At 39.3% G+C, this 97,459-nt stretch carries 74 protein-coding genes, 1 tRNA gene and 1 pseudogene (1 of these 76 cut by a window edge); 33 read left to right on the top strand and 43 right to left on the bottom strand.

Annotated features, from left to right (window positions below; translation table 11 throughout):
- Positions 1 to 221 carry the beginning of a TetR/AcrR family transcriptional regulator gene (locus tag FCR06_RS09830; RefSeq protein WP_138499047.1) on the bottom strand. The gene continues 394 nt to the left of window position 1, outside the view, so 221 of the gene's 615 nt are visible here — the first part of the coding sequence; the start codon lies at positions 219 to 221; its stop codon lies beyond the left edge, outside the window.
- Positions 222 to 373: 152 nt separating this feature from the next.
- Here FCR06_RS09830 and FCR06_RS09835 point away from each other — a divergent pair, with 152 nt between their 5' ends.
- The 11 genes from FCR06_RS09835 to FCR06_RS09885 all read left to right on the top strand — a co-directional run bounded on the left by FCR06_RS09835 (position 374) and on the right by FCR06_RS09885 (position 9,694).
- Complete coding sequence (locus tag FCR06_RS09835; RefSeq protein ID WP_138499049.1) at positions 374 to 2,035, top strand: M16 family metallopeptidase; 1,662 nt, start codon at positions 374 to 376, stop codon at positions 2,033 to 2,035.
- A gap of 6 nt (positions 2,036 to 2,041) precedes the next feature.
- Entirely contained in the window at positions 2,042 to 3,586 is a 1,545-nt protein-coding gene (locus FCR06_RS09840) for a M16 family metallopeptidase (RefSeq protein WP_138499051.1), read from the top strand.
- An 857-nt stretch (positions 3,587 to 4,443) separates the two neighbouring features.
- A complete protein-coding gene (locus FCR06_RS09845) occupies positions 4,444 to 4,704 on the top strand; it encodes a hypothetical protein (RefSeq protein ID WP_138499053.1) in 261 nt (86 codons plus the stop codon).
- A 114-nt stretch (positions 4,705 to 4,818) separates the two neighbouring features.
- Positions 4,819 to 5,079: a hypothetical protein gene (locus tag FCR06_RS09850; protein ID WP_138499055.1), complete on the top strand. Its 261-nt coding sequence runs from the start codon at positions 4,819 to 4,821 to the stop codon at positions 5,077 to 5,079.
- Between the two features lie 114 nt (positions 5,080 to 5,193).
- Positions 5,194 to 5,454: a hypothetical protein gene (locus FCR06_RS09855; protein WP_138499057.1), complete on the top strand. Its 261-nt coding sequence runs from the start codon at positions 5,194 to 5,196 to the stop codon at positions 5,452 to 5,454.
- Between the two features lie 115 nt (positions 5,455 to 5,569).
- Positions 5,570 to 5,830, top strand: coding sequence for a hypothetical protein (locus FCR06_RS09860; RefSeq protein WP_138499059.1), 261 nt, complete (start codon positions 5,570 to 5,572; stop codon positions 5,828 to 5,830).
- Positions 5,831 to 5,944: 114 nt separating this feature from the next.
- Positions 5,945 to 6,205 carry a hypothetical protein gene (locus FCR06_RS09865; RefSeq protein ID WP_138499062.1) on the top strand — a complete coding sequence of 87 codons (261 nt, stop codon included), beginning with the start codon at positions 5,945 to 5,947 and terminating at the stop codon, positions 6,203 to 6,205.
- 484 nt (positions 6,206 to 6,689) lie between these two features.
- On the top strand, positions 6,690 to 6,842 hold the full coding sequence (locus FCR06_RS09870; protein ID WP_223280090.1) for a hypothetical protein: 153 nt from the start codon (positions 6,690 to 6,692) through the stop codon (positions 6,840 to 6,842).
- 71 nt (positions 6,843 to 6,913) lie between these two features.
- Entirely contained in the window at positions 6,914 to 8,113 is a 1,200-nt protein-coding gene (locus FCR06_RS09875; protein WP_138499066.1) for a phosphotransferase, read from the top strand.
- Positions 8,114 to 8,254: 141 nt separating this feature from the next.
- Positions 8,255 to 9,346: a T3SS effector HopA1 family protein gene (locus tag FCR06_RS09880; RefSeq protein WP_138499068.1), complete on the top strand. Its 1,092-nt coding sequence runs from the start codon at positions 8,255 to 8,257 to the stop codon at positions 9,344 to 9,346.
- Between the two features lie 39 nt (positions 9,347 to 9,385).
- Entirely contained in the window at positions 9,386 to 9,694 is a 309-nt protein-coding gene (locus tag FCR06_RS09885) for a HetP family heterocyst commitment protein (protein WP_138499070.1), read from the top strand.
- Positions 9,695 to 9,762: 68 nt separating this feature from the next.
- Here the strand turns inward: FCR06_RS09885 and FCR06_RS09890 are convergent, their stop codons facing one another.
- From FCR06_RS09890 to FCR06_RS09930, 8 genes are all read right to left on the bottom strand, one after another.
- Positions 9,763 to 10,542: a peptidylprolyl isomerase gene (locus FCR06_RS09890; protein WP_138499204.1), complete on the bottom strand. Its 780-nt coding sequence runs from the start codon at positions 10,540 to 10,542 to the stop codon at positions 9,763 to 9,765.
- A 463-nt stretch (positions 10,543 to 11,005) separates the two neighbouring features.
- Entirely contained in the window at positions 11,006 to 12,553 is a 1,548-nt protein-coding gene (locus FCR06_RS09895) for an HlyD family efflux transporter periplasmic adaptor subunit (protein WP_138499072.1), read from the bottom strand.
- Positions 12,554 to 12,830: 277 nt separating this feature from the next.
- Positions 12,831 to 16,007 carry a peptidase domain-containing ABC transporter gene (locus FCR06_RS09905; RefSeq protein WP_138499074.1) on the bottom strand — a complete coding sequence of 1,059 codons (3,177 nt, stop codon included), beginning with the start codon at positions 16,005 to 16,007 and terminating at the stop codon, positions 12,831 to 12,833.
- A gap of 85 nt (positions 16,008 to 16,092) precedes the next feature.
- Entirely contained in the window at positions 16,093 to 16,692 is a 600-nt protein-coding gene (locus tag FCR06_RS09910) for a helix-turn-helix domain-containing protein (protein ID WP_138499076.1), read from the bottom strand.
- A 1,756-nt stretch (positions 16,693 to 18,448) separates the two neighbouring features.
- A complete protein-coding gene (locus FCR06_RS09915) occupies positions 18,449 to 18,751 on the bottom strand; it encodes a hypothetical protein (protein WP_138499078.1) in 303 nt (100 codons plus the stop codon).
- A gap of 193 nt (positions 18,752 to 18,944) precedes the next feature.
- Positions 18,945 to 19,181 (bottom strand): 50S ribosomal protein L28, encoded by a 237-nt coding sequence (rpmB, locus tag FCR06_RS09920; RefSeq protein ID WP_138499079.1) that lies wholly within the window; start codon positions 19,179 to 19,181, stop codon positions 18,945 to 18,947.
- A gap of 190 nt (positions 19,182 to 19,371) precedes the next feature.
- Positions 19,372 to 21,360, bottom strand: coding sequence for a molecular chaperone HtpG (htpG, locus tag FCR06_RS09925; RefSeq protein WP_138499080.1), 1,989 nt, complete (start codon positions 21,358 to 21,360; stop codon positions 19,372 to 19,374).
- A gap of 219 nt (positions 21,361 to 21,579) precedes the next feature.
- On the bottom strand, positions 21,580 to 22,221 hold the full coding sequence (locus FCR06_RS09930; RefSeq protein WP_138499082.1) for a class I SAM-dependent methyltransferase: 642 nt from the start codon (positions 22,219 to 22,221) through the stop codon (positions 21,580 to 21,582).
- Positions 22,222 to 22,708: 487 nt separating this feature from the next.
- Here FCR06_RS09930 and FCR06_RS09935 point away from each other — a divergent pair, with 487 nt between their 5' ends.
- Positions 22,709 to 23,581 (top strand): peptidoglycan recognition family protein, encoded by an 873-nt coding sequence (locus tag FCR06_RS09935; protein ID WP_138499084.1) that lies wholly within the window; start codon positions 22,709 to 22,711, stop codon positions 23,579 to 23,581.
- 25 nt (positions 23,582 to 23,606) lie between these two features.
- Here FCR06_RS09935 and FCR06_RS09940 read toward each other — a convergent pair whose 3' ends face one another.
- Positions 23,607 to 23,963, bottom strand: a complete 357-nt coding sequence (locus tag FCR06_RS09940; RefSeq protein ID WP_317616811.1) for an AAA family ATPase — start codon at positions 23,961 to 23,963, stop codon at positions 23,607 to 23,609.
- 209 nt (positions 23,964 to 24,172) lie between these two features.
- The gene (ribBA, locus tag FCR06_RS09945) at positions 24,173 to 25,846 is read right to left on the bottom strand and encodes a bifunctional 3,4-dihydroxy-2-butanone-4-phosphate synthase/GTP cyclohydrolase II (protein ID WP_138499086.1); all 1,674 of its coding nucleotides are present in this window, start codon (positions 25,844 to 25,846) and stop codon (positions 24,173 to 24,175) included.
- A gap of 445 nt (positions 25,847 to 26,291) precedes the next feature.
- On the opposite strand from ribBA, the gene argC reads away from it, so the two are divergent.
- Positions 26,292 to 27,350, top strand: coding sequence for an N-acetyl-gamma-glutamyl-phosphate reductase (gene argC, locus FCR06_RS09950; RefSeq protein ID WP_138499088.1), 1,059 nt, complete (start codon positions 26,292 to 26,294; stop codon positions 27,348 to 27,350).
- A gap of 72 nt (positions 27,351 to 27,422) precedes the next feature.
- Here argC and eno read toward each other — a convergent pair whose 3' ends face one another.
- Entirely contained in the window at positions 27,423 to 28,712 is a 1,290-nt protein-coding gene (gene eno / locus FCR06_RS09955; RefSeq protein ID WP_138499090.1) for a phosphopyruvate hydratase, read from the bottom strand.
- A 454-nt stretch (positions 28,713 to 29,166) separates the two neighbouring features.
- Between eno and FCR06_RS09960 the strand changes: the two genes are divergently transcribed.
- The 4 genes from FCR06_RS09960 (at position 29,167) to FCR06_RS09975 (ending at position 36,521) form a co-directional block, all read left to right on the top strand.
- Positions 29,167 to 30,558 carry a serine/threonine-protein kinase gene (locus FCR06_RS09960; RefSeq protein ID WP_138499092.1) on the top strand — a complete coding sequence of 464 codons (1,392 nt, stop codon included), beginning with the start codon at positions 29,167 to 29,169 and terminating at the stop codon, positions 30,556 to 30,558.
- Positions 30,559 to 30,914: 356 nt separating this feature from the next.
- Complete coding sequence (locus FCR06_RS09965; RefSeq protein ID WP_138499094.1) at positions 30,915 to 31,439, top strand: COP23 domain-containing protein; 525 nt, start codon at positions 30,915 to 30,917, stop codon at positions 31,437 to 31,439.
- A 67-nt stretch (positions 31,440 to 31,506) separates the two neighbouring features.
- Positions 31,507 to 34,167, top strand: coding sequence for a tetratricopeptide repeat-containing serine protease family protein (locus tag FCR06_RS09970; RefSeq protein ID WP_138499096.1), 2,661 nt, complete (start codon positions 31,507 to 31,509; stop codon positions 34,165 to 34,167).
- 242 nt (positions 34,168 to 34,409) lie between these two features.
- Entirely contained in the window at positions 34,410 to 36,521 is a 2,112-nt protein-coding gene (locus FCR06_RS09975; RefSeq protein WP_138499098.1) for a DNA polymerase III subunit gamma/tau, read from the top strand.
- 90 nt (positions 36,522 to 36,611) lie between these two features.
- On the opposite strand, the gene FCR06_RS09980 is transcribed toward FCR06_RS09975, so the two are convergent.
- Positions 36,612 to 38,018: a glycosyltransferase gene (locus FCR06_RS09980; protein ID WP_138499100.1), complete on the bottom strand. Its 1,407-nt coding sequence runs from the start codon at positions 38,016 to 38,018 to the stop codon at positions 36,612 to 36,614.
- A 670-nt stretch (positions 38,019 to 38,688) separates the two neighbouring features.
- On the opposite strand from FCR06_RS09980, the gene ebsA reads away from it, so the two are divergent.
- A complete protein-coding gene (ebsA, locus tag FCR06_RS09985) occupies positions 38,689 to 39,072 on the top strand; it encodes a type IV pilus biogenesis protein EbsA (RefSeq protein WP_138499102.1) in 384 nt (127 codons plus the stop codon).
- A gap of 238 nt (positions 39,073 to 39,310) precedes the next feature.
- Here ebsA and FCR06_RS09990 read toward each other — a convergent pair whose 3' ends face one another.
- Positions 39,311 to 41,671 (bottom strand): bifunctional serine/threonine-protein kinase/ABC transporter substrate-binding protein, encoded by a 2,361-nt coding sequence (locus FCR06_RS09990; protein ID WP_138499104.1) that lies wholly within the window; start codon positions 41,669 to 41,671, stop codon positions 39,311 to 39,313.
- A 142-nt stretch (positions 41,672 to 41,813) separates the two neighbouring features.
- On the opposite strand from FCR06_RS09990, the gene FCR06_RS09995 reads away from it, so the two are divergent.
- Positions 41,814 to 42,074 carry a MoaD/ThiS family protein gene (locus FCR06_RS09995; protein WP_138499106.1) on the top strand — a complete coding sequence of 87 codons (261 nt, stop codon included), beginning with the start codon at positions 41,814 to 41,816 and terminating at the stop codon, positions 42,072 to 42,074.
- A gap of 51 nt (positions 42,075 to 42,125) precedes the next feature.
- On the opposite strand, the gene FCR06_RS33480 is transcribed toward FCR06_RS09995, so the two are convergent.
- Positions 42,126 to 45,068, bottom strand: coding sequence for a lamin tail domain-containing protein (locus tag FCR06_RS33480; RefSeq protein WP_223280092.1), 2,943 nt, complete (start codon positions 45,066 to 45,068; stop codon positions 42,126 to 42,128).
- A 361-nt stretch (positions 45,069 to 45,429) separates the two neighbouring features.
- Here FCR06_RS33480 and FCR06_RS32500 point away from each other — a divergent pair, with 361 nt between their 5' ends.
- Positions 45,430 to 45,591 (top strand): hypothetical protein, encoded by a 162-nt coding sequence (locus tag FCR06_RS32500; RefSeq protein ID WP_189523366.1) that lies wholly within the window; start codon positions 45,430 to 45,432, stop codon positions 45,589 to 45,591.
- Here FCR06_RS32500 and FCR06_RS10005 read toward each other — a convergent pair.
- Positions 45,588 to 46,430: a M56 family metallopeptidase gene (locus FCR06_RS10005; RefSeq protein WP_189523367.1), complete on the bottom strand. Its 843-nt coding sequence runs from the start codon at positions 46,428 to 46,430 to the stop codon at positions 45,588 to 45,590. The genes FCR06_RS32500 and FCR06_RS10005 overlap by 4 nt on opposite strands.
- Positions 46,430 to 46,849, bottom strand: a complete 420-nt coding sequence (locus tag FCR06_RS10010) for a BlaI/MecI/CopY family transcriptional regulator (protein WP_138499208.1) — start codon at positions 46,847 to 46,849, stop codon at positions 46,430 to 46,432. The genes FCR06_RS10005 and FCR06_RS10010 overlap by 1 nt, the downstream gene beginning before the upstream one ends.
- Positions 46,850 to 47,308: 459 nt before the next feature.
- On the opposite strand from FCR06_RS10010, the gene FCR06_RS10015 reads away from it, so the two are divergent.
- The gene (locus FCR06_RS10015) at positions 47,309 to 48,043 is read left to right on the top strand and encodes a 2-phosphosulfolactate phosphatase family protein (protein ID WP_138499110.1); all 735 of its coding nucleotides are present in this window, start codon (positions 47,309 to 47,311) and stop codon (positions 48,041 to 48,043) included.
- Positions 48,044 to 48,372: 329 nt separating this feature from the next.
- On the opposite strand, the gene rfbD is transcribed toward FCR06_RS10015, so the two are convergent.
- The 17 genes and pseudogenes from rfbD to FCR06_RS10100 form a co-directional block, all read right to left on the bottom strand.
- Positions 48,373 to 49,251 (bottom strand): dTDP-4-dehydrorhamnose reductase, encoded by an 879-nt coding sequence (gene rfbD, locus FCR06_RS10020; RefSeq protein ID WP_138499112.1) that lies wholly within the window; start codon positions 49,249 to 49,251, stop codon positions 48,373 to 48,375.
- A gap of 141 nt (positions 49,252 to 49,392) precedes the next feature.
- Complete coding sequence (rfbC, locus tag FCR06_RS10025) at positions 49,393 to 49,938, bottom strand: dTDP-4-dehydrorhamnose 3,5-epimerase (RefSeq protein WP_138499115.1); 546 nt, start codon at positions 49,936 to 49,938, stop codon at positions 49,393 to 49,395.
- A gap of 115 nt (positions 49,939 to 50,053) precedes the next feature.
- Positions 50,054 to 51,130: a glucose-1-phosphate thymidylyltransferase gene (locus FCR06_RS10030; RefSeq protein WP_138499117.1), complete on the bottom strand. Its 1,077-nt coding sequence runs from the start codon at positions 51,128 to 51,130 to the stop codon at positions 50,054 to 50,056.
- A gap of 50 nt (positions 51,131 to 51,180) precedes the next feature.
- The gene (locus tag FCR06_RS10035; protein ID WP_138499119.1) at positions 51,181 to 52,248 is read right to left on the bottom strand and encodes a glycosyltransferase family 4 protein; all 1,068 of its coding nucleotides are present in this window, start codon (positions 52,246 to 52,248) and stop codon (positions 51,181 to 51,183) included.
- Between the two features lie 89 nt (positions 52,249 to 52,337).
- The gene (locus FCR06_RS10040) at positions 52,338 to 53,183 is read right to left on the bottom strand and encodes a glycosyltransferase (protein WP_138499121.1); all 846 of its coding nucleotides are present in this window, start codon (positions 53,181 to 53,183) and stop codon (positions 52,338 to 52,340) included.
- 209 nt (positions 53,184 to 53,392) lie between these two features.
- The gene (locus FCR06_RS10045) at positions 53,393 to 54,313 is read right to left on the bottom strand and encodes a glycosyltransferase family 2 protein (protein ID WP_138499123.1); all 921 of its coding nucleotides are present in this window, start codon (positions 54,311 to 54,313) and stop codon (positions 53,393 to 53,395) included.
- A gap of 109 nt (positions 54,314 to 54,422) precedes the next feature.
- Positions 54,423 to 55,508: an NAD-dependent epimerase/dehydratase family protein gene (locus FCR06_RS10050; protein WP_138499125.1), complete on the bottom strand. Its 1,086-nt coding sequence runs from the start codon at positions 55,506 to 55,508 to the stop codon at positions 54,423 to 54,425.
- Positions 55,509 to 55,576: 68 nt separating this feature from the next.
- The gene (locus FCR06_RS10055; protein WP_138499127.1) at positions 55,577 to 56,248 is read right to left on the bottom strand and encodes a class I SAM-dependent methyltransferase; all 672 of its coding nucleotides are present in this window, start codon (positions 56,246 to 56,248) and stop codon (positions 55,577 to 55,579) included.
- 38 nt (positions 56,249 to 56,286) lie between these two features.
- Complete coding sequence (locus FCR06_RS10060) at positions 56,287 to 57,354, bottom strand: NAD-dependent epimerase/dehydratase family protein (RefSeq protein WP_138499129.1); 1,068 nt, start codon at positions 57,352 to 57,354, stop codon at positions 56,287 to 56,289.
- Entirely contained in the window at positions 57,347 to 58,678 is a 1,332-nt protein-coding gene (locus FCR06_RS10065; RefSeq protein ID WP_138499131.1) for a glycosyltransferase, read from the bottom strand. Before FCR06_RS10065 ends, FCR06_RS10060 begins: the two co-directional genes overlap by 8 nt.
- 60 nt (positions 58,679 to 58,738) lie before the next feature.
- Positions 58,739 to 60,058, bottom strand: coding sequence for a hypothetical protein (locus tag FCR06_RS10070; protein WP_138499133.1), 1,320 nt, complete (start codon positions 60,056 to 60,058; stop codon positions 58,739 to 58,741).
- Positions 60,059 to 60,113: 55 nt separating this feature from the next.
- Complete coding sequence (locus FCR06_RS10075; protein WP_138499134.1) at positions 60,114 to 62,267, bottom strand: glycosyltransferase; 2,154 nt, start codon at positions 62,265 to 62,267, stop codon at positions 60,114 to 60,116.
- A complete protein-coding gene (locus FCR06_RS10080; RefSeq protein ID WP_138499136.1) occupies positions 62,267 to 65,140 on the bottom strand; it encodes a glycosyltransferase in 2,874 nt (957 codons plus the stop codon). Before FCR06_RS10080 ends, FCR06_RS10075 begins: the two co-directional genes overlap by 1 nt.
- A gap of 6 nt (positions 65,141 to 65,146) precedes the next feature.
- Positions 65,147 to 65,890, bottom strand: a complete 744-nt coding sequence (locus tag FCR06_RS10085) for an ABC transporter ATP-binding protein (RefSeq protein WP_138499138.1) — start codon at positions 65,888 to 65,890, stop codon at positions 65,147 to 65,149.
- Positions 65,891 to 66,697, bottom strand: a complete 807-nt coding sequence (locus FCR06_RS10090; RefSeq protein ID WP_138499141.1) for an ABC transporter permease — start codon at positions 66,695 to 66,697, stop codon at positions 65,891 to 65,893.
- A gap of 318 nt (positions 66,698 to 67,015) precedes the next feature.
- Positions 67,016 to 67,150, bottom strand: a complete 135-nt coding sequence (locus FCR06_RS34225; protein WP_262984661.1) for a hypothetical protein — start codon at positions 67,148 to 67,150, stop codon at positions 67,016 to 67,018.
- A 234-nt stretch (positions 67,151 to 67,384) separates the two neighbouring features.
- Positions 67,385 to 68,135: pseudogene (locus FCR06_RS10100) on the bottom strand (Uma2 family endonuclease).
- A 163-nt stretch (positions 68,136 to 68,298) separates the two neighbouring features.
- Here FCR06_RS10100 and FCR06_RS10105 point away from each other — a divergent pair.
- The 4 genes from FCR06_RS10105 (at position 68,299) to FCR06_RS10120 (ending at position 71,508) form a co-directional block, all read left to right on the top strand.
- Entirely contained in the window at positions 68,299 to 68,490 is a 192-nt protein-coding gene (locus FCR06_RS10105) for a DUF2862 domain-containing protein (protein WP_138499143.1), read from the top strand.
- A gap of 119 nt (positions 68,491 to 68,609) precedes the next feature.
- Positions 68,610 to 69,710 (top strand): ArsA family ATPase, encoded by a 1,101-nt coding sequence (locus FCR06_RS10110; RefSeq protein WP_138499145.1) that lies wholly within the window; start codon positions 68,610 to 68,612, stop codon positions 69,708 to 69,710.
- Positions 69,711 to 69,865: 155 nt separating this feature from the next.
- On the top strand, positions 69,866 to 70,912 hold the full coding sequence (gene chlG, locus FCR06_RS10115) for a chlorophyll synthase ChlG (protein ID WP_138499147.1): 1,047 nt from the start codon (positions 69,866 to 69,868) through the stop codon (positions 70,910 to 70,912).
- 308 nt (positions 70,913 to 71,220) lie between these two features.
- A complete protein-coding gene (locus FCR06_RS10120) occupies positions 71,221 to 71,508 on the top strand; it encodes a hypothetical protein (protein ID WP_138499149.1) in 288 nt (95 codons plus the stop codon).
- Between the two features lie 86 nt (positions 71,509 to 71,594).
- Here the strand turns inward: FCR06_RS10120 and FCR06_RS10125 are convergent, their stop codons facing one another.
- The 4 genes from FCR06_RS10125 to FCR06_RS10140 all read right to left on the bottom strand — a co-directional run bounded on the left by FCR06_RS10125 (position 71,595) and on the right by FCR06_RS10140 (position 79,816).
- Entirely contained in the window at positions 71,595 to 72,755 is a 1,161-nt protein-coding gene (locus tag FCR06_RS10125) for a PepSY-associated TM helix domain-containing protein (RefSeq protein WP_138499151.1), read from the bottom strand.
- A 149-nt stretch (positions 72,756 to 72,904) separates the two neighbouring features.
- Complete coding sequence (locus FCR06_RS10130; protein WP_223280093.1) at positions 72,905 to 75,625, bottom strand: TonB-dependent siderophore receptor; 2,721 nt, start codon at positions 75,623 to 75,625, stop codon at positions 72,905 to 72,907.
- 48 nt (positions 75,626 to 75,673) lie between these two features.
- The gene (locus FCR06_RS10135) at positions 75,674 to 76,672 is read right to left on the bottom strand and encodes an AraC family transcriptional regulator (protein ID WP_138499153.1); all 999 of its coding nucleotides are present in this window, start codon (positions 76,670 to 76,672) and stop codon (positions 75,674 to 75,676) included.
- A 438-nt stretch (positions 76,673 to 77,110) separates the two neighbouring features.
- Positions 77,111 to 79,816, bottom strand: coding sequence for a CBS domain-containing protein (locus FCR06_RS10140; protein WP_138499212.1), 2,706 nt, complete (start codon positions 79,814 to 79,816; stop codon positions 77,111 to 77,113).
- A gap of 191 nt (positions 79,817 to 80,007) precedes the next feature.
- Between FCR06_RS10140 and psbZ the strand changes: the two genes are divergently transcribed.
- From psbZ to FCR06_RS10165, 5 genes are all read left to right on the top strand, one after another.
- Positions 80,008 to 80,196, top strand: coding sequence for a photosystem II reaction center protein PsbZ (gene psbZ / locus FCR06_RS10145; protein ID WP_138499155.1), 189 nt, complete (start codon positions 80,008 to 80,010; stop codon positions 80,194 to 80,196).
- A gap of 187 nt (positions 80,197 to 80,383) precedes the next feature.
- Entirely contained in the window at positions 80,384 to 80,962 is a 579-nt protein-coding gene (gene ribH / locus FCR06_RS10150) for a 6,7-dimethyl-8-ribityllumazine synthase (protein WP_138499157.1), read from the top strand.
- A 243-nt stretch (positions 80,963 to 81,205) separates the two neighbouring features.
- Positions 81,206 to 81,277 (top strand) — tRNA-Gly (locus tag FCR06_RS10155).
- A 1,030-nt stretch (positions 81,278 to 82,307) separates the two neighbouring features.
- Positions 82,308 to 82,715 (top strand): hypothetical protein, encoded by a 408-nt coding sequence (locus FCR06_RS10160; protein ID WP_138499159.1) that lies wholly within the window; start codon positions 82,308 to 82,310, stop codon positions 82,713 to 82,715.
- Between the two features lie 4 nt (positions 82,716 to 82,719).
- The gene (locus tag FCR06_RS10165; protein ID WP_138499161.1) at positions 82,720 to 83,985 is read left to right on the top strand and encodes a glutamate-5-semialdehyde dehydrogenase; all 1,266 of its coding nucleotides are present in this window, start codon (positions 82,720 to 82,722) and stop codon (positions 83,983 to 83,985) included.
- A gap of 106 nt (positions 83,986 to 84,091) precedes the next feature.
- Here the strand turns inward: FCR06_RS10165 and FCR06_RS10170 are convergent, their stop codons facing one another.
- Positions 84,092 to 87,955 carry a CHAT domain-containing protein gene (locus tag FCR06_RS10170; protein WP_138499163.1) on the bottom strand — a complete coding sequence of 1,288 codons (3,864 nt, stop codon included), beginning with the start codon at positions 87,953 to 87,955 and terminating at the stop codon, positions 84,092 to 84,094.
- Positions 87,956 to 88,292: 337 nt separating this feature from the next.
- Positions 88,293 to 88,979, bottom strand: coding sequence for a hypothetical protein (locus tag FCR06_RS10175; protein WP_189523368.1), 687 nt, complete (start codon positions 88,977 to 88,979; stop codon positions 88,293 to 88,295).
- 698 nt (positions 88,980 to 89,677) lie between these two features.
- Here FCR06_RS10175 and gloA point away from each other — a divergent pair.
- Both gloA and clpB read left to right on the top strand, forming a co-directional pair.
- On the top strand, positions 89,678 to 90,112 hold the full coding sequence (gene gloA / locus FCR06_RS10180; RefSeq protein WP_138499165.1) for a lactoylglutathione lyase: 435 nt from the start codon (positions 89,678 to 89,680) through the stop codon (positions 90,110 to 90,112).
- 353 nt (positions 90,113 to 90,465) lie between these two features.
- Entirely contained in the window at positions 90,466 to 93,108 is a 2,643-nt protein-coding gene (gene clpB, locus FCR06_RS10185) for an ATP-dependent chaperone ClpB (RefSeq protein WP_138499166.1), read from the top strand.
- Between the two features lie 231 nt (positions 93,109 to 93,339).
- Here the strand turns inward: clpB and FCR06_RS10190 are convergent, their stop codons facing one another.
- From FCR06_RS10190 to FCR06_RS10200, 3 genes are all read right to left on the bottom strand, one after another.
- Positions 93,340 to 94,293, bottom strand: a complete 954-nt coding sequence (locus FCR06_RS10190) for an isoaspartyl peptidase/L-asparaginase (protein ID WP_138499169.1) — start codon at positions 94,291 to 94,293, stop codon at positions 93,340 to 93,342.
- A complete protein-coding gene (locus FCR06_RS10195; RefSeq protein ID WP_138499171.1) occupies positions 94,293 to 94,487 on the bottom strand; it encodes a DUF2256 domain-containing protein in 195 nt (64 codons plus the stop codon). The genes FCR06_RS10190 and FCR06_RS10195 overlap by 1 nt, the downstream gene beginning before the upstream one ends.
- 510 nt (positions 94,488 to 94,997) lie before the next feature.
- Positions 94,998 to 96,548, bottom strand: a complete 1,551-nt coding sequence (locus FCR06_RS10200; protein ID WP_138499173.1) for a hypothetical protein — start codon at positions 96,546 to 96,548, stop codon at positions 94,998 to 95,000.
- A gap of 679 nt (positions 96,549 to 97,227) precedes the next feature.
- Here FCR06_RS10200 and FCR06_RS10205 point away from each other — a divergent pair.
- The coding region (locus FCR06_RS10205; protein ID WP_138499175.1) for a helix-turn-helix domain-containing protein at positions 97,228 to 97,459 on the top strand (232 nt) is incomplete at its 3' end.

A 97,459-nucleotide genomic window follows, 5' to 3' on the forward strand; every position in this document is an offset into this window, starting at 1 on the left:
GTTAAAATCTCTACCCATCCACTGGTAGCTACTTCTATCAAAATTGCCTTCTTATTGGGAAAATGGCGAAATAGAGTGCCTTCAGCTACACCTGCTGCCTGTGCTAAATCACGGGTAGTAGTGCCATCAAATCCGTGAGAGGCAAACAAGCGTTGTGCTGCCTGTAAAATCCGGGTGCGTGTCTGAGCCTCTGAAGGTGGGGAAGAATTAAAAACTCGCATAACTGTTATGGTGAAATATCCGGAACAGGACTTGTAGCATTAATTGTCTAACGTCAAGTACAAAAAGCCGAAAAAGCTTAATACAACATTAATGCTCTGTTTGCTAATTAGCCTATTTATTCGGTAGTGTAACTTTATCTTAACTTTGGCTTATGAACAAACTCACTCGGTCAATTTTAGATTTAAGGTGGCAGCAAAGATGCACTCACAGGACAACTTCGATTTTGCAGTTCACTAAAAAACTATCTCTGACATTCCATCGCCTGCTTATTAGCTTGTTGGCTTTGCTCGTGTTTAACTGGGGATTGCAGCCAGAAATTGCTCTGGCTCAAACTCAAACAATATCTCCTCCAGCCAAAACTCAAATGCCAGCTGCAAGTTCGATTCAACCTTATCTAGATCGAGTCATCGATCAGTTAACTGAGTTTCGCCTAGAGAATAATTTAAAATTTATTGTTTTAGAACGACATCAAGCACCTGTAGTTTCTTTTCTGACTTATGCTGATGTCGGTGGTGTGGATGAGCCTGATGGCAAAACTGGTGTAGCTCACTTTCTAGAACATTTGGCGTTTAAAGGGACGACGCGCATCGGTACAGAAGATTACAAAGCAGAAAAACCGCTACTCGAACGCTTGGAACAGTTGGATGCCCAAATAAGAGCAGCAAAAGCTAATGCTAAAAAAGATGAAGTAGTACGGTTAGAAGCTGAGTTTAAGCAAGTAGAATCCCAAGCCGGTAAATTAGTCAAGCAAAACGAACTAGGGCGAATTGTCGAACAAGCCGGAGGTGTGGGTTTAAATGCTACTACTTCAACTGAAGCTACCCGTTACTTTTACAGCTTTCCTGCTAATAAGTTGGAACTTTGGATGTCACTGGAGTCGGAGCGATTTCTCGACCCTGTAATTCGTCGTGAGTTTTATAAAGAAAAAGATGTGATTTTAGAGGAGCGACGGATGCGGGTGGATAATTCACCCATTGGCTTGATGTTGGAAAAATTTACTGACGCTGCTTACAAGGTTCATCCTTACAGGCGTCCAGTGATTGGTTATGACAAAGATATCCGTAACTTAACCCCAGAAGATGTACAAAAGTTTTTCGATGCTTATTATGTACCAAGTAATTTAGCGATCGCCATTGTTGGAGATGTCAATCCCGCCCAGGTGAAACAACTGGCACAAGTTTATTTTGGACGCTATCGAGCCAAAGCTAAAGCTACTGAACAAATCCCCGTGGAACCGCGACAACAACAAACACGGGAAGTTTCTTTAGAACTACCTGCTCAACCTTTATATTTAGAAGGTTATCACCGTCCCTCAGTTACTCATCCAGATAATGTAGTCTATGAAATCATTGGCAGTTTATTAAGCGATGGGCGCACGTCGCGACTGTATAAGTCTTTGGTAGAAAAGCAGCGTTTGGCGCTCAATGCTCAAGGTTTCAGTGGTTTTCCTGGAGATAAATATTCAAATTTAATGTTGTTTTACGCTCTGACTGCTCCCGGTCACACGCTTGATGAGTTGGCGGTGGCTTTGCGTCAGGAAATTGACAAATTAAAAACTCAGCCTGTAGCAGCGGTTGAATTGGAACGGGTGAAAACCCAAGCACGGGCAGATTTATTACGCACCCTGACTTCTAATACCGGAATGGCTCAACAATTGTTGGAATTTGAAGTCAAAACTGGCTCTTGGCGGAATTTGTTTAAGCAGTTGGATGAAATTGCGGCGGTAACTCCTGATGATATTCAGCGGGTAGCAAAGACGACGTTTACGCCGGAAAATCGCACAATTGGTAAGCTGTTGTCAAAACAAGGATAAGGCAATATGGTAAGAAAGTCTTTTGCTGGCATAAATCTCAAATTTCGCTTCAGAACAATTCAAAATCTCAGATCACAAATTCCAAATGGCAAGAGGCTTATTTATGCGTTGGTTGGGGCTTTTGCTTTTTTACTTTTAACTTTTAACTTTTCTGTGGCGGCGACAGTAGAGGCGAAGCATTACACAGAGTTACAGCTACCACCGCTACCTGAGATTAAGATACCTAAGTATGAGCGGTTTGTGCTGCAAAACGGCATGGTTGTCTATTTGATGGAGGATCGCGAGTTACCCTTGGTGAAGGGTACGGCGTTGGTCAGGACTGGGAATCGTTTGGAACCCTTGGAAAAAGTCGGTTTGGCTGGTTTTACAGGCGCGGTGATGCGGACTGGCGGAACTACGAAGCATTCGCCCGATGAACTCAATGAGATATTAGAACAACGGGCGGCGTCGGTGGAAACTAGTATTAGTGAAACAGCCGGTAGTGGAAGTTTTGATGCGCTCAGTGAAGATTTAGAAACGGTGTTTGGGCTATTTGCTGAAGTATTGCGATCGCCTGTATTTGCTCAAGAAAAGCTAGATTTGGCAAAAACCCAAGCTAGAGGTAGTATTGCGCGACGCAATGACGACCCAAGTGGAATTGCTAGTCGAGAATTTCGCAAGTTGCTGTATGGCAAAGATAGCCCTTATGGTCGCACCACAGAGTATGCAACGGTAGACCGAATTGAGCGTGAGGATTTGCTCAAGTTTTATCAGCAGTATTTTTACCCGAATAATATGATTTTGGGGATTGTGGGGGATTTCGACGCCAAGAAAATGCGATCGCTCGTTCAAGCTAAATTTGGCGACTGGAAGCCAAACCCTAAAATTGCCAAACCCCAATTACCAGAGGTTTCGCCAGCTAATAGTGGCGGAGTGTTTTTTGTCAATCAGCCGCAACTCACGCAAAGTAGTGTGTTGCTCGGACATTTAGGCGGACAGCTCGACAGTCCAGATTATCCAGCGTTGAGTGTATTGAACGATGTGTTGAATGGGTTTGGCGGACGCTTATTTAATGAAGTGCGATCGCGCCAAGGTATAGCTTATTCTGTATACGGCGTTTGGAGTCCCCGTTACGATTATCCGGGAATGTTCATTGCTGGTGGACAAACGCGATCGGATGCTACTGTGCAGTTTGTCGTCGCTTTACAAGCGGAAATTAAGCGCATCCAAGCTCAAACAGTCACACCAAAGGAACTAGCTTTTGCCAAAGAATCTACCCTCAACTCCTTTGTATTCAACTTCCAAGACCCCGGTCAAACCTTATCACGGTTGATGCAATACGAATATTACGGCTATCCGGCTGATTTCCTCTTTCGCTATCAAAAAGCTGTCGCCGCCACTACAGCCGCCGATGTGCAACGGGTAGCACGAAAATACCTCAAGCCAGAAAATATCGTGACTTTAGTGGTGGGAAATCAAACTGCCATTCAACCGCCTTTGACACAGCTAGCTGCACAGGTAACACCAATAGATGTCACAATTCCTAACTCACAACCACAAGTCAAAAATTAATTTTGTTTGGAAGTACCTAAATACGTGAAAACTGCTATAAGCCTCTCCCTGAAGCGGGGAGAGGTTTAGAGAGAAGTTATTCAATATTTATCTAATTCACTTTATTTTATGGACAAATTTACAGTATTTTTGTCTATATTTTTACTCTCTCAAGCTTAATTTTTTCAATTAGTATTTCACAATGAAAGAGAGAAATTATGAATTTATAGCTTAATGCTATCTAAAGCTATATTAAATAATTTCATTATGTTTTAGGAGGCAATCAAATGACGAGAATAATAATATCAAACCTACAAGTTCCTAATAGTGAAGAGAATCTGCTCACTGAACTAACCATTTGGCAAATGAGAAGTGTAGAGGGCGGAATCAGAAGAATAACCAAGGAAGATAATTCCGGAATGCTTTCATCAGAGAATATAAAACAGACTGTTAGTGATTGGTTAGCTAACATAGATAAACAGATCGTAGATCTGCGAAATCAGCTTAGTGTTTAACAATAATGTTGAACACGGAAAATTTCATATTACTTAAAAACCTGCGCTCTTAATTAAGAGCGCAGGTTTTTTATTTAGATATTTTTGCAATTCCTTGAAATCAACAAAATTATTGAGGCATTGGTTAAATTACAGCATGATTCAGATTCATAGTCGATAAAACTGAAAAATTTTATAAATATTACCAATTTATTTAACTCATACAGAAAGACTTAACCCATATATTAATGTCTTACCAATCAGGTTTTCGAGCTTGAATTTTCTAATTTTTATCAATAAAAATGGAATCAGTAGTTAAGCAATACACAGCTTAATTCGCAGCCAAATTCTGGTCAGTTGTGATAATTATCTTAGGAGAAAATTATGGCAAATATCGCTCTTTCTCAACTAAATACCACTGGTTCTGAACTGTTTCAAGATTCTGAAAGCTTCCTCAACGACCTCAACAATGTAGATTCCATCACGATTTATGGTGGTGGTAGTGATGTTTCTAATGTTGCCGAAGGTCTAGACCCACTTTTAGCTTACGGTGTTAAGGGACAAGAGTTCGGATTGTTAGCCTTTGGCGCTAGCTTGACTGCACACATCGTCAAGTCATTCAGCGACGCAACTAATTATTTCTAAAGTACTACTGAGCTAGATTGCTCTGTGGGACTTTTGCAATTAGCGATTAAGCAATACACAGCTTGATCGCAGCAAAATTCTACTCAACTGTGACAATTATCTGAGGAGAAAATTATGGCAAGTATCGCTCTTTCTCAACTAAATACCACTGGTTCTGAACTGTTCCAAGATTCTGAAAGCTTTCTCAACGACCTCAACAATGTAGATTCCATCACAATTTATGGTGGTGGTAGTGATGTTTCTAGTGTTGCCGAAGGTCTAGACCCACTTTTAGCTTACGGCATTAAGGGACAAGAGTTCGGATTGTTAGCCTTTGGCGCTAGCTTGACTGCACACATCGTCAAGTCATTCAGCGACGCAACTAATTATTACTAAACTACTACTGAGCTAGATTGCTCTGTGGGACTTTTGCAATTAGCGATTAAGCAATACACAGCTTAATCGCAGCAAAATTTTACTCAACTGTGACAATTATCTGAGGAGAAAATTATGGCAAGTATCGCTCTTTCTCAACTAAATACTACTGGTTCTGAACTGTTTCAAGATTCTGAAAGCTTTCTCAACGACCTCAACAATGTAGATTCCATCACGATTTATGGTGGTGGTAGTGATGTTTCTAGTGTTGCCGATGGTCTAGGCCCACTTTTAGCTTACGGCATTAAGGGACAAGAGTTCGGATTGTTAGCCTTTGGCGCTAGCTTGACTGCACACATCGTCAAGTCATTCAGCKACAGTACTAATTATTACTAAACTACTACTGAGCTAGATTGCTCTGTGGGACTTTTGTAATTAGCGATTAAGCAATACACAGCTTAATCGCAGCAAAATTTTACTTAACTGTGACAATTTATTTGAGGAGAAAATTATGGCAAGTATCGCTCTTTCTCAACTAAATACTACTGGTTCTGAACTGTTTCAAGATTCTGAAAGCTTTCTCAACGACCTCAATAATGTAGATTCCATCACAATTTATGGTGGTGGTAGTGATGTTTCTAGTGTTGCCGAAGGTCTAGACCCACTTTTAGCTTACGGCATTAAGGGACAAGAGTTCGGATTGTTAGCCTTTGGCGCTAGCTTGACTGCACACATCGTCAAGTCATTCAGCGACGGTACTCATTATTTCTAATTGACTACTGAGCTAGATTGCTCTGTGGGACTTTTGCAATTAGCGATTAAGCAATACACAGCTTAATCGCAGCAAAATTTTACTCAACTGTGACAATTATCTGAGGAGAAAATTATGGCAAGTATCGCTCTTTCTCAACTAAATACTACTGGTTCTGAACTGTTTCAAGATTCTGAAAGCTTTCTCAACGACCTCAATAATGTAGATTCCATCACAATTTATGGTGGTGGTAGTGATGTTTCTAATGTTGCCTATGGTCTAGACCCACTTTTAGCTTACGGCATTAAGGGACAAGAGTTCGGATTGTTAGCCTTTGGCGCTAGCTTGACTGCACACATCGTCAAGTCATTCAGCGACGGTACTAATTATTACTAAACTACTACTGAGCTAGATTGCTCTGTGGGACTTTTGCAATTAGCGATTAAGCAATACACAGCTTAATCGCAGCAAAATTCTACTCAACTGTGACAATTTATAGTAGTCACCAAAATTGCTGTAAATAATTCAATCTGATTTAAAATTAGCTTTCTTAATTACCAAACACCAAGATAGTCAATCAGACTTGGAAATTTACAGCTTCATCAAACTTTCAGCAGAATTCAGGACTAAAACACCCTTTATACCTGGGGAATAGACTGAGCTTATGTACTTCAAATTCCTTGAAATCTCCTGGAATTAGTGCAGTTGATCAATTTTGTAAGTTTTTTTATTTCCTGACTACTGAGCTAGATGATTAAGTAATGATACTTAAATTAGCTCATTTAACCAATTGATCAATGTTTTTTGGGAATCAAAATCTATGTCAAAAATTAAGATTTCTGATCTGTATATTGCTGATTCAGAAAGTTTCCTCATAGACGTGAGTAATTTCGATTATATATCTATCTATGGCAGTGTAGACGATGCTCTTTCTCAGATTTTTAACTATGGAGAGAAAAGTCTTAATCTGGCGTTGTTGGCATTTAGTATCTATGAGATTGCACAGTTAGCAAAATCATTCAATACTCAATAAGTACGTCAGTAGAAATCAAGCTAACTTGTGGAAACAGTCATTTACCTTATTTCTGGAAATAAATTGAAGCTATGGCACCGTTTTTATTAAGTTCTAAAAATGTTTTTGATTACCTAATTGCTCAGGGAATATGTACGAAAAATGAGCAGTCGTTGAGCAAATTTGAGTTAAAAACTGCTAAAAACTTTAACTTATTAATTAGTTTACCAGATGAACAAAAACTCCTCATTAAGCAAGAGCCTCATAAACGTGATGGAAACACTGCTGGCGAGTTTTTAAAAGAATGGCGAGTTCACGAGTTTTTAGGAAGATTCCCAGAATTGAGCCAAATTCGCCCATGTTTTTCAGAGGCAATATATTTTGATGCTGAAAATTCCATCATGGTTTTTAATTATCTGACTAACTATCGAGATTTAATGGATTTTTACAATCAGGATAATTTAAATTCCTTTCCAATAAAGATTGCAACAGTAGTTGGAACTACTTTGGCATCAATTCATCGCATATCGATTAATTGTCAAGACTATCAAGATTTCTTCAAAAATACTGATCGCCAACTCAGCCAGGGAAATCCTAATCTGAGTCGTGGGATGGATCGGATTACTCCGGCAGTCTTTGGTACGATGCCTGCAGATGGACTAAAATTCTTAGCTCTTTATCAACGTTATGAAAGTTTAGGAGAAGCGATCGCTGAATTGAGTAATGCCTTTACTCCATGTTGTCTAACTCATAACGATTTGAAGCTAAATAATATCCTCCTCTCTCTTAATTGGGAAGAATTGATTACCCATGAATCTTTATTAGGTAACAACATCATTCGATTAATTGACTGGGAACGCGGTGCTTGGGGAGATCCAGCGAATGATTTAGGAACATTGATTGCCAGTTATTTACAAATCTGGCTTTTCAGCATAATTACCAGTAAATCAGTATTGATTCAAGAATCTTTAAGCTTAGCTAAAACTCCCCTACATCTGCTCCAGCCTTCAATGAGAGAGTTGATGATTGCTTATTTAACTGATTTTCCAGAAATATTAGAATATCGTCCTGATTTCCTAGAACGGGTTATACAATTTTGCGGTTTAGCCTTGATTAGAGCTATTCAAGCTCAACTTCAGCACGAAAAAAACTTTGGTAATTTGGGTATCTGTATGCTCCAAGTTGCCAAGAGTTTGCTGTGCAGTTCCCAAGCATCTACGAAAACAATTTTTGGTGTGGAAGCATCAGATCTTTGCCACCATAGCTTAAGCTTATCTGTTAAGCGTGGCTGAGTCCCAGATTTTTCACGCAAAGGCGAGCAAGTGCGTGAGATAAAAATAATGTGATTCATTTACCTGAAAATCGCTGTCAGGTAAGCGTGGACATTTTTCATTACTTCCCAATCTTTCTATTCAATTGATAGGCTAGTCTTTATGCAACTATTAGATTTACTGCCAAGTCAATTGGCAGATATTCCAGAGTCATTGCAGATATCACTGCAAGACATGATTTATAAGATTGAAATCCAGTCTTATTGTTATATTAAGCATCCAGACTATAACCTCTTAGAATTGCCAGAAGCAGTAGTTTTCAGCTTTGAGAAATTATCTCTAGATTTCCAGAAGAAGTTTTTGAGTGAGCAACTGCGTAATTTTATATATGGCATTTATTACAATGGCTCCTTAAAAAATAGCTTAGCATTGGATGCAGAAGTAACGAATTTGGCTTTGAACGAAAATCTAGAAAACAATACATTTTTTGGTGTAGATGTAGCTTTCTATGATCGCTTGCATGAAAGTAATAGAGGTGTAGGATACTGGAATCATAATTGGCTATTAGTAAAAAAAGAAACAGATGGCATGTTAGTGGTAAAGAAAAATGGGTTGAAGCTACACATCGAACCCCATACTTTACAACAGAACGCTAACGTCGGTGACTTGGTAGCAATCAAAATGCCCAAGAATCTTGTACAAAAAGGATTTTATATGGCGGTTGCTAATGCAGGTACTTCGCCAAATGAAAAAAATCTAGTACGTGTCTACTTCAATTTAAATCCAGAGGGTGCAGTTGGAGTTATGGATAGTTTGACTACCCAACTCAACGCGATAAACATTTCTTTTTCCTTGAAAGCACTATACAATCCTTCCGAATATGGGCGTTACGATTCAGCAGTGCTTTACTTTGATAAAAATAACTACAAAGTTGTTTGCCCAATATTAGAGAAGTTGTATACACAACATCAATCAAATTTTAATCAGCAAGTGCCTTTGTTTACTAAGATGGTAGCACCAGGATTGGCGATCGCTGAAGAACCAAACCACAAATTTGGTGACAAAGAAAGTTTTGGTACAAACCGTTGCCAAGTTATTGCTAACGGTTTGTTTGAGGCTTGGCATCAAGGAAATAATACTCCTGCAGGACGCATAGCATCGATTATCCAACATTTTTCGTTGTGTGAAATCGACTTACAACGTCCTTATCTCAATGCCAATTCGGATGATATTTACACTTTTTTTAATTCCTAGCAATTTAATAAAACTGATTTTCATTTATGAGGTAAATATATGGCTCAACAGCTTTCCGAGTCTGACGAAATATTAACTCCTAAATTCCACTTCAATCATGAAGAATTAGAACATATTCTCAGAGCTGTAACACTTGGTAAATATTCTTGGGCTTGTGTTTTAATTCTGCGTTTTATTAGCTACGATCCTCTCAAATATATACCCTCCCGCACTTACATTCGATTGATAAAAAGTAATTGTTTACTTGGCAAAATCAACCGTCAACAAGCTGATACTCAAAATTTTGGACTTTTGAAATTAGAATCAACCTGGATTCAACAAGGTTACGGTAAACGCAGTTCTAAATAAGTATGACTCATTTATAAATTGCAATATACGGCGAGGTAGTATACTAATACTACCTCGCTGATATCGCTTTAAGCTTGCATTACTATATTTTTAGATGGTTCCGGATTGACAGATTTTGTGAGTGCCACTATTTCCATAGCGGCAATTTGTGTTTTTAACCAATTAGCAAATAAGTCTCCCATAATTTGCAACCGTCGCTGTTCATCTAATTGAGGTTTAATAATTTCCTCAACTGCAATTATATGCGCTCCTTTGGGAGTAATTATTGGCTTGAGAATTTGTGGAGGATTTGCAGCAAAGATGGCTGCTGCAATCTCTGGTCGAAAATCCCTCCGGAGACGCATTCCTTGATATCCTCCAGCACGGCGAATTTCAATATTATCGATGTATTGGCGGGCGATTTCTTGAAAACTAATTTCCCCTTCTTGGAGAGCATAAAAAAGTTCAAGAGCTAAATCTTCATCGTCTAAAATAACTTCATAAGTTACTGCTCCAATATAATCGAGTTGATGTGTATAAAAAAATGGTTCAACTTTGTTTGCAAATAAATGATTTGCTAATTTAGCAGATAAAAGACTTGTTTGAGCGACTGTTTCAAAGTCATCTAGAGAAAGATGATATTTTTGTAACCACATCCAGGTATCCTCAGCTTTTAGCAGTTGGTTCGCTAAACGTAGGTTATCTGCTGCATGTTGCAGTTCTTCTAAATCAATTTGAATACCTGCTTCTTTAGCTTCATCTTCAACAATTTTGCGAGTGGCGATCGCCTCCAATATATTAGGAATTTGACAAGAAAGCTTGATGTGGTCAAGAATATCCTCAGGAGAAACAGTCAATACTTTTGACATCATCTAATTCCTCCAATTATTCACCTAAATTAATTAGGACATTTTATTGTTATTTCAATACTACTAATTATAGCTTTCATATCTTTAATCAAAGATATTTCTGAAGTTATTTTAATATTAAAGTTTGTTTTGATTGCTAATTTAAAAAATAATTGTCTGGATTTTTGTAAAAATATCTCTATCTAAAAATAGAAAAATTTAAAGTTTAGTATTTATACGTAAATAATTAGTAATATTAAATAAACATAATTAAGACCCCAACTTTTTTAAAAAAGTTGGGGGTCTCGTTGTCTATGAATGATTAAGTAATGACAGTTGGTGTGATCGGCGCAGATAAGTAGCGGCAGCCAAATCAGCAGTATAAACTGCGCCAATGCAAACAAAAGTTGATACTTAAACTCAGTTATTTATTTGCCAATTATCAATTATGGCTCCTGAGCTTTGAATTATTTGTTATTAATTACTAAAGCTGTAAACCGCCTTGTTGCAACTTTTTAAATGGATCTAAAATAAAGTCCATAACGCGACGTTGGCGGATGATTACTTCTGCGGTTGCTGTTTGACCTGCTGTCAGGGGAATACGTTTGTTGGCAGTTTGGATATAAGGGTGAGCTATGGAAATTTCCAATTCAAAGGTTTCGAGATTACCTTGATTAGTCGTCTGAATTTTGGAGTTGGGTGAAATCCAATTAACTTGCCCTTGCAACACTCCATAATCTTGGAAGGGATAGGCATCAAATTTGATTTTAACTGGCATTCCTACCTTCAAAAAACCACTTTGTTCGCTGGGCATTTGTGCCTTTAAAATCAAAGAACTATTGTTGGGGGCAATTTGGGCAATCATTTGTCCCGGTTCTACTACTGAGCCTGGTTTTTGGATAGGTAATTCAAAAATTACCCCATCAATAGGCGATCGCACCATTCTTTGTTGTAACTGTAGTTTGAAGGATGTAATCTCGCTTCCGGTTTGAGCAATTTCTGATTGCACGCTAGTAATTTGTGTTTGTAAATCTTTAAGTTGTTCCTGGGTTTTCAGCAGTGCTAGTTTACCAGCTTGCACCACACTGTGATAGCTGCTTTGTTCTTCTTGCAGGCGAAGTTTGAGCAGTTGAATATCTGAATGAGCTTGACTGATTACGGATTGATAGCTGTTGAGTTCTTGTTTTAAGCGTAACTGGGCTTGGGTAATATCAGATTTTGCTTGTTCTTGCAACCGTTGACTTTCTTGTGCTGTTTTTTCTAGTTCCACAAGTTTGGTTTCGGGAATCGCACCTTGTCGCAAAAGTTGGCGATAACGTGTAACTTCCGTGAAATCTCGACTTAAACGACTCTTAGCTAATTTTTGAGCAATCTGGGTAGAACTGATATTTTGGCTAGCTTGTTCTACCAGAGCCAGTTTTTCCAGTCGTTGTAAGTTATAGGTACTTTGTTTAGCATCAAGGTTTTGCTGCGCCTGACTAACTTGAGCGAGTTTTTCTAATTCTTGGGATTTATTTTGTTGCTCTTGGATATTTATGGTTAATGAAATTTGGTTTTTTAGCAGAGCCAATTGCGATCGCTGACTTAATAAACCTTCTAGTTTTGTCTGTACCTGTTGCAGCTGTGTTCGTAGCACATCAGACTCTAATTCAACTAAAACCTGTCCTGCTTTTACTGTTGCGCCTTCTTTAACATTGACAGCCGTTACACTACCAGTAACAGGACTATCCAATTTTTGCGTTGCTCCTTCGGGTTCCATCCGTCCTCTAGCGCTTCCTGTCTCATCAACTTTAGAAAGCATTGCCCAAGGTATAACAATTACAGCAAAACCAATCAGTAAATACAATAAAGAGCGCGTCCAGATCCTTGGTAAAGCATCTAACAGTTCCTCAGTTCCATAAAACCAATCGTTCGTCTGTGATGTTTCCTGTGTTTGAGGATTGACAACGCTACTCGTGTCTCCAGCCAAGAAAAACTCAGCCTGCTTTTTTATGGGGATCGCAGATGATGAATTATTAGATGGGTTTGGCATAATAATTGGGGACTAGCGAATGGGGAACTAGTGATTTGGGAATGGGGATAAGGTGTAATGGGGATTAGAGATTAAGAGGTTTGAGGTTGTGAACTCCATTAATGAGCCTTTGAACTCCATTAATGAGCCTTTGAACTCCATTAATGAGGATTTGAACTTCATTAATAAGGATTTGAACTCCATGAATAAGGATTTGAACTTCATTAATGAGGATTTGAACCTCATTAATGAGCCTTTGAACTTCATTAATGAGCCTTTGAGGGAAATATACGAGTATCTATTTTTCTTCAGCTCCAGCCACTAGTCCCCTTCCTAGTTGTTGCTGATTAAGATAGAAATAATGACCTTTTTTGGCGATTAATTGCTCGTGAGTACCGCTTTCAACTAAGATCCCCCGATCTAAAACCAAAATCAAGTCAGCATGACGCACAGTAGAGAGACGGTGAGCAATAATCAAACTTGTGCGTCCTTGGAGAATTTTTTTGAGGTTGTTTTGAATAATCCGCTCAGATTCAGCATCTAAGTGACTGGTTGCTTCATCTAATACCAAGAAAGAGGGATTTCCAAGCAAAGCACGAGCGATCGCTAGGCGTTGGCGTTGTCCACCAGACAGCATACCTCCACCTTCACCAATTTGGGTTTCGTAGCCCATTGGCATTTGCACAATAAACTCGTCTGCTCCTGCTAGACGCGCCGCTTCAATCATTTCTTCTTGGGGAGCTTCTGGATGAGCAATGCAAATGTTGTCCCGAATTGTACCGCCAAATAAAAATGTATCTTGGTCTACAACACCAATTTGAGAACGGAGCGATCGCAGGGAAATATTAGTTACATCTTGGGCATCAATTAATACTTTGCCATCTGTCGGCAGATATAGTCCTAAAATCAATTTTGAAAGGGTAGTTTTACCAGAACCACTACGCCCAACAACTGCAACAGTTTGCTCGGGTTTTATTTCAAAATTGAGATTTTCTAACACATTGATATCGCTTTCTGAGTGATAACGAAAAGTCACATTTTCAAATTTAATATGACCATTTAAATGACTTAAAGACTGGCGGGGTTGATGTTGTAAATCTTCTTCTGGTTCTGCTTCTAAGACATCATTAATACGTTCTGTAGAAATAATCACTTCTTGTAATTGATTCCACAGTACAACTAGCCTTTGGAAAGGTCGAATGATGTTACCTAACAGCATATTAAAAGCGACTAATTGTCCGATAGTCAGTTGGTTTTGAATTACTTGCCATGCACCAAACCAAAGTAATCCCGTAGTTACCAGCGATTCGATACTAGAACTGAAAACTTGAAGTTGGTTACTAATTACTTGTCCGCTAAAAGTCTTTTTAATAACATTATTCAGCAGTTCTTCCCAATGCCAGCGTACTGTTTGCTCAATTGCCATTGAGCGAACTGAGCGAATACCAGTGAGGGATTGAATCAGATAACTGTTCTCTGTGGCTGAGGCATTAAAAACTTCGCGGCTGATGCGACGTAAAAAAGGTGTAGCAATCAGTGCTAAAAGGACAAAAGGCGGTATAATTGCCAAGCTGAATAATGCCATTTGCCAGCTATACCAAAACATCAATCCCACATAGATAAATACTGTTAGCAAATCTAAAATAATAGATAGTGCTTCTCCAGTTAAAAAGCGCTGAATTTTTTGATTTTCTTGGACACGAGAGACAATATCGCCAACATAACGCGACTCAAAAAAAGCTAAGGGTAAACGAAAAGTATGTTTGATAAAACCTACCAAAAGTGCTAGTCCCAGGCGATTTGCTGTGTGATCCAATAAATATTGCCGTAGTCCGTTGATTGCAACGCGAAAAAAACCAAAAATTAGCAACCCTAAACCAACAGCATTTAAAGTTAGAGTGCTACCTTGGACAATCACTCTATCTAACAGTAATTGAGTAAATAAAGGTGTAACTAATCCAAGTAACTGAATTAATACCGAAGCGATAAACACTTCTATCAATACTTGGGAGTGAGGTTTAACTAAATCAAAAAACTGCCAATATGGTGTAATTAATTCTTGGGTTTCTCTGAGTAAAGCTGTGGGTTGTAATAACAAAGCATAACCACTCCAACCAGCTTGAAATTCACTAGGAGTCAGGCTGCGTTGACCGATGGCGGGGTCACCAACAATTACACGCTTTTTATTGACTTCATAGACAACAATATAGTGCTTACCTTCCCAGTGAGCGATCGCTGGTAGCGATTGCTGTGCTAATTTATCCAAGCTGGCTTTCACCGGACGGGTAGCAAAGCCAATACTTTCTGCGGCTGCTGTTAAACCTTGTAATGATGCGCCACTGCGGCTAATGTTGCTTAAATCTCGTAAACGGTTAACACTAAAGCGCTTCCCCCAATAGCGACTAATCATCACCAAGCAAGCTGCTCCACAGTCTGAGGCGCTTTGTTGTTCAAAGAACGGATACCGTTTAGTCAAACGCCCAAACAAATGTCTAACCCTTACCTTTGGACTGGGAAAGTAAACTCGTTGTCTGTTTTTCTTTTGTTTCGGCTCGACATTGGGGATTAGGGATTGGGGAGTTCGCGGCTTCCTCTGGGAATTAGCACTAATGGGTGTTGGGGAAGGTGGGGCCCCCTTTGGGGATAAGGGGTAATGGGTATTTAGTATTGGATATTGGGAAAAACTTTCCCCATTCCCTAATGTCTGCTCCCTACTTTTTTGTCCAGCTTGACGCTCTTGGAAATTTATTAAGTCTGCTAATTGGGGCCAATGTTGTAGTGCTGTTTGCCAATCGGCATTGCTCAAACTGTAAGCGATAGTTGGTTGCGCTACCTGCCAATTTCCATGTTTGGGATTTAGGTAGATGTTTCCAGGTGTCAATTTTCGTCCACTGGAATCCAACATTTCTCCTCGGTAAAGTAACCAAAGCTTAGTATCTTTGGTCAGATTAGTATTTAAAGAACCACTCTCTAAATTGTGGCGATGAAATAGGGATAGTGCTTTTAACATCTCCTCCATATAACCATTACGTCCCATTAATAAATTTTCGGAACATAACAGCAGCAAATCTCTAATTTCGGCGCGTTTCAAAAGGCGATCGCGGATACTCAGCGATGTGGAAATTACCTCTTCTAAATTTTCTCCTCTGATATAACAAAGATTTAAATTTACTGAGGCTCTAGCAATATAAGGGCTAAATTTTTCTTGGGGAAATAAAGTCAATTCGCCAAATGAGGCTCCAGACAAAAGGCTAGTAATTAAGTTATTAGAACTATCTAGCAGTCTGGCTTTACCACTCAAAATGATAAAAATTCCTGGCTTAGCTGTGGTTGCTTCCCAGAACTGCTTTGCTACAGGTGGTTCAATAATTTCTAGAACTTGCAGACACCGATAAATTTGTTCATCTGACAGCGACTCACCCAAACTTTGGGTGAGTTTTTCAGCTAAATATTCCTGAGAAAACGCTGACGGCATTTTCTATCCTCCAAAACAGTATTTAGGCATTGAGTATGGAGCATTGGTCATTAGTCAATAGACAAATGACCAATGAAAAATGACTTTAGTTGTTAGTCTGAATTAAATTAAAAGACCAATGCATACTAGCTTCAGAGTTAGATTGCAAGTCAGAAATTATAATGCCAGCATCCTTATTTTGGTCAATTTCTTGGGACTGCAAGTTCTTGCGTTTGGTAGAAAGTCCCATTTGTTTGAGTAAACGATTAATATGGCGATCGGTAATTACAATGCCAAATTCATTTGCTAAATGTTTGCTCAACCATTGAGCTGTCCAGTAAGTAAATGCATAGCCATATTCACGGGGACTATTACTGACTAATTCTTTTAAACGTTCAATATAGCGATCATTAACAGTTTTGGGTCTACCTATAGGTCGCTCATTCCATTTATGCGCTAAACCTGCCTCTGCTATGCCAATCCAGTACCGTGCCATTTCCTGCGAACAACCTAAAATTTCACAGATTTGGCTTTGAGATTTACTCATATCCGCCAATAACATAATTTCAATCCGCCGACGATATTCTGGCTGTAAATTAGCTTGCAAATTTTTTAGCAGTGCTTTCCGTTGAAAAGGTGTTAAAAACTTGCTTTCGTGCATGTCATAGTTTTCAGAAGCGTTGTTTTGTCCGGAGTATTCTGACATAGTTATTACCAGTTGCCGTCAATTATCAAATGTGGGCAAAGTTCTTTTTTGCAACTGTTTTTCAAATCCTGATATACAGCTGCAAAATTAATTAGTCTTAGAAAATTGATTAAATATTTACCTGGTGTGCAAATAATGCTAAAAATTACTTCGCTAATATCCTCAGAAATTAGCTGAATATTGGTATCTTTAGTGAGCTGATACAGCAGATTTCAAAGAAGGTAAAATATACAATTATTCGTCTGGTAAACAGGTATTTGGAGCGCCAGATAGCTTTCAGATCTCGAACTTCTCTCTCTGTTCTGATTTCCGCTCTAATAATCAAATCTCGATGTCAATGGTCTTTACTTGGAATAAAAACTATCAGCTATATCATCTGATTTTCATTATGTCTATCGAGCAAAATATTGCAGCTAAATCATACTACAAAGTTAGCAGAGTAATATCCTCTGCAAATAGTAAGTAGCCTTGACAAAACTATCTCTCAGACATAACTTTTATTTGCGTTAATAAACAGCAGTAAAACAATTTTTGATTTTTTATCTGGATTGATTACGCTCACAAAAGGCGCAAACACTAAAAATCAAAATTGTCACACTTATTGGTAAAACACTTAAAACCAGTAAACTACTCACTGGTTAAATTCCAAAATTAGACAGACTTTCCTAAAGCCCAATGTAGTAATGGTGTTTATTAAGATCATTCGCCCCTGATTGATGGTAATAGGCAAACACTTTCGAGCCTTGGGGTAGCCCTTATTTTGATGGATTTTACTAAATTCTGCAATACGGGTTTTGAGGTCAACCTGCTCAGAGTTTTGATTCCCAAAAAGAGGTTGAACTTGTTTCGTTAATTAAAGTCTAAAAACAGTCAAGGTCAGGTGTGAGTCACTACAAATCTACTTCTTATTCTACCTTAAAAGTAGTTATTTTTCATCAGTAGATAATAATAGATTTGAACATATATCGAATAGAAAATCAATAAAAAAGTAACAACTATTCCAGTTTTTCATCTACTGTTATTTATTTAAAAATATTTCTATATTTAGTCAATAGTTTTTATAAAAAATAAAATATTATTTATAGAATATTAACAATAACTTTATATTGCACACTAATAAAAAAATAATGACTTTATGTCTTAAATTTTATATTTAAAAATAATAGTTAATTTGAAATTTCTTATCAAATCTCATCTTTAAATATATAAGTATTCTATTTAATTTTTGAACACAATTTTGTCTAAGCCATTTGCATTTTCCCTGGCTAGACACTAAGTTTAAAATCAAAGCAGGTTAGATAAATTATTTGCTAATAAGTTACGATATAATCATTCAATTTATAGCAGGTTGACATCTGTCAATAGAAATAAAAATACATCTATTAATATCTGCTATATTTCTTATATCTATATCTATCTTGAGGATGAAAATAATTTTTATTGCTGGGGAACATTGCCAATACTTCTTAAAGTTAGAGTTAAAAAATCTAACTATGGTCGAATGTGATTTTAGACAAATAGTAATGGTATGACATTCCTAGAGGACTGGGTTTGAATTAAGAGTTATCAGCACCCAGCTTTGCAAGTTTCTCTCCAAGAGAGTAGAAGCTACTGATTCAAGCTTAGTTACACTGTTCCTGATTTTTTGGATACATAGCGTATTACTATTGTAGTATTAATATTTATAATAGTAAAATCTAAATAAATAGGCTTTGCTAATATTTAATCTCTTTCACCATTCTCAATAATCGATGAGTTATGGCGTAACTCCCGTAATGTACGAAAACCAGTACATTCGAGGCGTTAAATTCCAAATAAAATAATTTTCTTCCGTATCAGGAAATGACTGAAGACAAATTGTAGTAAAAGTAGAAACTAAATCAGGAACCGAAACCTCTGGAGATTCCAGGGGTTTTTTTTTAGATTGCGCTTTTTTCTGTGGCAGCGAGCCGAACCAGACACTTGCATAAATTTTAAGTAGCCGATTACCGCTAACCACAAGCTTTTGCGTCCGTTGAGCATTCGACAATTTTAGCAATGAACCAACAAAAATTGTCACAGCCTCTTAGCCAACTAGAGTAAGCTAAATTTAAGTTTGAGCAACTGGGAGTGAAGATGATGTTGTTGGAACTAAAGCGCATCCATATTCCACCGGGACAAAAATATAAAAATTAGGGTAATACAAATATACTACCCTAAAAATCACCTGTATTCTATCTTACGAGAGTTTCAGGTTTATAAATCCAGATTAATTAGTAATGATTCAAATTAATACCAGCTTCTTTTGCCATTGCTTCTAACCCTTTAATTTCTAGGGATTTGATTGCTTTTGTAGACAGCTTTAATTTTACCCAGCGATTTCCACTCTCCCACCAAACGCGCTTTATTTGTAGATTCGCGTGTTGAAGGCGTTTAGTACGGCGGTGCGAGTGGGAAACAGAATAAGCGTTATTTGCTTTCTTACCAGTTAGTTCACAGCGACGAGACATAGCAACTATCTCCAGATTGTTATTTTAGTACAGCCTTTCCATTTTAGGACTTAGGCAACAGAAGTGGAGAGGGGATAAGGGAGATGGGGAGATGGGATGATGGGGGAGTGTGGAAAGTGTGGGGAGAGAGGGGCAAGATTTCTTCACATTTTCCCACACCTCCCACACTTCCTGTTTGCCCCATTCACCACTATTTACTAGCTTGTTCCGTCAGTTTGGTAAGTACTTCATTCGATCGCTCAACAAAAGATTTCATCCCATCAGCGTCAAAACCTTTTTGAGACATCAACGCTAAATCGTAGACATGCTGGCAAATCAATTTTACTAATTGATCTGTAGGCGATTGACCATCACCTTGAATAATACTGCCTTGGCTAAGATGTGCCAGATTTTGAATCAATGGGTGAGCTGTATTCACTAGCAAAATGTGGTCTTCGGGAAATTCTGCTGTCTGCTGCTGCATCATAGCGTTCATTTCTCGCAAGCGGCGGAGAATCTCTGGTAAAAGTACCATCGCCGGCGGTGTTCCTTGGGGATCGTCTGATTTCAAGGCTTCGGTGCGGATSTTGAGTTTAGGTTTGTTGAGGGATTTCTCAAATAATTCTTTGACAGTCTCACTGCGAGTTTTGTTGGTTTTGGGATCAACAATTTCCGTAGCTTTGTCTTGTTCTAAGAGAGTATTATCTAGGTCGGAGTCTACCCGTGTAAACTTGACATCATTATATTCACGCTCCAAGAAGTTGATGAAATGGGTATCGATGAAGGAGTCCATAAACAGGACTTCTAAGCCTTGATTTTTGTGTAGTTCTATGTATGTAGATTGGGTTGCTTGATCAGTGCTATAGAAAACCCGGTTTTCATGGCGTTCTTTATTGCGTTCTAAGTATTCTTTGAGCGTGGTGTAGGGACTAGTGGGTGCTGAGTTTTCACTATTAGCTGTGGGAGTGACATCTTGCCAAGCATCCCCTTCAGCAGATTGTACTTCAACTGCTGGACTTTGGGCTGGAGGTTTTTCTGTCAGCTTAGCAGTGGTGCGAAAGATGATGATGTCTTCGATTTGTTTTTTGAATTTGTCGTCGTTAAGAACGCCAAACTTGACGAAAGTACCGAGGTCTTTCCAAACACTAGTATATTGTTCACGGTTGTCGCGGAAAAGTTCTTTGAGGCGATCGCCGACTTTTTTGGCAATGTAATCCCCTATTCGCTTCACAGTGCGATCGCCTTGCAATGCACTCCGAGAGACGTTCAAGGGGATATCCGTGCTATCAATTACACCCCGCATCGGCATCAAAAATTGCGGAATAATTTCTTCACAGTTGTCGCTAACAAAAACTTGGTTGCTGAATAGCTTAATCTGCCCTTTGGTAACATCTACATCCGGCCTCATTTTGGGAAAATACAAAATCCCGTTGATGATAAACGGATAGTCAGTATTCAGATGTACCCACAACAATGGTTCTTCTTGAAAAGGATACAGATAGCGGTAAAACTCTAAATAATCTTCTTGAGTGAGATTAGTCGGGGACTCTCGCCACGCTGCTTTTTGCTTATTTAATACTTCCCCATCCAGCTTAATTGGTACTGGCATGAAGTCGCAGTAGGTCTTGACAAGATTTTTAATTCGTGATCCTTCGAGAAATTCTTCCTCTTCTCCTTGCAAGGTGAGAGTAATAGTAGTGCCGCGAGTTGTCCGGGATGACTCTTCTAGGGTGAATGCAGGAGAACCATCGCAAGTCCAGTGAACCGCCTGCGCTCCTTCTCGGTATGAAAGAGTATCAATTTCTACCTTTTGTGCCACCATGAAGGAGGAATAGAAGCCAAGACCGAAGTGACCGATAATCGGTTGATCTGATTTGCCTTGATACTTATGAATAAATTCTTCAGCACTAGAAAAGGCAACTTGATTAATATATTTCTTGACTTCTTCCGCGGTCATCCCGATACCATTATCGGAGATCGAGAGTGTCTTGTTATCTTTGTCAATCGCAATTACGATTTCTGGTTCGTCTAAGTCTCCAGTGTAATCTCCAGCGCGGGATACCATTTTCAGCTTTTGGATGGCGTCTACAGCGTTGGATACCAGTTCCCGCAAGAAGATTTGGTGATCTGAGTAGAGCGACTTCTTGATGATCGGGAAAATATTCTCAGTATGAATACTGATAGTGCCTTGTTCTAACATAATTCGTAATCTTTGATGTTAGTATCTGAAATGATCATATTGCCCTCTGCTTCCAAGGATAAACCCGGAGAACACATGAGAGCATGATACCAATTAGGATTTTAAAAGCATAACTTAAGCGATCGCTGCTTTTTTGAGCATTGTTTGCCCCCATTTTCTGATTCGGATTTCCCTACTTCCCACTCTCAATACATTTATTACCTTAGTTAAGACTGCTGTCTAAGTATTATGAGAATTTTTTTCTAATACCAAAAAATAATGATAAGGATAGGTAGGATCGATAAATTCTTGCTTAACAGTTAACCCAGCTTTGGCAACGGAGTTTAAAATCAGTTTCTTGGGATATCCTTTCAAACCCATTTCCCAGTAATGCTCGTTACATACTGGTGTTGTACTCCAAAATTTTGGCACATTCAGTAATAAATGCCTTGGTCTACCTGAGAAGGAAGTTTTAATTTGAAATGCCAAATATTGAGTGCAATAGGGAATTGAAATCACTAAAAATTTGTTTGTTGCTTGTGCAAGTTTTTTCAGGGCTTGTTCTGACTGTTCATAAGGGAAATGTTCCAATACTTGAAACAAAACAATCGCATCAAATTTATCTTTTGGCAAAGAAAAATCTGTGGTCAGATCCAAAATCATGTCTGGCTTGAGGTTGGGGTCAACATCGGCTGTAGTAACGTTGTATCCATTGTTTTTCAAGAGGTCTGTTAACAACGAATTAAAAATCCCAATTTCCAAAACATTTTTTACCTGATTACCCAGAGAAAAAATTAGACGTAATTGGTGGTGGTAACTGATAAGCCGATTTTTGGATAAATATTCTGAATTCCTAATATCTAACGAGGTGATGAGTTGCATAAATAACGCTTACCTAATCTGGTGGTGTGATAGCAGTCGGTATACAACTACAGGGTTCCCAGAAAAATACTGAAAATAACAGCACCATAATTTTGACCATATTTAAATAGTTCCGCAGACAGAGGAAGCTTCTTAAACAATTACCTAGAATTCCAACATATACTAGTAACGTATTTGTCACTAAAATTAAGGTACATAGAGATTATTTTTTGGATACCATAGGCAGTAGGGTAACATAGCTAGCTATACTATCCTACGAGAATAAGCCAATTCGCCTGAATAAGTGTCAGGCATTTGATAACAATTTTTCAATTGTTAAGAAAGATGTAACTAATGGATAGCTCTTGTATGTCAAAGGTTTCCAGAGCAAAAGTTTGAGCAGAGATTTTTTTGTATCAAAGCTTTTCAAAACAGAGGTTTTTCAGATTCCCTAAAAAGTTCATTTTAGCTATCAGTTAATATCTACGATTGTACGAGTATAAGGAAAATGAGGTTTACAGACTGGGTGACTAGAGTAATGCTGATCTCGTTGATATTCGCCGCTCTAATGATAGTGCTGCTTATTGGACGAGGAAGACAAGTACAAAATAATACAATTAGACTTATTAATACATCAAAACCAGAGGTTACAGTTTGGAGTCAATATCCGCAGGCGCAATTCCAATCGGCTAAAGAACCAAAGCAGAAATCTGAAGATGTTCTTAAGTCTCCAGTCAAGATGAATCAGCCTGTAGGAAGGTATGTAACCACTCAAGCTTTTGCATATTACAGACCTCATTACCAAATTGTTTCAGTTGACCCTACTAACTATGGAGAACGTTACACCACAGATGCGAATGGTAAACTTGTCCATAATCAACCAATTATCGTCCTTCATGAAACTGGTTATTCAGCTTCCAGCGCGATTAATTTTTTTCAAGTAGCTCATACTGATGAAAACGTGCAAGCAAGTTACCATGCTTTAATCAAGCTAGACGGGACGGTAATTTATTTAGTACCACCAGAAAAGCGAGCTTTTGGTGCAGCTAACTCAGTATTTGAGGGTTCCCAGGGTTTAGAAACTGTGCAGACTAATCCGAATTTGCCGGCGTCTGTGAATAATTTTGCTTATCATGTTTCTTTAGAAACACCGCCAGATAGTTATGACAGTAATAGCCAAGAAACCCACAGCGGCTATACAGAAGCTCAATATAATTCTCTTGCTTGGTTAATTGCTCAAAGCCAAGTTCCAGACGATCGTATCACTACCCACAAACTAGTAGACCGTTCTGGTAAAAAAGTTGATCCGATTAATTTTGATGGTAATAAGTTTCTAAATTTACTTAATATTTACCGTCAGGTCAGACCAATTTATAGATGAAATAAATCAACAAATCATTAATCATTCATAGATTTTCCTTTTGGCATAATCCTTTGATACTTAGCCCATTAATAAAAGGAATTCCACCATACCTGCCTTGGAGATAACCTTTTTGTGATGATTCGTCTTCACGAGATCGAAAATCTGATAATGAATATAGCTTGGTCATACTTTTATCTTTTTCAGTAAACCATACTTGATCTCGGCTTAGCATTTTTGCATCTAAGAGTATGGTGTCATGAGTTGTAAATATTAATTGAGCATTATTTTTATTAATTTTTGGCTCGTTAAACATTTTAACTAATGTTTTGGAGAGGATTGGATGTAAACTTCTATCTAATTCATCTACCAAAAGTACTTCTCCGTATTCTAATACATACAGTCAAAGCCCAGCCATTTCAAATAAACGTTGTGTACCATCATATTTATCATCCATATCAAATTCTATTTCTTTCTCAGAGTTATAAGCAGTATTTTTAAGCTGGATTATTAATTTAAGCATATAAGCATCATAAACAAATAGCTCTAGCTAAAGAGCTAGAGCTAGATGATAAATTCAGATAAATGCTACCAATATGAGGACATATGTCCCTATTTGCTAAAGCTATAAATTTGCTGTGTCTCCAAGCGATCGCTAATTGCTGAAGGCAGTGTACCATCCGAGAACATCTGCCGATCTAGTTGGACTTGTAAATTACTCAAAGGATCGCAACCAGAAGAAATCAGAAATTCTAGATTTTGGATGTATGGTAAAGTTGCTAGTTGATCCAAAATTTGGAAAATTGCTTGTAAGTAAGGATGACCACTTTGGCGATACCAGTCAGAACTAGCAACTTTTGGTTGATCGAAACCCAAGTGTACTGTTAAAGATGGCTCGTTAAATAGAGCGATCCCTAAAGGACGCGCCTCTTCCTGCAATAATAAATCGTGGCTTCTTGCTAAATGTCGCAGTTTCTCTAAGCGTTCATAACGTTTTGTCACTAACTGGGGATCGTCTTGCCAGTGAATTGCTACTGTGACCAGATAAGTTTGTAACAGCATGTGACCCAGCTTTTTAGCCTTTGTTGCCAGGTAATAAGAATTGTAGTCATTGGCCTCAATTAATAATGGCACGCGATCGACTACTTCTAACCCATAGCCCTTGACTCCAGCAATTTTACGAGGATTATTGGTGATTAAGCGAATTTTTTTGACACCTAAATCCATCAGCATTTGTGCCCCCATGCCGTAATCTCGCAAGTCAGCAGGAAATCCCAAACGCTCGTTGGCTTCGACTGTATCCAGTCCCATATCTTGCAACGAGTAGGCTTTGAGCTTATTAATTAAGCCGATTCCCCGCCCTTCTTGCCGCAGGTATACAACTACACCTTGACCAGCATTCTCAATCATTTTCAATGCTGCTACTAGCTGCATTCGACAGTCGCAGCGCAAAGAACCCAAAGCATCACCAGTTAAGCATTCTGAGTGCATCCGCACCATCACCGGCTCATCTTTGAAGTTAGCCGGATCGCCCTTGACAATTGCGACGTGTTCTGTATTATCCAAGGTATGGCGGTAGGCGTAAATTTCAAACTGACCGAACTGACTAGGCAGCTTAGTAATCACCTCACGATACACCAGGCGATCGTGCTTGAGGCGATAACTGATTAAATCTGCAATACTAATAATTTTTAAATTGTGATGCCTAGCATATTCAACTAACTGCTGCAACCGCGCCATTGAACCATTAGGGTTTTGAATTTCACAAATTACCCCAGCTGGGTATAACCCTGCTAACCGAGCTAAGTCCACAGCCGCTTCTGTATGTCCTGCACGTTTGAGTACGCCTCCAGCCTTAGCTCGAATTGGAAAAATATGTCCAGGACGACGTAAATCTGTAGGTTTTGTGGCTGGATTGAGAGTAACCTGGATAGTGCGAGCGCGGTCTTCGGCTGAAATGCCTGTAGTCACGCCCAAATCTGAACCAGCATCAATACTCACAGTGAAGGCAGTTTGGTTAGTATCTGTAATATTGCTTACCATCAATGGTAAGTCTAATTCATCTAAGCGATCGCCCATCATTGCTAAACAAATTAATCCTCTGGCTTCCACTGCCATAAAATTAATCATGTCAGGTGTGGCAAATTGAGCAGCACAAATCAAATCGCCTTCATTTTCTCTATTTTCATCATCCACCACGACAATGACACGACCAGCTTTTAGGTCTGCCAAGGCGGCATCAATCGGATCGAATTGAAATACTTGGGTAGTCTTAGGCTGTGACACAGAAAGATTTCCAGCTACCAACGTAAATTTTTTTAACAATTTCTTCTTTTAGATTGTAGCTCCTTTATAAGGCAGAGAAGTAGACTAGCAATGATTTGATAACATGGCAAAAATTTTTGCCACTATGGGGGAGATGTAGTTCGACTTCTCTACCAGACGCTACGCCCAGCCTTGCTTAAGAGCAGGGGTACGCTCACCAACCGGAGGATAAAGAAGTATTTTCTTGCTTAGGGATTTCCAGAGAATAAATTATCTCTCTTGTGGAATAGTCATCTTGCCCGCCCTGAATATAGGACAGGTGAGGACACCCATCCCACAAGAAAATTTGGGATATTTTTTATTTTGTCAGTCCCTTATCTGTCCCTATGTTTCATCTGCGTCTGGTGGCTGATATTGTTGATAGCTGAGAACGAATTAACCATTCATGGGATAAGGATTTGGGATCATGGGCAAATTTAGACGCGTACCCGTTGGGATTGTTGGCGCGTCGGGCTATGGCGGAGTACAGTTAGTACGGCTACTGATGGATCATCCAGAAGTCGAACTGGTTTATTTAGGTGGTGAGAACAGTATTGGAAAATCCTTAGGGGATCTTTACCCACACTTGGCTCACGCAGCTAATCTGCCAATAGAGGCCGTAGAACCAGAAATAATTGCTCGCCGCTGTGAAGTAGTTTTCCTATCTTTACCAGATGGTCTGGCTTGGCAAATTACGCCCATGCTATTGGAAAAAGGATGTAAAGTACTGGATCTAAGTGCAGATTATCGATTCAGTGATTTGACAACTTATACAAATTGGTATGGCATAGAAAGAAGCGATCGCACAACAGCTGCAATTGCTGTTTATGGATTACCAGAACTTTATCGCGATCGCATTGCCGAAGCTCAACTTATTGGCTGTCCTGGTTGTTATCCCACTGCGAGTCTGCTTGCAGTTTCACCACTATTAAAACAAGGCTTAATTATTCCAGAAACAACTATCATCGATGCCAAGTCTGGTACATATGGCTGCGGACAGCAAGCCAAAACCAACTTATTACTAGCTGAAGCAGACAACTCCATTGCAGCTTACAACGTTGGTCGTCACCGTGATACCCCAGAAATTGAGCAAATTTGCAGTGATTTAGCTGGTCACGAACTGACGATCCAATTTACACCACACCTGATCCCAATGGTACGTGGTATTTTGGCAACTGTATATGCTAGAATGCGCGATCCCGGTCTTGTACGAGATGATTTAATTACAATTTTTTCCGCTTTTTACCGCAACTCTCCTTGGCTAAAAGTCTGCGGTAGCGGCGTTTACCCCCAAACAAAATGGGCTAATGGCAGCAATCTTTGTTATATCGGTGTAGAAGTTGACCCGCGCACAGGTCGGGTGATTGTCATATCAGCAATTGACAACCTGATAAAAGGGCAAGCGGGTCAAGCAATTCAGTGTTTAAACCTGATGATGGGCTGGGATGAAACCTTAGGGTTGCCTAAGTTGGGGTTTTATCTATAAATGGGTATTGGGTATTGAGAAAACTTTTCTCTAGTCCCCAGTACCCAGTCCCTAGTCCCCAGTACCTAGTGCCTACTTCGGCCCCAAACCTACAGCACCAGCATACACGGCGCGATCACCTAATTCATCTTCAATTCGCAACAAGCGATTATATTTTGCTACCCGTTCGCTGCGACATAGGGAACCTGTTTTGATTTGACCAGCACGGGTGGCTACGGCTAAATCGGCGATGGTTGTGTCTTCAGTTTCACCGGAACGATGGCTAATTACTGAGCGAAAACCGTTACGAGTTGCTAAGTCAATTGTTTCTAAGGTTTCCGTGAGCGAACCAATTTGATTGAGTTTAATCAAAATGGCGTTACCAGCTTTTTCTTGGATACCCCTTTGTAAGCGAGTAGTATTGGTTACAAACAAATCGTCTCCAACTAACTGCACCCGCGAACCTAATTTTTGGGTGAGCAATTGCCAACTTTGCCAATCTTCCTCGTGTAAACCATCTTCAATTGAGACAATGGGATACTGGTCAACTAGTTGCGCGAGGTAATCAATAAACTCGCTGGGCGCGTGAGGCTGACCATCATAAACATACTGCCCATTCTTGTAAAACTCGCTAGCCGCCACATCTAACGCCAAAGCTACTTGCTCTCCTGGCTTGTATCCAGCTTTCTCAATAGCAGCAACCAGCAATTCCAAAGCCACTTGATTGGACTCTAAGTTAGGAGCAAAGCCACCTTCATCGCCTACCCCAGTCAGCAAACCCTTCTCGTCTAATACTTTACTCAGGGTAGCAAACACCTCAGCACCCCAGCGCAAGGCTTCTTTGAAGGAAGTCGCCCCAATTGGGACAATCATAAATTCTTGAAAATCCACGTTATTTGCGGCGTGCGCCCCACCGTTAATTACATTCATCAACGGTACTGGTAATAAATTTGCCAAAGGGCCACCCAAATAGCGATACAGGGGAATTGCTAAAGATTCAGCACCAGCCTTGGCTGCGGCGAGGGAAACTGCCAAAATCGCATTAGCCCCTAAATTGGATTTGTTGGCAGAACCATCGATCGCAATCATTGTGCGGTCTAATAGTTCTTGGTTGAGAGCATCCAAGTTGAGCAATTTTGGGGCAAATACCTCTTTAACGTTTTGCACTGCCTTGAGGACTCCTTTGCCGCCGTAACGGCTTTTATCGCCATCACGCAGTTCGTGGGCTTCAAAAGAGCCAGTAGAGGCACCGCTAGGAACCTGTGCTAGTCCTACAGCGCCGTTGGCTAAATGCACTTCGGCTTCAATTGTTGGTCTACCGCGTGAATCGAGAATTTCGCGAGCTGCGATCGCTTCAATGGCAGTATCTAGAAGATTACTCATTTGTATTTTGTCCTTTGTTCAAGTGTCTTAGCATATAGTCCACTGGCCTAGCCCAATCGTAAGCATAGGCGTTTAAAGACCTTTGTCGGCTGAGATTAAAGAATATTTCCAGAGATTTTGTCAATGAATTTTTAATTTTATATTTTTGAGTCAACTTGCTTTCATATCCCAATTTTCACTGTTATTCTTCAATCAATAAGTAAAATAAAATACTTTTTTATAAATAACAATACGGTTAAACAATGTATTAAATATATAAATATAGGACTCCTATTTGATTGCGTCAAAGAACTCGCTATCAAACTGACTCAGCTGATTTTCCATTCTCTACTATGTGTTGAGAACAAATAAGTTCAAAAATCAAAGTTGATTGCTATAGTTACAATTACTTATACTATGTACAAATAGTATTCCATATCAAAATTCAGATGAATTGAACATACTTGTAAATCTGATGATAGGCAAAATCCTAGATGGACGCTACGAAGTTATCAGCAAACTGGGAGAAGGTGGTTTTGGTGCTACTTACCTAGCTATTGATAGGAAATTGCCTGATAAAGACCAGTGTGTTGTTAAGCACTTCTCGCCGAAAGCAACAGATACAAATACTTTGTCCCATGCGCGACGGTTATTTGAAAATGAAGCTAAAGTACTCAATCGCTTAGGGAATCACGACCGGATTCCACGTTTATTGGCGCATTTTGAAGAAGACCAAAACTTTTATTTAGTTCAGGAGTTTATTCCTGGGTATGATTTGAGTCGTGAAATCAATCGTCACAAACAGTGGAGTCAAGAAAAAGTAATTGTGCTGTTGGAGGATATTTTAGAGGCATTAGAGTTTTTGCATCAGCATCATGTCATCCACAGAGATATTAAGCCATCGAATTTAATGCGCCGCCAACAGGATGAAAAGATTGTTCTGATTGATTTTGGAGCAGTCAAACAAATCAGTTCTCCAGCAATCAATACTCAGGGACAAATGACAGCAACAGTTGTAGTTGGCACACCTGGTTATATACCCAGTGAACAAAGTCAAGGTCAGCCCAGGCTATGCAGTGATATTTATGCAGTCGGAATCATTGCGATCGAAGCCCTGACTAATTTAAATCCGATGCAATTACCGAGAGATAATCTTACAGGTGAAATTATCTGGCATCAGCAAGCACAGGTTAGCCAACAGTTCGCAGAAATTATTGAGAAAATGGTCAAGTATGACTTTCGACAAAGATATCAATCGGCAACAGAAGTATTGCAAGCACTACAACAATTTAAAGTAGGTAATCATCCTCAAAAATCGATTTGGCGCAAGGCTATTATTGGTTTAGGAATGGCTACCGCAGCCACCATCATTGCTTTTTTTATCTTCATACCTCGTAATCAAAGTTTATTAGATTATAATAATATTCCTTATGGCATTAATATCAAATATCCAACTAATTGGCAAAAAACTGGAACTCCAGACCACATTACAGGTAATGTGGTTAAATTTATATCGCCAAAAGAAAATAATACAGATATATATTTAGAAAATGTCAATTTAATTGTTGAAGAATTACCAGAAAACCATCAAGAATTAGAACAATTTACTAAGTTTTTTTTAGATGAAATTCAGCAGTCTTATCCAAATAGTAAAATTAGTGAAAAGGGTAAAACCCAACTAGCCAATCAACCAGCTTATCAAGTTAGTTACACTCTTGAAGAAGAAGGAATTAATATTAAACGCTTGCAAGTTTGGACAATCAAAAATAATAAAGCTTATATCATGACTTATACAGATAATGTTACTAAATATTCTGAGCATCTTCCCACAGCACGAACAATAATTAATTCTTTGGAAATTAAGTAACAGGTTTTTTATCAAGTAAATCTCAAGTAGGGTGCGTTAGGTTAAAACCATAACGTACCACGTTATTGACGGTGCGTTAAGCGCTTTAATCATGTTTTTCGTGAAAAATCAGGTCAAAATCTGCTCTTAACACACCATACATAAATTTTATTTCTATTTTATAAGTAAGCTCTAACCACTGAGATTAATGGTGCATCGCACTGCGCTATAAGCCGACAAATTTAATTGACGAATGACATTTACACGTAAATAAATATTTACATGAATTTATGATGTAGTAATGTAATATCTTTTTAATTTTGTGGTAAATACATAGTATCTATGTATTCATAAGAATTAAGTGAGAACTACCGACGATGAAACCCCAGTTATTTTTACAAGTACTAACGGCAGGTACAATTGTTCTGAGTAGTATTGCTAGCATCAATCCACCTAGTTTGGCTCAAGCTCAAACTTACTTTTGTGAAAAAAGTAATGATGGCGTATGGACTACATATGCTAAAAACTACAACAATAAGAAGATTCCTATTATTCGCTGGGTTAAGACTTTAGGGGAATATACCCCAAAAGTGCGCTGTCAAAACGTATCTTCCAGATTTCAAAAGGCCTATGAGAAAGGTGTTTTGAATTACCTGACATCTGGTATTTCTAATAATCAAGCTGTGATTTGTGCAGCTGGCCAATATGGTGGCCCTTGTAGTCAATTACTATTTACACTCAAATCCTATCAAGACGCCAGTTCAGTACTTCAGAAGCTTGTAGAAGTTGGTTACCGGGCTCGTGGGCCCATTCTTCAGTCTGAAGATGCTTCTTCTCAAGTATACATAGATATGAGTATGTTACTGAATGAAAAAGCAGCACAGGGACAAAATTCATACTAAATTTAGTAAGTAATCGGATGCTCGTTTAAGCATATTTGTATAGAGATTTACAAGCACTAAAAGCAACATGAGACAAAAACTAATGTATCGTCGCTCACTGGCTACGATCGCCTGGATGGGCATACTGTTGACGTTGCCGATACAAGCTGTTTATCTGAGCATTTCTCCAAGAGTTGATGCTCAAGAGTCAATTCAGAAGCGATCGCCAGAACAAATCAAACAGTTGGCTCGCTCGATAACTGTCAAAATTTTATCTGGCGAGAACAGAGGTTCAGGTATTTTACTTAAAAAAAATAGTCAAATTTATACGGTTATTACTAATCAACACGTTATAGAATCAGGCAAACCTATTAAAATTCAAACACAAGATGGGAAAATACACTCAGGCAATTTGGTTAAAGGAGTAAACTTTCAAGGCAAGGATCTAGCTTTGTTAGAATTCCGGGCTAACGCAAACTATACTTTAGCTCCCTTGGGGAATTTATCAACGATCGCAGTTAACGAACCAATATACGCAGCAGGGTTTCCCTTCGAGGCGAATCCGTCTGCATCTGGGGGATTTGTCTTCCAAACAGGGCAAGTTTTGTTAGTGCCAGAGCGAGCTCTTAAAGAAGGATATCAGATAGGCTACAGCAATGAAATCGAAAAGGGAATGAGCGGCGGCCCGATACTCAATCGTCACGGGCAAGTAATTGGGATCAATGGTATCCATGCCTATCCGCTTTGGGGTAACCCTTATATTTATGAAGATGGTTCCCAACCGACTGAAGCTCTACGAGATTTAATGAGCCGTTATAGTTGGGGAATTCCCATCCAAACATTTGCTCGCTTAGCTCCTGGGTACACATCCAAAGAATCCTTACCCGCAGCAAACGTACCCTCAACCCCAAGTCTTCCTCCCATCGCCAATGAAGTCAACAACATTGCCCAAGAAATTACGGTGCGAATAGACGTGCCAACTTTACGGCAGTGTAGCGGCTCGGGGGTGATTATTGGCAAACAGGGAAATACTTATAGCGTCCTCACAGCAGAACACGTTATTCGCAGTTCTCAAAAATGCGATCGCAGCATTTTAGAGGTAATCACCCCTGATGGCAAACAACATCAAGTCACAGTAAATAATCAGAATCTTAAAATCTTGCCAGAGACAGACTTAGCCATATTGCAGTTTACTAGCGATCAAAATTACCGTGTGGCAACTCTCGCTAATTACGACATAGTTAAAGACAATGGATTCATTTTTGTTTCCGGGTGGCTGGGGCTAAAACCCGGAACTGGACAAACACAGCGTCAGTTTACAGCTGGGAATGTAGCATCAAAACAAATTGGTTCTTTTTTAGCGAAAAACTCTTTGTCTTTGAGCTATGGATATGGGCTAATATACACTAATCTCACAGACCAAGGAATGAGCGGCGGTCCAGTATTAGATACTCGTGGACGCGTCATTGGGATTCATGGAAAAGCAGAAGTTGAAGAAATTACAGATAAAGCTGGTCAAAGACGTTTGATAACATTGGGTTTGAGTTGGGGCGTCCCCATCAGTAGCTTTGTCCGTTGGGCACAGTCAGTAGGTATGGCTCCGATTTTGAGAGTAGAGAATAATCCACCACCGCAACTGACAACCCAAGAGACAAAATCAATTCTGGAAGCTTTATTTAAAGTAGAGAAACCCAAAGAGAATGCTGATGCCATTGATTTGCTAAATTATGGCTGGCAATTAGCGCGAAGCACGCCAGAAAAGCCACTTGGTGAAAACAATAGCAACGAGGCAATCAACGCTATCGACCGAGCAATTCAACTTGAGCCTAACTTTTATCAAGCTTGGTATCTACGCGGTTTCGTGCTGTTGGCTCGTGAAGAATCTCAAGCCGCCCTAAAGTACTTTGATAAAGCCACACAAATTGAGCCGAACTTTGCTCCTGCTTGGCGCTTGCGTGGTCTAGTACTTCTTAGTTTGAATCGATACCCACAAGCGCTAGAATCCTTTGACCAAGTAGCAAAACTAGATCCAGATGATGCTAGTGTTCAGATATTGCGTAGTCTAATACTATTTAGTGCAAAACGTTTTCCAGAAGCACTAAAGGTATCAAACCAAGCTATAAAAAACAATCCTGGTTCTTGGGCGTATTTTGCTCGGGGTGCAGCACGTTATGGCACGGGAGACTTACAAGGAGCGATGGCTGATTTAAATGAAGCAATTCGTTTAAATCCAGAATATATCGAAAGTGCAGCCTACTCTGTTCGGGGTGCGCTTCGCACTCAACAGGGAGACTTAAAAGGAGCGCTGGCTGACTACAGTGAAGCTGTGCGTCTTGACCCTAAAGATGCTGAAGCCATAGCAAATCGTGGTGCTATTCACTTGCTACAGCATGACTACAAAGGATCGATAGTAGATTTTAACGAAGCAATTCGTCTCAAACCCGAATATGTTGACGCGATCAAACTTCGTGCAAAAGCTCGCCTGGAACAGAAAGACTACAAAGGGGCGATAAGCGATTTCAATCAAGCAATTCGTCTCCAGCCGCAAGATACCGAGATTCTTAAAGCTCGCGGGCTTGTTCTGGTAGTACAGCGAGACTACAAAGCAGCAATAGCCGATTTCAATGAAGTGATTCGTCTCAAACCTGAAGATGCAGAGGCAATAAAATATCGCGATGGCGCTACTCGGCTGCTACAGTCCAAACCAGCAGAACTCCCAATACCCAATGCCCAAGGAAATAATAAATGAGTTTTTAGAACAAATGTACTAAAAAATATGCTATAATTTGGATGCATTGATGGTGAAATCATAGTTAAAAATATGTTCTCTGGGCTTGCTTCTCTTAGTGCCAAAATTTACAAAATAAATTTAGGGCAATTGGTATGGCAACATCGACAAACAAGGCAGGTGCAAGAGATTAAAATAATTGAATCCCAAACTCGACTCGGTGCTATTAATCAACGTTGAAAGGCATTGAAGTCTATATTTCCATGTCTTACGAACCCCTGCACCACAAGTATCGCCCCAAGAGTTTTGCTCAACTAGTAGGGCAAGAGGTGATCGCCACTACCCTCACGAACGCGATCGCTACATCCAAGATTGCCCCCGCCTATTTATTCACTGGGCCTAGAGGTACGGGGAAAACTTCAAGTGCCCGAATTCTAGCTAAATCTCTTAATTGTCTTAAAAGTGACCAGCCCACCCCAAACCCCTGCGGTGTCTGTGATGTTTGCCAGGGAATCACCAAAGGCTACTCCTTAGACGTAATTGAAATCGACGCTGCCAGCAACACTGGTGTAGATAATATCCGCGAGTTGATTGAAAAAGCTCAGTTTGCTCCTGTACAGTGTCGCTATAAAGTGTATGTGATTGATGAATGCCACATGCTCAGCAATCAGGCATTCAACGCCTTATTAAAAACACTAGAAGAACCACCGAAGCATGTAGTTTTTGTGTTGGCGACAACAGACCCACAACGGGTATTACCAACAATTATTTCCCGCTGTCAGCGGTTTGATTTTAGACGTATTCAGTTAGAGGCGATGGTTAAACATTTAAGTGCGATCGCTTCAAAAGAAAACATTCATATTTCACTCGATGCTGTAACTTTAGTAGCCCAACTTGCTCAAGGGGGATTGCGGGATGCCGAAAGTTTGCTCGATCAATTGGCTTTATTAGCGGGTGAAGTGACGCCAGATAAAGTTTGGGATTTGGTAGGGACGGTAAGCGAACAAGATTTATTGGGGCTTTTAAATGCGATCGCTCAAGATAAACCAGAAGCGGTTCTCGACTGTACCCACTACATTTTAGAGCGCGGTCGAGAACCGCTAACTATTCTGCAAAATCTCGCCGCTTTTTATCGCGATTTACTGATTGCCAAAACAGCACCCAACCGCCACGATTTGGTTGCTTGTACTCAGCAAACTTGGACAGCACTGGTGGAGTTTGCCCAACACTTGCAGATGAGCATGATTTTGGCGGGGCAGCAACACTTACGAACAGCTGAAGTGCAAATCAAAAACAGCACCCAGCCGCGTTTATGGCTGGAGGTAACATTATTGGGATTGTTACCTAGTGCAACAAATATTCAGACACAATCCCCAAGCGTACCGCCGCGACTTAATACACCCGCTGTATCTGCATATCCTCCAGCAGTTGCCGAAAATCATTCAGCCTCTACTGTATCTTCAGCTGATCCGCAAACAAATCACAATTGGGCAAACCAAAATTTAGCAACTGCCCAAAATCACTCTGCCAAATCATCTCCCACAGATGAACAGCAAACAAACCACAATTGGGCATCGTCAAACCATCATCTAACAACAGCCCAAAATCAACTTGTCACATCATCTTCTCCAGATGAGAGGCAAACAAATCACAATTCTGCTGCTAGTTCGGTTTCATCACCAACCCCAGAATCTATACCATCTAGCAAAACTGAACCAGCAACCTCAGAAGTTGCCAGAACACCAGAACATGACTTAACTCAAGTTTGGCAACAAGTACTTACTAACTTTCAACCAATCTCAAGGCGAGAATTACTACGTCAAATGTGCCAACTCACTGAGTTCGATGGTGCAGTGGCTTATATTGCCATCAAACAAGCATGGTATGAAAAAGTTAAATCCGATCTACCTATAATTGTGGCGGCTTTCCAGCAGACTTTCCAACATGAAGTCAAGGTAAATCTAGAAAAAGGAACTTTATTAAACTCTACCCCAGGTAAAAAAGCTCCTGCTCCTGCACGGCAAGATTCTCCTCGCCTTCAGCAAATAACTACTTCCATTGACAACAGACAGATTTCACCTCCAACATCACAATCGCAGCCAGTTACTCGATCACCAGCAACAACCCCAGCAGTAAAAACCGAATCGTCAGTCAGAAATGGCAATGGAGTGAATAGAAATGGGCTACAAATGCCTCCACCCCCAATCCAAACACCCCCAGCTAATTGGGAACCGGATGAAGTAGCGATCGCAGCTCAGCGCTTCGCAGAATTTTTCAACGGACAAGTTATCCGCTTCACAGATGATTCAACAGACTTTTCTGATTCCATGACTACAGGTGAATGGGTAGAAGAATCAGAAGTGGATGATGAATAAATTGGGAATAGGGAATTGGGTATTGGACATTGAGAAAACTTTTCTCTAGTCCCCAGTCCCCAGCGATCCACTGAAGCACAAGAAGTGTCCCTAGTCCCCATTCCCTGTATGCAAAGTTTTAACCCATTTCAGGCGCTTCGGTCTGACGGACATTCGGGCGGTTGTACTGCTCATAACTACTAACCAGTGCAGCATGTACAAATTGCCACGGATAGTTTGTAGCAGCAAAATAAAATACGTAGGTAATGAGAATTTCTGGTCTTGGCGTATCCGCCTCAAACCTGTAAACATCCCCACCATCGACATAGTAACGGACAAGCTTGTAATCGGACTTAATATCGGTGGACGATGACGAGCGATCGCCATTAATAAATCTGGTACTGTTGCTGTGGGCAAGATATACATAATCAGCACAAACATCAGCAAATCCCAGCTTTTGCGTCCTCCCATGCGGTTTTTAAGAATTAAATCCCAATAATCCAAGTAACGTTGATATCCGCCTTCTGCCCAACGGTTGCGTTGATGCCAGAGTGCAACTGCCTTTGTCACTCCTTCTTCTTGCACTGCTGGATGGAAAACACACTCAATATCCCATTTTTCCAAATGTAAGCGGATTGTCAAATCCAAGTCATCGGTAATAGTTTCCTCATTCCACCCACCGCAACTTAAGAGGGCTGAACGCCTGACAAATTGACCATTACCTCGCAGTTCACCAATTCCACCAAGACCTGTCCGCTGTTGCTGAAACCAGGTATCAAGCCCCATTTCCCCCATTTGACCCTTAGTCCAAAAATTTTGTTTGGCGTTGGCGATCGCTTTTCGCACTTGCACCGCCCCCACCTTTTCTCTTTGGAATAAAGGTATTACTTGTGATAATAAATCTGGTGTCACTTGAGCATCAGCATCAAATACAGCGATGATTTCGCCCTTTGTCAGCGGTAATACCTGATTCAAGGCTCCTGACTTACCGCCACTAGCCTCTGCTGAGCGTGTGAGTACCTTAAGTTTATCATATTTGTGCTGTAATTCTGTTAATAAATGGGGTGTATTATCGGTGCTGCGATCGTCAATTATCCATAGTTCGTATTTGCCATCTGGATATTCTAGATTACAAAGATTATTGACTAATTTAGCAATTACCGCTTCTTCATTTTTTGCAGCTACTAACACAGATACATAGGGATAATCTCCCTGCATTTCTTTTGGATGACAACGGGGTTTAGTAAACACTACCACCAAAGCATGAAGGCCAAGAACGGTGGTCAATCCTAGTATGAATATAGATGCCCAAGAAACTAAATGCAGAGCGATCGTTCCACTCCAGACAATAGTCAAGACTAGAGCTGCTTTACCTCTACGACCTTGAAACCGGGATGGTAGAGACATATTTTGTGTCTCTAACACAGACTCCTCATCTACTGAGAGGTCAGACAATAAGGAGTTGAGTGGATCAAGCTCTTGATAAGAATCTTCTTCGGGCCAGGAATTCGCTGGCATAAGTTGGCTTGCTTGATTCAAAAACCACTATTTGTTCACAGTTAGTAATTTTACGGACAAATATCCTTAAGCTACTTTTACCGATATTAATCGGAATGGGCAAACTGGAATACCCACTATCCCTAAGCTAAAAGCAGCTGGGACTACCTTATTTTTACCGCTACTGCGGTTAGTTGCTTGGCATTAACCACATTTGCCACTCTGAATATACTTGATTCCTTTGAGCGCCACTTGGGCAGGAAGCTTGTAGGATAAGAGTTTGACTAATGTAAACTCCAGATTAGGCAAAGCGATCGCAACTGGGCAGCTTTTCCTTGGAAAAACAGCAATAAATACGTCCACTACTTTATAGCAGGGATTTTTTAATCTATTGCCCCCAACTTTCGATAAAAGTTAACGCAGCCTTATTGTAACCGAAATTTTAATATTTCTTAGCAGTAACTTCATTTATTGGGTATGGTCATTGGTCAGTGGCGACTTCTCCCCATCTCACGGTTAGTGAGCGTACCCTGTTCTTAAGCAAGGCTGGGCGTAGCCTCTGGTAGACAAGTCGAACCACATCCTCCGATTCCCCACTCTCGACTCTCCACTATGTGCTTTAGACACATTTTTTGGGAATACTACTAAGAGCCTATTGCTAGTTGCCAACTAACTTGAGGAATATTTAATAATGTCGTCTATTGAGCAACTCCAACTCCAGCCAGCTACTCAACAACAAGCCAGTGTTTATTTACCTTACGTTCAGGGTGCTAAAAGGAATTTTTTACCCTATGCCATTAGTCTCTATCAAAAAGGAGTTTTGGAGGGACACCGAAAGATAGAAGCTAGTGAACATGTCCCTTTCGTCGCCTCTTGGAATGTTGCTACTCTACCTTCAGACTTAACGCGTTGCCGAGTACAGTTTGATGGCAATGCAGAACTGAGTTACGAACTAATGCTAGCCAGTTTCGAGTTTATTAATTATTTAATTGAACTTATAGAAAACTATAAACGTTATCGTGCCACCGATTTTTCACAAGCCTTTTATCGCAAGCTGCTACGTATAGATGAATGATGTAAATTACTCAAAGTTTTACCAGTAAAACATCAAAATTAAGAAGGCTTTGCAAACCAGGCTTTATAACCAACAAGACAATCAATAAATTAAAGCATGGATTCTGATTACTGATTCTTTAATTATTAAAGTTAAAAATTCAGAAAAATAAGATTCCTGCTTTTGTCAAACTCAGGAATTTTAGTTAATAAATATTAATTTTATTCATCATTTTTAGCAAATTTTAATGAATGGCAAACTACTTTGATAAATTTAAAGGGATAAATTCAATTTTTGCTGTATTCGGATTTAATACAACTTTTACTAAATAGATATTTTCCTGTTGACGATCGCCATTTGGTTTAAAAGAAATTACTCCTGTAGCACCACTTGCTTGAAAATTAGTCTCAGCGATCGCTTGTTGCAGATTTTCCCGACTAGGTGATGGTATTTTTTCTAAAGCTGCTAACAATACACGAGTTGCATCATAAGATAATGCAGTGTGCCAATTATCTACTTTTCCCCAAATTTTCTCTACTTGCTTAGAAAAATTTCGATTAAGAATACTTTTGGAATGCCAAGGTATGGCTACTACTGCACCTGCTTGATTACCTACTAATTCTTTAAGAAGCTTATTATTATCTAGACTATCTCCACCTACTATTAAATATTTGTATTGTTTTGCATATCTAATCACTTGAAGTGCTGAGTCAGAGGTTAGTCCATCTGTAGTTGTAAATAAAATGATTACATTTGCTTGCTGTTCTTTCACTTTATTTATACTAGATTCTACATTTTCATATAAGGGAATTTCTGCTACTACTTTTCCACCTAATTCATCAAGTCTACCTTTCATTTGTACTTGTAAAGATTTACTATAATTACTATTAGGATTAAAAAATATTGCTGCTTTTAGCTTATTTTCCTTTTTCAGGTATTTAGCTAAAGTTTGGGTAATAGCCCGATTACTAGGAACAACACGAAAAAAACAATTAGGATAATTTGATTGACAGGATGTAGATAGAGATTCTGATGTGGCTGTTGCCGAAATTAATAAGAGGTGACGTTGTTGATAAACTTTAATAGCTTCTAAAGTCGTATCACTCCTGAAATGACCAATAACAGCTAAAATATCATGTTTTTTTCCTAAATAATTTGCTATTTTTCTAGCATCTTCAGTTTGATTTTTATCAGTAGCAATTAATACTTTTAACCCTATACTTTTGGTTTTGTAATTTTGATTAAATTCGTTTTGTGCTTGTGCTACACCACGTAATATTTCTTTACTAGAATTGATGTTGTCATTATTATCACCGATTGGAGCGACAACAGCGATAGTGTAAGCTTTAATTTTATTGACTTCTAAGCGGCTGTTATTAAGATAAATTAAGGTTTCCGGGTCACGATCTTTTTGCCAAGCTTTTTCCAACCAAGTAATTGCATCTTGGTAGTTACCCATTGCGATCGCCTTTACTCCTCGTTCTTTTTCTGCTACTTTCATATTGATATTTGGTAACAGAATTTGTTCGCCACAACTGATACTGTCATCTTCGGAGAAATGCCTCAGCCAAATTTTTGAACATCCACTCACTCCGTTTAAATACCAATAACTACCACTTAACCCCAGTCCCAAGAAAATAACTGTACCAGCTAAGCGAAGTGAAATCTGTGGTAAAGTAATTGGATAATTTAAGCGTCGTAAAATTACTTGAGTATTTTTTGGACGATCTTTCCAATATGGCTGCATCATTTCATCGAGCAAATCGAAAAGCGACCGCCACCTCAATTTATCTAACCAATTTCTCCAATGATTAGAGTGAAATGAAACTTGGTTGCGCCAAATTAACTTACCTGTTTGGGCGTCTTCTTGCAGATGTAAGGGAGATTTTCCAGTTAGTAAATGCACAAAAGTTCGTCCTAAAGCAAAAAAATCTGATTGCTTTACTACTATGCCTTTCATTTGTTCGGGTGATGAGTAACCCAGTGTACCAACGATTGTATTTTCGTTTTGTTGCTGCACATAAGTTTGTGCTAAATCGCGTACTGCTCCAAAGTCAATTAACACCAGTTGTCCATCTGGTTTTACCATAATGTTTGCTGGTTTAATATCTCGATGAAAATACCCCTGAGCGTGGACTCGGTCTAAAATCTTTAGTATTTGTTTTAAATAAACGATCGCTAATTCTGGTGTGATAGTTTTATTATTCCGGTTTTTTAACCACTGTTGTAAATTTAAACCATCAATTTTTTCCATTACCAAGCAGTATAATGGCTCTGGGGAATCTGGGAAATTCAATTCAAAATATCCATCTAGTTCAACTTTAGGAATTCCTGAATTATTTAAGCGAATTAATACCTCAGCTTCTCGCTTAAACAAATTGACAAYCTTAGATTTATTGTTCTCGCTAACTAAAGATAAATTCAAAACTTTAAGGACTTTTTTAATCTCGTTATCTTCTACTTCAAAAGTCCAAGAAAATCCTCCATTACCTAATAACTTAATTACTCGATACTTATTTTCTAGTAACAAGTTTGCCCCACAGTTACGACAGAAAATGTTACCGTTGGCATTCATTAAATCAGCAGGATTTGGACACTTTGGATTGAGGCAATAACTCATAGAGCTAAAACTATTACTTGAGAAAGGCAATATTATTAATGTTTATTTGTATCCACCTGCTTAGTAATGTATAATAAATTTCAAGAAGTCAGGGTGCTTGTCAAGCATTAAAGTACTTGCTAGCGCTGCCAAAGCATGTTGTATGTCTAAATATGCAATCACCGTTACTGTCAAATTATTCGCCGCTTATCAAGAAGCTTTTCAGATTTCAGAACTAGTACTGGAATTTCCCAATAGTACGCCGGTTAAGGCAGTATGCGATCGTCTCATAGCTGAACACCCGGAACTCTCTCAATGGCGGGACATCACCCGCTTCGGAATTAATCTGATATTTGTTGAACCAGATACCCTCCTACAAGATGGCGATGAAGTTGTGTTAATTCCCCCGGTTAGCGGCGGTTAAGCAAAACAGTTAGGAGTTAACTCCTAACTACTTATTATTCCTCAGTTTTTCTTATTTCACCTTGGTGTGAAAGCGGACAAAGCCGTAAACATCTTTGACTAAAGCTGGTAAATCTGGACTGCGCGTGATATTCACCACCACAGCACCATTAGTGTTAGTACCGCAGGATGATGGTGCTGACTCGTTAGCAGGATAAAAACGTCCGCGATCGCCATCTTCAACGTTGCTCAGGTAAACTGTAGGAGTGCTGGAACCAATTGCAAGGGCAATACCTCTGTCTGCTACTGGTAAGCCGCCATCACTGGGAGTATTATTATTAAACGCGCTGAGAATAAAAGTAGTATTACTGGGAACTAAGTCGCAGAATTTAACGTTAGTAGCATCATTCGGTCCTTTGGAAAGAAAGTAAATAGTGTATTCCAACTCATCTCCTGGCTTCACAGTCCCAGCATTAATCAATCCCCGCAGATAGCCAACAGGCCATTTTGCATCGTTATCATCAGAAGCATAGGGTTCTGGGATATAGTTGGCAGCAGTTGTGGCCACGTCGCTGCGACCATCTACAATGTCGGTTAAATCTTGATTATTGATGCGAGTGATACGTTTGACTAACAAAAGCTTTGCATTTACAGCAGTAGCACCGTTATTGTTTTCGCCAACACTGGTAATGCGACTACCTGTAGTATCAGTGTCTCTAGTTGGTAGGTAGTTTGTACACCGTGTGCTAGCGTTCTTGCTGGTGGTTGCTTCCCAGCAAGCACTGACATTAGTATCCTCACCATTGGGAGTTAAGCTGATAGATTGACCATTGCTAGCTCCGATTAACGAAGACTGATATGTGTTGTCCCAGAGATTGAGAACACTTGCAGGAGGCGTATTAATTTCATTACCACTGCCATAAGCGATATAGTCAATAATTTTATTTTGATTATCKTACAACCAGATATCATCACCCAAGTTGTTGAGTTTGGGAGTCTGTCCTAACCAAGCTTGAAAAGCTGCTCCTGTTGCTTGATGGTTGGCGTTGTTATCTCCAATCCAAATTACAGCATATTTTCCCGCTTGTAGGGTTGTGCCGTTTGGAAATGTATAAGTAAAGCCGTTAGTGCCATCATTATCATTAGCAGTCAGGTGTCCGTCTGCTAACTTCAAACCACTCAAATCTACAGTCGATGAAGAAGGATTATAAAGTTCAATAAATTCATCGTTAGTGCTAGTAGTAGTGCCAGTTTCGCTATATAAAACTTCGTTGATTATGACTTTGCCGACATTCGATGAAACTGCATCAATAATATTAAATGGAGTTGGTTGAGTTTGACCGGGATAATAAGTCCATAAATCCAACCCTTTCGTATCTCCAAAAGATCCGTTACATGATGTCCCAGCGTTACCAAGGTTACCAGACTGACCAAATTTCCGGTCATTGCTGGCGGTGTCAAAACCGTTAATTGGGTCGCTAAAGGCTGGGTTTGGTGGACTAATACCGCAAAGTACTTGACCAGACGTACCGATTTGAGTACCACCAATGGTTTTGTAACCGCGATCATCATAAAATCCTCTAGTGTTGCCTATAGGATTAGTGGCATTCAACATTGTAATAGTAGGACCGCCAGTAAAATTGTTTTCTGCATCCAGCAAGGGAAAGTGATATTCACCTCCAAAGGTTCTGACACGAACTTTATAATCACTACCAACTGGGAAAAAATTGCCAGTGTTATCTTTACCATCCCAACTAACAGCTTGTTGTCCTGTTGTAGGCATAGTCCCTCGTAGAAGACGGTTTTGGGAGTTAGTGGGATCAAAATTGCTGCCATCTCGGCTGATAATCAGTTCGTAAGTCCCTGTGACGTTGCTGCCAAAATTAAAAGTACCGCCTGTGCCGAATGAACTATTATTTCCTGTAACTGTGCCGTTGAATTGTAAATTACTAACAGCAGGAATAATTGGGCTAAGGGGAATACCAGTTCCATCTAAAGTGCCATCTGGTTTGTAACGCTCAACGTATGGAAGCACGTTGGTGTCAATGGAGTTAAAAAAAGTAGCGTATTGGGGACGAGCCAAGCTAACACTACCTTGGGGGTTGGTTAGCTGACTATCTGCCCCTAGTATGTCGTGATAGAGAGGGGTTTTACCATCACTGTCAAAAAAGCCTACCTGATTACCATAGAGAACGAATCCATTCGGATCTGTGCCTCTAAGTTCTACTTTATATTGGAAGCCATCTGTGGTTACAGGATAGACTGGGAAGTTGAGATATCGACCATTATTACCAGTAAATAAAGCTAGATAATAGCTGAATAAGCGTCCGTTTAAATCGGTTGTTGAAGTTTGATTGCTACTGCGTACCGTTACATCCCAAGCTGCAACACTCGTTCCTTGTTGAGTATTAAAGTTGTTTGGACTGGTCAAATTAATCTCACCAGTAGGGGCACCATTAGCTGATGAGTTACCCCCAGTAGGTCCATAGAAAACTATGTCATAAACTCCAGTGGATGGGGCTTTGTAGTAGCAGGGAATATAGCCATTGGGATTGCCTCCACCAGAAATAGCACGCGGACCATTTAACTCCTGTTGGTGAGTTGAGATGACACCACTTCCAGCTTGAGAAGTACACACAAAATCAGGTGTGCTAGGAACAGTTTCACTGCCAATACTACCAGTGATACGATTGGGATTGTAAACACGGATATCACCGCTACCTACCCCAACTGCGCTGGAACCCAAAAGAATATACTCATCTTTATTGGCATAAACCTTAAGTAACGTTCGTCGCAGCACAAGACCGCCATAAGTATCAGTACGCCACTCTAAGTTAGCTCTGCTACTACTGGCTGCGGCGCTACTGGGATACAGTGTGCGACTACCTTCAGCTTGAGCAGATTGTATTCCAATATTCAAGCAGCACAGCCAGAGAGCAAAGCCAGTTAGTAGTTTTTTATAAAGGTTCAGGTGCTTGTTGTTGACCGCTAAAAGACATTTTAGTATTAGACTCATTTATGCTTTGATGGCTCCTGATTTTAATTGAATGGTTGCCATGTCTGCGACAAAGCACTCTGTATTTAGGCCAAATTTAAAAGGCATTATAAAAAAGCATAAAAACTCTCATACACTCAGGTGATGCTTGGTTTTAGGTTACCCAAGTTGTACGAAAATCTACCATCTTGATTCGCATTCGCTGTGGCGAGCGCTCTGCTTTTAAAAAGGTAGTATTTTTAAACGCAAAGGGACACAGAGTAAACGCAAAGTTACGCAGAGTTTTGCCAAATTTAATATTCAAGTTGAGCGTGAAATCTGTGAAGATACAAGCTTGGGTTGAGCGAAGAGTTCGCAATTTATCTTAAAACTAATTTCTATAGTGATAGCGAAATACGAAGAGTTTAGCAGAGGGCGATCGCTCTCTACTTCGGTGGATAATTCAACCGGAGTGGCTACAGACTTGACCAAAGTCACTACAGATATAAGCCAAGTGACTACCGTTGCAGGTTTGGGCTATAGTCGCTTTTTAAATTTAACTTAAGTGTGAAATATCACAGTTATTAAAGGTAGAAATGCTAATAAAAAGCTATGCCAGGAATGCAATTGAGCTTCTGTGTTTGCTTCTGGTGGTGCTAAAAGAGCTTCTACTCTTTGTTCTAATCTATCGCCCGCGTTAGGAGAACCCAATGCAGCACAGCAAATTTCTGATGATAGAGGGCTGCTACTAACCACTAACAGCAGTGATTCTGCCAGGACTAAAGGATCTACCTGCAATGCTGCGTAACTATCGGCGCGGAGTTCGCGCAAAACTAACAGTTCTTGCCACAAAGGCTCTGTATTTGGCAACCATGCAGTGCAGGAACGCACCCAACCCAGCCAGAAAAACCAGAATGTATCCCTATACTGGTAATGCCCTTGTTCGTGTGCTAAGACGCTTTCTAAATGATTTGGTGAGAGAGTTTGCAGTAATCCTTCGCTAACTACTAATTCAGGTTGCCAAAAACCAATTTGACCGGCAAACATTGCTTCTGTTTGCAGTAGTCTGGCTCTTGTGTCGCCCAAATTCACTAGAGGACAGTTACGGGCAGATTCCACAGACTGCCAACCTTGAAAAGCAAGTCTAAGGCATAAAATGGCAAAAATTGCTAAATAAATTAATGCCAGCAGATAACTGATTGAACCTGTGTACATTCCGCCCATTTTTCCTTGGGCTCCCATGAACAACACAGCGATCGCTGTCATGAAAATTAACAAGGGAGGGAAGAGAAATATAAATAGCGATCGCCGCCACCGCAAACTCCAACTACCTTGGGGTTCTTTCCAAGAGGATCTTAACCACCAGGCAACTCCCAAAGCAATTAAAATCATCATGAGATGCATCATTTTTCCTCCCTGGCTTGGCGTGCAGATTGTATGCGTTTGGCGATGGCTGCTATTTGCTCGCTGGCTGCTTCATCGAGACTATCGGCGAAGGCTGCAACCACATCAGGGTTACCTACCGCCAAAAATCGCTGTAACTGCTCATGGGCTTTGATTACCTCTGACTGTTGCTTACTCAGCAATGGCCGCCAATAAAATGCCCGTCCTTTTTTGTCACAGGCTAGCCAACCTTTATCTGTGAGGCGTCGGAGAACAGTGGTTACAGAAGTATAAGCTAATTCGCGGTTAGGATCTGAGAGAATGCGATCATGGACATCTTTGACTGTAACTGAACCAAGTTCCCAGATGATATTTAGTATTTCCGCTTCCAAAGGGCCTACAGACAGTTGTTTAGGACGGTAGTCGGGTAAAGGTGCCATAGTTTTGAAGGAGAGTTGGGAGGTGGGGAGGTGGGGTGATGGGGAGGTGGGGTGATGGGGAGGTGGGATGATGACTTGCAACAAATCTTTTTCCATGTCTCGAATTTGCCTTGTCCCCGCGTCCTCTTTTCAATGCCCTGTTTGGCCAATGACTGTTAGCTTTCTTGTTTTAGATTACAAGATCCTGGAGCCAGTCTAAAAGTCTAAAAATATAAAAATCAGCTTTTTAAGCATTTATTTTGGATTAAGGACTCTTAAGATTTAGTTAAAAACTTGTCTGTACTCTTACCTCCCCATCCCCCCATCCCTCATCTCCTATTTATCTATCTAATGAGATACATTGTGTATTCTAATGCTAAAAAATGCTGTGGGAATAATTATAACTATAGTTAGTGACACTAACCTAGGTAGAATGTTATTTGTTTGCCGCAGTAGTATAAAAGCAGGTGTATCCAGCGCGTGAAGCTATTTGTATACCACACTCCGGAATTGACTCCAACGGATAAAGTGCCAGAATGTGCGATCGCAGTTGATGTCTTGCGAGCCACTAGCACAATAGCGACTGTTTTGGCAGCTGGAGGCGAAGCTGTACAAGTATTCAGCGATTTAGATCAACTAATCGCAGTTAGTAAAAAATGGCCTCCTGAAAAACGTCTGCGGGCTGGAGAACGCGGCGGCGCAAAAGTAGAGGGCTTTGAGTTGGGTAACTCCCCACTCGATTGCACATCCGAATTGGTGCAGGGGCGTCGATTATTTATCAGTACCACAAATGGTACTCGTGCGTTACAACGGGTGCAAGACTCCCCAAATGTAATTGCAGCAGCTTTAATCAATCGAGCAGCAGTAGTGGAATTTCTCAAGAGAAAGCAACCAGAGACAATATGGATTGTCGGTTCGGGCTGGGAAGGCAGTTTTTCTTTAGAGGATACAGTTTGTGCGGGTGCGATCGCTCATAGTCTTTTACAGCAAACTGAGTTGTCACTAGAGGAAGTAGCTGGTAACGATGAAGTAATTGATGCGATCGCTCTTTACTCTCAATGGCAAGATAACTTATTGGAATTATTTCACCAAGCTAGTCACGGCAAACGCCTATTGCGTCTTCAATGTCAAGAAGATTTAAAATATTGTTCCCAAACTGATGTTTTGGATATCTTGCCAATACAAACAGAGATAGGAGTTTTAAAAAAGGGATAGGGACTGGGGACTGGGGACTAAAGCATTGGGGCTGTCAGAGGGGTTGAAAAGGTGAGAAGGTTTTTTATAATCATCTCCAATCTCTCTCATCCCTTGATTGCTGAGCAAAGTCGAACCACATCTGGCAGTTGGCGACGTACTCCTACGGAGAGGCAAGCCTGGGCGTAGCGTCTCGTAGAGAAGTATTGGTCATTAGTCATTGGCCAACAGAAGGCAGAAGGCAAAAAGTTCTTTAATTTTGAATTTTGTTCGCGCAGCTAAGCCGTGTCCGCGTCCCTTGCGCGTCTCGTAGAGAGCGTCATTTTGAATTTTGAATTGATTTATCTCCCTCATCTCCCAATTCCTAAGAGCATTTGGCGGAGTCTTTGTCGCCAATGGGGGGGATATGTTCCTAGAAGTGCCGAAATTTTGCCACAAGCAAGTACAGAATAACCAGGGCGATGGGCGGGTGTAGGATATTCAGCAGTTGCAATGGGGACAATATTTTTAACTTTCAAAGGAAATCCTAGCTGTTGGGCTTCTTCAAAAATGGCAACGGCAAAGTCATACCAGCTAGCAACGCCGCTATTAGTGTAGTGGTATGTGCCTACAATCTCTATCTTTAACTGGGGAATTATCTCAGCGATGACTGCGGCTATATCTTTTGCCCAAGTCGGGCTACCAATTTGATCGGCGACGATACGCAGTTCTGGACGTTCTGCACCCAGTCGTAACATGGTTTTGACAAAGTTACTTTTGCCAAAGTTTCCATAAACCCAAGCTGTGCGGAGGATGAGATGATGGGTGCAATTGTCTCGAATTGCTTGTTCTCCTGTAAGTTTGGTTTTTCCGTAGACACTCAAGGGGTTAGTCGCATCGGTTTCCTGATATGGGTGACACCTATTGCCATCAAAAACGTAATCGGTGGAAATATGAATTAGATAAGCTCCTAACTTTTGACTTTCTTCGGCGAGAATTAAAGGTGCAGTAGCATTAATAGCAGTAGCAAGTTCAGATTCGCTTTCGGCTTTGTCTACAGCGGTATAAGCAGCAGCGTTAATGATGATTTGCGGTTGGTTTGATTTGATAATCCTGCGGAGAGTATCAGGCTCGGTAAGGTCTACTATTGGGCGTGCAACTGAGATAGTATTGCCGTAGGATGGAAGAATTTGTTCCAATTCTTGACCTACTTGCCCATTGCTACCAATCAGTAGAATTGATTTACTCATCCTAATTAATTCTTGAATTTACATCAATACAAAAATACTTTTGTACTAATTTACATCTCATTTGTGTAATCTAGAAATTTATACTTTCTACTATTCAAAGTGAAAGTTACAGTAAAATGTCCAGATTAATATTAAAAGTATTTAATTAAATATTTCAGCAGTTTTTAAAGATTTACCGACTTGGTCTTTAGCTGATAAAATCGGTGGCGCACTCAAGGGCCAATCTATAGCTAAATCTGGATCGTTCCAGAGAATTGTACGATCGCCTTGGGGTGCGTAGTAATCTGTAGTTTTATACACCACTTCAGCTGTTTCTGAAAGCACGAGAAAGCCGTGAGCAAAGCCTATCGGTATCCAAAGTAAGCGTTTGTTCTCAGCACTGAGTTCATAACCTACCCACTTACCAAACGTAGGCGAACTTCTTCTAATATCAACGGCTACGTCAAAAATGGTGCCGGCGATCGCCCGAACGAGTTTACCTTGGGGTTGTTGAATTTGGTAATGCAATCCACGCAGGACGTTTTGCTTAGAACAAGAATGGTTATCTTGGACAAAGTTCGCAGCAATACCAGTCTGTTGAGTAAATTTTTGGTGGTTATAGGCTTCAAAGAAGAAACCGCGATCGTCTGCAAATACTTTGGGTTCAAGTTGTATAACTTCAGGAATTTTGGTATATGTAATGCTCATTGATATTATTGCGAGTAATTTGCCACAGTGTTAATTTTGGCAAGAAATTAACCCAAGAATTACAGGTAGTAGCATAACATTTTGACTGTAGCTTTCCTTATTTTTAATCAGTAAATTATGTGAGTTCAATTTGACAGTCATCGCCAATCAGGAATCGTAAAGCTTTCGGGCGACGGGGTGCAATGGTCAATTGTGCGCGTTGTCCAATCACACTATCGATAATCCGCTGATGGATGCCGACAATTTTAGCACCTTCTAAAATTACACTGTGTTCTAAATCTGTATCCACAAGTGTGGCATTGTTGGCAATACTACTATAAGGACCAATAAAGCAGTTTTCTAAATAACAATTGCTACCAATAATTACCGGCCCGCGAATTGTGCAATTAATAACTTGAGATTTGGCACCGATTTTAACTCGTCCAATAATTTGACTTTGGGTATCGACTTCGCCGAAAATTGATGCTGTCATATAGGTGTCAAGAATCAATCGATTAGCTTCTAATAAATCATCTTTTTTACCAGTATCTAGCCACCAACCTTGGAGTTTATGCGCGACGACGTGCTTTTGTTTATTAATTAAATATTGAATAGCATCAGTAATTTCGAGTTCCCCTCTGGCAGAAGGATGAATATTAGTGATCGCATCAAAGATAACGTGAGAAAAGAAATAAACTCCTACCAATGCCAGATTTGAAGCCGGAATTTTGGGTTTTTCAATTAACTGTAATACTCTGCCTCTATCATCGACCTCAGCCACACCAAAGGCGCTAGGATTAGCAACAGGACGTAATAGAATTAAAGCATCAGGCTCCTGTTGGCTAAATTGTTGCAGAAAATAACTTAAATCACCTAATTGAATCAGGTTATCGCCCAAGTACATGACAAACGGAGAATCTCCTAAAAACGGACGGGCTATTAGGACGGCGTGAGCAAGTCCGACTGCCTTGTCTTGTAATATGTAGGTAATCTTCGCTCCAAAGTATTCTCCATTTCCGGTTTTTGCTTGGACTTCTGCACCGGTTTCCGGACTAATGATGATACCAATATCAGTAATACCAGTAGCCACCATTTCTTCAATTCCATACCATAAAACAGGTTTGTTAGCAACTGGTACAAGTTGTTTTGCTCCGCTATAGGTGAGGGGACGTAAGCGTGTACCTTTACCGCCAGAAAGAATTAATGCTTTCATAAATATTAGTCATTTGTTATTCGCCGTATCCTCTGCTCAACGGTAATATTCTACACGTAGCGAGATAAGACTTCGGCGGTGGCTTTTCCTGTTTTTTCCCAACTGAATTGTTGGGAGTGAATAATTCCCTGCTTAGAAAGGCGTGATCGCAATCCCGAATCAGTTGCAATTGCCTGCATTGCTTCTGTAATTTCTCTAGTATTGTAGGGATTAATCAGAATTGCCGCGTCTCCAGCTACTTCTGGTAGGGAGGAGAGATTGGAGGTAATTACTGGGGTACCACAAGCCATTGCTTCTAAGACGGGTAAACCAAAGCCTTCCCAGAGACTAGGGAAAACAAGAGCGATCGCTTGATTGATGATTTTTGGCAATTCGCTATAAGGAACATACTCGAGGAATTTTACTTGATCGGTGATACCAAGTTGTGCAACTTGGGCTGTTAAAGTTGGGGTGTAACGGCGATCGCTTGGGCCTGCTAACCAAAGTTCATAGTCGTCGTTATTGGGTAGCGCAGCAAAGGCTGCAATCAATCGATGTAGATTTTTGTAAGTGTTTTGGCGTCCAATGTAAAGAAAATAGTTGCGGGTGGGGAGATTGAGCAAACAAAAGTGAGTGGGATCGTAAGCAAGAGGGATAGAGGTAATTTTGCTAGTGGGAATATGAAAAAAATTGGTGATGTCGCAAGCTGTAGCTTGAGAGTTACAGAGAATGTGTTGTGCTTGGTTGAGGACTTGGGGTATGTAGTAGCGGTGATAGGATGTTAGTGGTGAAAACCGCTTCGGAAAACGCAATGGGATAAAATCGTGAGCCATCACCACAAAACGACAATTGGTATAAAGAGGTGCTTCTGGAAGCAAGGAAAATAAAATTTGGGGTTTTAGCTTTCTATAAATTTCTGGTAGTTGAAATTGCGTCCACACAAGCCGTTTTAAATGGCCTTTTACCCCTTGTTCTGCGGTTTGATTAGGGGGAACTGGATAGCAGTTGTAACCAGAAATATTTTGGGAAATCAAAAGTGTGGGGTCGAGTTCTTGTAAGTGAGGTAATAAATTGAGAGCATAGGTAGTGATACCTGTGGGTTGAGTTAGTAAAAATGACAGATTAATTAATAATGCCACGATTGTTAATCAGAAAATATTTAAAAATTATTTTTCTAAATTTTATATTTTAATATTTGATTTTCAAATTATACTAAATCTTCAATCAATTATTTGCTCTGCTTTTTTGTGATATAATCCCGTATTCCACAAATTTTTCCTAATGCAGCTTGTGGCTTTAGCACAATCGCAAGGATTGCTTTAAACATTTGAAGAATTAATCTAGCTTTAAAAATATTTTTATTTGTGTATTTATCAAGCGTTAGTAAATAACTATATGTACTATTTCTAATTTTATGAAAAATATTTCTATTAGTAATAGATGATGGTTCATGCACTATTGAAAAACTATTTATGGCAACTATATGTCCTTGATTAGCATAGCGTAAGCAAAAATCTACATCTTCATAATAAAGAAAGTAAGCAGAGTCAAAATTAGGACATTCAAGAAAATTATTCAAATTAACAATTAGACTACACCCGGAAACCCAATCGCAATTAACATAACCCAAATCTGTATTTATTAATTTTTTTTGAGTAATGATTGCACCTGTTTTAGGAATAAAGTGACCACCAGCAAACCAAACTTTGCCTATGGGTGTATAGATAAGAGTACCAAGAATTGAAATTTCTGGATACAATTCAAAAAATGACTTAACTTTATCTAAAGTGTTTTCTATTAAATAAGCATCGGGATTAATTATCCAAACATAGGCTTGGGAGTCTTGAATATAAATCCATTTTAAGCCTAAATTACAAGCACAACCAAAACCCAAATTAGTTCCAGCATCAAAAATCAATATAGATTCAGTTTTCAGAACATCAATAGAACGGTCATCAGATGAGTTATTAATAATAATTACTTTGTAGTCAACATTGGTTGTTTTTTGGATAGAATTAATTAATTTAAAAATTAATTTTGTAGAATAATAATTAACAATTAAAAAATAAATCACTGTAATTATATTATTTTTATATCTCAACTAATCTTGTTAAAAAAAGAATTAGAATTTTTAGGAAATATATTTACTCACTTTGTATCTGTCATAATTATTCTTGAAATTAGTATTACTACTCAAATATCCAAATTATAGATGTTTTCTGTTAAAGGTCAACACATAATTTTTTATTTGAAAATTCATAATCTCCAATTACTTTTATCAACTCAAAACCAAGTTTTTCCAAGCTTTCCTTGAAAACCGTGAAATGTTCCTAGCAAGCAAGCCCATATTTTTATAGTTTTTTCCTCATGATCATAAAGCAAAATTGTAACTATCCTGCGGAGTAAATATTTTATCCGCTGACTATAACTAGTTAGTCGATATAAGCCTTGGGCATAACGAGTTTCTAAATAAGTGTGATTTCGATTGATATAGTAGTTACGTAGAACAGAGTATTGGTGAACAATCGCTTCTCGCCAAAAAAATTTTACTTTGACTGGATTACCAAAATTATGATACATAATAGCTTTAGTAACTATCAAATTACGGAATCCCTGTTGGTGTAATCTTAGTCCATAGTCGAGGTCAATTCCATCTATAAATAATTCTGCACGAGGCAAACCAATAGTTTTAGCAGCAGCAATGGAAATCAAAGAACCAGAAGTTATAGGAGAATCACATTCATAAAAATCGACATTATCCTTGTGTTTGCAACTTTTAAACTGGTCTTTTACAAAAACTGCTCCTTCTATAACTTTCCCTGTTTTCTCATCGATAGAAGTAGGAGCAATAATTGCAATTTTCTTATCATTCTCTAAAGACAGTTTATTGTAAAATTTTAACAAAATTTCTAAACAATTTTTAGTCGGTAAACTATCCTGATCAAAAGTCCATAAAAAATCATAATCTTCCCTTATTGCCCATTCCACCCCAAGTACTAAACCTTGACCAATACCAATATTTTCTGGATAATGATGTATCAAAACCGATGCACTATTATTCAATTTTAGTAATTCTTGTTCAGAATTATCTACTACAAAAACAATATCTATTGGTATAGATTGAGATTTAATAGCTTGTATACACTTGTTAGCAGCTTGTTTATCTTGATAAAGGGTTATATAAGCTGCCACTTTTGCTCTCATTAATTTAGATGTTATCTAACAACTCTATTTAGGTATTTTATATTTTAATTCTCTAATCTTCAAGCTTGCTTATCAAAACGAACTAACGCAAATCACAATCTAGATACTTTTAAAACAGCTTTTGATAATAACCAACATTTCTGGATACTTGAGCATTATAAATTTCCTCTAATATCTTTCGAAGATTATACTTATATTCCCATGTTGGATAATGAGAACGGAATTTTCTTACATCTGAAATGTACCAAATATGATCGCCAGAGCGATTCTCTTCTGTATAAGTATATTGCAGTTTTTTACCTACAATATCTTCGCAAATTGAGATTGCTTCTAACATAGAACAATTGCTATGCCGAGAACCGCCAATATTATAAACTTCTCCGCATCTGGGATTTTGATAAAAATGATAAAAAGCATTGACTAGATCGTAACTATGTATATTATCTCTAACTTGTTTACCTTGATAGCCAAATATGGTGTAAGTGTCACCTGTAATAGTACATTTCATTAAGTAAGCTAGAAAACCATGTAACTGAGCGCCAGAATGGTTAGGCCCAGTTAAGCAACCTCCTCTAAAGGTAACAGTCTTCATGCCGAAGTATTTACCATATTCTTGAACTAATATATCTGCAGCAACTTTAGAAGCACCAAAGAGAGAATGTTTAGAGTTGTCAATTGTCATTGACTCATCAATACCCTCTGTGTATTTATGATTTCGTTCAATTTCCCAACGTTTTTCTAACTCCTCCAACGGTAAATAGTTAGGAGTATCGCCATAGACTTTATTAGTTGAGGTAAATATAAAAGTTGTATCAGGGCAATATTGTCTAGTTGCTTCTAGTAATACTAAAGTCCCATTAGCATTAACTGTAAAATCTGTATGAGGGTCTTTTGCTGCCCAATCATGAGATGGTTGCGCTGCTGTATGAATAATTAGACAAATATCGGAGGAATATTCTTGAAAGAGGTTTTCTATTGCAGAGCGATCGCGGATATCAATATCATAATGACGATAGCTGTCACCGTATTTATCTTCTAGGATACAGCGATTCCACTGTGTTGATGCTGATTCACCAAAAAATACCGCCCGCATATTATTGTCGATACCCAGAACATGAAAACCATTCTGAGCAAAAAAATGAACCGATTCTGAACCAATTAAACCGCAAGAACCAGTAATTAAAACGGTGGGCATAATATTTTGAATCACGTCATAGTACAACTATTAGTTTAGGATAAAATGGCCTTTTACTTGAAGTTAAATTAGAACGGTTTAGTTGCTTTAATAAACATTTGTCCTCCCAGAAAATTCCAAACAAACGGTAATTTGAGATAAAGTTTTAATAATTTAGGCGATGCTGGTCTACCTTTAGTTGAATATGGCAAAAATCTGGGAATTAGAATATCAATTCTGAACCCAATAGTATATAGTAATTCTTGAAGTGAAAGATGCGTTATTGGTAATTGATGATCGATAAAATCATAATATTCTTTAATCGAATATTTAAAATTTGGCTGGATGATTAATATTGCTCCTCCAGGCTTGAGGTAGTTAAAGCAAAATAACAAAACTTCAATTAGCTCTTCTTTATTGCTTAAATGTTCAAAAAAGTTTGAAACAAAAATTCTATCAAACCGTTCTTTTATTTTCTCCTGTTCTCTTAAGTTCAAAATATCTAGATTGAGAACATTTACGTCAGAATTAGCAAATGCTTGAGAATCAGGATTAAGATCTATTAAGTATTTTTGTTGTGCTTGAATATTATTAATAAACTCACAATAGCCTCCCCCAATATCTAAAGTAATTGAGTCTTTTCCCACGTGCTTTTGTAAAAAATCCTCAATTAAGATTTTCCACAACACTATTTTAGCTCTTCTCTGTTGATGATCAAAACGGTTAGAGTAAAGTTTTTTTAGATATTCTTCTTGTTTCATAAGTCTTTGAGCTAAAAAGCTAGTTTTCACTAAATAATTTAAGATAATATAGGTTTAAGCATTGTTTCATATTCAACAATCCAGTTATAAATATCTTTAAGAGTTCGTTCTGGATTCATTATTGGTTTCCATCCAGTCTTATGACTTATTTTTGAACAATCAGTAACATAGATGGGGATGTCACCTTGTCTAGCTGTTTCTTCTGATTTTATCAGAATAGATTTACCAGTAATTACCTCGCATAATTTAGTAGTTTCTAATAGAGATAAACTATTATCAACACCTCCACCAACATTTAAAACATCTCCTTCTAATTCAGAAAAATGTTCTAACTGATAATTAATTAGGCATAATAAATCTTCAATATGTAATAAATCTCTTACTTGTTTACCTGTTCCGCCATAACCTATATAGCTTAAAGATTTTTCAAAATAGTGTGCAGCTAACCACAAAACAAAAACACCTTGGTCAACTTTACCCATTTGCCAAGGTCCTGTAATTACACCACAACGATTGACTATAGCCTGAATATTATAAGCCTGCCGATACTCTTCAATCAGCATTTCCGAGGCTAGTTTAGTAGTACCATATAAAGAACGGTAGTTTTGCAGTGGAAATTCTTCTGCAATACCAAAATGAGACACTCCTGGTATTGTCTGTTCAACAGTAATGTTAAAGCGGGTCGGTAATTCTACTAGATTAACAGATTTAAGTGTTTCAATTGGATAAACACGACTAGTGGATAGAAAGAGCAAACGAGCTTGAATTTGTCTAGCCAGTTCAAGAACATTTATCGTTCCCACCAAATTTGTTTGCAAGACATATTGTGGAGATACAAATCCTGCAAGTACAGAAGGTTCAGCAGAACAATCAATGATGGTATCGACACTAAAAATTCCAGGATCTAAATCGCTAGAAGAACGAACATCACCATGAATAAAGTCAATTCCCAAATTTTTCAGTCTAGGAAGATTTAATTCTGAACCGCGCCTTCGGAGATTATCAAAACATATAATTTTCCACTGAGAGTAATGCTTTTTTAAATAAACTGCTAAAGAACTACCAACAAAACCAGCACCTCCTAAGATTAGAATCTTCTCAGCCATTTCGTTTTAACCTTTGATTTACTAGCACTCTATTATTACTTAGATGATAATCTCCCCGCGATAAATGTTTTTCTAGCCAGATGTAGAGGACTATAAATAAATATCGACTTCCCATTTCTTTAAGCTTTAACTTAGAAACACCTGTAGTTCTATTTCTCCAAATAATAGGAATAGTTGTATAAGAATATCCTCTTACTACAGCTTTAAGTGGCATTTCTACGGTTAAGTTGAAATGATGAGATACTAGAGGTGAGATACCTTGAATAACATCTTTACGATAAATCTTAAATGCATTAGTAGTATCATTAAATTTTAAGCCAAATAAAATTTGAATAAATAAATTAGCTAAACGATTTACAATTAACTTGTGATTAGGATAATCAATAACTTTACCTCCTTTAATGAAGCGGGAACCAAAAACACAATCGTATCCCTCTTGTAGTTTACGGTAATAAGATACGATGTCTTCTGGTGCATCCGAACTATCAGCCATAACTACCGCTACAGCATCTCCTGTAAAATTTTCTAATCCGCAACGAACTGCAAAACCAAAGCCATTAGGATAATAATTATTGACATAACGCAGCTTACTATTTTCAGAATTTATCTGCTGTAATAATTTCTCTGTATTATCTTTGCTATTGTCGTTAACAACTAAAATTTCATAATCTACTTTTTCTTTTTCTAAAATTTGGCAAATAGTTTGAAGAGTTTGAATTATGCAGTCTTCTTCATTGTATGCAGGAATTACTATTGATAAAGTCTTTACAGATTTGGAAATATCTATCGTTCTTGATTCATCTTTTCTTAAAGTATGATTTACTGATAGAGCTGGAGCTAATGATTCTGGATAATATGGAACTGAGATTTTTTCTGACTGTGAATTATTATAAATTTTTTCTTTTGGGGTTTTAAATACGAAGCGATCGCTAATCAAGTAATTAATCGATGCGCTCGCAATTACACCAATTATAGTATTGATTGCATAATTAACTTTCAACCAATCTAAAATTGGAAAAATAAATAAAATGCGAGTAAATACTGAAACTCCAGCAGAGACATGGTAAAGAGGAAGTTGTCGTAAAAATACTTCTTGAATTGTCCAAATACCACCAGTCCAAACCCAAATCCGGTATATAAAAAAACTAGATATAAGCGAAATTTCAATAGATATTATATTAGCAATATTTCGTAACAAAGGGGTATTAAATTTTAACTTTTCAATTATTAAATAAATTAGTGCTAAGTTGAGTGCTGCTGCTAAACCACCACCTATCAGAAACTTTAGTATTTTGGGCTGGAATAATTTTTTTAGGGTAATCATGTTTATTAAAATCATCAGTAATAAATATTATTTAATAAACTTAATAATTAGAACTCGTAGCTAATGTTTAATTAATTTCATAGACCAAGGTTCTGGATTAGTTGGAATTATAATTTCCTGTCCACTTGGTAATTCCATAAATCTATCAGCATACTTAGCAAATTTGAAATCAGTAAAAGCAGGATGTTGCCAGTCAGTTACTATGCCAATGGACATAGTTGCTAGTATCGTTACTGCAAATATCTTCGCCATATGAGTTTTTATACTGTAGATTTTGTAACAAAGCCATATAGTTCCTAATGAAAAAGCTAATACTAAGTTAAACCAGTAACGTCCACCGACACCAACAGGTTCAAACAGAGTTACGTGAGGAAACTCTAAAGCTATTGCTGTAAAAGGAATAAGAGTAGCAAATATAATAAATGCTCTTAGTTCTATAGAAGATTTAAGTAACAAATAAAACAATATAATAGAACCTACAATTAGAAGTGTTATATTCAAAATAATATACAATGACTCTGGCAAGCTGTTAATCAAATAATTAGTAATATGAGTACCAAAAAAAGACATTGAAAAAACTTGATTTGTTAAAATTTCTAATATTTTTCTTACATCATTAAAAGATAAAAAAATTGAGCCTATTTTACTAATTCTACTTTGACCAATTTGATTATTAGTAAGAACTAAAATTTGGGTTAATGCTGTACCTAGTAGCAGGACAAGCTTTATATAAAATAAATTATTGATTCTCTTTTTTTGATTGCTCTTTTTTTCAAAAATAATTAAAAATAAAATTGCCAATATTATCAAAATTGAGAAAGGTCCAGTTAATCCTCCTATCAAAATGATTAGAATATCAAATAAATTAACCAAAAAATTAGAAGATTTAGAAATAATAGCCATAAAGATTAAAAGTGCTATACGCCATTGTGCATTAGTAATGTTTGCATTGACCTCATAGCATCCAGGTAAAGCTAGATAGAGAAACGATATATAAATTCTATAATTTATATTTGGTATTAATTTTGAAAATCTAGAGGAAATTAAAAAATTTACTGGCAAAATTTGAATTATAATAGCAATCAAATTAAAAACAAGTGGTGCTGATTTGAAAGAGAACAACATACTAAATGCCGCTGTTAATCTAGCGATAGCATCTAGATATCCTGCGTAAGGTGAGAATAATGAATTTATAATTCCATTATTGTATGTTTGGGCATAAAATACAGTTCCATCTTCTGCCCAAAATTGAGGATTTAAAATTGCATCAGGTCGCCTAGAGATAATTAATATAAAAGCAAGTAGAAACATTATTGTATGAACATACAGTAATCTGCGTCCGCTAGGATTATGTGAATAAATAGCGCGGTTAGTTTCCATGAATCAGTTACTCACTCGGTTACTTTGCAATATGATTGCCCTATGATTGCAGAAACTACTTTGTTAAAACAAAATAAAATTCTATATCCTCTGTTGGATTAGATAGAGTAGGTTGCGACCACACAGATGACCAAGGATTAATATTTTTGCATACGTAATCTATTATTAAAGTAAAACTACTATAAGTGAAAGTATGGAAGTGTATATTAAGTTGTTCACGGAAATTTTTATCTACTTTTTCATACAATTTATCGGGTTCTGTGGGAAAAGCCAATTGATAAAATTCTACGTAATGTTCTCTATCTCGCTCTGATGAAGGATTTTGATAATCTAAAATCAAGTGTTCTAGTGTCGTCAATTTGCGCTGTTTATCAAAGGTTCTTTCTTTGTCTGGTATCACTAAAACTAAATAACCTCCCACACGAAGTTTATTGTAAGCATTTTTGAGAGCTAATAAAACATTTTTCACATGTTCAATAACATGACAAGCAACTATAAAATCAAGACTATTATCTTCAATACTTTCAAGCTTTTCTAAATCTGTAATCAAAGTTGGTTCAATTAAACTATGAGGATTTTGACCTGTATATAGTTGATCTTTGATTGTTGTTTGAGAATATATATCTGCATATTCAACACTACAGTGTAAAGGTATAGGAAAAGGAGATGCAGCAGCTCCAACTTCTATCCCTTTACCACGAAGCCTAGACGCAGCTATTTCCCGCATCTGCATACTACTACAATTTCTTGGCGGATTTTGCCAATCGGCAAATGACCAAAAATGTGGTGTAGGGTGAGCGGGAAGATAGTTTAGCAACGTTTCGTCACTTACTATTTGAATATCATCAGGGCAAGTATACCCATTATTATTTATCCAATGTATATCTGGCACATAGTGACGATATCCATTTTTTACATAAAATACCATTGAGCCGAAAATACTGCCATTAGATTGCATTAAAACGCCACTAGATTTAGTTTCGCGATTGATAAATTTAGTTTCAGGATTGAGAATGAAATTATAAACTTTTTTGATTTCAACATCCCAATCTGCATGGTTATTTATTATTTCTTGGGCAGCATTAACTCTAATATATTCTAAATCTTCGTATCGTTCGATTGCTTCTGATATTGTTTCAGCTATATATGTAGCGCTTGGATAAGATAAAAGACAGTTTTGCCTATCTTTCAATAACCATTTTGTACTGTTATTGATATTAGAAACGACTAATACACCGCACGCCATCATCTCGAATGGTAAGTAAGAGGGATGCTTAGTCATCATCATAGATAGTCCAATATGACAGGAGCGATATAAATCTCCTGTTGCTTCATAACTTAGCAAACCAAGATTTTCTATTACTCCTTCTAACCCATAGTCTTTAGGTTTCCAGTTTGCACCAGCTGACAATATTTTAATATTAGAACCGTAACGATTTTTGAGTTGACGCATAGCTGTAATGGCTAGCTCAAAAGCGTTGCGAGGATGTCCAGGACGACCATAAAAAAAGATTCGTTTGGGGTTATCTTTCCTGGAACTATTATCGGCATAGAAAACTCTAGTATCTACGCAAGGCGTAAAGTGAATAGATTTTCCCCCATATTCACTTTCATATATATTTTTTAAACTAATAGTATTAGCAATTCCATAAAATCCAAAACGGTATGTTGCTTCAGCTTGAGCATAAGTGGAACCAGCTGGATAAAATAAAGGTTCAAAATCCTGAATAAAATAAAATTTCAATCCAGTATTTTGAACCTTTAACAATATATAAGCAGTTGTCCAAAGTGTGGCTATAGAAAAATCGGCAGGCTGTATATTATGAATTGCTTGTATCGTATTAAGTACTATAACCTCACAAGTTCTTAATTCAGGAAATGCCTGAATAATATTCCCAAAAATCACATCAGCCTTTGCTTCTCCACAAATCAAAAATCTTTGATGCATTCCTCCTTTTTGAAGTAAATAATCAGCCGTCCGGAGTATTGTCATGACTCCGCCATAAAAAGCATTTTCAAAGGATGGGAGATACCAATTGACAATATGAGATCCAGATAAAATAACTCTTTCTGGATGTTGCTGAATTTGATCAATATCACTTAAGGAAAAATCCATAACTGCGGCTAATGCAGTTGCATCTTTAGTGTACTTATCTAAAGGAATTAGCTTATCTTTAATTAACTTTTTCAGAAATACTGGAATATTCATCAAAGTTCTCCCTTTTTTACTTTTAATTTCAAAGGAACTACAGATGCAAATGCAGGATGAAAATAAGGATCGTTTGCTAAAGAATCATTAAATTTTGGCAGATTATATTCTGGTAAATCAGCTAAAAACACTCTCGCATGAGGATTTACCAAACCACGTTTATTAGCAGCTCCACTAGCTTGACAAAGTTTGATTGTTGAATGCACCACAGAAGGAGAATCTGTAGGTAATCCTCCTACATTTAAGTAATGTTTATAATTAAAAGCTACAGCCCAAGGAGAACTAGCGCTACAGTTCCGATACCATAAAGCTCCACCAAATGTTTCCCAAGTATATAAGTTTCTACCATAAAATAACGGAAAGCCATTATTATGTTTATCAACAATCAATCCAGCTTCGACAACTATATTTTTATTTGTCAAAATAAGTGCTGAAGAAAATCCGATAGCTGGATGATTAAGAACCCAACCGCTTAATTCTTCTATCCATCCCTCTTGAAATCTGGCGATTTGACCTGATACAAACAAGACCACATCAGGAGTGTCCTGTCTCGCTGCTTCTGCTAAAGTTGCTAACTTAGAATTTCCTTCACTAAAGACCAACCAATCAATAGGTAAATTAATATGTTTTGTTAGTGTCTTGATTTCACTTGCTTGTGAATAATAATTAGATTCTGGCAAAACGATTTTGGCTTTATGCAAGTTAGAGTCAGTAAATACTGAAATAGCACTGATGCAAGCTGATAAATAGCTCCAAGGTACTTCTCCATCAATAACAATTGATACTTTCGCAGGTGGAGTTTTCCACTGTAATCTAAAACCACATTCTGTATGTGGTGAAATTATCGCTGGTAATTGCGTTCGACTTAGATGATCTTTAAGACACTTTAGCTGCGCTTCAAGTGCATAGGGTTTAGAATCTATCCCTAAAGAAGTTGAACCTTGTATAATACGCCAGTGGTAAAGTACAGAATTAATTCGCGCAATACGTGATGTTTGCTCTGTAATACGTAAAAATAAATCCCAATCTTGTGCTCCATCGGTTTCTGGACGAAATCCCCCTAAAGAATTCACAAGCTCTCGACGAGCAATACATAAATGAGTTAAATAATTAGCTGAATACAAAATTTCTGGACTCCACTCTGGCTTGAGTAAGAGCCGAGACCTGGTCGTACTGTTTGCACAGACACAGTCTTTATCTGAGTAGATGAAATCTAAATCTGGCTGCTCGCATAATTTCTTTGCTACTTCATAAAATGCCCAAGGGGTTAACAAATCATCATGATCGAGTAAAGCTATAAATTCTCCAGTAGCGATTTCTAAAGATACATTTGAATTACCAGAAATTCCTTTATTTTCTGGTAAAATGGCAATCTTAATTCGTTTATCTTGCAAACTTAAATCTTTTAAGTATTCAATCGTGTCTAAATTACTAATATCTGCGAATGCAATACACAACTCCCAGTTGGTATAAGTTTGTTGCAATACACTATTGATTGTCTCTTTTAAAATAGTTATGGGTAATTTATAGACTGGAAGTATTACACTGATAACAGGTTGATAATTTAAAGATAAAGTTTGATTTTTTTGTTGCTTTAGTTCGTCATTAGTTGGTTCGTAGTCTTTTATCCATTGTGTATATTCTGAAGAATCAGCTAATTTTTGTAAAACTTCTGCTACTAGTGTATCTGTGAAACTAATCTTAGTACGGAAACCCATCATTTTATATGTTAAAAAATTTAATGCACGTTTATTAAATACCTCATAACCTTCTGTACGAATTATGGTAATACTTTTAATAGCAATTGATATCAAAGGTAAATTTATATTAGTATTCTGTATTTTCTGTACTAAGTTTAAATATATTTTTCGCAACTTCCAAAACTTGCTAGTTTCCATCCAAGAGACAAGATTTCGCCAATTTTCTAATTCTACTTGAGTTGCTTGGAGTTGATGTTGAGAGCTTTCTAATTCTACTTGAGTTGCTTGGAGTTGATGTTGAGAGCTTTCTAATTCTACTTGAGTTGCTTGGAGTTGATGTTGAGAGCTTTTTAATTCTACTTGAGTTGCTTGGAGTTGATGTTGAGAGCTTTCTAATTCTACTTGAATTGCTTGGAGTTGATGTTGAGAGCTTTCTAATTCTACTTGAGTTGAACTTACTTTAGATTCTAAATTTACTATCTTTGACTGAATAATATTTTTATTCTTTAATTCATTGTTTAAGTTATCAAAATATAACTCATTAAATTCCAAAAGCTTATTAATTTCTATGACTTCATCTTCTATTTTACGTAGTAAAATGCCATGAGGTATTAAATCATATATGTCAAAATTGTAATCAGGAATAAAACCATGATCGATAAATATTTTGAGCCAATTAATCCGAGGTAAAACTGTTAAATGTGTTGGTTCTCCAAAATCTTCAGAAGTAGATGAGAAAAATATGACTTTGCCATATTTACACATATTTTTAATTGCATTGAATGCCTCATCCCGTGGCATGTGTTCTACCACTTCAATACATATTACTAAATCATAAGAGTCTTTAAATTTATCAAAAGCATTTGAATCAGCAGCAGAAGCAACAAAAACACAAGATTTTAGATCTTCTCTTACACAAGATATTGCATATTCAGAATAATCAAAACCATGAACAAAAACACCTCGATTGTAACATGCTTCTACTAAAAAACCTTTGGCACATCCAACATCTAATACGGAACTAGGCGATACATAATTTATTAATTTATCCGCAACTGCATTAAAAAAACGCAACCAGTGTCCATCGTGAGCTGTCCTATCATAAGGAATACCAGGAACCATCTGTAGATAATAGTTTTCATCATAAAAATTCTGATATTCTAACTTAACCATCTTTACCTACTCCTGTATAGTTAGTGTATTCAAATATTTTTTGACTGCTTCTTCAGCATTCCCGATAAAGTTCACCCTTCCTTTATCTAACCAAACTAAACGATTACAGTATTTGACAATAAATTTTAAATCGTGTGAAACTACCAACACTGTGGCATTGCCATCCCAAAAATTATCAATTCTTTGCTTACACTTATTTTTAAAATTTTCATCTCCTACTGAGAGAACTTCATCTAATATCAAAATATCTGGTTGGACATCAGTAGCGATCGCAAATCCTAATCGCGCTACCATACCCGAAGATAATCCTTTCAATGGTACTAGTGCATAATTTTCTAACTCTGCAAACTCTAAAATTGACGGCGTTCTTTCCTGCATTTCTGTTCGAGAATATCCCAGTAAGACACCATACAGTAGAATATTATCTAACACAGAAATTTCTGAATCAAACCCTGCTCCAAGCTCTATCAACGGGGCAATATGACCACGAACTCTCACCACACCACTTGTCGGCTGCAAAATGCCACAAATCACCTTGAGCAGTGTTGATTTTCCCGAACCATTGGCGCCAATAATTCCTAATTTCTCACCTGAATTTACCGCAAGATTTATTTCATTTAGCACCAACTTTTTTACAGGCTGGTGATATTTACCCTCAACAAATGATAAAATTGTCTTTTTAAGATCATAAGAAAACTCTTCTTGTGTTCGTCGCAACAGCGAAACATTATCTAGGCGAATTACTTCCATTTACAGCAAATCCATAAATTGATGTCGCCATAAGTGGAAACAAGTCCATCCCAAGGCTAAAATAATTACTCCACTGAGCAAAGCACCCCAAATTAAACTTAAATCCGGTCGAGAATGAGATAATGTAATCTGACGTAGACTTTCAATAATTGGTGATAATGGATTGAAACCTAAAAACTGCCTTACCTGCGGTGGAACAATGGCTGCTGGATAAAATATCGGACTACTAAGCCAAATTACAAATACAACTAATTCATAGAAATAAGGTAAGTCTCTGAAAAATACATATAAAGCACTAACTAAAAAACCTATTCCTGTAGAAACTAAAATTAGGGCTAGAAACGGAAATACTAGCGCAAATACATTGACTAAACTTTTGGAATTAATCAAAGTCATTACTGCTAGCAACGGAAATGTCCCGACTGAAAACTGAAATATGTTTGCACCAATCATTGATACAGGAAAAACGCTAACTGGCAGACTAATTTTATTTAATAGTGAGCCATTACCGACTACACTACTCAATGCCTGAGAGGTAGAAGCTGAGAAAAAATTGATTACTACCAGTCCTGTAAAGGCTGCCAACACATAGTTCAGTATTGAGTTACCGTAATAAGAGGCAAAAGTTGTACCAAAAATCGCTGTGTACAGCCCCGTCATAATCAGCGGGTTGAACAACGACCAATAAACCCCTAAGAACGAACCTCGATAACGTACTTTAAGATTTCGCGCTACCAAAACGTGGAGCAATTCCCAGTAGCGCCGCGCTTGCAACCAAGTTGAACTATCTTTAAGTGAAATTATCATCCTTAAAAACTACCACACACCACACGGGAGTTATTTGCGAATTTTATACTATTAGAGTGTACTTTGCTGCACTAGCCTACTATGAATAACTTTGCTTTAAAAAGTATTGTTAAATACAGTATTAACTACCATTTTTCTACTCTTAAGCGCATCTTCCTCCTGGAAGACTAGTTAATTTATCAATTGGTTCCTAAGAACTCTTTAGCACAAACCAGCAGGCTTTTTTTATCATAAAATTTTTCAAAAGTCAAATATCATCCATTTCAGGATATCTACGATTATTAAAATTATTGAATTATTTACGCACTAGTCCATAACCTAACTCAAACTATCTCGATCAACTCCTTGAGAACGCAAATACTCTGCTAATTGATCAGGCCGTTGGCGTTCTTGTTCAGCTTTTTCTTTTGATGTCGGCACCCAACCTGTTGAATTATACCAACGCAACCACAAGCCTGTTGTCTGCTGATAATAACCTTGCCACAGACCTAATCGTAGTTCTAATTCTTGGTATCAGAAGCGGTTTTCTGGTAAAGAAATTGCCTCGTAGCAAGTGCCTATCAGTTGAAAGGCACAGAAATGATTTTCATAGCAGTCATAGATAACGTAGTAGGGAACCCGCAAAATGCGCTCATATACTTCTCACTTAGGAGGATCTGTTCGATACATGACTGCTACCTTTATTGCTTAACTCAAGCTATCTGGATTTACTCCTAACGATCGCAAATGTTCCGCCAACCGTTGCGATCGCAGTTGTTCTTGTTCCAACCACAATTGTGCCTCAGATGCCTGTTGCTATGCTTGTGATGCTTGTTGTTGTGCTGCAATAGCCACCTGTTGGGCGGTAATAGCAGCTTCCTTTGGCGTTGGAACTAAATCACCATCAGGCGTAAAGTAGCCTAGTTTACCTGCTTCTATGCCTAAATACAAGCTCAGGACATCGCTCCAACGCCATCCTCGCGCATTTGGCGTAATTTCCTGATACTTATTGCCTACCAATTCAAAACCGCTAAATTCCAAATTCTCTGGCGAAAACCAGAAATATTCTGGTGTGTGAAATCGATTTTCATAGAGATTCTTCTTCAAATTCCGGTGAATATCAGCCGTACTTTCTGAAAGTAATTCAATAATTAAATCTGGATAACGACCATCTTCTTCCCAGACTACCCAAGAATTACACGATTGCTTTTCGGTGTTTTTGACCAAAAACAAGTCTGGTCCCCGAAAATCCCGATTTCGCAGTTGTTGACGGCTAAAATAGATTGTGAGATTCGCACCTATAAAAAAATTATCACAGTCACGCCACAGCCACTCAACGGAAGTTACTAAAAGAAGTAACTGCATGTAGTGTAATGAAGTTTCCATCTCCGGCTCATCACTTAACAACCGAGTTGCATCGGGCATCATGTTGTTCTAGCTGTTGCGCTGTGACAAACATTGGGTATATACCTGTTTGGTTGTTGATTTAATTTTAAGCTTTTTGTCATTTGTTATTAGTTTTTCCCCTCTGCCCCTGTACTCCCCACTTCTATTGGAATTTGTGAGAGGTGAGTCAGGGATTGAGCTAAACTGAGACTTGGTTTATTGCATTGTAATCAGGCATGGAAATCGGACAAAAGGTTAAAGTTTATCGTTTGCGCGATCGCGTTTCTCCTCCCATTGCGAAAAAACTAGGACAAGTGGGTACTATCCAAGGCTATAAAGTTACTGATGGTCAAGGTATCGGTGTAGTAGTGCTGTTTGAGGATAATTCTTCGACTTGGTTTTTTGAAGATGAAATCAAGCCTGTGTAGGAGAAAAAACTCAAATCGAGATTCTTATTGGAATCTAAAGTTGAAAGCATAAGCTGAGAATCTTTGTTGAGTGCTAAGTTGGAGTTGAAAAGACTGGCGGTGAAAATAGGAATCAAGTAATGGCTCTAATATTGACATTTTTGGGCAAAGGCGGCATCGCTCGTACCAAAATTGCGATCGCCGCCGCCAAGTTATTGGCAAGCCAAGGCAAGCGCGTACTTTTAGCAGGACTAGCAGAACCAGCACTATCAATTCTGCTAGGTACTCCCATTGGTTCTGAACCCCAAGAAATTGCACCTAATTTGCAAGCAGTACAGTTTCAAGCATCTGTACTACTAGAAAGCAACTGGGAACAACTAAAGAAACTTGAGGCTCAATACCTCCGCACCCCCATCTTCAAAAACGTTTTTGGTCAAGAATTGGTAGCATTGCCGGGAATGGACAGTGCCCTTGCCCTAAATGCTATTCGCGAATATGATGCCACCGGCAAATATGATGCGATTGTCTATGATGGCACGGGTGACTCTTCAGCCCTACGGACCCTGGGTTTGCCAGAGTCTTTGAGTTGGTATGTGCGGCGATTTCGCCAATTGTTTGTCAACTCCGACTTAGGCAAGACAATTGCTGAATCGCCTTTAGTTCAACCCCTGATTAGCACCTTTTTCAATATCAATTGGACAGCAGATAACTTTGCTCAACCTACCAATCAAGTCAATAATCTTTTAGACAATGGGAGAGCCGCCCTTAGCGATCCCAAGCGTGTTGCTGCTTTCTTAGTGACCACACAAGACCCGATCGAGGTCGCGAGTGCCCGTTATTTGTGGGGTAGCGCTCAGCAAATTGGTCTAACTGTGGGTGGCGTTCTGCTTGTATCTTCAGATGTAGGCGCTAACTTATCAGAAGAATTTGTACCCTTACCTGTGAGCGTCATTCCTGACTTGTCAACAGATAATTGGCAAACACTCATAGACGCTTTACCCAATTTTGAAGCCCAAGCAGTACAGGCTCCTAAACCAATTGAAATCGATACCCAAAATCGTCAGGTACGCCTATTCTTACCAGGATTTGACAAAAAACAGGTAAAACTCACCCAGTATGGGCCAGAAGTCACAGTGGAAGCAGGAGACCAACGGCGGAATATTTCCCTACCCCCAGCTCTCAATGGTAGGCCTGTTGCAGGGGCAAAGTTTCAGAATAATTATTTGATAATTTCGTTTTAGTATCGGGTATGGAAAATGGAGAATAGGGAGTAGGGAATAGGAATGGGGAATAGGGACTAAGAACTAGTAAACAATTTTCTCAATACCTAGTACCCAATTCCCAATACCTAGTACCCAATCCCCTATGCCCAATGCTCTATTAATAAATAGAAGTTATGTCAGAATTAACTCCCATTACCCCAGATTCTACATCGGCTGAGGCCTTAGACTCAGTAGGGAATAATCCTAGTGAGTCAGCAATAGTCTCTGGTGATCGCACTGCCAAAACTAGGCAATTACTGGGGATGAAAGGTGCATCGCCAGGAGAAACTTCAATTTGGAAAATCCGTTTGCAACTGATGAAGCCCATCACTTGGATTCCCTTAATTTGGGGGGTAGTCTGTGGTGCGGCTTCTTCTGGTAACTATACCTGGACGCTAGAAAATGTGTTGAAGGTAGCAGCCTGTATGTTTTTGGCTGGGCCATTAATGACAGGTTACACCCAAATCCTCAATGATTACTACGATCGCGAAATCGATGCCATCAATGAACCTTATCGCCCCATTCCCTCTGGAGCAATTTCTCTAACTCAAGTAATTACGCAGATTTGGGTATTATTAATTGCTGGTATTGGTTTAGCATTTTTGCTAGATGTTTGGGCTGGTCATCAATTCCCGACAATCACAGCGATCGCGATTATCGGTTCTTTTATCGCCTATATTTATTCTGCACCTCCCCTAAAACTCAAGCAAAACGGTTGGCTGGGTAGCTACGCTTTGGGTGCAAGCTATATTACCCTGCCTTGGTCTACAGGACACGCTTTGTTTGGCGACCTCAACTCTACAGTTGTGATTTTGACAATGTTCTACAGCTTAGCTGGATTGGGGATTGCCATTGTCAACGACTTTAAGAGTGTAGAAGGCGATCGCCAGCTAGGATTAAATTCACTACCCGTCATGTTTGGCATCACCACTGCTGCCTGGATTTGCGTACTCACAATTGATATATTTCAAGGATTGATCGCAGCTTATCTGGTCAGCATCAATGAGTATTTGTACGCAGCCATACTTGTACTGTTAATCATCCCACAAATGGTCTTGCAGAATATTTATTTCTTGCGTGACCCTGTGGCTAATGACGTTAAATACCAAGCCAGCGCCCAACCGTTCCTTGTTCTGGGAATGCTCGTTGTTGGTTTAGCTTTGGGTCATGCTGGCATTTAACAAAAGACTGCTGAGTAGGAAGTTAACAGTTAACTGTTAAGCTATTACGCTTTTAAATTGCACCACTGCTTCCTAAGTTCGTTGACTGCTGATGGTTAACTGTTAATAATTAACAGCCAACACAAAAAGATGTGCTTTTTTAAATGCGAGAACAGCTTAACTGTTAGCTGTTATTCTCCTCACACTGCCTCATCTCCCTCACTCCTTAAACACTCAACTAATAAACTTATACTTCTATAGTTAGAAGTTAAGAATTAAATGTTAGGAGTTAATATACTTTTAATTACTAAGTTGTATCAGGAAATGCCGTGTTAGAACTGATCTATTTCCTCATTCATGTAATCCAACCTCTGTTAGTCCCAATTTGCTTTGTTGTTGCCTGGGCAGTAATTCTTCTAATTATTTTGAATCTTTGGGCAGCAGCACGAGATAGTGTGACAACAGCCAAGCAAATGCATCAAATTCCCTGTACTGGTTGCCAATATTTTACTGACAATTACCGTCTGAAATGCACTGTACGCCCATCTGTTGCTAACACAGAAGAAGCTATTGATTGTTCTGACTATCAACCAAAGACAAATCCTTATCTGTATTAAGAAACTCCAAAAAATAAATGATTCCGTTTGAGTTGCTGACTAATGACTGTTGACTGATAACTAACATATAATATAATTCTTTAATCTTAACCAGCCAGTTCTCTTGTCTGCGGGGAGCGATTTTTTCCTTTGTAGCGATACCACCACATGACAAAACCAGTAACTAACAAGATCAACGGTGCAAGTCCTACGAAAATGTAGAAAATGCGAGTAGGCAAGCCGCCAAATGTACCGTAGTGTAGGGAAGGAAAAGAATTTAGGACACGGGGCCCCAAAGACTCTTTCTGGGAGTTGTCTACTCGCAAAACCTTACCACTGTATTGGTCAAGATAAACTTTGCTCTGTCCAGTATTATATGTATATTCTTGGGGCATACTGTAGCGAATTATCAAAAGACTATCTGGTTTTTGCGGAAAATCAATGGCTCTAAGTTTTCCATCGGGTAACTCAGCTTGAGAGGTTTTCAGTTGATTGGCAAGCTTGAGTGAAAGCTGATTAGGAATGATTTGAGAAACTGGTTCAAGTTTCGCTGGACTCAACGTGATTGCTCGAATCACAGGCTCACTAAACTCATAGAAACTCCAGCACACGCCTGTAAAGGCAGTAAAGCAAAGAAACACTACAGTAATGATGCCTGCAAGTTTGTGAATATCAAAATAGAGTCGCTTCAGATGGACATTCCACTTAATTTTGAAGCCAGATATCAACTTGCGCCAACCAGACCACAGAAACAAACCTGTAATATTGAGAACTAGAACTAGAAAACATACGATACCAACTATGGTTTTCCCAGTGTTACCAGCTAGCAGATTGCAATGCAAATCAACGACTGAAGAAATCAGTTGCTCGTTCCATCTCTGCTTACCCATAATAGTGCCGATGTAGGGGTTGACAAAAACGCTACTGATTTGAGCAAGTGAAATTTCCGTCACTGAATTATCTGGTGGATGCAAAACGTCAAGCACGTAAGGTGCGTCTGGTGTTATGGGTATGTATAAACGCGAAAATTTAGTGTTTGGTTCCCAGTCTGACGCTGCTTTGAGGGTATCCACCACAGATGTCGGAGATAACATCTGCCCTTGAGGAACGACAGTGCCGAATTGTTGGACAAACAGAATATGCCCAATTTCGTCGGCAAACACCAACACACTACCTGTCAAGCTGACTATCACCAAAATCAATCCCACAGCTAAACCGATGTAGCGGTGCAGGGTGAATGCAAAGTTACGGAGTTTTTTAGATTTCATGGTAGGTACTCCTGCATAAATGAGATTGAAATTTTCCCAATCAAAACTGCCTTATCCTGACGACAAATATTTCTAAGTCAACAAAAAAGGATAATGGTTTTTTCATTAGTTCTGGTGACGAATTCTTCATGACAGCTACTGAGATGATTTCAGAACTCCCAAGAAATCGTTCCTTGAACGGTAAACGGTTCAGCCGGATTGACTGCACCCGTAGTTGCGCCCTCGAAATATCTGATATCAAATAAGTTCTTGAAGTTAACAGATGCTCTCAAGCGATCCTTTTTGTAGAAAAGTGCTGCATCAGTCCGTACAAAACCAGGTACGGTGTTAAAGTTACTTACATCTCCATAAGCCTCGCTTGCAGCAAAGATACCTCCACCAAAACCAAACCCTTCTAATGCTCCTTTTTGAAAGGTATAGGTCGTCCACAATGAGCCACTATGCTGGGGTATACTACCCAGAGTATTTCCGACTGGATATGTATTGTCTTCAGTGATTTGTCCATCTGTATAAGCGTAGGAAGCAATGACTTTCCAACCAGGTAAGATTTCTCCAGCAATATCGAACTCAATCCCACGAGCGCGTTGTTCGCCGACTTGAATTGAAAAGGTACCTGTGGGATCGCTGGGATCGGCAGTTAAGACATTAGTTTTGGTAACTGTGTAGAAGGCGAGGGTAGAAGAGAGACGATTATTTAAAAAGTCTCCCTTGATGCCAACTTCGTATCCAGTTCCCCTTGTAGGCTCAAAAGCATTACCGTTTTTACTAGAACCACTTACAGGAACAAATGAGCGACTATAGTTGGCAAACAGTGAGATTTCTTTCGTCGGTTGGTAAACGACTCCCACACGAGGTGAAAACGCATCGCTATCTGTTACTGTAGTTGAGTCATTGTTGAAATCTTGTCTTTCCGAATGATAAGTGTCAAACCTGCCACCCACAAAAAGTTTGAGATTGTCAAAAACACTTATCTGATCTTGAAGATAAATTCCGAAAGAGTTGGTATTGGTTGCTGTATTGTCAAGCGGTTGATATGAACCATAAGAAAAGTTGTAGACAGGGTTAAAAACGTTACTACTACCAACACTTTGATAATTGGACAGACGTCTGTCATACAATCGACCAAGCTCCAGACCAAACAAAAGTGTATGCTTGAGGAAGCCAGTGTTGAATTTCGCAGTTAAGTCATTCTGTAGAAAATAAGTTTCAAAATAATAATTATAGGGCACACTAAGAAGATCAACAGTTCCGTCGTCACTGGCACCAAATCCTCTAAGGGCAAAACGATTAACTGTTTCTGATGCAGTCGTCACCCGAAAAGCAGTACGCAGGGATAAATTTTGATTAAACTCATGATTGAGAGTCAAGTAGGTTTGTGATGCATCTATACCGATTTGACTTCTGGGGTCGTTGAGATTGCGGCTAATCGGAACATTTGGAATAATCTTACCGCCAATTAGATATAGCCCATCATCATAAGAATTTTCGGTGTGGAGATATTCACCTTCCAAAGTCAGGTTTGTCTTGTCACCAATTTTCCAACTGAGTACAGGAGCGATAAAAAATCTTTCTTTGTTAACAAAGTCGCGGAAACTTCCAGAATTTTCGTAGGCAATGTTGAGACGATAACCCAATTTTCCGTCCTGGGTTAATGGACCTGAAAAATCTAGGGTGGGGCGATAAAAACTATAGCTACCTGCGGTAAAACTGAAATTGTAATAGGGCTCGGCTAATGGCTTCTTGGTTATCAAGTTGATGATACCCGAAGGTTCCAAGCGTCCAAACAACACCGACGCTGGTCCTTTAAGAACTTCAACTCGCTCAATATTAGCGCTGTCTCGAAAACCGCGAGTAGTAAAGTAATCATCAAGGAAACCATTTTTGTAAACGTTGGCATCGAATCCCCGAATTGTGTAATTTTCTCCACGCTCCCCAGCAGTTCCTGCATTTGCCACACCGCTCACATTACGGACGATTTCGGTCAGACGAACTGCACCTTGATCTTGAATCACTTCGCGGGGGATAACTTGAATCGACTGGGGAATGTCGCGTAGCGGAGTATCAGTTTTGGTTGCAGTTGATGCATCCGTTGCATTGTATCCATCTTGTTCCCCTGTCACCACCAATTCAATTGGTTCATCACCAGTTGATGGTTGAGTTGGTTGTGTCTGATTTAGAGGCTGCTGTGCTTGGGGTGTTTGGGGTGGGTGTTGTGGAGAAGTTGCCGTTGCTGTGGTTGCTACCGCAAAAACCAGACCTGCATCATCATCATATAACTCAACTGTTGGCAAAGCTGCAACACCGACCACTGTTACTCGCACAGTATTTGCATCAATATTTGTAACTGTTATTTGAGTAATTCCCTCAGCTGGTTTTTCTGAGCGAAATGTAAAACTATTGCCATCGGCTAAACGTAACTGTCCGCCAGATACATCGACAATAAAATTGCTGCCAGCACTGTGATTTGTAACTTGCAGTTGAGTCCCAATAGGTGTCTTTAAAATTATCTCCACACCTTGGGGAGTGGGATTGGCTTTAACTCCAGTAATCGGTATAACTGAACTTCCTTGAGGAGGGTTATTTGGGACTGGCGACTGTACTAGCATTTGGGCGCTAGTGCTGGGATGTGAGATTTCACTCAATTGGCGAATTTTTCTACTTGGCAGAGGTTTCAAATTTTCTTGGCTTTGAATTTCCTGTTTCTGTGGCATTGGTTTAATTTCTGCCCGTCCAGGCTCAATCACAACAGCACTCAAGCATCCCGATAGACTAACTAAAAGCCACAGTCGCACACTACCAGACAACCACCAACGCTTCATCACAACTCCTGATACACCAGCATTACTGCCAATAGTTTCTAATTCAATCAAGCTGAGTATAGAGAATGAATTGCAACTGAGTCTATGTCCAAAACCGCATTATGTGCCTGAAACCGACTTTTTCCCCAATAAACATCCACTCGGCGTAATACCAAACCTACGCCTAAAGGCTTCGGCAAAGCGTCTTGGCTCGGAATAACCAACTCGGTGAGCCACTTCCGCAATTGTTATATTTCCTTGACGCAACAACTGCTCTGCTGATTCCATCCGTTTCTCTGTCAAGTAGCTAAATGCTGTTTTGCCAAAGAGTTCCCGAAATCCACGTTGCAGGGTGCGATCGCTCACCCCAACAATTTGCGCTAATTCTAGCAATGACGGCGGATTCTCCAAATGTGCCAATAAAATATCCTTTGCGTAATGAATCCGGGCGATAGTTTCTGCTTTCAGTCGCGGTGATGGTTGCAGTCCATACCGATTGGCTAAGATAGGAGCCAACTGCAACGCCATTAGTTCTAACACCTTTGCCTGTAAATATATCCGCTTCGTCATTTCCTGGTAAGGACAATTGACTATTTGCTGTGTTATTCCCCCAATAGCCATTGTAGTTTCTGGGTAGAGCAAGGTCTGCCAATCGTTGCCTTTTGCCAACAAACTCAACTGATGGGGGATTTTCCATACTTCATTGGGGAAAAAGGTTGCCAACAAGCTTGGAGACATATGGATGTTAACGCCTACATATCGAGATTTGGGGTACTCTACCAGCATTTGGCGTTGAACACCGCTACCAGAAATCATTGTGTATCCTTCTCCAACCTGTCCTCCATATTCGTCTATGACTTTTCCACAAAGGAGGACGGAAAATTGCACTAGGTGATTACATTCAGGCATTTTGCATAACACATCATCGTGATATTCATAGTCCCAAATCTCCAGCCAGAGATGAGGATGCACTTCGATCTGCTGCACATAGCCTTTGCCAAATTGGTTGGGTACTTTGTGGAGGATAGTAAATGGCTCTTGTTCCAGTTGTTGTGGGCTATTGTGATTAGCTTCTGCCCACAGTTCCCACTCCTCTTTCTCTGTTAGGGTGACAGTCATAATTACTACGAATTAAGATTAATGACATATGTTTTCAATAAGTTTACCGCGACCTAATCCTGACTCTTGAGTGAATTTGAAGATAGTACCAGTGTGCTAACTTCAATTGGTCACCGCGATAACGCAGCGTAAAGCTTTATCCTCACAGAGACCTCTTGCTAACTTGCTTAAGAGTAGGGGTACGGTATAGCTTCTCTACCAGCCGCGCAAGGTAAACCTCCACACTATCCGGTCCCTTTTAGGCAACAGCTCCTTGCTTAGGCTTCCGCATTGGACGCTTACGTAGGCATAGCCCGTCGTAGACATAGCTTCGACGAACGCCCCCTGTCATTTTATACTCATCACTATTCTTGCCATACTTTGCAGCTACAGTGAGTTGTGAGTGTGGGATTTTTTAATATTTAAATTTGCATAATAGTTACCTGATTGCAATATCAATTACAGAGGATAAGACTTGGCTAAAAACTCCTCAGCCTCAGCTTTATTTTTAATCACTCCATCTAAAGTTGCAGCCAGTAAATCGTCTAGCATTTGTCGATACTGTGCCCCTGGTTTGTAACCTAATTTTTTTAAGTCATTACCGTTTAAAATCGGTCCAATATTAGCCAAAACTGTTAAGTAATGCCATATCTGCTGCCTGATTACTTGCTGGGTTTGTAAGGCAATTAAAATTAACATTGGTAAATCGTACCGCCTTAGAAATTGAACAACTTGACTAGGGCGTAGACAGCCAGGTAAAGTTTCTAAAATCTTAGCTTGAGCCTGAGCTAGGTTTTGCAAGCGTTTAATGCCGTCCTCTTGCAATTGCAAATTTTTTGCCACTTTTGCCCGACACTGTGGTTCTAAATGGGCAATTAACACTTCTAAACGCATTTCCCAGTGAATTAAGGTTTGTTGGGGGTCAAATCGCTGCAAACACCGTTCTAGCAAACGTAATTGTCGCAGGAGTAATGCGTCTAGCTTCAGTGTCGGATGAATGCATTGCAATGCCCCTAAGTTATCGAGTAACTGTAAAGCCGATTTCCAGTAGGGGGCTTCTAAGATGTGCTTTAATTCTGTTTTTAATCGAATTTGCAGGGCTGGAGTTTTGCTATTCTCTTGAGTAGTGCGATCGTAAACACCACTGTTGATGGCATAACGAATAAACTCTTGTGTCTGCGGTTCAATCTCAAAGTCGAAGCGCACAGCAAAGCGCACACCGCGATAAATGCGCGTGGGGTCTTCGATAAAGCTGTTGGCGTGTAAAACCCGAATTTGTTTAGCTTGTAAATCGAGTAAACCACCAAAGAAATCGAGTAATTCACCACTACGGGGAGAGGTGAGCCGCAAAGCCAGGGCGTTGATTGTAAAATCCCGACGATACAAATCTTGACGAATAGAACTCGCTTCAACTTCCGGATTCGCTGCTGGGTAAGGATAAAATTCTGTCCTAGCCGTAGCAATATCCACCCATAGAGAATCTAATTCTGGGTCTTTGTGCCACAGCAAAGCCGCAGTTTGAAAAGCCCCGTGGATTTCTAAACGAGCCGTTGGATAAAGTTGTTGGAGTGCTTTTGCTAATTCCACACCAGCACCAACATCTGCTGATTTGTGAAAGCCATCAACTACTAGGTCAATATCTTTAATCATCAAGTTGCCTGCTGCGTCAGCTAACAGCAAGTCTCGCACCGCACCCCCGACAAGATAAAGATGCCAACCGCGTTTTTCTGCCTCTTGCGATGCTGTAGTTAGCAATTGCCACAGTTGAGGAGCAAGAGAAGATGACACGGAGAGATTAAGACGTTCTGATGCAAACAGTGAACCAGTCCCCGAATTCCTGCGTCCCCGCGTCCCTGCGTCTTCTTCATGTAATACCCGCAACACATCAGTACGTGTGACGATACCAAATAATTGCCCGTTTTCTAATACTGGTAAACGCCCAATATCATATGTCACCATTAGCGCCTCAATTTGTGGCAGTGTCGTATCTGGTGTAATCGTTTTCAGGTTTGTGGTCATGTAGCCCTTAACTGGCGCATGACTAAACCCGTGGTGTAGGGCGATATCGAGATCCCGCCGTGAAATAATACCTACCAATTGCCCTTGGGTATCGACTATAGATAAACCAGAATGTCCATAGCGCAATAAAATACGCTGGGCTTCGGCAATTGTGGTTTCAGGTAAAATAGTGCGGACAGGAGAAGACATCAAGTCCCTAGCAATCGGAGGGTGAGGGATTTGGACTTTTAGCTGATCAAGGAGCTGTTGTAATATTGCCTGTGAATCTACTCCTCTTAAGTTCACTGATGCAGCTTGGGAATGACCGCCACCGCCGAAGGGTTGAAATAATAGATTCAGATTTGTTTTAGGAATTTGCGATCGCCCAATTACTGCTAAGCGTGAATCACCATCACCTAAAAAATACTCATTAGCCAAAAGTATGGCATCAATTTCGGTTAATTCTACAAGTTCTGAAGCTAAACTTGATAAACCAGCTACAAAGCCATCTGTCTTTAAAGTTACCCACCCAACTGTATATCCTCGTAAACAGAGATATTCTAAATTTTCCAATGCTTTAGTTAGTAGCTGCTGCAATTGAGGAGACAATCCAGGGTCGCGGTAGGTGGAAATGACCGATAAACTCGCACTCTGTTGCATTAACCAAGCCAAAGCTAAAGCATCTCGTGGTGTAGACTGGTCATAAGTTAACGAGCCAGTGTCAACGTGGATACCTAAAGCCATGACTGTGGCCTCAGCAGGAGTTAGAGAAATTTGCTGTTGTTGCAATTGCTCCACAATTAAGGTTGTGGTGGCTCCTACTGAAGAAATATGCGATCGCGTGGCAGGAATATCTGATTGTTGTCCTAAGTGATGGTCATAAACTATAATTTCTTTGACATTAGATAAATCTAACCACTCGGCAGCTTTACCCAAGCGATCGCGGTGTTGCACATCCACCACATTCAAAGAACGAATTTTTTCTAGATTTACCGAACGGCGTTCAATTAGCGGATATTCATCTCGATGCAACGCTAAAAAATCCCGTACAGCAGGGTGAGAACCACCGCTAAGTACAATCTTGCTTCCCGGAAGTAGGCGCGTTAGTCCTACTGCTGCCCCAAGTGTGTCAAAATCAGCTGTTGTGTGGCAAAGAATTAAATCCATAATTTGAGAATCAAGAGTCAAAAGTCAAAAATCAAGAGTCTAAGTTTACACCCTAGACTTTGGACTGCTAACTTGGGACGTTTGACTAAAATGTTGCAATTTCTGGTAGCTTAAAAATAAGAAGAAAGTCTCAGTGTCGCCCTTTAGGATTATTCTATCTTTAGTATTTAGCTGTCGTGGGAGAAGCAAAAATGACCATAATATTCCAATTTGCTCTGATAGGTTTAGTCTTGTTGTCTTTTGTTCTAGTTGTTGGCGTTCCCGTTGCTTATGCTACTCCCCAATATTGGGTTGAATCTAAAAAGCTGCTGTGGCTTGGTTCTGGCGTCTGGATTGCTTTGGTATTTTTAGTCGGTTTGTTAAACTTTTTTGTCGTCTAGGCAACGGCTTGGCTCTAGGGCGGGCACTTAATATAAAAATTAGAGGGGCAGTAAAGCCAAGGTCAAAGGTTAAGGGAAAAAAGCAGAAATTTTCCTGTTTCCTCCGTTTTGACCATGCTTTCCTGCTCCTCTTGATTTAAATAAGAAATGTATATTGGCCAGAAGTATAGTTGATTAAGAGGCAGTCATGGCAGTTTTTGAAGGAACTTTTACTCAAACGGAACCTTTGCGTTTTGCAGTGGTGATCGGTCGATTCAATGACCTGATTACCGGAAAGCTGCTAGAGGGATGTCAAGATTGCTTGAAACGCCACGGTGTAGACCCCAATCCTCACGGGAATCAGGTAGACTACGTTTGGGTACCGGGAAGTTTTGAAGTGCCTTTAGTAGCTCGCCAACTAGCACTTTCCCATCATTACGATGCTGTAATTTGTCTTGGTGCAGTCATTCGAGGACAAACACCCCATTTTGATTACGTATCCGCCGAAGTTTCTAAAGGCATTGCTACCGCTAGCTTTCAAACTGGGGTGCCAGTCATTTTTGGCATTTTGACGGTAGACACTATGCAGCAAGCTTTAGAACGAGCAGGGATCAAAGGTAATCATGGTTGGGATTACGCCCTAAATGCCCTAGAAATGGCTAGTCTGATGCGGCAACTGCGTTCTAACTTGGCAGAACCATATTCTCGTAATAGCCAGTCATTACCACCTTCTTTTCCAAATGCCAGCGTCGGCAATTTAACAGTAGAGTCAGAAGAATTAAGTTAGTATGTCATTGATCATTGGTCTACTTGTACTGAGTCTTGGAAGAGCGTAGCCTCTGGTAGAGAAATATTGGTTATTGGGTATGAAGCATTGACCAAACAGGGCATGGCAAAGAGCTTCAGGGGCAGAGGGTAAAGATTTGCTACAGATTTATTCTGTGGACTTGAAGCTCCCATGTTTCCCTGTTCAAATTCAGGAGTTGACAATTTAGAATAAATCTGAGATAGTGATGTTTGATAAATGATTGCGGGTATAGCTCAGTGGTAGAGCGTCACCTTGCCAAGGTGAATGTCGCGCGTTCGAATCGCGTTACCCGCTTTTGAAAAAAGTTTTTTAAGTTGGAGAGTGTAATACATCTGTTACTAGATTATTTGCCCACAAAGCTCGTGTCCCCTGACCAAGGGTAACATGAGATATAACTTAGTTGGTCTTTACGGGATGTTGGAACAAAAACCGAAACCCTCTAAGATAATATTCACGGTCAGTTGATGACTGGGCAAAGTTGAGTATTTGTCTATCTCCGTGGTAATCTAGTAGTAGTGCAAACCCCTATTCGGTAAACGATAGTAGCAGTTGTCAGCAAACTTGTCAAAGCAGAAAAGAAAAAAGCTAAAGACCATACAGAAGCTCACAGGTAAATACTGTAGTCTGTTGCAAGACAGAGCTTGTAGATTAATAGCTATTTGCCTATAGAAAGTAAGCACCTGTCGGAGTATATGCTTAACCTAGTAAGGGTATTTTGACCAGACACGCTGTGTAAGACAAAATTATATTTGTGCAAGGAGGCAATGGCAGTCAGACTAGAATCATACACGTTACCAAATACTAGTCTATGTACTCCATACGAATAGTCAAATATTGATCGGTGTTTTGGCAATTACCGCTCTGGAAACGCTTGTTAACTGCAACCTGTAAAAATTTCTAGCGATTCCGATCTAACCTTGATAACTGCATACTAATATATAGTGACCCGAAGGAAAATCAGGGTTTATTATTAAAGTGTTGTTTATCAGCGTAGCCTTACTAGATGATTTGTTTTAGGAGTGGTCATGACGTAGCTTTAAAATTGTACCAAGTATGTCGGCACAATCAATGGCACAGACCTAACCACATTACCTTTAAAGCAACAGATGAAAACAAGGAAATTTTTAAACAAAATTACCAGCTACCGGGAAATGACTATTACACTACTTAGAGTTTGCTGCATCTACTGTTTGTAATTTATGACAATGTCTGTTTCGCCTGCCAACTTATAGAAAGTATAAACACGAGAAGTCCCCAAGGCATTTACCAAGGGATCTTATTCCCACCGTTTCTATAAAAACACGCTCAAGTTATTAGAACGCTTGTGCAATCTCAAAAACCCGAAAAAATAGATTTCAATACCGAATACCCCTGTCCCTGTCGTCGCCGGGGTCAGCTAATTCCGATTACGTTGACAGAAGCATTTGGTTGCGATCGCTGTCAGCAAATCTTTGTAGTAGAAGATAATGGTCATATCCTAGAACAGCTTTCTACTACCTATCCTTACAAGCGAGCTTGGCGTTGGATGGGAAATAGTTGGCATGTTGTCCATCCGCGTTTGGGAGAAAGCTATCTGCCTATAGCACTTGGCATTATTTTCGTGCTAGTGATTATATGGCTGCCATTAGCACTGCGATTGGCAAATGGTTCTAGCATTATTGCTTGGGCAATAGTGGCGGTATTGTTGGCTATCCTGCCAGCACTAATGGTCTGGCTTACCTACAGACGTTAACTCAATGACTGTTGAAGTTTTGGACGATCACCCCGAACCCATTAGTAGTGCCCAACGAGCGTATCAAGCTTCCCTAAAATTGGGAATCACCAAGGGGGTAGACCGGAGTCGCGCGGTATTGGCGATGGCACGGGCGCTTGAGCGCTCATTTGACGACATTCTAGAAGCCAACACCTTGGATTTGGAAGCCAGTCGGGAAATGGCAGTGCCAGAATTGATATTGGACTGGCTAAAGCTGACTCCCACAAGGCTAGAGACGACCGTGGACATTTTACAACGGTTGGGGGAATTATCAGATCCACTGCGGCGCGTCAGGAATGCTGATTATCAATTGGAAGATTCCCAGAGTTACTCCCAGTTAATGCCCTTAGGAGTGATTGGATTTATTTATGAAGCATTTCCCGATTTAGGAGCGATCGCAGCGGGTTTTTGTATCAAAACTGGCAATAGTATAATTCTTAAAGGTAGTACTGAAGCGAGCCATTCTAATGCGTCCATTGCTTCAGTACTGCAAACTGCGCTCAGTGAAGTTGGTTTACCACTCGGCTGTTTAGAACTGATCGCAACCGAACACGGTGCTTCGATTCGGGATTTAGTCGTCCAAGACGAGTACGTGAATTTAGTGATTCCCTACGGACGTTCTAGCTTAATACAGCAGGTAGTACGACAGTCAACTTGCCCAGTCTTAAAGTCAGCAATGGGTAATTGTTACCTCTACTGGTCGCTAAATGCCAGTTTAGAAATGGTGCGCTGGATGATTATCGATAGCCATCAGAGCGAACCAGATCCAGTCAATGCCATAGAAAAAGTACTAATTCATCGCCAAGCCTTGCCATCATCCTTAGCAGTTCTGTGGAACAGCTTAATGGAAAAAGGTTTTGAAATCAAAGGCGATGCAGAACTAGTAGAAGCTTTTCCTCAATTGCAGTTAGTGAAGGAAAACGAATGGGGAAACCCTTATTTAACTAGGACAGTAGCTTTTAAACTGGTGGATAGCTTAGAAGCGGCGATCGCTTGGATTAATCAACACAGCAGTGGTCATGCCGACTGCATCGTTACTGAATCCTACCAGGAAAGTCGGCAGTTTGCTTTAGGAGTTAATAGCGCCTCTACCTACATCAACAGTTCCCCGCGTTTTTCTCGCAACCCCTCGCGGGGAGATTCTGTATTTCTGGGCATGTCTAACCAAAAAGGTCATCGCCGAGGATTTATTAGCCTGGAAACCTTGACTACTGTTAAGCACATTGTTCAGGGAAATGGCAGGTTTTAAATTAAGTGGGGAATGAAGGATTAGGGACTCAATAGCTTTCGATTAAAGGGGTAAAGAAAAACTTTATTCTTTACACCTTTCCCTTTTCCCGACTTCTGCAATAAGTCTAATTTGGCTTACCAGTAATCGTAAATGCTGCCCAATAGTAGGGATGATTATAAAGTTTTTTATCTGATGCCATTTTGCTATTTCTATATAATTGTGTTGCTAAATAAGTTCTAATTCGTACTTCCTCTGGATGCAAATTGTTGAGTACATCTTCATACCATCTTGTCAATTCTCCAGCAGTTAATTCTTTGAGCCATAATGTTGCTTCAGCTAAGGCTGTCACTGCTGATTTATTAGGCTGTAGTCTTCGGTAAAATTCTGCGATGGCCAAAGCACTAGCTGAAGATTCTACAGTCCAGAGAGTACTTATTATCTGAGGAACGCCCTGATTCAAAAAACCATTAACTATAGTTACATATTCACTGCTGGTAATGAAGGTGTTGGTACTGACATTTTCGCAGGTAGAAAGAGTAATAAGATTGTAACTTCCTAAACTTTGTTGACAAATTTCTTCTAAAGTCAGTTTGTCTTCACCCGCTAATACTAGTTCTGACTTTTTTGGTTCATTTAAATGATTCGTGACATAACCAGAAAAATGCAAGATATTATAATTATCAAATAATGCACTTTTGACAATATCTTTCGTTGCTTGTGACCCTTGAATGCGCTCGATATTATCAAACATCTCGCTGACAATCTCAGACTCTAGTTTGGCAAACTTCAGCGCCGGATAACCTGTACTTTCAGGAGATTCAATACTGAGCAATAATTGATTTTGCCACGGTAAGATAGCTGGATTTTTTATTGATAAACCTATTTGAGCGCTAGGCAAATAACTAACGGTGAAATTTGACTCAACATTTGGTGAATCTTCTGGAAATAGAGAAGAAAAATGAAAAAGGGCGTGAATAGGTAATCTGCACAAATCGCGGTGAGGAATTAAAATCAGTTGGTTGATGCCTTCAAGTTCCTGAACAATTGTGGAAATATTCAAAATTTCATACAACTGCAACAGCTTTTGTTCCATATCCACTCGCCAAGAATGCTGAATTTTACTTTCTTTATCTTGAGCCGTGGCGCGATATTCTTGGTATTTTTGATGCCAATCTTCTAACCAATTTTCAAATTCAATCAAGCGTCGCACTGCTTCAGGTAAGGGTAATTCATTCAGACGGATAGCCTCTTCTCCTAAAGTTATTGCCCCAACATCTTGTATAGGTGTAAAAAGTAGAATCGGTGATGGCGCTTGGTATTTGAGAATGAAGGTATGTAGGGCTACTGGACTAATATGCCAGTAAATAATTGCTGTTGTAGGATTGAATAGTTCCTGAATTGTGTCATAACGGGGCGAATAAAGATAATTATTCCAACCAAAAAGCAGCCAATGTAAGCAAGTATTTTTGCCTTGTTCGGCAATTTCCCAAGCTTCTACTACATCACCATAATCTACGGCTAAATCAACCGCTAGTTGCTCAAAGCCTACAAATTTCAGGGCTAACTGTTTTTTACTTTCTTCAGAGCGAGTTTCTTCACTTAGTAATTGTTGCAACAAATCTCTGCCTCGTTGCAGTAATTCTTGAAGTTGTGTTGTTTGTCCCAAACCCATTAATACTTTGCTTAGGGATTGCAAAACTTCTAAATGGAAGTGAGGAAAATATTCTAAGGTGAGAGTTAACAACGCTTGATGGTACTCAGATGCAGCTTTACGCCAATAATCACGAGGATTAGGGTGTTTCCTACCTTGATCGTAGTAGGTGTTAGCGATCGCCAGATGCAATCTACCCCAACCTTCTGGGTGAGTATCTGTACGCAGATGTTTTAATCCTTCCTCGAAGCTAGCTAATTTCCCCTCGTAACCTATCTGTTGTAAGTCAGAATTGGTTGCTGTGATACTACTCGAGAAATTCAGCAATGGCTGTGGATCTACTAAATTGCCAACAGCAGTACCACGACCAATCCAAGCTTCCCAATAATCTTGTTTAATTTGCAAAGCGTTGTCATAACAAGCGATCGCTTCGACAAATTGTTCTAAATAAAATAAAGCTACTGCCTGATTATACCAAGCTAAATGGAAGTCGGGTTTGATGGCGATCGCTTGCCGATAGGAAGCGATGGCTTCTTCGCGGCGTCCTAAATTATCTAACGCCACACCCCGGTTGTACCAAGCCAAATAAAAGTCGGCTTGAACCGAAAGTGCTTTGTCCCAAGAGGAGATGGCTTGTGACCAGCGTCCTAAATTAAACAACACTACACCCCGGTCTATCCACACTTCATGATAGTCTGGGTCAATTTCTAGCGCCCTATCATAAGATGCAATCGCTTCTTCAAATTGTTCGCCTACGGCTAGTGCTATGCCTCGGTGATACCAATTTTCTTGGTCTTGTGGTTGCAGATCGAGGGCTTGGTCATAACTAGAAATTGCTTCCCGTAGCCAGCCTAACTTCAGCAGTGCTAAACCTTTACTAGACCAAGCCTCTTGGTAGTCTGGCTTAATTTCGATGGCTTGATCAAAGGAAGCGAGCGCTTCTTCAAAGTATCCTAATTCTCCCAGGGTTCCACCCCGGTTGTACCAAGCTTTATAAAAATCGGGTTTGAGTTCGATGGCTGTTTCGTAAGATGCAATTGCTTCTTGAAAACGTTCTAAGTGAAACAGGGTCAAGCCGCGATTAAACCAATATTCTGAGAATTCCGGTTGCAGTTCAATAGCTTGATCATAAGATGCGATCGCCCCTAACAAATCACCTGTTTTCGCTTGTCCAAGACCTTGGTAAAACCACACTTGAGCCTCGGTAATCGGCTCGTTGCCATATCGCTCAATAATACTTGAAGAATTGCTGTTTTGAACTGCTAAGTTAGAAGCAAGTTGCTGGACTAAATTGCTACTTTGATCCAACCTCACCCACAGTTCATCTAAAGTATTTGCGACATTTGGCTCTAAGTTCGCCAAACTGGTATCCCAGGTTTGATCGGAATCAGTTGTTGCTAATTCAGCCCTTTGGCTAGTCGAAAGCAGATTTGCTCGTGTTTTAGTTTGAGTATCTTCCTGTTCATCATCCCACCTCAGCTGAGTTAATGTAGTGATTGAATCTTTTGCTGGGGGGAGAGGAAGTGTAGGTATTGTGCTTTGGGCATCTTCTTCTTGATACTCAAATATCACTTCCTCTGAGTCTTGGCTAAATATTTCTTCTCCAGAGACTTCTGGTGCTGACGCTATTGTTTGGGAATTTGGTTCATCATACTCCCATAACTGTTCGCCTAAATTACGGATTAGCTCTTGCCCAGGCGAAGTTGGTATAATTTCTTCATCAGTCGTAGTTTCTAAGACATCTGGCTCTTCATACTCCCATAACTGTTCGCCTAATTCCCGGATCAATTCTTGCCCAGGAGTAGTTTCTAGGACATCTGGCTCTTCATACTCCCATAACTGTTCGCCTAATTCCCGGATCAATTCTTGCCCAGGAGTAGTTTCTATGACATATTGCGCCTGGTCGTCCTCATAATATATTTCTGTTTCTATCTGTGTGGGTAAGTTTTGCATCAGCCGTATGCCAATTTCGTAGGCAAGATCTCCAATTCTGCCGATACCAAGTTCTCCTAGCTGCACCATCTGTGCTGCTAACTGCTGATTCTGTGTGGGTGAAGCTAGCAAGGTTTCACCAAACATCACCAACCAAGCGATCCAGCGTTCAGCTGGAATGCGATTTTCGATTCGTTGTAGATACCTCAATGCCCACTGTCGTCCTCGTGCTTGATGCACGCCTTCCAGCAATTGGATAAACAATTGTTCCAGATCGGCATTAGTTAGTTCTGGTAGTACCTCTACCAGATTGTGTCCTCTTGTATCCTTGAGAGAACGAGTCTGCTTACTTTTAATGAGGCGCTTTAAAAACCTTTTAAGCGACTGCGATATCCGCCTGAGCATCTGCCACACTCTTGGATTTTGTTTTTCTAGATTGTAGCCATCGTTGTGTTAAAAAAGTCATGAATTACGTAAAAACCCATTATATCCGTACAGTGCTTCTAAGGGAGGCTAGCAAAAAATACACAAAAGTTCAAGATTACAGCATTATAGCGCTATAATTAGTGACTTCCAAATAAAAAATATCCCCCTGCTCACACTCAATAGTTATTAGTCAGCAACTTCAAGTAGTTGTTTTTATTTCTTAAAGTTTCTTTATCAGATTCAACTATGGAGTTTTGCAGACCAGATATTCCGTGCCCATTTTTCTTAGAATGATAATTTTTTATTTGGCAACTAATTAATTTTCTGTTTGGTCTGGAATCGATTGACCCGCAGGATATAATTGACTAATCAATGCCTGTACAAGAATTTGTGGGTCGTCGGTCTCAACAGCCAATTGCTGGGCAATCTGTTGACGTAAGTTTTCATCCTGTTGCAACATTACAAACAGTTCTTCTAGGGTAACAGTTTGATACTCTCCCTCTGGTAAGTTTTCTTTGCCATCTACTTCTTCATATACTGGGGTATTTGGGAGAGGTGGCAAAGTTGTACTCATAGCATCTGGACCTTCATATTCCCAAATTGGTTCACCTTGATTGCGTGTTAGCAATTGCATTCCAATACTATAAGCAACATCTGTAATTTCTCCGATGCTCAGCTCACCTAGCTCGACCAATCGGGCAGCCATTTCATTATTAGGTGTGGGTGATGCTAGCAATCTTTCTCCAAAGCGTCTCAACCACTCAACCCAGCGTTCAGATGGGATGCGATGTTCAATATTATCTAGCCACTTGCGTGCCCAAGCTTCCCCTCTGGCTTGATGAACTCCTTGCAACAGTTCGTTAAAGAGAAATTCCAGGTCTGTATCACTTAGGAGTGGTGCTGGTTCTTTTTGCACATTCCCCCTAACTTTTGAAGCAGTCTGTTTTCCACCAAACAAGCTCTGAAAAAGCTTTTTGAGCCATTGAACTAGCCGCTTGAGCATCTGCTGCACCATTGAGTATTGTTTATCTTTAAGATTGTAGCGATCGCACGAGGCTCTGGCGTTACTTCTGTCAAGAAAATTCTTTAAACAATGGGCATAGGGCACAAGGGGCAAAGAGGAGAATAATAGACCTACTTTGAAAATAGGAGAATTCCAAGAAATAAATTATCAAAATAAGGCAGCTATGCTGGAGGCAGAGGGCAAGACGGAATTCTGACTCCAGTATTTGGGACTGACAAATAAAAAATATCCTATCCCTGCGGGACGCTACGCGAACGCTTTGAGGGCAGGGGGCTCTTAGCAGGGGAGAGAAAGTCGTTTTGATGACCGTGAAATTGGATAATTTATTTCTTGGAAGTCCCTAAGTGTGAATGGGAGGATATTTTTATTGAGTAACTCTCACCTAATTTAGTTGCAGCAAGCTACTAAAATAGGGAATAAAAAGATATTTTTAAATTAATTTTTGACTTGAGCAGCAGCTATTTACAACTTTAATATCAAATAAAACAATCAAATGAATATTTGAAGAATATTTGATTGTATAGTTTTAAACTTTATATAATTGATAAATTATAAAAATACACAAATACTACAATAGCCAATAATTGAGTATTTAAAAGTATAGCTGAACGCCGCTTCTGTGTAGAATGCTCATGAGATATAAAATATAAGAATTAACTAAGTCACCAAAGGGCAATATGCGATTACTACATACAATGCTGCGAGTGGGTAACCTTGAAGAGTCATTAAAGTTTTATTGTGAAGTTCTGGGTATGAAATTACTGCGGCGAAAAGATTATCCAGGAGGAGAATTTACCCTAGCTTTTATAGGCTATGGTGACGAAAGCGATAACACGGTGATCGAACTAACCTATAACTGGGGAGTAGAAAAATACGAATTGGGTAATGCTTACGGTCACATTGCTCTTGGAGTTGATGATATTTATACTAAATGTGAAGAAATCCGCAATCAGGGCGGTAAAATCGTGCGAGAACCAGGGGCGATGAAACATGGTGCGACAGTAATTGCTTTTGTGGAAGATCCAGACGGGTATAAAATTGAACTGATTCAGTTGGTAACTCAAGGGTCAGCAATCAAACACGAATCACAAGAGCAATTTGTAAGTCAGTAACTCTAAAAGTAAAAATCTATATTACTTGTTGATGAGTAACACCAATAGCGTAGGTGTAGCCCGTCGTAAACATCGTTCCAATAGCAACATCTGGCAAACTACGCTCATCAGCATGTTTTCGTTTTAAATTAAGGAATAGGTAGGAACTGGGGGCTGGGAGATGTAGTTCGACTTCGCAGTAGTTGAGCGTAGTCGAAACTCACCAACCGAAAGATGAGGGAACAGGGGAAGTAGGGAGAGAATAACTCCTAACTCAGCACTACCTAACCAAAGCTTTCACAGTCTCTAGCTTTGCTCTTAACTCCGCACTCCCCAAGCCTGAAGCTAAAAATCTCAAATCGAAAATTTTAAAGATGCAACCTACAGATCCAAATAAATTTACAGATAAAGCCTGGGAAGCGATCGTAAAATCTCAGGATATAGTCCGTGCTTATCAACAACAGCAATTAGATGTTGAGCATTTAATAATTGCCCTGTTAGAAGAACCTACTAGTTTAGCAATACGTATTCTGGCTCGGTCTGAGGTCGATCCAATCCGCTTGCAACAGCAATTAGAAGCTTTTACCCAACGTCAGCCGAAAGTTGGCAAAAGCGATCAGCTTTACCTTAGTCGTAGTTTAGATGTTTTACTAGACCAAGCCGAGGAAATTAGAGCCAGGATGAAAGATTCCTACATCTCTGTGGAACACATTCTACTGGCTTTTGCTGAAGATGAACGTGTTGGACGGCGGATACTCAAAGGCTTTAATGTCGATGCAGCGAAGCTGGAAGCTACAATCAAAACTATTCGCGGTAGCCAAAAAGTTACAGATCAAAATCCAGAATCCCGTTATGAAGCTTTACAAAAATTTGGCAGGGACTTGACAGAACAGGCAAAATCTGGAAAACTCGACCCGGTGATTGGACGGGATGACGAAATTCGCCGGGTAATCCAGGTATTGTCCCGCCGCAGCAAAAATAATCCGGTATTGATTGGCGAACCTGGAGTAGGTAAAACTGCGATCGCCGAAGCTTTAGCCCAACGGATGGTCAACGGTGATGTTCCCGAATCGTTGAAAAATCGCCAGCTAATCTCTTTAGATATGGGCAGTTTGATTGCTGGGGCTAAATACCGGGGTGAATTTGAAGACCGCTTGAAATCTGTTCTTCGGGAAGTGATGGAATCTAACGGGCAAATCGTTCTATTTATTGACGAATTGCACACCGTAGTCGGCACAGGTTCCAATCAACAAGGAGCGATGGATGCGGGAAATTTACTCAAACCCATGCTGGCGCGGGGAGAACTGCGTTGCATTGGCGCTACTACCTTAGATGAGTTCCGCAAACACATTGAGAAAGACGCCGCCCTAGAACGCYGTTTTCAGCAAGTATTTGTCGATCAGCCAAGTGTGGAAAATACTATTTCCATTCTCCGGGGATTGAAAGAGCGCTATGAAGTTCATCACAATGTGAAAATTTCTGATTCCGCTTTAGTAGCAGCAGCAACTTTGTCAGCGCGTTATATTAGTGATCGCTTTTTGCCAGATAAAGCTATTGACTTAGTAGATGAGGCCGCAGCACAGTTGAAAATGGAGATTACCTCCAAACCAACGGAATTGGAAACCATTGACCGCCGCCTGATGCAGTTAGAAATGGAAAAGCTCTCATTAGCTGGCGAAGAAAAGGGTACTCCCCAAACAAGGGAACGTTTGCAGCGAATTGAGCAAGAAATCACCAATTTGACTCAAAAGCAGCACGTATTTAACGATCAATGGCAAGGTGAAAAGCAGCTATTAGAGGCGATAAGTAGCTTAAAGAAAGAAGAAGATGGGCTGCGAGTGCAAATCGAACAAGCGGAACGTGCTTATGACCTGAATAAAGCCGCCCAATTAAAGTATGGGAAATTGGAAGGAGTACAACGCGATCGCGAAGCCAAAGAAACCAAACTTTTAGAAATTCAAAGTCAAGGTTCCACTTTGCTGCGAGAACAAGTCACCGAAGCCGATATTGCCGAAATCGTTGCCAAATGGACAGGAATTCCTGTCAATCGACTGTTGGAATCGGAACGACAAAAATTACTGCACCTTGAAAGTCATTTGCACCAGCGAGTCATTGGGCAAGAAGAAGCTGTAGCAGCAGTAGCAGCTGCAATTCGCCGCGCCCGTGCGGGAATGAAAGATCCCTCGCGTCCCATTGGTTCATTTTTGTTCATGGGGCCTACAGGTGTGGGGAAAACCGAACTTGCACGTGCTTTAGCTCAATTTCTCTTTGATTCTGATGATGCATTAGTGCGCTTGGATATGTCCGAGTACATGGAAAAACACTCTGTCTCTCGGTTAGTAGGAGCGCCTCCAGGATATATCGGCTACGAAGAAGGCGGTCAACTTTCTGAGGCGATTCGCCGTCGTCCCTATTCAGTGGTGCTGCTGGATGAAGTGGAAAAGGCACATCCAGATGTATTTAATATTTTGTTACAAGTTTTAGACGATGGTAGAATTACTGATTCTCAAGGGAGAATAGTAGATTTTCGCAACACCGTTATCGTTATGACTAGTAACATAGGCAGCGAACATATATTAGATATATCTAGTGATGAGTCAAAATATGAAACCATGCGTCAACGGGTAATGGATGCCTTGCGATCGCATTTTCGTCCAGAATTTCTCAACCGCATTGACGATTTAATTCTCTTCCATACCCTCAGCCGTTCAGAAATGCGGCATATCATCCGGATTCAACTCAAACGCGTAGAAAATCTGCTCCGCGATCAAAAAATCTTCTTTGAAATCTCCTCATCTGCCTGTGATTACTTGGTAGAAGCAGGTTATGACCCAGTTTACGGCGCTCGTCCACTTAAACGAGCAATTCAGCGAGAAGTCGAAAACCCCCTCGCTACGAAGTTACTGGAAAATACTTTTATTTCTGGAGACACGATTTTCATTGAAAAAAATGAAAACGGTCTGTCTTTCAGTAAAAAAGTGCCAATGAAAATCTCAGTCACACAAATTGTGACCTAGACTTGGCGAATATTTGCGATCGCTGATTCCTGTCTGAAAAATAGGGTTGACTGTTGAGTGATGACGAGGAAAGAAGTATTTTTTGCCTTCGTTGTCTGATTTGTCGTATCACTGTCTAACTTCAAAATAGCGACTGGGAGATGAACAGATGGGGAACAGAGGGTATAGGAGAATAACTCCTTACCAAAGAACGTCTCCGACTTTACTCAACAGTCAACACCCCCCATTATTTCAGCAATACCCTATTAGTTCATTGCCAGTCCATTCCAAGGTGTCACCAATTTTGTCGCCGTCGTGGTAAGCGGCAAGTAAGATTTCGCTGGTTTTACCCCAAGCGATCGCTCCACTAGCATCTAAGGCGATCGCTCCTAAATCGCGTTTATTTTGGTACGCTTCTGTCAAGGAGCGCTGCATCGCATCTTTGAGGGACATACCATCAGCAACACGTACCACGATCCTGGCTGCTAAACACTCATCAATAATATCTTCCCCAATACCAGTACAACTAACTCCCGCTTCTTTAGTAGCATAATTACCTGCCGGCATGGCAGAATCACTTACCCGCCCAATCCGCTCAAAGCCCTTGCCACCAGTGGAAGTTCCTGCACTTAGTCCGCCATAGGCATCTAAAGCTACCACCCCGATGGTACCCCGTCCCGCATTGCTGGTTTCCGCTAATTCGGGTTCTGCCACCACGTTAGCCATCGGACTTTTAAAATTATCCTCACGTTCTTGGATCCACTCTTGCAATCGTAAATCAGTTAAAGCGTTATAGCTGGGAATTTGCATTTCCCGTGCTAATTCAGCCGAGCCGAAATCTGATAGCACTCGGTCTGGCGAGCTTTGTAAAAATTGTGCCAAGTCAATGGGATTTTTTACCCGCGAAATATTAATTACACCACTAAATCGCCCTAAAGTGCCATCCATTAACGAAGCACTCATGCGGATTTGCCCATCAGATTGCAGCACTGAACCAGTACCAGCATTAAAGCGGGGGTTATCTTCCAGCATTTGGCAACCCTGTACTACCGCCTCAGAGGCAGTTTTTCCGCACAATAGTAAAGAATAGACTTGTTCTACAACTATATGAAGCGATCGACGTACCGCTTCCAATCCTCCTTTACCGTGGAGAGAACTACCAGCTCCGCCATGAATAATTAATTTAGGTTGCACCTGTGACTCCATTAATCCTTTGCGCTATTTGCGTCTGTGTTGCGGTTAGTTTCATTTTGAGCTTCAGAACGGCGACGACGACAACGCTCTGAGCAGTATTTCACATCTTCCCAGCAATCTTGCCACTTTTTACGCCATGTAAAAGGACGTTGACATACCGGACAGATTTTTGTAGGTAGGTCAGATTTAGAACGGACACGTCCCATATTAATACTGTGTAGATGAGAATTTGGTTTTAGAGAGGGATGGAAAATAATTATAACGACTTTCTTACGAAGGGAGGATACGTTAAGTGAATAAATGTTTTGTCAATCTCTCATGAGATTTACTTTTTAAATGCGTGGAAGTATAAAGCTTGAGTTAGATAGCTTGAATATTAAGTAAACTCCTATATTAGGACACATAAATTCTGTAAAAATATTTAATTAAATATTTTTTTGTAAATTTAGAATTGAGTAATTTAATTTTTAATTTAGAGTATTATATTCTGAGAGTAGACAATCTAAAAGTTTACGTTCATAATGATTGAAATCTGAAGCAAATGTTCGGAACTCCTGTAATTTTTGATAAATCAAATCAGGTTCAAAAACTTCTATACGTTCTTTGATTTGAGCGTGTATCTTTTGGAAGGCAAACTCAGTTGCCAAAGCTGAGGCAATTTGTTGGCGTTCTCCACCAAGTAATTGACTATTGAACTGATACCTACCTTAAGTCTCTTAGGATAATATTCCTAAGGCAATCGCTAACAATAGAGTTTGATAAGCTAGCTTTAATTCTCTACTTGAACCAATTTCTTCTGGTATTAAATCAGGAAAGTTTTCCTCTTGCTCAATTTGTTCGCCCTGAGTACGTTCATAGCAATCTCGATAAAACTCAATTTGACTGAGAAAATAAGCTGGAAAACCCAATGAATTTATCAGAATACATAACCGTTGCTCATCTTCAGCTAACAAGGCAGTTAAACTACGACTAAAGCGACTGTAAAGCCCAAAAATTTGTTCTTTATCTTTTGCTCCTACCCAGAGAGTCGTTTCTCGTTGAGAAGTAGGGTTTAAGTTAGCATCAATATCTTGAAGTCGCAGCAACAAGTTAGCACGATTGTAAAGTTCATTCAAGCGTTTAGTAGCAGTATCTACCGCAATTAAATCTGATTGCTTTAACACTTCTCCAATAGACAAATTATGCAACTTTTCAAATTGTTGGCGAGCAAAGTGCATAAGTTTGTTTTCAAATTCTTCAGCAGAGATTTTCCATGACTGAGAACGACTCACCTGTTCTTGAGTAAATTTTTCAGTTGGTAATGTGGTAAGGAAACTTTGGTAATAAGCATCAATATCTGCGTCTGTCAAAACTGTGAGTTTAATTTCTGAAAAGTTCGTCGTAGCTTGATTGCGTTGAGCAACCAAATTATTGTATACTTCAGAAAAATTTGATGTGGCTTGTCGTAAAGTTTCAAATTTTTGTTTAGCTATTTTAATCAAATGATTTAACGCCTCAACACGGAGGTTTTGGGCGTATAAATCATACTCTAACTTTAATTGTTCGTTGTAGCTACGTCGCAATTCTACAGCAGTTGCTTTTAAACTGCTTTCTAATCGTTGAATTTGTTTTTGAACCTTCTGAATGCGATCGCGGATATTAGTGCTGTATTTCAGCCAAACGATACCTAAATAAGTAAAAATTGTTACCGCAGTCCAAAGCAAATAACTAATAAAGTTAGCCCAGATTTGTTGCAAAAATCCCCACAATGTTGATTGACTAAAAATTCCGCTCAGAATCAACAAGGCAAATAAAGCAACAGTAACCAAGGTAGGATAAATGATTAGATACTGAGAGCGAAAACGGTTTTCCTCTGTTAGCAATTCATTGAGGTTGTCTGTAGCTGTTTCGAGTTGATTTTCAATGGCAGTTAAGTGATTCTGAACTACATTAATCGCTGCTTGGGCTTGTTCGCGAGTGCGAGCGATCGCCTGAGTGCGAATTTGTCGAGCTTGTTCTATTTCTGTGTTTAAAGCCTGGCGATACTCAGCAATTGCTTTTTCTAACTGTTCTTGAATTATTTGTATCTCTTGCAGCAGTTCTTGAGAATTTGCTTCAGCTAAAGCATCTTGTAATTGTTGCCGACGCAATTTTAAGGAAAAAACTTGGTTGAATAAATTTTGAGTAGCTTCTTGATCAATTATGACTTGCAATCTTGAGTCGAGAAATGCTTCAGCAGCACGCAGTTCTGTAACAAGATTCTTAGAGCGATCGCCTCCCAAAGGCAAAACTTGATTTTCTAAAATATAAGTTAGCTTTTTAATTTAAAATTTAGATGCTCAAGTAAATATAATTATCAGCTATTACAATTTATTTAAGCCTCAAATTAAATTTATTTAACACAATACTTTTAAAAACTATTTATTTTGATTTAGCAATAATTAATTATTGCTTGTATCGAATAATTATTGCTATTTCTATTATTTACATTATATTAATACTTATATTAAAAAAAATCACTGCTATTTAGAGAAATATTTAACAATTAATATTAGTTTAAATTAATAAGTAAGTAAAATAATTTAGTTCTTAAGTTATATATTAACTACTACATTACTACGTTGATAAATGTCACGTCTTTATTAAAAATATGAATTTTCCTAAAAGCTGAAGATTATCTATTTTTGAAAGTCAGTAAATATATATGTTGAATTTAGAGAATTAGCAAAAAAAATTATATGTACGTTGAATTACCCTTGACAAAAAGAAAAATATATTATTAATACTTTTTTCTCGTTACCACTTAATATTGCTAATATTTTTTATAAATTTATAAAAATTCTATAACTGATTTTTTATACTCATGTAGCGCTTTCAAAGATTGTCTGAGCCACAACTTTTATTAGACCTCTTGCAAAAATATTTTATGGTATGATATTGGGTTTTGTCGCTTGAATCAATCTACTTATGCGATACGAGCAAACAAAAAAGTTATCGAATCGGCAGTTCAAACGTTTGGTTGGGGTGCAACAACGCACGTTTGATGAAATGATTAAGGTGTTAAAAGATGCAGCTAATTTGAAGCAAACACGAGGTTATCCAAACAAGTTAAGCTTGGAAGACCAAGCTTTAKTTTGCTTACAATATTGGCGGGAATACCGAACTTACTTCCACATTGCTAGTGAGTGGGAAATATCAG

The sequence above is a fragment of the Nostoc sp. PA-18-2419 genome, from assembly GCF_005869855.1.
GTDB lineage: Bacteria > Cyanobacteriota > Cyanobacteriia > Cyanobacteriales > Nostocaceae > Nostoc.

Coding starts and splice junctions, on each gene's coding strand:
- FCR06_RS10125 (WP_138499151.1), bottom strand. CDS start 72,755: ATGAAATCTAAAAAACTCCGTAACTTTGCATTCACCCTGCACCGCTAC.
- FCR06_RS09860 (WP_138499059.1), top strand. CDS start 5,570: ATGGCAAGTATCGCTCTTTCTCAACTAAATACTACTGGTTCTGAACTG.
- rpmB (WP_138499079.1), bottom strand. CDS start 19,181: ATGTCTCGTCGCTGTGAACTAACTGGTAAGAAAGCAAATAACGCTTAT.
- FCR06_RS09850 (WP_138499055.1), top strand. CDS start 4,819: ATGGCAAGTATCGCTCTTTCTCAACTAAATACCACTGGTTCTGAACTG.
- FCR06_RS09975 (WP_138499098.1), top strand. CDS start 34,410: ATGTCTTACGAACCCCTGCACCACAAGTATCGCCCCAAGAGTTTTGCT.
- FCR06_RS09880 (WP_138499068.1), top strand. CDS start 8,255: ATGCAACTATTAGATTTACTGCCAAGTCAATTGGCAGATATTCCAGAG.
- FCR06_RS10085 (WP_138499138.1), bottom strand. CDS start 65,890: ATGGAAGTAATTCGCCTAGATAATGTTTCGCTGTTGCGACGAACACAA.
- FCR06_RS10195 (WP_138499171.1), bottom strand. CDS start 94,487: ATGGGACGTGTCCGTTCTAAATCTGACCTACCTACAAAAATCTGTCCG.
- FCR06_RS09895 (WP_138499072.1), bottom strand. CDS start 12,553: ATGCCAAACCCATCTAATAATTCATCATCTGCGATCCCCATAAAAAAG.
- FCR06_RS10070 (WP_138499133.1), bottom strand. CDS start 60,058: ATGGAAACTAACCGCGCTATTTATTCACATAATCCTAGCGGACGCAGA.
- FCR06_RS09890 (WP_138499204.1), bottom strand. CDS start 10,542: ATGTCAAAAGTATTGACTGTTTCTCCTGAGGATATTCTTGACCACATC.
- FCR06_RS10090 (WP_138499141.1), bottom strand. CDS start 66,697: ATGATAATTTCACTTAAAGATAGTTCAACTTGGTTGCAAGCGCGGCGC.
- FCR06_RS10060 (WP_138499129.1), bottom strand. CDS start 57,354: ATGGCTGAGAAGATTCTAATCTTAGGAGGTGCTGGTTTTGTTGGTAGT.
- gloA (WP_138499165.1), top strand. CDS start 89,678: ATGCGATTACTACATACAATGCTGCGAGTGGGTAACCTTGAAGAGTCA.
- FCR06_RS10110 (WP_138499145.1), top strand. CDS start 68,610: ATGGCTCTAATATTGACATTTTTGGGCAAAGGCGGCATCGCTCGTACC.
- FCR06_RS09835 (WP_138499049.1), top strand. CDS start 374: ATGAACAAACTCACTCGGTCAATTTTAGATTTAAGGTGGCAGCAAAGA.
- FCR06_RS10010 (WP_138499208.1), bottom strand. CDS start 46,849: ATGGCACCTTTACCCGACTACCGTCCTAAACAACTGTCTGTAGGCCCT.
- FCR06_RS09970 (WP_138499096.1), top strand. CDS start 31,507: ATGAGACAAAAACTAATGTATCGTCGCTCACTGGCTACGATCGCCTGG.
- FCR06_RS09875 (WP_138499066.1), top strand. CDS start 6,914: ATGGCACCGTTTTTATTAAGTTCTAAAAATGTTTTTGATTACCTAATT.
- FCR06_RS09865 (WP_138499062.1), top strand. CDS start 5,945: ATGGCAAGTATCGCTCTTTCTCAACTAAATACTACTGGTTCTGAACTG.
- FCR06_RS10050 (WP_138499125.1), bottom strand. CDS start 55,508: ATGCCCACCGTTTTAATTACTGGTTCTTGCGGTTTAATTGGTTCAGAA.
- FCR06_RS10080 (WP_138499136.1), bottom strand. CDS start 65,140: ATGGTTAAGTTAGAATATCAGAATTTTTATGATGAAAACTATTATCTA.
- ribH (WP_138499157.1), top strand. CDS start 80,384: ATGGCAGTTTTTGAAGGAACTTTTACTCAAACGGAACCTTTGCGTTTT.
- ebsA (WP_138499102.1), top strand. CDS start 38,689: ATGTCGTCTATTGAGCAACTCCAACTCCAGCCAGCTACTCAACAACAA.
- FCR06_RS10190 (WP_138499169.1), bottom strand. CDS start 94,293: ATGGAGTCACAGGTGCAACCTAAATTAATTATTCATGGCGGAGCTGGT.
- FCR06_RS09905 (WP_138499074.1), bottom strand. CDS start 16,007: ATGCCGTCAGCGTTTTCTCAGGAATATTTAGCTGAAAAACTCACCCAA.
- FCR06_RS09935 (WP_138499084.1), top strand. CDS start 22,709: ATGAGGTTTACAGACTGGGTGACTAGAGTAATGCTGATCTCGTTGATA.
- rfbC (WP_138499115.1), bottom strand. CDS start 49,938: ATGAGCATTACATATACCAAAATTCCTGAAGTTATACAACTTGAACCC.
- FCR06_RS10170 (WP_138499163.1), bottom strand. CDS start 87,955: ATGCTCAGGCGGATATCGCAGTCGCTTAAAAGGTTTTTAAAGCGCCTC.
- FCR06_RS10045 (WP_138499123.1), bottom strand. CDS start 54,313: ATGAGAGCAAAAGTGGCAGCTTATATAACCCTTTATCAAGATAAACAA.
- rfbD (WP_138499112.1), bottom strand. CDS start 49,251: ATGAGTAAATCAATTCTACTGATTGGTAGCAATGGGCAAGTAGGTCAA.
- FCR06_RS09960 (WP_138499092.1), top strand. CDS start 29,167: ATGATAGGCAAAATCCTAGATGGACGCTACGAAGTTATCAGCAAACTG.
- chlG (WP_138499147.1), top strand. CDS start 69,866: ATGTCAGAATTAACTCCCATTACCCCAGATTCTACATCGGCTGAGGCC.
- FCR06_RS10075 (WP_138499134.1), bottom strand. CDS start 62,267: ATGAATATTCCAGTATTTCTGAAAAAGTTAATTAAAGATAAGCTAATT.
- FCR06_RS09965 (WP_138499094.1), top strand. CDS start 30,915: ATGAAACCCCAGTTATTTTTACAAGTACTAACGGCAGGTACAATTGTT.
- FCR06_RS09910 (WP_138499076.1), bottom strand. CDS start 16,692: ATGTCAGAATACTCCGGACAAAACAACGCTTCTGAAAACTATGACATG.
- FCR06_RS10030 (WP_138499117.1), bottom strand. CDS start 51,130: ATGAAAGCATTAATTCTTTCTGGCGGTAAAGGTACACGCTTACGTCCC.
- FCR06_RS09995 (WP_138499106.1), top strand. CDS start 41,814: ATGTCTAAATATGCAATCACCGTTACTGTCAAATTATTCGCCGCTTAT.
- FCR06_RS09840 (WP_138499051.1), top strand. CDS start 2,042: ATGGTAAGAAAGTCTTTTGCTGGCATAAATCTCAAATTTCGCTTCAGA.
- eno (WP_138499090.1), bottom strand. CDS start 28,712: ATGAGTAATCTTCTAGATACTGCCATTGAAGCGATCGCAGCTCGCGAA.
- FCR06_RS10165 (WP_138499161.1), top strand. CDS start 82,720: ATGACTGTTGAAGTTTTGGACGATCACCCCGAACCCATTAGTAGTGCC.
- FCR06_RS10005 (WP_189523367.1), bottom strand. CDS start 46,430: ATGCATCTCATGATGATTTTAATTGCTTTGGGAGTTGCCTGGTGGTTA.
- FCR06_RS09845 (WP_138499053.1), top strand. CDS start 4,444: ATGGCAAATATCGCTCTTTCTCAACTAAATACCACTGGTTCTGAACTG.
- FCR06_RS10065 (WP_138499131.1), bottom strand. CDS start 58,678: ATGATTACCCTAAAAAAATTATTCCAGCCCAAAATACTAAAGTTTCTG.
- FCR06_RS10105 (WP_138499143.1), top strand. CDS start 68,299: ATGGAAATCGGACAAAAGGTTAAAGTTTATCGTTTGCGCGATCGCGTT.
- FCR06_RS10175 (WP_189523368.1), bottom strand. CDS start 88,979: ATGCTCAAGCGGCTAGTTCAATGGCTCAAAAAGCTTTTTCAGAGCTTG.
- FCR06_RS10055 (WP_138499127.1), bottom strand. CDS start 56,248: ATGAAACAAGAAGAATATCTAAAAAAACTTTACTCTAACCGTTTTGAT.
- FCR06_RS10140 (WP_138499212.1), bottom strand. CDS start 79,816: ATGGATTTAATTCTTTGCCACACAACAGCTGATTTTGACACACTTGGG.
- argC (WP_138499088.1), top strand. CDS start 26,292: ATGGGCAAATTTAGACGCGTACCCGTTGGGATTGTTGGCGCGTCGGGC.
- FCR06_RS09885 (WP_138499070.1), top strand. CDS start 9,386: ATGGCTCAACAGCTTTCCGAGTCTGACGAAATATTAACTCCTAAATTC.
- FCR06_RS09980 (WP_138499100.1), bottom strand. CDS start 38,018: ATGCCAGCGAATTCCTGGCCCGAAGAAGATTCTTATCAAGAGCTTGAT.
- psbZ (WP_138499155.1), top strand. CDS start 80,008: ATGACCATAATATTCCAATTTGCTCTGATAGGTTTAGTCTTGTTGTCT.
- FCR06_RS09930 (WP_138499082.1), bottom strand. CDS start 22,221: ATGCAACTCATCACCTCGTTAGATATTAGGAATTCAGAATATTTATCC.
- FCR06_RS10135 (WP_138499153.1), bottom strand. CDS start 76,672: ATGACTGTCACCCTAACAGAGAAAGAGGAGTGGGAACTGTGGGCAGAA.